The 115343-nt window shown below is 44.9% G+C and carries 119 protein-coding genes, 4 tRNA genes and 1 pseudogene; 42 read left to right on the forward strand and 82 right to left on the reverse strand.

Annotated elements, in window-relative coordinates; all coding sequences use genetic code 11:
• Window positions 1-24: 24 nt before the first annotated feature.
• From Aso01_RS02360 to Aso01_RS02370, 3 genes are read right to left on the reverse strand one after another with little or no spacing between them, the layout of a single operon-like run.
• A complete protein-coding gene (locus Aso01_RS02360; protein WP_004934673.1) occupies window positions 25-1098 on the reverse strand; it encodes a DUF6670 family protein in 1074 nt (357 codons plus the stop codon).
• A gap of 19 nt (window positions 1099-1117) precedes the next feature.
• On the reverse strand, window positions 1118-1951 hold the full coding sequence (gene pssA, locus Aso01_RS02365) for a CDP-diacylglycerol--serine O-phosphatidyltransferase (protein ID WP_004934670.1): 834 nt from the start codon (window positions 1949-1951) through the stop codon (window positions 1118-1120).
• Between the two features lie 42 nt (window positions 1952-1993).
• Window positions 1994-2851, reverse strand: coding sequence for a 23S rRNA (adenine(2030)-N(6))-methyltransferase RlmJ (locus Aso01_RS02370; RefSeq protein ID WP_004934667.1), 858 nt, complete (start codon window positions 2849-2851; stop codon window positions 1994-1996).
• A 112-nt stretch (window positions 2852-2963) separates the two neighbouring features.
• Between Aso01_RS02370 and Aso01_RS02375 the strand changes: the two genes are divergently transcribed.
• Together Aso01_RS02375 and Aso01_RS02380 are read left to right on the forward strand one after the other, a co-directional pair.
• On the forward strand, window positions 2964-3572 hold the full coding sequence (locus tag Aso01_RS02375; protein WP_004934659.1) for a 2OG-Fe(II) oxygenase: 609 nt from the start codon (window positions 2964-2966) through the stop codon (window positions 3570-3572).
• A gap of 87 nt (window positions 3573-3659) precedes the next feature.
• A complete protein-coding gene (locus tag Aso01_RS02380) occupies window positions 3660-4187 on the forward strand; it encodes a hypothetical protein (protein ID WP_004934656.1) in 528 nt (175 codons plus the stop codon).
• Window positions 4188-4218: 31 nt separating this feature from the next.
• On the opposite strand, the gene Aso01_RS02385 is transcribed toward Aso01_RS02380, so the two are convergent.
• From Aso01_RS02385 to Aso01_RS02400, 4 genes are all read right to left on the reverse strand, one after another.
• A complete protein-coding gene (locus Aso01_RS02385) occupies window positions 4219-4464 on the reverse strand; it encodes a DUF2789 family protein (protein WP_004934654.1) in 246 nt (81 codons plus the stop codon).
• A gap of 151 nt (window positions 4465-4615) precedes the next feature.
• Window positions 4616-5602, reverse strand: coding sequence for a malate dehydrogenase (locus Aso01_RS02390; protein WP_004934651.1), 987 nt, complete (start codon window positions 5600-5602; stop codon window positions 4616-4618).
• Between the two features lie 178 nt (window positions 5603-5780).
• Window positions 5781-6446, reverse strand: a complete 666-nt coding sequence (locus Aso01_RS02395) for a ribonuclease T2 (RefSeq protein ID WP_004934648.1) — start codon at window positions 6444-6446, stop codon at window positions 5781-5783.
• Between the two features lie 37 nt (window positions 6447-6483).
• Window positions 6484-8400: a lytic transglycosylase domain-containing protein gene (locus Aso01_RS02400; protein ID WP_228127968.1), complete on the reverse strand. Its 1917-nt coding sequence runs from the start codon at window positions 8398-8400 to the stop codon at window positions 6484-6486.
• Window positions 8401-8718: 318 nt separating this feature from the next.
• On the opposite strand from Aso01_RS02400, the gene miaB reads away from it, so the two are divergent.
• The 7 genes from miaB (at window position 8719) to Aso01_RS02435 (ending at window position 15163) form a co-directional block, all read left to right on the forward strand.
• Window positions 8719-10170 (forward strand): tRNA (N6-isopentenyl adenosine(37)-C2)-methylthiotransferase MiaB, encoded by a 1452-nt coding sequence (gene miaB, locus Aso01_RS02405; RefSeq protein ID WP_004934643.1) that lies wholly within the window; start codon window positions 8719-8721, stop codon window positions 10168-10170.
• 41 nt (window positions 10171-10211) lie between these two features.
• Window positions 10212-11294 carry a PhoH family protein gene (locus Aso01_RS02410; RefSeq protein ID WP_004934640.1) on the forward strand — a complete coding sequence of 361 codons (1083 nt, stop codon included), beginning with the start codon at window positions 10212-10214 and terminating at the stop codon, window positions 11292-11294.
• A gap of 83 nt (window positions 11295-11377) precedes the next feature.
• Window positions 11378-11860, forward strand: a complete 483-nt coding sequence (ybeY, locus tag Aso01_RS02415; protein WP_004934638.1) for an rRNA maturation RNase YbeY — start codon at window positions 11378-11380, stop codon at window positions 11858-11860.
• Between the two features lie 469 nt (window positions 11861-12329).
• The gene (locus Aso01_RS02420; RefSeq protein WP_004934635.1) at window positions 12330-13013 is read left to right on the forward strand and encodes a hypothetical protein; all 684 of its coding nucleotides are present in this window, start codon (window positions 12330-12332) and stop codon (window positions 13011-13013) included.
• A gap of 156 nt (window positions 13014-13169) precedes the next feature.
• Window positions 13170-13886 (forward strand): DUF3108 domain-containing protein, encoded by a 717-nt coding sequence (locus Aso01_RS02425; protein ID WP_004934628.1) that lies wholly within the window; start codon window positions 13170-13172, stop codon window positions 13884-13886.
• Between the two features lie 145 nt (window positions 13887-14031).
• Complete coding sequence (locus Aso01_RS02430; protein WP_004934626.1) at window positions 14032-14607, forward strand: xanthine phosphoribosyltransferase; 576 nt, start codon at window positions 14032-14034, stop codon at window positions 14605-14607.
• Window positions 14608-14776: 169 nt separating this feature from the next.
• Entirely contained in the window at window positions 14777-15163 is a 387-nt protein-coding gene (locus Aso01_RS02435) for a hypothetical protein (protein ID WP_004934624.1), read from the forward strand.
• Here the strand turns inward: Aso01_RS02435 and Aso01_RS02440 are convergent.
• Window positions 15158-15802: a LysE family translocator gene (locus Aso01_RS02440; protein ID WP_004934622.1), complete on the reverse strand. Its 645-nt coding sequence runs from the start codon at window positions 15800-15802 to the stop codon at window positions 15158-15160. The two genes, Aso01_RS02435 and Aso01_RS02440, sit on opposite strands and share 6 nt — an antisense overlap.
• Before the next feature lie 73 nt (window positions 15803-15875).
• The gene (gene wrbA, locus Aso01_RS02445) at window positions 15876-16472 is read right to left on the reverse strand and encodes an NAD(P)H:quinone oxidoreductase (protein ID WP_004934614.1); all 597 of its coding nucleotides are present in this window, start codon (window positions 16470-16472) and stop codon (window positions 15876-15878) included.
• Window positions 16473-16588: 116 nt separating this feature from the next.
• Between wrbA and Aso01_RS02450 the strand changes: the two genes are divergently transcribed.
• Window positions 16589-17833: a YihY family inner membrane protein gene (locus Aso01_RS02450; protein WP_004934611.1), complete on the forward strand. Its 1245-nt coding sequence runs from the start codon at window positions 16589-16591 to the stop codon at window positions 17831-17833.
• 8 nt (window positions 17834-17841) lie between these two features.
• On the opposite strand, the gene Aso01_RS02455 is transcribed toward Aso01_RS02450, so the two are convergent.
• Window positions 17842-18756, reverse strand: a complete 915-nt coding sequence (locus Aso01_RS02455) for a LysR family transcriptional regulator (RefSeq protein WP_004934610.1) — start codon at window positions 18754-18756, stop codon at window positions 17842-17844.
• Window positions 18757-18894: 138 nt separating this feature from the next.
• Here Aso01_RS02455 and Aso01_RS02460 point away from each other — a divergent pair, with 138 nt between their 5' ends.
• Window positions 18895-20178, forward strand: a complete 1284-nt coding sequence (locus Aso01_RS02460; RefSeq protein ID WP_004934607.1) for an MFS transporter — start codon at window positions 18895-18897, stop codon at window positions 20176-20178.
• 46 nt (window positions 20179-20224) lie between these two features.
• Here the strand turns inward: Aso01_RS02460 and Aso01_RS02465 are convergent, their stop codons facing one another.
• From Aso01_RS02465 to Aso01_RS02475, 3 genes are all read right to left on the reverse strand, one after another.
• On the reverse strand, window positions 20225-20872 hold the full coding sequence (locus Aso01_RS02465) for a fumarylacetoacetate hydrolase family protein (protein WP_004934605.1): 648 nt from the start codon (window positions 20870-20872) through the stop codon (window positions 20225-20227).
• A gap of 37 nt (window positions 20873-20909) precedes the next feature.
• The gene (locus tag Aso01_RS02470) at window positions 20910-21407 is read right to left on the reverse strand and encodes a YcxB family protein (protein ID WP_004934603.1); all 498 of its coding nucleotides are present in this window, start codon (window positions 21405-21407) and stop codon (window positions 20910-20912) included.
• Window positions 21408-21653: 246 nt separating this feature from the next.
• Window positions 21654-21730, reverse strand: a tRNA-Arg gene (locus Aso01_RS02475).
• A gap of 664 nt (window positions 21731-22394) precedes the next feature.
• On the opposite strand from Aso01_RS02475, the gene Aso01_RS02480 reads away from it, so the two are divergent.
• Window positions 22395-24098 (forward strand): hypothetical protein, encoded by a 1704-nt coding sequence (locus Aso01_RS02480; RefSeq protein ID WP_004934601.1) that lies wholly within the window; start codon window positions 22395-22397, stop codon window positions 24096-24098.
• Between the two features lie 131 nt (window positions 24099-24229).
• Here the strand turns inward: Aso01_RS02480 and Aso01_RS02485 are convergent.
• The 3 genes from Aso01_RS02485 to Aso01_RS02495 all read right to left on the reverse strand — a co-directional run bounded on the left by Aso01_RS02485 (window position 24230) and on the right by Aso01_RS02495 (window position 24531).
• Window positions 24230-24306, reverse strand: a tRNA-Arg gene (locus Aso01_RS02485).
• Window positions 24307-24353: 47 nt separating this feature from the next.
• Window positions 24354-24430 (reverse strand) — tRNA-Arg (locus Aso01_RS02490).
• An 11-nt stretch (window positions 24431-24441) separates the two neighbouring features.
• Window positions 24442-24531, reverse strand: a tRNA-Ser gene (locus tag Aso01_RS02495).
• A gap of 263 nt (window positions 24532-24794) precedes the next feature.
• Here Aso01_RS02495 and rnr point away from each other — a divergent pair.
• The 3 genes from rnr (at window position 24795) to Aso01_RS02510 (ending at window position 29673) form a co-directional block, all read left to right on the forward strand.
• A complete protein-coding gene (gene rnr, locus Aso01_RS02500) occupies window positions 24795-27209 on the forward strand; it encodes a ribonuclease R (RefSeq protein WP_212749825.1) in 2415 nt (804 codons plus the stop codon).
• A gap of 179 nt (window positions 27210-27388) precedes the next feature.
• Window positions 27389-29428, forward strand: coding sequence for a M3 family metallopeptidase (locus Aso01_RS02505; RefSeq protein ID WP_004934595.1), 2040 nt, complete (start codon window positions 27389-27391; stop codon window positions 29426-29428).
• 35 nt (window positions 29429-29463) lie between these two features.
• A complete protein-coding gene (locus tag Aso01_RS02510; protein ID WP_004934591.1) occupies window positions 29464-29673 on the forward strand; it encodes a YheV family putative zinc ribbon protein in 210 nt (69 codons plus the stop codon).
• A 39-nt stretch (window positions 29674-29712) separates the two neighbouring features.
• Here the strand turns inward: Aso01_RS02510 and Aso01_RS02515 are convergent, their stop codons facing one another.
• The 5 genes from Aso01_RS02515 to Aso01_RS02535 all read right to left on the reverse strand — a co-directional run bounded on the left by Aso01_RS02515 (window position 29713) and on the right by Aso01_RS02535 (window position 34994).
• Complete coding sequence (locus Aso01_RS02515; protein ID WP_004934588.1) at window positions 29713-31911, reverse strand: TRAP transporter large permease subunit; 2199 nt, start codon at window positions 31909-31911, stop codon at window positions 29713-29715.
• A gap of 162 nt (window positions 31912-32073) precedes the next feature.
• On the reverse strand, window positions 32074-32655 hold the full coding sequence (rrtA, locus tag Aso01_RS02520) for a rhombosortase (RefSeq protein WP_004934586.1): 582 nt from the start codon (window positions 32653-32655) through the stop codon (window positions 32074-32076).
• Window positions 32656-32736: 81 nt separating this feature from the next.
• Window positions 32737-33831: a hypothetical protein gene (locus tag Aso01_RS02525; protein WP_004934582.1), complete on the reverse strand. Its 1095-nt coding sequence runs from the start codon at window positions 33829-33831 to the stop codon at window positions 32737-32739.
• Window positions 33832-34357: 526 nt separating this feature from the next.
• The gene (locus Aso01_RS02530) at window positions 34358-34744 is read right to left on the reverse strand and encodes a hypothetical protein (protein WP_004934574.1); all 387 of its coding nucleotides are present in this window, start codon (window positions 34742-34744) and stop codon (window positions 34358-34360) included.
• Window positions 34737-34994, reverse strand: coding sequence for an FAD assembly factor SdhE (locus Aso01_RS02535; protein ID WP_004934571.1), 258 nt, complete (start codon window positions 34992-34994; stop codon window positions 34737-34739). The genes Aso01_RS02530 and Aso01_RS02535 overlap by 8 nt, the downstream gene beginning before the upstream one ends.
• 185 nt (window positions 34995-35179) lie before the next feature.
• Between Aso01_RS02535 and Aso01_RS02540 the strand changes: the two genes are divergently transcribed.
• Window positions 35180-36352, forward strand: coding sequence for an acyl-CoA dehydrogenase family protein (locus Aso01_RS02540; protein WP_004934569.1), 1173 nt, complete (start codon window positions 35180-35182; stop codon window positions 36350-36352).
• Between the two features lie 71 nt (window positions 36353-36423).
• Here the strand turns inward: Aso01_RS02540 and Aso01_RS02545 are convergent, their stop codons facing one another.
• From Aso01_RS02545 to Aso01_RS02690, 30 genes and pseudogenes are all read right to left on the reverse strand, one after another.
• On the reverse strand, window positions 36424-37914 hold the full coding sequence (locus tag Aso01_RS02545; protein ID WP_004934566.1) for a flavin-containing monooxygenase: 1491 nt from the start codon (window positions 37912-37914) through the stop codon (window positions 36424-36426).
• A gap of 165 nt (window positions 37915-38079) precedes the next feature.
• Window positions 38080-38457: a 50S ribosomal protein L17 gene (gene rplQ, locus Aso01_RS02550; RefSeq protein WP_004934563.1), complete on the reverse strand. Its 378-nt coding sequence runs from the start codon at window positions 38455-38457 to the stop codon at window positions 38080-38082.
• Window positions 38458-38475: 18 nt separating this feature from the next.
• Window positions 38476-39483: a DNA-directed RNA polymerase subunit alpha gene (locus tag Aso01_RS02555; RefSeq protein WP_004924164.1), complete on the reverse strand. Its 1008-nt coding sequence runs from the start codon at window positions 39481-39483 to the stop codon at window positions 38476-38478.
• 18 nt (window positions 39484-39501) lie between these two features.
• The gene (gene rpsD, locus Aso01_RS02560; RefSeq protein WP_004934559.1) at window positions 39502-40125 is read right to left on the reverse strand and encodes a 30S ribosomal protein S4; all 624 of its coding nucleotides are present in this window, start codon (window positions 40123-40125) and stop codon (window positions 39502-39504) included.
• Window positions 40126-40137: 12 nt separating this feature from the next.
• Window positions 40138-40524: a 30S ribosomal protein S11 gene (rpsK, locus tag Aso01_RS02565; protein WP_001040166.1), complete on the reverse strand. Its 387-nt coding sequence runs from the start codon at window positions 40522-40524 to the stop codon at window positions 40138-40140.
• A gap of 19 nt (window positions 40525-40543) precedes the next feature.
• Entirely contained in the window at window positions 40544-40900 is a 357-nt protein-coding gene (gene rpsM / locus Aso01_RS02570) for a 30S ribosomal protein S13 (RefSeq protein WP_004934556.1), read from the reverse strand.
• Between the two features lie 106 nt (window positions 40901-41006).
• A complete protein-coding gene (gene rpmJ, locus Aso01_RS02575) occupies window positions 41007-41123 on the reverse strand; it encodes a 50S ribosomal protein L36 (RefSeq protein WP_000867907.1) in 117 nt (38 codons plus the stop codon).
• A 20-nt stretch (window positions 41124-41143) separates the two neighbouring features.
• Window positions 41144-42463 carry a preprotein translocase subunit SecY gene (gene secY / locus Aso01_RS02580; RefSeq protein WP_171063726.1) on the reverse strand — a complete coding sequence of 440 codons (1320 nt, stop codon included), beginning with the start codon at window positions 42461-42463 and terminating at the stop codon, window positions 41144-41146.
• 45 nt (window positions 42464-42508) lie between these two features.
• Window positions 42509-42949 carry a 50S ribosomal protein L15 gene (rplO, locus tag Aso01_RS02585; RefSeq protein WP_004934550.1) on the reverse strand — a complete coding sequence of 147 codons (441 nt, stop codon included), beginning with the start codon at window positions 42947-42949 and terminating at the stop codon, window positions 42509-42511.
• A gap of 3 nt (window positions 42950-42952) precedes the next feature.
• Entirely contained in the window at window positions 42953-43129 is a 177-nt protein-coding gene (gene rpmD, locus Aso01_RS02590) for a 50S ribosomal protein L30 (protein WP_004924142.1), read from the reverse strand.
• Between the two features lie 6 nt (window positions 43130-43135).
• On the reverse strand, window positions 43136-43633 hold the full coding sequence (rpsE, locus tag Aso01_RS02595; RefSeq protein WP_004657688.1) for a 30S ribosomal protein S5: 498 nt from the start codon (window positions 43631-43633) through the stop codon (window positions 43136-43138).
• A 2-nt stretch (window positions 43634-43635) separates the two neighbouring features.
• A complete protein-coding gene (gene rplR / locus Aso01_RS02600; RefSeq protein WP_004924139.1) occupies window positions 43636-43986 on the reverse strand; it encodes a 50S ribosomal protein L18 in 351 nt (116 codons plus the stop codon).
• Between the two features lie 14 nt (window positions 43987-44000).
• A complete protein-coding gene (gene rplF / locus Aso01_RS02605; protein ID WP_004934548.1) occupies window positions 44001-44534 on the reverse strand; it encodes a 50S ribosomal protein L6 in 534 nt (177 codons plus the stop codon).
• A 13-nt stretch (window positions 44535-44547) separates the two neighbouring features.
• Window positions 44548-44943 carry a 30S ribosomal protein S8 gene (gene rpsH, locus Aso01_RS02610; protein ID WP_004934546.1) on the reverse strand — a complete coding sequence of 132 codons (396 nt, stop codon included), beginning with the start codon at window positions 44941-44943 and terminating at the stop codon, window positions 44548-44550.
• A 13-nt stretch (window positions 44944-44956) separates the two neighbouring features.
• A complete protein-coding gene (rpsN, locus tag Aso01_RS02615; protein ID WP_004934544.1) occupies window positions 44957-45262 on the reverse strand; it encodes a 30S ribosomal protein S14 in 306 nt (101 codons plus the stop codon).
• Between the two features lie 9 nt (window positions 45263-45271).
• Complete coding sequence (gene rplE, locus Aso01_RS02620; RefSeq protein WP_004934541.1) at window positions 45272-45808, reverse strand: 50S ribosomal protein L5; 537 nt, start codon at window positions 45806-45808, stop codon at window positions 45272-45274.
• A gap of 17 nt (window positions 45809-45825) precedes the next feature.
• Window positions 45826-46146: a 50S ribosomal protein L24 gene (gene rplX / locus Aso01_RS02625; RefSeq protein WP_004924123.1), complete on the reverse strand. Its 321-nt coding sequence runs from the start codon at window positions 46144-46146 to the stop codon at window positions 45826-45828.
• A 9-nt stretch (window positions 46147-46155) separates the two neighbouring features.
• The gene (gene rplN / locus Aso01_RS02630) at window positions 46156-46524 is read right to left on the reverse strand and encodes a 50S ribosomal protein L14 (RefSeq protein ID WP_004924120.1); all 369 of its coding nucleotides are present in this window, start codon (window positions 46522-46524) and stop codon (window positions 46156-46158) included.
• Between the two features lie 90 nt (window positions 46525-46614).
• The gene (gene rpsQ, locus Aso01_RS02635) at window positions 46615-46872 is read right to left on the reverse strand and encodes a 30S ribosomal protein S17 (protein WP_004657679.1); all 258 of its coding nucleotides are present in this window, start codon (window positions 46870-46872) and stop codon (window positions 46615-46617) included.
• The gene (gene rpmC, locus Aso01_RS02640; RefSeq protein ID WP_004934539.1) at window positions 46869-47066 is read right to left on the reverse strand and encodes a 50S ribosomal protein L29; all 198 of its coding nucleotides are present in this window, start codon (window positions 47064-47066) and stop codon (window positions 46869-46871) included. Before rpmC ends, rpsQ begins: the two co-directional genes overlap by 4 nt.
• Window positions 47066-47479: a 50S ribosomal protein L16 gene (gene rplP / locus Aso01_RS02645; RefSeq protein ID WP_004934537.1), complete on the reverse strand. Its 414-nt coding sequence runs from the start codon at window positions 47477-47479 to the stop codon at window positions 47066-47068. The genes rpmC and rplP overlap by 1 nt, the downstream gene beginning before the upstream one ends.
• Window positions 47422-48235: pseudogene (gene rpsC, locus Aso01_RS02650) on the reverse strand (30S ribosomal protein S3); the annotation flags it as partial. The pseudogene rpsC and the gene rplP, both read right to left, overlap by 58 nt.
• A gap of 1 nt (window position 48236) precedes the next feature.
• Window positions 48237-48566, reverse strand: coding sequence for a 50S ribosomal protein L22 (gene rplV / locus Aso01_RS02655; RefSeq protein ID WP_001982638.1), 330 nt, complete (start codon window positions 48564-48566; stop codon window positions 48237-48239).
• 11 nt (window positions 48567-48577) lie between these two features.
• Window positions 48578-48853 (reverse strand): 30S ribosomal protein S19, encoded by a 276-nt coding sequence (gene rpsS / locus Aso01_RS02660; RefSeq protein WP_004281508.1) that lies wholly within the window; start codon window positions 48851-48853, stop codon window positions 48578-48580.
• 13 nt (window positions 48854-48866) lie between these two features.
• Window positions 48867-49691, reverse strand: a complete 825-nt coding sequence (rplB, locus tag Aso01_RS02665) for a 50S ribosomal protein L2 (protein WP_004924105.1) — start codon at window positions 49689-49691, stop codon at window positions 48867-48869.
• Window positions 49692-49702: 11 nt separating this feature from the next.
• Window positions 49703-50023: a 50S ribosomal protein L23 gene (gene rplW / locus Aso01_RS02670; protein ID WP_004924102.1), complete on the reverse strand. Its 321-nt coding sequence runs from the start codon at window positions 50021-50023 to the stop codon at window positions 49703-49705.
• Window positions 50020-50622, reverse strand: coding sequence for a 50S ribosomal protein L4 (rplD, locus tag Aso01_RS02675; protein WP_004924100.1), 603 nt, complete (start codon window positions 50620-50622; stop codon window positions 50020-50022). Before rplD ends, rplW begins: the two co-directional genes overlap by 4 nt.
• A gap of 11 nt (window positions 50623-50633) precedes the next feature.
• On the reverse strand, window positions 50634-51272 hold the full coding sequence (gene rplC / locus Aso01_RS02680) for a 50S ribosomal protein L3 (RefSeq protein ID WP_004934532.1): 639 nt from the start codon (window positions 51270-51272) through the stop codon (window positions 50634-50636).
• A gap of 59 nt (window positions 51273-51331) precedes the next feature.
• Window positions 51332-51643, reverse strand: coding sequence for a 30S ribosomal protein S10 (gene rpsJ, locus Aso01_RS02685; protein ID WP_004725677.1), 312 nt, complete (start codon window positions 51641-51643; stop codon window positions 51332-51334).
• A 263-nt stretch (window positions 51644-51906) separates the two neighbouring features.
• Window positions 51907-52638, reverse strand: coding sequence for a type 1 glutamine amidotransferase (locus Aso01_RS02690; protein ID WP_004934531.1), 732 nt, complete (start codon window positions 52636-52638; stop codon window positions 51907-51909).
• A 169-nt stretch (window positions 52639-52807) separates the two neighbouring features.
• Between Aso01_RS02690 and Aso01_RS02695 the strand changes: the two genes are divergently transcribed.
• The 6 genes from Aso01_RS02695 (at window position 52808) to Aso01_RS02720 (ending at window position 58927) form a co-directional block, all read left to right on the forward strand.
• Window positions 52808-54001: a PLP-dependent transferase gene (locus Aso01_RS02695; RefSeq protein WP_004934529.1), complete on the forward strand. Its 1194-nt coding sequence runs from the start codon at window positions 52808-52810 to the stop codon at window positions 53999-54001.
• Between the two features lie 20 nt (window positions 54002-54021).
• Complete coding sequence (locus tag Aso01_RS02700) at window positions 54022-55572, forward strand: helicase HerA-like domain-containing protein (protein WP_004934527.1); 1551 nt, start codon at window positions 54022-54024, stop codon at window positions 55570-55572.
• Window positions 55573-55666: 94 nt separating this feature from the next.
• Window positions 55667-56428, forward strand: a complete 762-nt coding sequence (locus tag Aso01_RS02705) for a globin domain-containing protein (protein ID WP_004934524.1) — start codon at window positions 55667-55669, stop codon at window positions 56426-56428.
• Window positions 56429-56533: 105 nt separating this feature from the next.
• Window positions 56534-56962, forward strand: a complete 429-nt coding sequence (locus tag Aso01_RS02710) for an RrF2 family transcriptional regulator (RefSeq protein ID WP_025095666.1) — start codon at window positions 56534-56536, stop codon at window positions 56960-56962.
• A gap of 86 nt (window positions 56963-57048) precedes the next feature.
• Complete coding sequence (gene yihA, locus Aso01_RS02715; protein WP_004934518.1) at window positions 57049-57870, forward strand: ribosome biogenesis GTP-binding protein YihA/YsxC; 822 nt, start codon at window positions 57049-57051, stop codon at window positions 57868-57870.
• Between the two features lie 109 nt (window positions 57871-57979).
• On the forward strand, window positions 57980-58927 hold the full coding sequence (locus Aso01_RS02720) for a metal-dependent hydrolase (protein WP_171063725.1): 948 nt from the start codon (window positions 57980-57982) through the stop codon (window positions 58925-58927).
• 45 nt (window positions 58928-58972) lie between these two features.
• Here the strand turns inward: Aso01_RS02720 and Aso01_RS02725 are convergent, their stop codons facing one another.
• Window positions 58973-60223, reverse strand: coding sequence for a dicarboxylate/amino acid:cation symporter (locus Aso01_RS02725; protein WP_004934512.1), 1251 nt, complete (start codon window positions 60221-60223; stop codon window positions 58973-58975).
• Between the two features lie 78 nt (window positions 60224-60301).
• Window positions 60302-61174 (reverse strand): acyl-CoA thioesterase, encoded by an 873-nt coding sequence (locus Aso01_RS02730; protein WP_004934510.1) that lies wholly within the window; start codon window positions 61172-61174, stop codon window positions 60302-60304.
• A 281-nt stretch (window positions 61175-61455) separates the two neighbouring features.
• Between Aso01_RS02730 and plsB the strand changes: the two genes are divergently transcribed.
• Window positions 61456-64023 carry a glycerol-3-phosphate 1-O-acyltransferase PlsB gene (gene plsB, locus Aso01_RS02735; protein ID WP_004934508.1) on the forward strand — a complete coding sequence of 856 codons (2568 nt, stop codon included), beginning with the start codon at window positions 61456-61458 and terminating at the stop codon, window positions 64021-64023.
• 39 nt (window positions 64024-64062) lie between these two features.
• Here plsB and Aso01_RS02740 read toward each other — a convergent pair whose 3' ends face one another.
• The gene (locus Aso01_RS02740; RefSeq protein ID WP_228127967.1) at window positions 64063-65052 is read right to left on the reverse strand and encodes a putative solute-binding protein; all 990 of its coding nucleotides are present in this window, start codon (window positions 65050-65052) and stop codon (window positions 64063-64065) included.
• A 117-nt stretch (window positions 65053-65169) separates the two neighbouring features.
• A complete protein-coding gene (locus tag Aso01_RS02745; protein ID WP_004934505.1) occupies window positions 65170-65997 on the reverse strand; it encodes an NAD(P)H-binding protein in 828 nt (275 codons plus the stop codon).
• A 23-nt stretch (window positions 65998-66020) separates the two neighbouring features.
• On the opposite strand from Aso01_RS02745, the gene recG reads away from it, so the two are divergent.
• Both recG and Aso01_RS02755 read left to right on the forward strand, forming a co-directional pair.
• Window positions 66021-68066 (forward strand): ATP-dependent DNA helicase RecG, encoded by a 2046-nt coding sequence (recG, locus tag Aso01_RS02750; RefSeq protein ID WP_004934502.1) that lies wholly within the window; start codon window positions 66021-66023, stop codon window positions 68064-68066.
• Window positions 68053-68709 (forward strand): ComF family protein, encoded by a 657-nt coding sequence (locus Aso01_RS02755; RefSeq protein ID WP_004934500.1) that lies wholly within the window; start codon window positions 68053-68055, stop codon window positions 68707-68709. Before recG ends, Aso01_RS02755 begins: the two co-directional genes overlap by 14 nt.
• On the opposite strand, the gene Aso01_RS02760 is transcribed toward Aso01_RS02755, so the two are convergent.
• Window positions 68661-69089 carry an NUDIX hydrolase gene (locus tag Aso01_RS02760; RefSeq protein WP_039909813.1) on the reverse strand — a complete coding sequence of 143 codons (429 nt, stop codon included), beginning with the start codon at window positions 69087-69089 and terminating at the stop codon, window positions 68661-68663. The genes Aso01_RS02755 and Aso01_RS02760 overlap by 49 nt on opposite strands.
• 14 nt (window positions 69090-69103) lie before the next feature.
• Entirely contained in the window at window positions 69104-69688 is a 585-nt protein-coding gene (locus Aso01_RS02765) for an LOG family protein (RefSeq protein WP_025095676.1), read from the reverse strand.
• Window positions 69689-69845: 157 nt separating this feature from the next.
• Between Aso01_RS02765 and Aso01_RS02770 the strand changes: the two genes are divergently transcribed.
• The gene (locus tag Aso01_RS02770) at window positions 69846-70859 is read left to right on the forward strand and encodes a CorA family divalent cation transporter (RefSeq protein ID WP_004934494.1); all 1014 of its coding nucleotides are present in this window, start codon (window positions 69846-69848) and stop codon (window positions 70857-70859) included.
• A gap of 45 nt (window positions 70860-70904) precedes the next feature.
• Here the strand turns inward: Aso01_RS02770 and Aso01_RS02775 are convergent, their stop codons facing one another.
• The 8 genes from Aso01_RS02775 to dxs form a co-directional block, all read right to left on the reverse strand.
• A complete protein-coding gene (locus Aso01_RS02775) occupies window positions 70905-71192 on the reverse strand; it encodes an STAS domain-containing protein (protein WP_004934491.1) in 288 nt (95 codons plus the stop codon).
• A gap of 12 nt (window positions 71193-71204) precedes the next feature.
• Window positions 71205-71837 carry an MlaC/ttg2D family ABC transporter substrate-binding protein gene (locus tag Aso01_RS02780; protein WP_004934488.1) on the reverse strand — a complete coding sequence of 211 codons (633 nt, stop codon included), beginning with the start codon at window positions 71835-71837 and terminating at the stop codon, window positions 71205-71207.
• A gap of 18 nt (window positions 71838-71855) precedes the next feature.
• Window positions 71856-72524, reverse strand: coding sequence for an outer membrane lipid asymmetry maintenance protein MlaD (gene mlaD / locus Aso01_RS02785; RefSeq protein ID WP_004934486.1), 669 nt, complete (start codon window positions 72522-72524; stop codon window positions 71856-71858).
• Window positions 72524-73300 (reverse strand): lipid asymmetry maintenance ABC transporter permease subunit MlaE, encoded by a 777-nt coding sequence (mlaE, locus tag Aso01_RS02790; protein ID WP_004934483.1) that lies wholly within the window; start codon window positions 73298-73300, stop codon window positions 72524-72526. The genes mlaD and mlaE overlap by 1 nt, the downstream gene beginning before the upstream one ends.
• Entirely contained in the window at window positions 73297-74115 is an 819-nt protein-coding gene (locus Aso01_RS02795; RefSeq protein WP_004934480.1) for an ABC transporter ATP-binding protein, read from the reverse strand. Before Aso01_RS02795 ends, mlaE begins: the two co-directional genes overlap by 4 nt.
• A 376-nt stretch (window positions 74116-74491) precedes the next feature.
• Window positions 74492-76402, reverse strand: a complete 1911-nt coding sequence (locus tag Aso01_RS02800) for a DEAD/DEAH box helicase (protein WP_042065140.1) — start codon at window positions 76400-76402, stop codon at window positions 74492-74494.
• A 419-nt stretch (window positions 76403-76821) separates the two neighbouring features.
• Window positions 76822-77652 carry an inositol monophosphatase family protein gene (locus tag Aso01_RS02805; RefSeq protein WP_004934467.1) on the reverse strand — a complete coding sequence of 277 codons (831 nt, stop codon included), beginning with the start codon at window positions 77650-77652 and terminating at the stop codon, window positions 76822-76824.
• Between the two features lie 118 nt (window positions 77653-77770).
• On the reverse strand, window positions 77771-79684 hold the full coding sequence (gene dxs, locus Aso01_RS02810; protein ID WP_004934464.1) for a 1-deoxy-D-xylulose-5-phosphate synthase: 1914 nt from the start codon (window positions 79682-79684) through the stop codon (window positions 77771-77773).
• A gap of 300 nt (window positions 79685-79984) precedes the next feature.
• Between dxs and ribA the strand changes: the two genes are divergently transcribed.
• From ribA to Aso01_RS02825, 3 genes are all read left to right on the forward strand, one after another.
• Window positions 79985-80587 (forward strand): GTP cyclohydrolase II, encoded by a 603-nt coding sequence (gene ribA / locus Aso01_RS02815; RefSeq protein ID WP_004934462.1) that lies wholly within the window; start codon window positions 79985-79987, stop codon window positions 80585-80587.
• Between the two features lie 115 nt (window positions 80588-80702).
• A complete protein-coding gene (gene hemF / locus Aso01_RS02820) occupies window positions 80703-81641 on the forward strand; it encodes an oxygen-dependent coproporphyrinogen oxidase (protein ID WP_004934458.1) in 939 nt (312 codons plus the stop codon).
• Between the two features lie 210 nt (window positions 81642-81851).
• Window positions 81852-82058, forward strand: a complete 207-nt coding sequence (locus Aso01_RS02825) for a hypothetical protein (protein ID WP_004934454.1) — start codon at window positions 81852-81854, stop codon at window positions 82056-82058.
• Between the two features lie 24 nt (window positions 82059-82082).
• Here the strand turns inward: Aso01_RS02825 and Aso01_RS02830 are convergent, their stop codons facing one another.
• The 5 genes from Aso01_RS02830 to Aso01_RS02850 all read right to left on the reverse strand — a co-directional run bounded on the left by Aso01_RS02830 (window position 82083) and on the right by Aso01_RS02850 (window position 86487).
• Window positions 82083-82727 carry an MBL fold metallo-hydrolase gene (locus tag Aso01_RS02830; RefSeq protein WP_004934450.1) on the reverse strand — a complete coding sequence of 215 codons (645 nt, stop codon included), beginning with the start codon at window positions 82725-82727 and terminating at the stop codon, window positions 82083-82085.
• A gap of 14 nt (window positions 82728-82741) precedes the next feature.
• Entirely contained in the window at window positions 82742-83764 is a 1023-nt protein-coding gene (gene hemH / locus Aso01_RS02835) for a ferrochelatase (protein WP_004934448.1), read from the reverse strand.
• Window positions 83765-83822: 58 nt separating this feature from the next.
• Window positions 83823-84860: a DUF4062 domain-containing protein gene (locus Aso01_RS02840; RefSeq protein ID WP_004934447.1), complete on the reverse strand. Its 1038-nt coding sequence runs from the start codon at window positions 84858-84860 to the stop codon at window positions 83823-83825.
• A gap of 78 nt (window positions 84861-84938) precedes the next feature.
• Entirely contained in the window at window positions 84939-85829 is an 891-nt protein-coding gene (gene murI / locus Aso01_RS02845) for a glutamate racemase (protein WP_004934445.1), read from the reverse strand.
• Window positions 85830-85875: 46 nt separating this feature from the next.
• Window positions 85876-86487 carry a DUF1285 domain-containing protein gene (locus tag Aso01_RS02850; protein ID WP_004934440.1) on the reverse strand — a complete coding sequence of 204 codons (612 nt, stop codon included), beginning with the start codon at window positions 86485-86487 and terminating at the stop codon, window positions 85876-85878.
• Window positions 86488-86672: 185 nt separating this feature from the next.
• Here Aso01_RS02850 and Aso01_RS02855 point away from each other — a divergent pair, with 185 nt between their 5' ends.
• Window positions 86673-88385, forward strand: a complete 1713-nt coding sequence (locus Aso01_RS02855) for an electron transfer flavoprotein-ubiquinone oxidoreductase (RefSeq protein ID WP_004934437.1) — start codon at window positions 86673-86675, stop codon at window positions 88383-88385.
• Window positions 88386-88532: 147 nt separating this feature from the next.
• Here Aso01_RS02855 and Aso01_RS02860 read toward each other — a convergent pair whose 3' ends face one another.
• Window positions 88533-90806, reverse strand: a complete 2274-nt coding sequence (locus tag Aso01_RS02860) for a hypothetical protein (protein ID WP_004934434.1) — start codon at window positions 90804-90806, stop codon at window positions 88533-88535.
• A 235-nt stretch (window positions 90807-91041) separates the two neighbouring features.
• Between Aso01_RS02860 and Aso01_RS02865 the strand changes: the two genes are divergently transcribed.
• Window positions 91042-92865: an acyl-CoA dehydrogenase C-terminal domain-containing protein gene (locus tag Aso01_RS02865; RefSeq protein WP_004934431.1), complete on the forward strand. Its 1824-nt coding sequence runs from the start codon at window positions 91042-91044 to the stop codon at window positions 92863-92865.
• A gap of 39 nt (window positions 92866-92904) precedes the next feature.
• Here Aso01_RS02865 and Aso01_RS02870 read toward each other — a convergent pair whose 3' ends face one another.
• Window positions 92905-93552: a hypothetical protein gene (locus Aso01_RS02870; RefSeq protein WP_004934427.1), complete on the reverse strand. Its 648-nt coding sequence runs from the start codon at window positions 93550-93552 to the stop codon at window positions 92905-92907.
• A gap of 313 nt (window positions 93553-93865) precedes the next feature.
• Between Aso01_RS02870 and Aso01_RS02875 the strand changes: the two genes are divergently transcribed.
• Complete coding sequence (locus tag Aso01_RS02875; protein WP_004934426.1) at window positions 93866-94138, forward strand: PspC domain-containing protein; 273 nt, start codon at window positions 93866-93868, stop codon at window positions 94136-94138.
• A 66-nt stretch (window positions 94139-94204) separates the two neighbouring features.
• Here the strand turns inward: Aso01_RS02875 and Aso01_RS02880 are convergent, their stop codons facing one another.
• On the reverse strand, window positions 94205-95311 hold the full coding sequence (locus Aso01_RS02880; protein ID WP_004934421.1) for an HPP family protein: 1107 nt from the start codon (window positions 95309-95311) through the stop codon (window positions 94205-94207).
• 103 nt (window positions 95312-95414) lie between these two features.
• Window positions 95415-96368, reverse strand: coding sequence for a CE1 family esterase (locus tag Aso01_RS02885; protein WP_004934419.1), 954 nt, complete (start codon window positions 96366-96368; stop codon window positions 95415-95417).
• A gap of 169 nt (window positions 96369-96537) precedes the next feature.
• Here Aso01_RS02885 and glyQ point away from each other — a divergent pair, with 169 nt between their 5' ends.
• Both glyQ and glyS read left to right on the forward strand, forming a co-directional pair.
• Window positions 96538-97515: a glycine--tRNA ligase subunit alpha gene (gene glyQ / locus Aso01_RS02890; protein WP_004934417.1), complete on the forward strand. Its 978-nt coding sequence runs from the start codon at window positions 96538-96540 to the stop codon at window positions 97513-97515.
• A complete protein-coding gene (gene glyS / locus Aso01_RS02895) occupies window positions 97515-99584 on the forward strand; it encodes a glycine--tRNA ligase subunit beta (RefSeq protein ID WP_004934413.1) in 2070 nt (689 codons plus the stop codon). The genes glyQ and glyS overlap by 1 nt, the downstream gene beginning before the upstream one ends.
• A 53-nt stretch (window positions 99585-99637) precedes the next feature.
• Here glyS and Aso01_RS02900 read toward each other — a convergent pair whose 3' ends face one another.
• From Aso01_RS02900 to Aso01_RS02910, 3 genes are all read right to left on the reverse strand, one after another.
• The gene (locus Aso01_RS02900; protein WP_004934412.1) at window positions 99638-101446 is read right to left on the reverse strand and encodes an aminopeptidase P family protein; all 1809 of its coding nucleotides are present in this window, start codon (window positions 101444-101446) and stop codon (window positions 99638-99640) included.
• A 4-nt stretch (window positions 101447-101450) separates the two neighbouring features.
• Window positions 101451-102983, reverse strand: a complete 1533-nt coding sequence (locus tag Aso01_RS02905; protein WP_004934409.1) for a peptide MFS transporter — start codon at window positions 102981-102983, stop codon at window positions 101451-101453.
• A gap of 141 nt (window positions 102984-103124) precedes the next feature.
• A complete protein-coding gene (locus Aso01_RS02910) occupies window positions 103125-104021 on the reverse strand; it encodes a DMT family transporter (RefSeq protein WP_004934407.1) in 897 nt (298 codons plus the stop codon).
• 111 nt (window positions 104022-104132) lie between these two features.
• Between Aso01_RS02910 and Aso01_RS02915 the strand changes: the two genes are divergently transcribed.
• The 3 genes from Aso01_RS02915 (at window position 104133) to Aso01_RS02925 (ending at window position 106136) form a co-directional block, all read left to right on the forward strand.
• A complete protein-coding gene (locus Aso01_RS02915) occupies window positions 104133-105008 on the forward strand; it encodes a LysR family transcriptional regulator (protein ID WP_004934405.1) in 876 nt (291 codons plus the stop codon).
• Between the two features lie 78 nt (window positions 105009-105086).
• A complete protein-coding gene (locus Aso01_RS02920; protein ID WP_004934404.1) occupies window positions 105087-105476 on the forward strand; it encodes a hypothetical protein in 390 nt (129 codons plus the stop codon).
• Between the two features lie 174 nt (window positions 105477-105650).
• A complete protein-coding gene (locus Aso01_RS02925) occupies window positions 105651-106136 on the forward strand; it encodes a hypothetical protein (protein WP_004934400.1) in 486 nt (161 codons plus the stop codon).
• Here the strand turns inward: Aso01_RS02925 and Aso01_RS02930 are convergent, their stop codons facing one another.
• Window positions 106137-107099: a 2-hydroxyacid dehydrogenase gene (locus Aso01_RS02930; protein WP_004934398.1), complete on the reverse strand. Its 963-nt coding sequence runs from the start codon at window positions 107097-107099 to the stop codon at window positions 106137-106139.
• A 315-nt stretch (window positions 107100-107414) separates the two neighbouring features.
• Between Aso01_RS02930 and Aso01_RS02935 the strand changes: the two genes are divergently transcribed.
• The gene (locus Aso01_RS02935; RefSeq protein WP_004934395.1) at window positions 107415-107975 is read left to right on the forward strand and encodes a hypothetical protein; all 561 of its coding nucleotides are present in this window, start codon (window positions 107415-107417) and stop codon (window positions 107973-107975) included.
• Window positions 107976-108044: 69 nt separating this feature from the next.
• On the opposite strand, the gene Aso01_RS02940 is transcribed toward Aso01_RS02935, so the two are convergent.
• Together Aso01_RS02940 and Aso01_RS02945 are read right to left on the reverse strand one after the other, a co-directional pair.
• Window positions 108045-109310: a hypothetical protein gene (locus Aso01_RS02940; protein WP_004934392.1), complete on the reverse strand. Its 1266-nt coding sequence runs from the start codon at window positions 109308-109310 to the stop codon at window positions 108045-108047.
• Between the two features lie 202 nt (window positions 109311-109512).
• Window positions 109513-110355, reverse strand: a complete 843-nt coding sequence (locus tag Aso01_RS02945) for an aldo/keto reductase (protein ID WP_004934388.1) — start codon at window positions 110353-110355, stop codon at window positions 109513-109515.
• Window positions 110356-110561: 206 nt separating this feature from the next.
• Between Aso01_RS02945 and Aso01_RS02950 the strand changes: the two genes are divergently transcribed.
• Window positions 110562-111332: a class I SAM-dependent methyltransferase gene (locus Aso01_RS02950; protein ID WP_004934386.1), complete on the forward strand. Its 771-nt coding sequence runs from the start codon at window positions 110562-110564 to the stop codon at window positions 111330-111332.
• A gap of 16 nt (window positions 111333-111348) precedes the next feature.
• Complete coding sequence (locus Aso01_RS02955; RefSeq protein WP_228127966.1) at window positions 111349-111903, forward strand: hypothetical protein; 555 nt, start codon at window positions 111349-111351, stop codon at window positions 111901-111903.
• An 84-nt stretch (window positions 111904-111987) separates the two neighbouring features.
• On the opposite strand, the gene Aso01_RS02960 is transcribed toward Aso01_RS02955, so the two are convergent.
• Both Aso01_RS02960 and Aso01_RS02965 read right to left on the reverse strand, forming a co-directional pair.
• Entirely contained in the window at window positions 111988-112548 is a 561-nt protein-coding gene (locus Aso01_RS02960; protein ID WP_004934380.1) for a hypothetical protein, read from the reverse strand.
• Between the two features lie 117 nt (window positions 112549-112665).
• Window positions 112666-113136: a Holliday junction resolvase-like protein gene (locus Aso01_RS02965; RefSeq protein ID WP_004934378.1), complete on the reverse strand. Its 471-nt coding sequence runs from the start codon at window positions 113134-113136 to the stop codon at window positions 112666-112668.
• 122 nt (window positions 113137-113258) lie between these two features.
• Here Aso01_RS02965 and Aso01_RS02970 point away from each other — a divergent pair, with 122 nt between their 5' ends.
• Window positions 113259-113903 carry an AAA family ATPase gene (locus tag Aso01_RS02970; protein WP_004934375.1) on the forward strand — a complete coding sequence of 215 codons (645 nt, stop codon included), beginning with the start codon at window positions 113259-113261 and terminating at the stop codon, window positions 113901-113903.
• 128 nt (window positions 113904-114031) lie between these two features.
• Complete coding sequence (locus Aso01_RS02975; protein WP_004934373.1) at window positions 114032-115141, forward strand: AI-2E family transporter; 1110 nt, start codon at window positions 114032-114034, stop codon at window positions 115139-115141.
• Window positions 115142-115343 lie beyond the last annotated feature (202 nt).

The following is a 115343-nucleotide window of genomic DNA, read 5'->3' on the forward strand; positions in this document are numbered from 1 at the left end:
GAAATTATGATTTTCGGTTTATTTTTAATCTTTTTTTAGTATACAAGGCTGAATTTCAGTGTTTTTAAGCTCTAATAATGCACTTTGATCTTTTTCTTGCCAGTGTAACGGCCGCATATCGATGTATTCGATATACCCAGCTTCGCCCTGATAATGCTGATTGTTATAAATCGCATTGAATTGAAAGCTTCCGGCATAACCTGCTGCCAAACCGAATTTAAAATCGCCTCGACTTTTTCCTTTGACCTCTAATAACAAACAATCTTTCACATATACCTGCCATAAGAACTCACGCGGCAAATACATTTCTTTAAAATTGGGGGTCGTCACTTTTGGATAGACGCGCTGTATCTGAAAAAATACATTGTCTTTGTAGCTTTCTACACGGCCATCCAAATTTCGTAAATCGGCGCGTGAATAAATAATCTGGTTCCATTGATTGCGTACTTGAGTCAAAAGTACCTGTAACTGATCAGTCAAATTTAAAACATGATGAGTAAAGAAACAAACGGGCATATAAGGCAAATGCGCAGAGCGTGCATATTCAAAACTCCCCATGCCCTGCACTTCATAGCAGTGATTTTCAAACATCACGCGCCCTTGACACCAGCACAAAAGCGACCAGTGTTCAAACACGCCCCACTTTAAAGGAGTGTAGTGTGACAGTACATTAACAGTATGTACTTTCAAATCTACACTTAAAGCAGAGTCGGTTCGTTTAAAGTGAAAATCTGGAAAATAGCCTTGAATAACGTCTTGCTGATCAAAATTAAATGCGTCAGATCTGAAATGACATTGTTCTGAAATGGAATAGGATTTGAGTTGGCCTGCCAGATGCGGACTCGAACTGACAAAAACCGATGCGGTATCTAACGCTTTGTGTTTGAGAATATTTTTATTGTATAAAATCGGAATTTTCGCCTGACCGATCAGGCTCATGAAATTGATGTAGTGTAGCGGTGCGGGTAAGCCCGGCAAAATCAGACCCTGATAAATCAACTTAAAACGCCCTTTGGGCGGATGATATGCCAAGGTCCGTTGTCGGGAGTGAGGACTCAGTTGCATAGATGGATTAAATGGTGTCATCAACATCTGCATACTCAACCTCACTTCGAATTTATGTCTTGGTGACTGAAGCCTGTTTTCGAGCAAATAAAGTGGTCACAAAACCAGATAATGCATAAACCAGTGATACCACTAAAATACCCATAGGAATATTATACGTGATTGCTGCAAAAATTAGCACCACTGGCAACATCACAGCAAATGGAACGCGTTTACGATCCATTTCTTTAAACGAATAATATTTAATATTCGAGATCATGAGCAAGGCCACAACAACCATATAAACCGCATATCCGATTTGAACGGCGATATCTCGCACATCAAAGATAAACGGATAATCACGACTGACCCAAACCAATGAAATCACAAGAATAGCCGCTAGAGGACTGGCAATACCAATAAAATAACGTTTATCGACTACACCAATTTGAACGTTGAAGCGTGCCAGACGAAATGCGGCACATGCTGTATAAATAAAACAACAGGCCAGCCCGATTCGACCCAAATCATGCAGACTCCAACTGTACATCAGCATTGCTGGTGCAACACCAAAAGCCAGTAAGTCGGATAAAGAATCGTATTGTTCACCAAAAGCACTTTGCGCACCAATCGCACGCGCCACTCGTCCGTCTAGACCATCGAGCAATGCTGCCAGGAAAATGGCATACACTGCGTGAACGAAATCGCCATTAAAACTTGCAATGATCGAATAAAACCCCGACAGCAATGCTGCCGTGGTAATCAAATTGGGCCAGAGATAAATGCCACGGCGTTTAACTTTCTGACCTTCATTGGTGTGCTCTTCTTCGACCACTTCAAAAGTGATGCCGTCAAATCCATGCTCGTCTGACTTGGAGTCATTTTCAAGTTTTGGTGTATTTGTCATTGTTATGTATTCCCAAGAATCCTCTCGCTTAGATGTCGCGTATTATTCGCCAACCAACCAGCGCACTGCCGCGTGTCCACCGGTCTCTTGCATACGCAAATGTGGAAATAACCACTGTAATGCTTGATCCGCTTGCTCTGAGAACTGCCAAGGTGGGTTGATCACCAATAATCCGCATCCATTTAAACCGACTGGTGTATCATCAGGCCATACGCAAATTTCGCAAATCAATTGACGACGAATGCCGGTTTTCATCATTTTCTTTTCAAAACGATCAATCATGGCGCGGTCTTTGATTGGATACCATACCGCAAAAACGCCTGTCGGCCATTTTTTGTAGGCTTCACACAACAGCTCGACCAATTGCGGAAAGTCTTTACGCTCTAGCTCGTAAGGTGGATCGATCATCACCAAGCCACGTTTTTCTTTGGGTGGAATCACGGCAAGTAAGCCTTCGTAAGCGTCGCGCTCATGTAAGCCAGCACGCTTGTCACGAATGTTGTCGCGTAACTGCTGAAAAACATCACGCTGCATTTCAAATACAGTGGCTTTATCAGTCTCGCGCATACCTTGAAGTGCAAACCAAGGCGAACCCGGATATGTTCCCCGCCCTTCTTCAGCGCGAAGTGCTTCAACGAGTTTTAGATACTGCTGAACGCCTTCAGGTGCTTGACGCTTTTCCATATCGCCCAATTGAACCAGACGATGAATACCGGTTAGAAACTCACCCGACTTCTGCGCAGGTGCAAGTGACAAGTCGTATTTTCCCGCCCCACCATGCGTATCGATATATCGATATGGCTTATCTTTGGCATTTAATTTTGTCAAAAGTTGTAGCAGGAGCACATGCTTCATTACATCCGCAAAGTTGCCCGCATGAAAATGGTGACGATAATTCATCTTTCAAATAATTCCTCAAATCAGCGGCTATATTAGCATGAAAAAACTTACTTACGTGTCGATCGGATGTTTTAGAATACTTCAGAGTATTGATTTTTAGTTTTGAGAATGTATGCAACCCGAGTATTCAAATTGTGAATTTGACCTGGATCGTGTGCTCGATGATCTTAATTTTAAAGGCTTTAGCCTGATCGATCAGTTGCATCCATCGAGCTTGATGCAAAAACTAACCAACGAATGCACCCAGCATTTGAATGCGTTTCGTGAAGCACAGATTCAAAATGGCGTGGTGAGCCAGATTCGTAGTGATCATATTTTATGGATTGATGACCAACTTCCAAATGCACAAAAACACATCGATGTATTACACGCTTTAGGACAAGAGATTAATCGCGCTTTTTATACTGGGATACAAAATATTGAAGCGCACTACGCACGCTACAATGCTGGTGAATTTTATGCCCTGCACCGAGATAACCCGCAGCAAAAAAATCATCGCGTGATTTCAAGCGTCTATTATTTACATCAAACATGGCAAGACAGTTGGGGTGGACAACTTCGTCTTGAAGATAAAAATGGCGAGTGGCATATCATTCAGCCACGACCTAATCGCTTAGTAATCTTTCAAAGTGACTTGTTGCATGAGGTGTTAATGTCTCATCAGCAGCGACTATCCATTACCGCTTGGCTGCGAAGTGCAAGTAGCGCTTGGTCAAGCTGAGATCATATCGATCACCAATATTACCTTGGGTCTTTTAAACGATAAATCTACCCTCATTAATGTTATAAGAATCTCGAGGATCAATATATGTCTGATACAAGCAAAATGATTGTAGAACGAATTGGAGAAACGGATCAGCGTTATCTTGACGGCAACTCTCCTGAGCTTGCATTGGAGCGAGGTGATCTGCGACTACAACTGGTCACTTTAAGTCATAATCGCCAAGAGCGACTGCATTTTTTACACGAAGCGATTGCCATTTTAGAGCAGTCACGCGTGGAGTTTGAGGAAATGCCGATGTCGATGTATATCGACCTGTCGTTGCAACTGGCAAAAGCCTATATGGTTTATTTTGAATTAAGCCAAGACAACAAATTTGCGCTCATTACCCAGCAAATTTTAAAGCCGCTCGCACATTTAAATCATGGTGACGTGTATTTCTTTTTGGCTTATGCATCTATAGTCAAAAACGAGCTGGCCTTCACACGCCACTGGCTCGACAAATACATAAAGAGTGAACAGCTGGATCTTGAATTGCTGCAACAGCATAGTGCATTTAATTCAGTACGTTCGCTTGATTGGTTCAAAGCTTTGATACATTCAAAAACTCACTAATCAATTTCCAGCTTCGAGCTAAGACTATAACTTAAGATGAATGCGCCTCAACATGCAATTGTTGATTGAGCTCATCGACCACAATGGCCCATTCATCATCTTTTTCCCAGTGACTCTCTAGAAACTGGCGTTGTCCAGCCGACCAGAATTCGGCCTCATGAAGTTTAGTTTCAGCAGCAATCTGGTGAGTTTGGATAAATTGCTCGATAGCCTCCGGGGTTGCTTCCAAGCCCAATTGTTCAAACAGTAGTTCTAATGTAGGTTGTGACTCAAACATGCTGACATCCTCTTTTAAATCATATTGTTATATATTCAATATAAACAATACGATTTGAGTTTTCCGTTTGAGCGATGTGTGTTCTTGTGAGTGTTTGTATGAGCATAAAAAAAGCACTTCATAAGAAGTGCTTTTTTTATGCGAGGGTGAATTATTTCACCATGTCTGCAATTGCAGCACGCTCTTCTTCAAGTTCATTCAACGTGAAGTTGATGCGTTCACGGCTGAACTCGTCGATTTCAAGACCTTGAACAATTTTGTATTCGCCATTTTCACACGTCACAGGGAAACCAAACATTACGCCTTCTGGAATACCGTATGAACCGTCAGATGGAATACCCATCGTCACCCATTTGCCGTTTGTACCCAACGCCCAATCACGCATGTGATCGATCGCTGCGTTTGCAGCAGATGCAGCAGATGATAAACCACGTGCTTCGATGATCGCAGCGCCACGTTTACCTACTGTTGGAAGGAACACATCTTTGTTCCAAGCCGCATCGTTGATCTTGTCTTTTAGGCTTTCACCATTTGCAGTTGCAAAACGATAGTCTGCATACATGGTTGGTGAGTGGTTGCCCCATACTGTCATGTTTTCGATGTCAGATACAGCAACGCCCGCTTTTTGCGCAAGCTGAGTCAAGGCACGGTTGTGGTCAAGACGTAGCATGGCAGTAAAGTTTTTCGCTGGAAGATCTGGAGCAGATTTCATTGCGATGTACGCATTGGTATTCGCAGGGTTACCTACAACCAATACTTTTACGTCACGGCTAGCAACTTCATTCAGCGCTTGACCTTGACCGATGAAAATCTCGCCATTCACTTTAAGAAGGTCAGCACGCTCCATACCTGGACCACGTGGACGTGAACCCACTAACAATGCATAGTCTGCATCTTTAAATGCAACTTTTGGATCATCTGTACCGATCATACCCGCCAATAATGGGAATGCACAGTCGTCAAGTTCCATCATTACGCCTTTTAGCGCTTGTTGAGCTTTCTCAACTGGAATTTCAAGCAATTGCAAAATAACTGGTTGGTCTTTCCCTAACATTTCGCCGCTTGCGATGCGGAATAATAAGCTGTAACCAATTTGACCTGCAGCGCCAGTAACGGCAACGCGAACGGGTTGCTTCATGTAATTATCTCCAATTGAGGATCGTTAAGATGATTAAACAGTTCGTCCATTTAATCTAATAATCATAAACGGCAAAGATTGTACTCCAAACCCACAACAGTTGCATGTAAAAGAGAATGGATTTCAACAAAAGTATGATAGGAAATATGAATAAAATAACAAGGCTTTGGACCAAGGTCTAATAACTACCTTTAATGGTAAATTCTTCTGGGCAACTCGACACCACATGACTGGCACATTGCGTGTAAGCACCGCTGACCTGATAACACACCTGAACCTCGGTCAGAATGGGTTTAGAGCGCGAGCTTTGGCAGGTAAATTTGATGCCACTGGCGGGAAGCGATGGATTAAGTCTTAAAAACTGCTGTCGAATGGTATTTTTCTGCACATCTTTAGTGGTGGGGCCAGTCAGCTCAGATGGAATTTTCAAACGATCTGCAAAGTTAACAATCGTTCGGAAATATTGGCTGGCATTCATAGGCACACATCCGCCAACTCCTCGCCAGAGTTGCGTACGAGCACTCTCGTCTGGCATCAGACGGGCCACTACACTGGTTTGTATCGGAGAGAGCATGGCCGATGAATTGGTTTTACATTCGGTAATATTGCCTGTTTCTGGAATCAGGCCCATCACTGTAAGAGAATAACCTTCGAGACACTTGCGCTGTTTACGTTTGGATGCATCTATTGAGCAGACTGCGGGTGTCATTTCAATTTGCATGACATAGCCTTGTAATCGACCAGAATCGGCGTGGACCTGTGGTGTGACGATAAGTACATAGACCCATAAACATGCGCCTATCAACCCTGCCAAATATTTGGATACAAAACTTGTTTTTTTCATCGAATCAAAACTTAACGTTATTTCAAGGAAAACCCGATTAAGGTGTACTTCGTACTGGAATAGCACGCATTCGCTGTTGCAAAGATTGCGCACCTTGCCCCAACAGAACACCATAGTGCGATGCATTGGTCATCACATGTTTTACATAGTCACGTGTTTCGGTTAACGGAATACTTTCTGTGTATTGATCTGCTGCAATCGTTTGGGTATCCGGTTGCCAACGTCGTGCCCGATTCGGGCCTGCATTATAGCCTGCCGTCGCTAAAACGGCATTGCCACTCAGCTGATTCTGAATCATGGACAAGTAAAAGGTACCATATCGAATATTGGTATTCATATCGGTTAAGGCCGCCGGATTGTAGGTTTCTCCCATCTGACGCGCAACCAGTTTGGCGGTATCAGGCATGATCTGCATCAAGCCTCCTGCACCAACATGAGAACGCGCAGAAGTCACAAAGCGGCTTTCCTGACGCATTAAACCGTATGCCCACGCCGGATCAATACCTGCATTTTGGCTATGGTTCACCACCGTCACCTGATGCGGCATAATATAACGATAACCATAATTGTGCTTGCTTACTGTACGGTCTGCGGCATAAATCGCACGATCATACCAGCCCATTTCTTGGGCACGCTGTGCAGCTGCAAGCAATAAACCATCGTCGTTACGCAAATACGCCTGACGAACAGCCCAGTTCCACTCACGATTGACATAATTGTCTGGTGCATTGATACGGCGCAGTGTAAATGCACGATTAAAATGAATATCTCGGCGTAAACGATCGAGGTCGCTGGTGGTGGCTTGCGCATACGGCGGAATATTACTGTAGCGCTCACCCAAACGGTCTTTGGCAAGCAAATTGTGATAGTCATCGCCAGATTGCGCCAGCTTACGATAGATTTGCTGGGCTGTTGCCTTGGCATTTGCATCATTGCGCTGCTCAGAGGCGCGTGCAAGCCAGTATTGCCAGCGATCTTCTTGCTTTTGCGCCACCGACATACTATCAATCGCGCGAATCACACTTTCCCAAGCCCCAAAACGAATTGCCTGTCGTGCGTAAATTTCGGCTTCTTCTGGGCTAAACGGGTAACCGTAACTCATGTCAAACAAGGTCAACACATCGCGGTTAAAGTTATTTTTCATCACCGTGGTACCGCCAATATAGGCGACAGTGCGATAAAGATATTTCTGAACGTCTGCTGGCGTGCCTTCGGCATTACGTCGAACCGAAGCCAGCGCACCGTTTAGATCAGTATCTGCCAAACGGCCTGTTGCATAAATGAGATAAGCATAATCGGCATCGTTGTTTTTAGGTGCCGACCATAAATAGTTCTGTGGTGCCGCCTGAATCTGATTGAGCTGCGCTAAAGATAAATTCACGCCAATGGTCTGTGCAGTACTGAGCGCCAACCCGGACTGACCCGCACGCAACTGCCCCCACAAACGCTGTTTTTTATCCTGAGTGGTCATCAGTGGACTTGAAAGCATCATACGCCCCAAACCGTTACATAAATCTGGCTGGGTATTTGTCGTGAGCCAGACATCTTTGTATTCGGCAAAAACCAGATCATCGCCCGCTTTGGCACGTACTTGTGCCAGCGCACAGCTTTCCGCGCGATCGGGATTGGTCACATACGGCACCACACTTTGCGGACTAACATAGTCGCCAAGTTTGACTTTTTCTTCGACATAATCTGCAGAAAGCTTTTCTGCCATGGCAGACTGTGGATAGCGCTGGGCAAAAGCAACAATATTCGCAGGTGGTTGTAACACCAGATTGGTATTGAGTTTCCAGTACTCGGGGTAATAACCCAGAACATCATTTTGCATGGACAGCTGATACTGCTCTAACAGTACGGTGTCGCCAGCACTGGCAGCACGGAGCGCATCGTTAAACTGTTCTTCGGCAGCAAAAACGGTAGAGCCTGACAACGTAGCCAAACTTCCGAGCATACTCAAGCGAATCAGCCGGCGATTTAGAAGCGTTGCAAGTAATGATTTGCTGTTTTTATTCCATGCCATAGATGCTTTTTTTCAAACCCCAACATTCGGTATGCAGTGCTAGTGTAATTATTCTTCATGCATCCTACTGTTGTGTTATGTAACCTTCTGATTCACCAAAATTAATCATGATTATATTTTAACTGGAAAATCAATACGCATTGTGCCCGATTTAATTTGCTATCTTTTGTGCAATTACTGCTACAATTGCGGCCTTTCAAAGTGCGTAGTTAAAATACGTGCGTTATCCCGTTTGTTTTAGGAGCCTACATGACGGTTCAAACCTTCATTCCAAATGGTGCCAAAGCTGCCTCAGAAAACACTGTTACCCAGCCAACGCACACCCCTGATGTTTCAATTAAAAAACTGTATATTGAAACTCAAGGGTGTCAGATGAATGAGTATGACAGTCACCGTATGGCAGATCTTCTCGGCGACTCTCACGGTTATGTGTTGACGCAAGATCCCAAAGAAGCCGACATTTTGCTAATGAACACCTGTTCGATTCGTGAAAAAGCGCAGGAAAAAGTATTTAGTGAATTGGGGCGCTGGCGCAAGCTAAAAGATAAAAATCCAGAGCTGATTATTGGCGTGGGTGGCTGCGTAGCCTCTCAAGAAGGCGACAATATTCAAAAACGCGCGCCATATGTCGATATGGTCTTTGGTCCACAAACCTTGCATCGTTTGCCACAGATGTTAGATCAGTATCAAGATCAGATTGAAAAACCTAAAAAAGACAAAATCAAGCTGGTGGATATTTCCTTTCCAGATATCGAGAAATTCGACTTTTTGCCTGAACCGCGAGTTGAGGGCTTTAAAGCATTTGTTTCGATTATGGAAGGCTGCTCAAAATACTGTTCGTTTTGTGTAGTGCCGTATACGCGTGGCGAAGAAGTGTCGCGCCCACTCGACGACGTTCTGGCTGAAATTGCGGGTCTGGCCGAAAAAGGCGTGCGTGAAATCTCGCTCCTTGGTCAAAATGTAAACGGTTATCGCGGCGAAACATTCGACGGCGGGATCTGCACCTTCCCTGAATTGTTACGACTCGTTTCAGAAATTCCGGGCATAGGTCGCTTGCGCTATACCACATCGCATCCACTTGAGTTTTCAGAAGATCTTATCCAGTGCTACCGTGATTTACCGCAAATGGTCTCGCACCTGCATTTACCTGTTCAAAGTGGTTCAAATGCAGTGTTACAAGCCATGAAACGCAACCACACCATTGATGTGTATATCGAGAAAATTGCCAAGCTACGTGCTGTTCGCCCCGATATGCATCTCTCTAGTGATTTTATCATTGGCTTTCCGGGTGAAACCGATGAGCATTTCGAAGAAACTTATCAGTTTATCAAAGACTTGGATTTTGATCATTCATATAGTTTTGTTTACTCAAAACGCCCGGGAACACCGGCTGCCGAGCTTGAAGATACGACCTCTGAAGATGTGAAAAAAGAGCGATTGGCCAAGGTGCAACACTGGATCAAACAATCGAGTATCCGTAAGACCGATGCCATGAAAGGCACGATACAGCGGGTTTTAATTGAGAAAGTATCTGATAAAGATCCGAATCTTTTACTCGGCACAGCGGACAATACCCGTATGGTCACTTTTATTGGTGATGCAGCATGGGTGGGGCGTTTTGCAGAAATTGAGATTACCGAAATTAAAACTTTAAATTTAGTTTACGGTGAGCTCTTGAATCTTGAGCCTGACGTGGCGTAATGTAAGGGTACTAGAACAAAGGCTACAAAAAGGATAATTCTTTGACTGCAGCGATTCGACGTACCGTTAATTTTCCCGGCGTTTCAATGACCCGTTTAAAAAGCATGCTTGGTGCATACAACGGTCATTTGAAGCAGATTGAACAGCGTTTAGATGTACAAATTACTCATCGTGGTGACGCGTTCTACATCGATGGTGACATTGATGCAGTCGAGCGAGCTGAGTCCCTGCTCCAGCGTCTTTACGACGAATCTGAAATTTCCGATCAGATCAGTGCCGATATTTTGCACCTTATGATTCAAGGCAGCCAGACAGATCGAGAACTGATGGATGATGCAAATCAGGAACATACAGGTCTTGATAATGTCTGGTTACAGACCCCAAAAGGTCGTATCAATCCACGCGGAACCAATCAAAAACGTTATGTGCAGCGCATTTTACAAAGCGATATTTCGTTTGGGATCGGGCCTGCGGGAACAGGTAAAACCTATCTTGCGGTAGCCGCAGCCGTCGATATGCTAGAACGCAATGAAATTCAGCGCATTCTACTGGTTCGACCTGCAGTTGAAGCAGGTGAAAAACTGGGTTTCTTGCCGGGCGATCTGGCACAGAAAATCGATCCGTACTTACGTCCCTTGTATGATGCGCTTTACGAAATGCTCGGTTTTGAAAAAGTGGCCAAGCTGATCGAACGTCAAGTCATTGAGGTGGCACCACTGGCGTATATGCGCGGTCGTACACTGAATCATTCCTTTGTTATTCTGGACGAAGCCCAGAATACCACACCAGAACAGATGAAAATGTTCCTGACCCGCTTAGGGTTTGGTTCACGCGCGGTCATCACTGGCGACATCACTCAGGTGGATTTGCCTCGCGGTCAGCAGTCGGGTCTGGCACATGCTTTACGCGTGCTGGAGCCGGTTAAAGAAATTCACATTACGCGTTTTCACTCGCGTGACGTGGTCCGTCACCAATTGGTTCAGAAGATTGTTGAAGCCTATGAAGGCTGGGATTCTGAACAAAATCGCTTAAGTTCTGAGGCACGTGCTGAACGTAAAGCGCGACAGGAAGCCTTAATGAGTGAACATGATGCCGCTGCGGATGCTCAGCATCAGGAAGCTTAAGTTATAGCTCTTGTACCCATTTTAACAACACACTTAAATCAGGGGATTGCCATGCTTTCCCCTATTTTTATGAAGGTAATATTTTGAAACTCAATCTTAGTTTACAAGACGATGTGCAATCGCCCGATTTAATTTTGAAACGAGCTCCGCTTAAAAAAGCCATCGAAATGACATTGCGTCATGTCGATGTGCAGTCGGATTGTGAAATTGGGATTGCCTGTGTCGATCATGAGGAAAGTCATCGCCTCAACCTCGAGTATCGCGGTAAAGATAAATCCACGAATGTGCTGTCTTTTCCAAGTGACTTTCCAGAGGACATTTTACCGTTACTCGATGCGCGTCCGCTGGGTGATCTGGTGATCTGTATTCCAGTGGTCTTGCAAGAAGCCATTGATCAAAAAAAAGCGGCCTATGATCATTTTATGCATATGCTGGTACATGGCACCTTGCATTTACTCGGCTATGATCATGAAATAAGTGAAGAAGATGCCGAGGAAATGGAGGCACTTGAAATTGAAATTTTGGCTAAACTCGGCTTGGCCAATCCGTATCTCGAACAAGATTAACTGTTCGCTGATCTGTTCCCCATTTTAATGACCGCAAATGCGGTCTTTTTGATGCTGTCTTGGCTAATTGCGTATCCGCTTATATTAATTTTTATTCCATTGGCCAAAAAAATATTGATGATGATTGTGCATGTTCCCAAAGATCCACTCGATGGCTAGATCAAGAAACAACATCTTTTTTTATGTGCAAAATTCTATTGAAACATTGAATGATCAAATGATCTCATATAAAGCAAATATATCTGTATTGTTAACTCGATCACAAAATATTGCATCGTAAGACGAAAAAAGTCGTTATCATAACACTTGTAATTTGTGCACAAATGTAATCAACTTTAAAGGGAATTGCGCACCCGCTCAATTTAAAAAAACTAGACTTCTCCTGAAACTGAAATGTGTGATTTGCAAATTTTCTGATTTGTAATTTCTGATCATTTCAATGTGTTCAACTTTATTTTGGAACGCTTTTATGCCAACAATTCTGTCATCGATTGCTAAACAGCTTCAGCGAGTCTATCGTAAAGCTGAAGACTTCATTGAAGAAGAACGTGAATTTCCACTCTCTCAGGTTTTTCTCAATGCAACGTTTAAACGCTATGTGACAGACAATGTTGAAATTCTTGAAGATCTGCATGCCGATTTATATAACGACTGGTTACGCCTGTATGCCACATTAAATGTGAAGGGCTTACATACTACACTTTCAGTCGACTTAAAACTCATTCAGATGGAGCTGAACAAAGAGCTGCAATTGATTGTTTTTGAGCAAATTAGTGACACGCAAATCGTCACAGCCACCTACAAGAATATCTTTCAGAAATTTGCAGTGAAATCAGCGCTCTTTTTCTATCAAAAAGTTCTTAAAAAAGACCCACTGGGTGTAATTTTAGAAAAATTTGATGTGGTTAAAGTACGTGATGATTTGCTGTATCTGGATTTAAACCGCTGGTTAGGTAAAAATCGTAAAATTATTGAAACATTAGCCAAAGTACACGTGAATCATGCGGTATTACGCGATGCAGAACTGGTCATCATGGGCAATGTGAATTTGATGGCTCTCTTTAGCAAATCTGAAGATGAATATGACGAAATTGATGAAGAACTCGATATCGCCGAGACTGAAATCACGCCCATCAAACAAAAAGAAGATTAAATCGCCAACTTAGCACACCGTTTCATCCGCTTCTTTTACAGAATGTGATCGAATATTGGCATTTTCTTCATGATCTCGTGGCATCATCATGATTGGTTTTAATTGATTGTTCTCAGGTACAATCTTGTTTATTTTAAAAACGATAAGGATCTCTGTATGGCAAATCATGTAACGAAAACCTTAACTTTTGCAGCAGGACTTTCTAGTGCCCTGTTGTTTGCGGGGTTCTCTACACATACCCTCGCCATGAGTCCATTTCAGGCCAACTATCAATTTACCTACAACGGTAAAAACCTCGGTTCTGCTACACGAAGCTTGACTCAGCAAAGTGGTAACAACTGGACCTACAATTTCTCTGCAAAAGCAGGCGCCATTGCATCTGCAAGCGAAACCAGTAAATTTAACTGGTCAAACGGTAAAATTACCTCGCAGCAATTTAATCGTACCAGTAAAATTCTGGTGCATAGCAACACCATGAACATTAACTTTAATCCATCAAGTAAAATGATCAACACGCAAAAAGACGATAAAAAGCGTTCATTTGCATGGCAACAAGGTGTACTCGATGAACTCAATGCCGAATTGCAAATTCGTGAAGACTTGCAAGGCTCAGGCTTAAAATCGACCTATCCGATTGCAGATGCTAAAGGCATTGATACGCGTCGTTTTGTCAAACAGGGTACCGAATCGATCAAAACACCTTATGGTACTTATAACACCATTAAAGTGGTCATTCAGCATGATAAAGCGGAAAAAAGTACCATTTTCTGGTTGGCACCGAAGCTCGATTACTTACCTGTAAAAGTGAGCCATATCGATGGTAAAACTTCTTATGGGCTATTATTGACTAGCTATACCGGTAAAACTAACTAGTCGTTCAGTTGAATATTCTCTTTATAAAGACAAGCCATTTTTGACTAAGTGATCAACTTTTTTGTCGATTTTGGCTTGCATTTTTTCAGATGCTTTTTAAAATACGCTTTTGCTTGAAAAAGCATCCGTCCTAGAGGATTCTCCTGTGTACGCACTAGAACAGAAAATCTTAACTGAAGGCATCGTTCTATCTGATCAGGTGTTGAAAGTTGATGCGTTCTTAAATCACCAAATCGATCCTGTCCTTATGCAACAGATTGGTAAAGAGTTTGCTGCGCGATTTAAAGATACAGGGATCACCAAGATTGTTACGATTGAAGCATCAGGGATTGCCCCAGCCGTGATGGCGGGTCTTGAACTGTCAGTGCCTGTCATTTTTGCGCGTAAATATCAATCGTTGACACTCAAAGATGATCTTTATCGCTCGAAGGTATTTTCGTTTACCAAACAAGTTGAAAGCACCATTGCCATTTCAAACAAGCACATCAGTTCAACTGATAAAGTTCTGGTGATTGATGACTTTTTGGCCAATGGTCAAGCTGCTTTGGGTCTTATCGATTTGATCCATCAAGCCAGTGCTGAAATTATTGGTGTGGGTATTGTGATTGAAAAATCGTTCCAGCCAGGTCGTGATCTTTTGCTTGAGAAAGGGTATCGCGTTGAGTCTTTGGCACGTGTTGCCTCGCTCGAAAACGGCACTGTGACATTTGTGAAAGAATAAGACATTTACAACTCAGTTTTAATGTCAAAAAAAGCGCTTCGGCGCTTTTTTAATGTCTGAAACATTCGATTTGACCATTTACAAGCCTACTAAACTTTTATTATTTTATTTCGCTAGAATGCAATTACCGCCCTAGCTTTTACGCACGGCCAACAGGATCTAAAAATAGATGACCGAGACTTCTTCAAACGAACAAGATAGCCCAGTGGTCTGCCCCAAATGTGGCTCGACCGAAATTGAGCAACGCAATCATGAGCAGCAAATGATACAAAAAGCCAGCGGCGTATTATTAACTTCGGCTGGTGCAGCCGCAGGTACAGTCGGCGGTGCAGCCTCTGGTGCTTCAGTGGGCGCCGCAATCGGTACTGTGGCAGGACCACTCGGTGTCATTGTAGGCGGTACGATTGGTACGTTTGTTGGTGCTATTAGTGTCGGAATTACCGGCGGCTTTTTGGGCAATCGTTTTGGTAAAAAAGCCGGCGTTGTAATTGATAAAAATATTTTTCAAGATTACCGCTGCGAAAAGTGCGGCACGCGCTTTAACCGCATTTTATAATGCATATCCGTTCCCTGCTTGGTATGAAGTCAGCCAAGTTAGGGAATTATATAGACCATACGCTGCAATCAATAATAGAACCATCCCGCAAATCGCCAGTATCTTGGTACTCCATATCGAATCTGATAGACGCTTAAAGCCCACATACACCAGCGATAATGTCAGAAAATCCAGCGCAATCCAGACCACCACCAATACACTCAGGCTAATATTCAGATCAGGGTGTAAACCAATAAACTGCGGAAAAAATGAGGAAAAGAAAATAATATCCTTAGGATTGGATATCCCCGTTAAAAAACCGCGCTGGAATCCACCCTGAACGTTCGAGGTGGTGAGGTTTCGTACTGGTTCAAGCCGGTAAGACTTCAAAATCTCAATACCCAAGTAGGCAATATAAAGACATCCTAATAATTTAATAACTTCAAACAAAATTGCGTTGACGGTAAATAGACCCTTAAGCATCAAAATAGAAAGACCGATTAAAATGAGTGAGGCCAGATTGGTGCCTAATATTGTTTTTAACGCTGCCAGATATCCTTGCTTCAGGCCTGTACTGGCTACCAGTAACATGACGGGGCCAGGTGTGGCAATCATGACCAGAATACTAAAGATATACAGTGCCAAAATAAAATAATTCATTGAAATACACCATGCTGCAATGCCCTAAACACAGGGCCTGCAGCTTTTTTAGAATATCAAGTTGTAAAGGCTGTTAATGCTGTGTGAGTTTTTTGACCGCCATTGCCAAACGTTTGCCCATCGCTTCACACAATGTTTTTTCATCTTGGCTGAGCGCTTGATCGTGACGTGGCCCACTGACATGGCTGGCACCATATGGCGTTCCGCCAGTTTTGGTGTTAGACAGCGCCGGAAGTGAATTGGGAAGCCCTAAAATCATCATGCCATGGTGGAACAGTGGATTGAGCATACTCAGCAAGGTACTTTCCTGACCGCCATGCATCGAACCAGATGCAGTAAATACACATGCAGGTTTATCGTGCAAGGCACCATTGAGCCACAAACTGGTGGTCTGGTCCCAAAAATATTTCATTTCACTGGCCATATTCCCAAAGCGTGTAGGTGAACCCACTGCCAGTCCTGAACAGCCGGCCAAATCATCGAGTGTGCAATAGACATCTCCTGTATCTGGCACCGCAGGTTCAAGCTCACTCACAGTCGTGGTCAGATTCGGGACGGTTCTAATTTTAGTGGCAATGCCCTGTGCTTCAATACCATTGGCAATCAAATGCGCCATTTGTTGTGTCGAGCCATATTTGCTGTAATACAAGACAAGTACATACGGTTGCATAATTTTTAAAAACTTTGTTAAAAAGAAAACTATACGATATTTGTGCGCTTTTTTGGCTAAGCTTTAACACTGAAACTGAAGAAACATCATGATTATAAAATTGGGGCATCATTTTTATGCTAGATCTATTTAAGAAACTACCTTTTTATGAGAAAAAATGGTTCCAATTCATTTTATTTGTGTTGAAACGTTTTGAAGCCGACCGTTGTCGCGAACAAGCGGGCTCTCTCACCTATACCACCTTATTTGCGGTGGTTCCGATGCTGACCGTTTTTTTGGTGATCATCTCTTCCATCAAGGCACTCGAACCTGCCCGTCAGCAACTGCAACAGCTGATTTACAGTAATTTTTTGCCGAAAAGTACCATTGCATTTGACCGATTACTCAATTCATTCACTGAAAAATCCAGTAATTTGACTGTCATTGGGGTGTTATTCCTGTTTATTACCACAGTGATGATGCTCAGTACCATTGAAACGGCGTTTAACCGGATCTGGCGTGTTCAGGAAACCCGCACGGGCCTGATTGGCTTTATGCGCTATTGGACCATTATTTCACTTGGACCTATTATATTGGGTAGCGCCTTCGTGATTTCATCGACCGTTGCATCGATGAATATTCTGAGCAGCAATTTTGCTGGCTATGAACTCAACGGTGCCTTTATCTTGTGGCTCATTTCCTTCGGCTTGACCATCTTGGGCTTTTTTATTCTGTATTGGACGATTCCAAATCGAACGGTACCGATGTATTCAGCCATTATTGCCGCATGTTTTAGTGCCACTATTTTTGAGTTACTCAAACATATCTTCAGCTTTCTGATGTCCAATTTTACCAGCTACGAGTTGGTCTATGGTGCTTTTGCTGCCATTCCTATTTTTCTGCTCTGGATTTTCTTGTCTTGGAATATTGTGTTGCTCGGAGTAGAAGTTAGCTATGCGCTGACCGCATTTCATTCTGAAAAAATTCAAACACGCCATCCTGTGTTAATGCTGCTCGATGTACTTGAGCTGTTTTATAAGAAACAGAAAAAGGGCGAAAGTGTGACTGATCTTGAAGCATTGGATATTTTAGGGCGCGGCGAAATTGGTCGCTGGCCAAGTTATGTGCATTTGCTTGAACAGCAAAATCTGATTAAACGCACCGATAAGGATGAATACGTATTGGTGCGTAATTTGTCGCAAGTCGACTTCTGGACCTTCTTTACCGCACTGCCTTTTGCTTTGCCCTTGCGTCAGGATGTCGGCAACATTCATCCCGATGATGAATGGATGCAAAAAATTGGCCCTGCGCTGATTGATGCCGATGATTATCTGGCGGCAAAACTTTCGATGCCCTTGTCGACTCTATTTGAAAGCAAGTGATTCGGTCTTTAGAGGTCGTGATGATTATGATTGTGCTGCATTTTTAAAGACTGAATTAAACTGGCAAAGTTGATGGCAGGCTGCGAATGTGTATTTTTACGATACGCCAATGCCAGACTAACCATTGGCTTTGGCGGTTGTATATCGAGATACTTAACGCCGGTAATACCCAATTGTTTGGTCGAATCGGGCACCAACGATACGCCTAGATTGGCCGCAACCAATGACACAATCGAGACAATCTGCGGTGCATTCTGACCAATTTTGGGTTCAAAACCATGGCTACGACAGGCATTGGTGATGGCATCGAAAAGGCCCGCACTGATCGACGGCGGTGATAATATAAAATTATCTTGCTTGAGTGCATTGAGTTCAATCGAGGTTTGATGAGCGAGCGGATGTCCGCTAGGTAATACAGCCAGCATCGGTTCATGCATCAGCAATTGTAAACTAAGCCCAGCGGGAACATGTTCTGGAGGGCGCACCAAGGCAATATCTAATTGGTCTTCGAGCAGACGATCCATCAGTACCAGTGAATTGGCTTCTTCCAGTTTAAGCCTGATTTTGGGGTAATGTTGTTGAAACAAGCGAATACTTTTGGGCAAAAGCAGATTGAGCATAGACGTGCCTGTAAAACCCAGCCGCAATTGTCCTGACTCACCATTGGCCACCTGCTGTGCCAACTGCATCGCATCATTCACTCGCTGCTGAATCGGCTGAACGCTCAGCAAAAATGCCTCGCCCGCAGGAGTGAGTTCTACGCCTTGAGCAGAGCGATAAAATAACTCGGTTCCAATTTCATCTTCTAGATTTTTAATTTGCATACTGAGCGGAGGTTGACTAATTCCGAGTCGAAGCGCTGCTTTGGTAAAACTTTTTTCTTCTGCGACCACGATGAAGTAGCGAATATGTCGGAGTTCCATATATAAAAGCTATGACGTTCCCTATTTTTATATATTAGACAAATATACAGTAGATTGCTAATCTTTGTTGTGTTGGCAGCTAGGCAAGCACTGCCAACAAACCCCCTCTCTTTTAAAAAATCAATTTCAGGTTATGTTATGTCGATTCGTTCCACTGTTAACGAGTCCGGGACGGCTATTGCCTCAAATCAGACCTCTACAGATCAATCTCATCAAGAATCTGCTTTAAATTTTATCAGGCGTGGTACGACTGCTTATCGTAAAGCGGGTTTTGCATTGTTTTTGTTAGGCTTTGCCAGTTTTTCAATGATTTATTGCGTTCAGCCCCTATTGCCTGAATTTACGCATACCTTTCACATCAGCCCCGGTACCAGTGCACTGGCTTTATCTCTGACCACCGGGTTTTTGGCCTTTTCCATTGTGCTTTCCAGCGCATTTTCTCAAGCCTTGGGTCGTAAAGGTTTGATGTTTATCTCGATGGCTCTGGCCGCAGTACTGAATGTGATTGCGGGCTGGGTTCCCGACTGGCACTTGCTGTTAGTCGCCAGAGCCGTGCAGGGTTTTGTGATCGGCGGTGTGCCTGCGGTGGCGATGGCATGGATTGCAGAAGAAATCCATCCGGTCGCTTTGGGTAAAACCATGGGATTGTACATTGCGGGTACTGCCTTTGGCGGCATGATGGGTCGTGTTGGAATGGGTTTGCTGACCGAAATATTTTCATGGCGCTCTGCTCTGGGCGTACTTGGGGTGATCTGTTTATGTTGCGCAATCGGTTTTTTATGGTTATTGCCCACTTCACAAAACTTTATTGCACGTAAAGGCATGCAATTGCGTTTTCATCTTTCAGCATGGAAAAATCATCTTCAAAATCCACGCTTACTTCGCATTTACTGGATTGGTTTTCTCATCACCAGTATTTTTGTGACCTTGTTTAACTATGTGTCTTTTCGTCTTGCGGCGGCCCCGTACCTTTTAAGTCAGACTCAAATTAGCTTGATCTTTTTATCGTATAGTCTGGGCATGGTATCGTCGTCGTGGGCGGGCGCCATGGTCGATCGACTTGGTCGTAAAATTGCACTTTTGGTCGGTTTTTCTGCTATTGTAATCGGTACGCTGATGACGCTTGCCCATGGATTATTTGTGATTATTTTGGGGATTGCCGCAATCACAACAGGCTATTTTATTGCGCACTCCATTGCGAGCAGTAATGTAGGATTAGAAGCAAAGACAGCCAAAGGCCATGCGACCGCATTGTATTTGCTTTTTTACTACTTAGGATCGAGTATTGTGGGTTCTGCTGGCGGCTGGTTTTGGCAATATGGCGGCTGGCATGCGGTGGTGTATCTAACGCTAGCGCTGGCTTTTATCGCAATTGTGATTGTACTCACAGCATCACAACCGATTACATCTAAACGTACTTAAAGCAATGCCTTGCTGTATGGCGAACACAACAAGGCAGCACATGATTTTAAAAGTTAGCGTGTACAAAGGTTTCCCAAACAAAAGCTTGGGTTTTGCCGTTTAAGGTCATTTTTAAACGGTCGCCTGGTGTTAATGCACCTACACCTGCGGGGGTTCCTGTCATGACCACATCACCCGCCTCAAGCGTGAATGCCTGGCTCATATCACATAGATATTCCCCAATACTACGTAGCAACAGCGCAGTATCACCCGATTGACGAAGCTGATCGTTGATATGGAAACTGTACGTGACATGTGCCCAATCTTGAACCTCGCTAACATCTACCCAATCCGCAAGTACACAAGCACCATCAAAAGCTTTTGCGCGCTCCCACGGCTGTCCCTTATTTTTTAGCTCGGTTTGCAACTCACGTAGGGTCAGGTCGAGCCCGATGGTTACCGCACCAATTGCCTCAAGTGCTTTGGCTGGGTCTGTTTCCTGACGTAAAGTACGGTTCAACCTTAAAGTGAGCTCACATTCATAATGACATTCGCCCTCTGCCGTATTCCATTGAATACCTTGCGACAGACCAATCAAACTGTTCGGTGGCTTAATAAACAAAACTGGACGATCTGGAATCGCATTTCCCAATTCTTTTGCATGTTCGGCGTAGCTTCGTCCGACACAAATAATTTTAGATGGCCGTGCTGTCATTTTTGTCTTCCTTCTGGACAGGTAAAATCTTTAGGTTTTATCGTTTAAATGCATGTTCAAACGTGTTTTTTTCTGCGGTATTTGCTAGAACGCGTTTTGGCACAATCACCACAGTTCGATTTTTCAGCTCAATCATGTAGGTCAGTTTTCCAGTTGCAAAATGGGCCACATCACTATAGGCAAACTGCTGCTTACGCCCTGTGGCATACAGCTCGATCCGGTCTTGATATAAATCAATTCCCTGTTCGCTTTTACCAAATTGATATTTTACAAATTGACGTTTAAACATCATCGGCAAAAACCAGTAGCGCATAATGATTTGCAAAATCAGGAAAAATACACCCAAGCCAACGTAGTAGCGCCCTACGCCATCCAAGCCTAAATAAATCCCCCATGCAATAATTGCGATACTAATCACTGGGGTAATAAAACGTGTAAAAAGCTTTTTACCGAAAGTTGCAAGGGTAAAACCATCTTGCGACTCTTCTAAATTCAAGTGATAACGTAAAGAAACGGTAGGTTTAAGTTCTGACATAGTGGGTTCAACATACGCGATGAATTACGTTCAAAATACTACACCAGTTCACGCATTTTCTTTAGCATTACCTGTATTTGATTAAAGATTTACATTCGATTATTGGTTAGCTGTCATGTAAATTTATATTTGTATCGAGCTGATAGACGATAGAACTGGATGTACCAGAAAAGGAAATTCAACGAATAGATCTGCCCATAAATTTCAGGCACAAAAAAACCGCAATTAAGCGGTTAATTCTTCAAGTGGTGCGCTCAGAGAGATTCGAACTCCCGACCCCTTAGTTCGTAGCCAAGTGCTCTATCCAGCTGAGCTATGAGCGCGTACTTGATGGAGCGCATTATACGTGTTTTTTAGTTTTTGATAAGTAGTTTTTTCATAAAACAGAGTCAACCGTTCAGTTCTTAAACGAATAAGCCCATATTGATGCGTATGGATACTTTTTTATAGCCGCTTTAGCATTTTCAGCCTATGTACCGTTATCGCTCAAACGCTAATACCCTTAACTTAATCTCTGCTGTACAAATTTTGTCATAAATTCTTACAAAAGCAGAATTTATTCATTTTCAATGCATTAACAAAATAAAGTGAGAACTTGAATAAGCTTAGTACTAAAAAATTAATCAAGTAAAAGTATTCAAAATAATAAAATTGACCTTACTGCCAAAAATAAAATAAATATTTCACCGCCTTAAAAGAAAAATTGCATTATAGACATGGGATTAAATCACTTAAACTTATCAATTTTTATTCAAAAGAGCTTTAATTCATCGGTTAAATTTTTCTCAGATTCTTTTTTTAAAATTGGCTCAGGTGCCGCTTTTTCTTAATTTTAAGATTTTGTTGACTGTTTTTTATACATAGCCAATACTGAGTCATGGTTAACAAATAGACCGATACATCATTCGCAATAAAGACACAAAACAAGATTAAATTTACAGTTAACCAAAAAATGTATAAGAATTGCACAAATAGGAATGCACACTCATGTTTCTTAAAGCTCTCGTTTCATCTATTTCAAAAATTACTCTCGACCTGGGTAATGCTGTTACCAGTCAATCAAGTGCGTCATCGGAAGGTTCGCTGAATCTTTCTTTGTCTTTATCGACCACAGTAACTGCGGTTGCGAGTAGTATTTCCACACTACCAACCACCATTAGCTCCGTGGTAACAAGTTTACCTACAGCACCAACCAGCGTGGTCAGCGATTTATTGGGTACAGTTACTGGTGGCACATCAGGAAACCCACTCGAAACTGTCACCAATTTATTAGGCGGCCTTGCAGGTGGAGGTTCAGGGAATCCACTCGGTACTCTTACAGGCGCATTGAGTAGCGTGACCGCACCATTGCAAACCGGAATCGATGTACTTCAAGGCGTGGAGTCATTGAAAACCGATATTATTACCTCCACGATTGACACTCTGGCCAGCTCTGGCATCAATATTTTGCCTCAGGCTGCCGAGCAGATCTCAGCATTGGCTGGCTTGGGTACACTGACTTTTGAAACCTCTGAAAGCACAGTCAATGGTGTTTTGGATGCCGTTTCGGGTGTGCTCGACCTCAATCCAACTGCAGTCAGTGATGCGTTAACAGGGGTTGCGGCGACATTGGTCGACAGTGGCACAAGTGCCACGGAGATTTTATCCGGCCTCGCAGGTGGACTTGACAGCAATCCACTTGAGTCTGTGACCGATTTATTAGGCGGACTCACTGGCGGTACATCAGGTAATCCACTAGAAGCTGTCACGGATTTATTAGGTGGACTAACTGGCGGTGCATCAGGTAATCCACTAGAAGCTGTCACGGATTTATTGGGCGGTATTACGGGTGGAACATCCAGCGATCCATTAAGTACCTTAACAGGTGCATTAAGTAGTGTAACCGCACCATTGCAAACTGGAATCGATGCACTTCAAGGGCTAGAATCACTCAAAACCGATATCATTACCTCCACGATCGATACTTTAGAAAGTTCTGGTATTCATATTTTGCCTCAAGCTGCTGACCAAATTTCAGCATTGGCGGATTTAGGTACTTTAACTTTTGAAACTTCTGAAGCGACCGTCAATGGTGTTTTGGATGCTGTTTCTGGTGCACTCGACCTGAATCCAACAGCAGTCAGTGATGCATTAACAGGGGTTGCGGCGACACTAGTCGATAGTGGCACGAGTGCAACAGGGATTTTATCTGGCCTCGCAGGTGGAATCGACAGCAATCCGCTTGAATCTGTGACCGACTTATTAGGTGGACTTGCTGGCGGCACATCAGGCAACCCACTTGAAGCCGTCACGGATTTATTGGGCGGTCTTGCGGGTGCAGGCAGTGTTGGCTCATTTGATACATTAACCGATGTGCTGGGCAGTGTAAGTGATGCTGTCCATGGATTAATTGATGTGGGTGAAACATTGGTGGTCAGTACTGCCGAAGTAACAGCGGATACTGCACATGCACTTGTTGATATTGTCGATGTCGCCGCAGACAGTACTCTCGATGTGGTCGAGACACTCTTAAACAGTCTCGAAAGCATTTCAACTTCTGCGACAGGTTCAAGTGCTTCCCTTGGTGGCCTAACAGATCTATTAGGCGGTGTGACCTCATCGCTTGGTTCAGTCACCAGTACAAGTCAAGGCTTGAGCAGCGTAACCAATTTGCTCGATCAGCTCTTTGATCAAAACTTAAGCGTGGTTTAAACCCATTTAAACCTTGAACAACCCAGCCGCCTGCTTGATGTAGGCGGTTTTTTTATGGCGTATAAGTAACACGTCATATAGCCAAATTTCAGGCACAAAAAAACCGCAATTAAGCGGTTAATTCTTCAAGTTGGTGCGCTCAGAGAGATTCGAACTCCCGACCCCTTAGTTCGTAGCCAAGTGCTCTATCCAGCTGAGCTATGAGCGCATTACTTGTGTGCCTTTCGGCGTTCGTTACTTTTGCAATATTTTACTTGGTGCGCTCAGAGAGATTCGAACTCCCGACCCCTTAGTTCGTAGCCAAGTGCTCTATCCAGCTGAGCTATGAGCGCATTAAGTAAAGTGGCGGTGAGAGAGGGATTCGAACCCTCGGTACAGTTACCCGTACGCATCCTTAGCAGGGATGTGGTTTAAGCCACTCACCCATCTCACCGTAACGAGCCGCCATAATACAAACTAAAGCCCATGACTGCAAGTCATCACTTCTAATTTTTCTTAGTTTTTTATCCAATCATCTATTTTTTAAACAAAAACCACATTAATTTGAGTATTTTCATGCACTGGGCTTGCTACTATAGCGATAAGCACGAATGTATTCGGCCCAAACAGGCATCACACAATCTTGCAATCCATTACGTGCAGTATGTAATGCGATGACGTATGCTAAACTTATCTTCTGTTATGAAGTCAAACGAAATTATGAAAAACTGGATCGATCCTGAAGCAAAAGCGGAAGCTGAACGTTACGATAATCCTATTCCTAGCCGAACCCTTATTCTTAGCACATTAGAACAATTGAATACGCCGCAGTCTCATGCCGAGCTGGTCGAGCATTTTGATATTTTTGATCAAAAAAGTATTGATGCCTTGAGCCATCGTCTGATTGCCATGGTGCGTGATGGTCAGCTGGCAAAAGATGGTTTCAGATTCCAGCTCATTGGTGAGCAACCTACGTTTGATGCCACCGTATATATCAATGCCAAAGGTTTAGGTTCGGCGCATATCGACGGACAAACCGATTTACTCTTGCCTGAACGTGAACTCCGTTTGGTTTTCAATGGTGATCGCGTGACTGTGCGTCAAAGCTCTGTCGATCGTAAAGGCAAAGCATGGGGCTTTATCACAGAAGTATTGCAGCGCCGTGTGAAACAGGTGATTGGTAAATTAAATGTCCATGATGGCGAGTATTTTTTACAGCCAAGTGCTCCAAATGCCCATCAGCCTATTCCGCTTGAAAAAGAACTGGTCGAGCACGCCAAGGTCAATGTTGGCGATCATCTGCGTATTGCAATTGATGATTATCCAACACGTGAAGAGTTTGCAACTGGGCACATTGTGCAGTCGATGTCGGATAAAGCCGATACTGAAATTATCATTCCGCAAACGATTTTAGAATTTGGTCTGCCGTATGAGTTTCCAGATGAAGTGATTCAGGAAGCTGAGAGTTTTAAAGAACCCTCGAAAAAAGATATTGAAGGTCGAATCGATTTACGCGATCTACCGCTGGTTACCATTGACGGCGAAGACGCACGCGACTTTGATGATGCCGTTTATGCCGAAAAACGCGCAGGCGGCGGCTACCGTGTCGTAGTTGCAATTGCCGATGTAAGCCATTATGTGCGTGTTGGAAAACCGCTTGATGATGAGGCACAAGAACGCGGTACATCGGTCTATTTTCCGCATTTTGTATTGCCGATGCTGCCAGAGGCACTCTCGAACGGTTTATGTTCGCTCAATCCGCATGTCGATCGTCTGTGTATGGTGTGTGATCTCAAGCTATCGCGTGCAGGACGCGTCATGAGCTATGAGTTTTATCCATCCGTCATGCATTCAAAAGCGCGTCTCACCTATACCCAAGTGGCGCGGTATTTTGAGGGACAAACCGATGCGATTCCAAATGACAAAAGTGTGCAAAAATCACTAAATACACTGTTTCAGCTCTATCAAACTTTAAAAGACTTGCGTGCCAAACGTCATGCGATGGAGTTTGAAACGGTTGAAACCTACATGACCTTTGATGCTCTAGGTGGTATTAACGAAATTTTGCCACGTACCCGTAACGATGCACATAAACTGATTGAAGAATGCATGTTGCTTGCCAACGTCGCAGCCGCTGAATACGCCTTGGCCAATGATATTCCGATGCTTTATCGTGTACATGAGCCACCTGAGTTCTCTCGCATTCAAAAAGTTAAAGATTTTGTTAAGTTGCTCGGCCTTCCGTTTCCAGACCAGCCAACACAGGCCGATTACCAGCGCGTGATTGAAGCCACTAAAGACCGAATTGATGCGCCAAGTATTCATTCTGTGTTGCTACGCTCTATGATGCAGGCGTACTACGGTGCAAAAAATGCGGGACACTTTGGTTTGGCTTATGAGGCCTATACGCATTTCACCTCACCGATTCGTCGTTATCCGGATTTATTGTTACATCGTGCACTCAAAGCACATTTACAGCATAAACCATCTCCACTTTCGGGTGCCGCGCTCGATGAAGCTGGTGAGCATTTCTCACGTACCGAGCGTCGTGCAGATGAGGCATCACGTAGTGTAACCACATGGCTTAAATGTCATTATATGCAGCAACATTTGGGTGAAGAGTTTATTGGTAATATTAGCGCGGTTACCGAGTTTGGGCTGTTTGTTACCTTAAAAGATTTATATGTCGATGGCATGATTCATGTGAGCCAATTAGGCGATGACTTCTTTATCTATGATCAAGCCAGTCAGAGCCTTGTGGGGCAAAATCGTGGGCAAATCTTTGGTTTGGGCGACGAAGTCAAAATCAAGGTCGCAGGCGTGAATCTTGATGAACGTAAAATCGATTTCGAACTGACGCAGCAAATCACGCATGCCGGCCGTATCATTCGTAGCCGTGCCCCGCGCACTACAAAAGCTCAAGCCACTGAACAGGTGTTTCATGGTGCGTCGGATACACAGTCACGTGAACAGCAACGCTCCGAGAAAAAAGACAAAAGCAAGCCAAGCTCTTATACCAAAAAGACGGGCAAGAAAAAAACCTCGTCCAAAACCGCAGTGAAAGCGGAAAAGGACAAGAAAAAGTCTAAAGTCAAAAAGAAAAAGTCCAATGCCAAACCTAAAAGTGATTAATCTAATTGCAGATTAATTTTAGGTCTATGGCAACGATGGCCTAGCATTCATTGACATGCTAGGCCGTCAAAATAAGGTAAAGATTATTTTAACCCAGCAAAAAAGAAATAAAGCATCCTTGATTTCCAGCGCTCGAAGCCTTACATCTATAAGTAAGTTCACTCGATACGGCGAAGACAATGCAATTAGAAAAAGCACATTTACCTGTTCCTCAATTTGACCAGATTCAACTGGACACCCTCAAACAAGATATCGAAAAAAATATTCAGGCAGGTCAACGCTTTCTCGATCAATTAGATACGCCACCTTCAGACTTTGCCGCACAACATGCGCTGGTACAACAGCTTGATCAGCTCGAAAATGCCATGAGCGAATCTTGGGGCGTGTTATCACACTTAAATGCCGTGATGAACAATGCTCAGACGCGTGAAGTCTATCAGGCGCTTTTACCGAGCTTGAGTGAATATTATACGCAGTTGGGTCAACACACAGCGCTGTATCAAAGCTATCAACAGCTTCACGACAGCAGTCAATTTTCAAGTTTAAGTGCTGCCGAACAAAGCGCGATTCGGTTGGCCTTACGAGACTTTAAACTTTCAGGTGTCGCATTAGAAGGCGCCAACAAAGCACGTTATGCAGAAATTTCGGCGCGCCTGTCGCAATTGTCTTCAGACTTTTCCAATCATGTTTTGGATGCCACACAAGCGTATTTCAAACCGCTGTCTGAAGAGGAACTTATAGGTTTACCGCAAAGTAGTATCGAATTGCTCAAACAATACGGTCAACAGCGTGAACTAAATCAGCCCGTGGCGACGCTAGATTTTCCTGCCTATCTGGCCATTATGACCTATGCCGAAAATCGTGAGTTACGTGAAACGCTCTATAAAGCTTACACGACACGCGCCTCGGATCAGGCCGATCATCCAGAGTACGATAATACTGCGGTAATGGAAGAGATCTTGACACTGCGCCAAGAAATGGCTCAGCTCTTGGGCTTTGAAAATTTTGCCGCTTACTCACTGGCCAGTAAAATGGCACCTGATGTAGACACTGTACATGATTTTCTGGTTGATCTAGCGGCGCATGCACGCACACCTGCGCTAAAAGAAGTTGAGGAACTGACTGCAATTGCACGTCAAGACGGACTCGATCAGCTACAACCGTGGGACAGCGGCTATTACTCGGAAAAACTGAAACAGCAGCAGTTTAATTTGTCGCAAGAAGCACTCAAACCTTACTTCCCTGCACCTAAAATCATTCAAGGTCTGTTTCAGATTGTGCAGCGTTTATATGGTGTCGATATTGTAGAACGTGAAGCGCCGGTCTGGCATCCGGATGTGCGTTATTACGAACTTGAAGACCAAGGTCAAGTGCTGGCAGGTTTTTATTTCGACCTCTACGCGCGCAGCGGCAAACGTGGTGGCGCATGGATGAGTGGTTTCCGCTCACGTATGCAAAGCGCACAAGGCTTACAAAAGCCAATCTGCTATATGGTGTGTAATTTTACGCCGCCAGTTGGCAAACAGCCTGCCCTGCTCACACATGATGAAGTCAATACGCTGTTTCATGAGTTTGGTCACGGCCTACACCACATGCTGACCGAAGTCGACAATATTTCAGTTGCAGGCACGCATGGGGTGGCATGGGATGCCGTCGAGCTGCCAAGCCAGTTTATGGAGTTTTGGACATGGGATCAGCAAAGTCTTAATCTGCTCAGTGAACATATCGAAACCAAAGCCCAATTACCAGAAGCGTTACTCAATGCCTTGCTCAGCGCACGCTTTTTCCAGTCTGGCATGCAAACCTTACGTCAAATCGAATTTGCGCTCTTTGACTTAACGATTCACCGCAAGACACCTGCATTAACCAGCAGTCAGATTCAAGCCGAGCTGGATCAGATTCGCCGTGAATTTGCCGTTCTGCCAACTGCTGCTTACAATCGTTTCCAGCACAGTTTTAGCCATATTTTTGCTGGCGGTTATGCAGCGGGTTATTATTCCTATAAATGGGCAGAAGTGCTGGCCAGCGACGCATTTGACCGCTTTGAGCAAGAAGGAATTTTCAATACACAAACTGGTGCAGAGTTCCGTAAGGCCATATTGGCCGTTGGTGGCAAGGACACTGCACTGGATGCATTCGTAAATTTCCGTGGTCGTGAACCCAAAATTGATGCGCTATTGCGTCATCAAGGTTGGACGAACGACCCTCAAACGGCTTAAACTTATCCATCCAGATCAAGCAAGGTGAGTAAATCATGAAACGTCGATTCATTGCAGGTGCAAAATGCCCCAAATGTGGCGCAATGGACCGCGTGGTCATGTTAACCACAGATGAGCATGAATGGATCGAGTGTATCGAATGCGATTACACCGAAAATCGTCCTACTCATGTGGAGGAGCCAGAACAACCGGCTGCGCCAGATGAAGTGGGCGTGATTCAGTTCAAGCCACGAACTAAGTCTTAAATCAATAAAAAAGCACCCGAAGGTGCTTTTTTATTGGGCTTATGAATACCAGCCAAACATTTTAAATAGATAAGGCGCAAAGGTTACAATCATTAAGGCGGGGAACAACACCATAATCGGAAGCAACCAGCGTTCATAACGATAATAAAAACTGGTGTATTTTTCTTTGGCTTCCTTATCGGCTGCCGAGACTTCTTCATCTCCCACCGACAGCCGCGTCAGTAAGTGATTCAGTGCCACTGGAGGCGTCACATAGCCCAGCTCGAAAGCCACCAAAACAATCATCCAGAAATGAATAGGATGAATCCCATTTTCGTAGGCCACAGGCGCAATGGTCGCTGCCACCAAAATCACTGCACCAAATGGATCGGTACACATACCAATTAGCGCAAGCAACATGGCAATAAAGAACAATGAAATGGTAATACTGCCCAAGTGAGTCGGTAAATACTCGACAATCTCGGTACGTTCAATTAATCCACCAACACTTGCAGACAGTGCCATCAAAATAATTAAGGCGCCAATGTGTCCTACTGTTTCAGCGGTTGCGAAATGCATTGATCTGGCAAATCCACGGCGATACTGACTGCTTTGCGCACCATGTTCACGCAGAAAAGGCGAGTTCTTTTCATGCTCCTTAATTAAAGATTCATGCTCAGCCAATACAGGCACAGATTTTGGCTCTTTACGGGTTTTATCAAACAAAATAATCGCAATCAGAATCAAAGGTAGAATCACTGGTGCGGTAAATTCGTTCATGCCGGTATCGAGTGCATATTTATAAAATGCCAGTACCACAATCGTAATCACAATATATGGAATAACCGGAATACAAGCACGCAGCATATTCGGTAATGCTACACGTGGCGAATTCACGCGGAATTTTGTATCGGCCAGTAATAATGATACGCCTAAAAAGATAAATGCAGTCAACCAGAAAACATAAAAGCCATGATCGAATAATTCATCTGAGGTGACATGACGGCTATCCAGCATGGCAATTAAAACCACCAGCAAACATGGTCGAACCACCACCCCGAGTGAGCCAGACATTGCCGATACAGCTAGCGCATATTGACGGCGTGCACCCGAATTCCAGACTTCTTTGTAAATAATTGCCCCTGCTGCAATTACGAAAATACCAGAAGCTCCAGTATAGGCGGTTGGAATCGCAGCAGCCAGCAAAATTAGCCATGTTAGGGTTTCAGGTGCCAGATTCCACGGGCGTAAAATATCCAGAAACAGATCCATTACTCGGGTTTGGGTCAGTAGCATCCCCGCCCAGATAAACAGCGCCAGATTTAGGAAAATCCCGGAAAACTCGACCAGAATTCCCAAGTAAATCCCTTGCCCCATCGGGTAATCCATAAAGAAGGTAAAGGCTAGACCCGTCAAAATCGACATATAGGCATACAGCGGTACACTGAGCAAGGCAAGGCCGATATTTCCTCCGGGTTGTGCCTGCTTAGGAATACGAAACAATTGAAATACACTGATCAATGTCAAAATACCAAATAAGCCAATCCATAGCCAAGACACCACCAATGCTTCATGGGTAATGGCCACACCGGACTGGATTAAAGAATGATACTGACTGATGGTCGATAGCGTCAGCAAAGCATTCCCGATGACCATTGCAATCGAGTACACCACAAAATCAATTTTTGATTTTGGGCTACGCAAACCAATATGATGAATTTTTAAACTGGCTGTAATCGCGGCAAAAAACACCATGATCAAAAGGAAAATCGTACGATTATCCACGCCAAATTTAAATATCCCAAAAAATCCTGTTTCAAGTGCGCGATAAGTCCGTAAGCTTGGGTGATTGTCCAAATGCGCGATTGCCTTGTCATAAAACTGATATTTTTCTTCACACAACTGCTGCGCCGCCAGAAGTGATGCGCGAACGTCCTGTTCGGATGCTGCACCAAAGAAGTCGGCAAACTCATCGTTTTTATTGGCTTTCATCTGCGCCTGAACTTGCGCATCAATATTGGGATGTCGATCGCAACTCGGCTTTTGTGGTTCAGCACGTAAAAATGAATATTGCATTCCAGTGGCCGGATCGCCATAGAGCCGTTCACCCATACGCAATAGCTGCCCATGAATCATTTCTCCTGTCCCGACAATCAAGGTCAGTAACAGCAAAATAAGGATGGCAAATGTCGAAATCCATTCATTCCAGATATAACCCAGCAGACCTAGGCCAGACCTTTGTTGTTGATTTTCTTGCATATCTATTCCACTTTATTTTGATTGTCAGGTTTATCTACCGATAAACATGCGTTCCTTGGCAGTAGGTATCCGCCCATCCGCCGTACGTTATATTTGTTTAAATTTGCAACACTCCGTTCAAGATAAGAATGACTCAAATGATTTTTTTAAAGGCGTTTTGTGTCAACTCTTTGCTAATTTAAATTGAGTATAGAGTAAATAAAGTCCGCCTGCGGCAGCGCCAGCAATTGCTCCAAGCAAATGTGATTCAATCAAAACAGGACTGCCAATCAATTGGGCCGTACCCGTTTGTCCAAATGTATTTTCCCAGATTACCTTGAGCACAATCAGCGCCAACACCAATGCGGCAAATTTTCGCTCCTTGCGATAACGTAACGACACCAATGCCACGGCCACATAGAGCCCATGCAGTACACCCGAAAAACCGGCATAGGCCTCGATATAGGACATAAGATAATAAAATCCGAGGCTAATACAGGGTGAAATCGTCACAATCAAGATGAGCAACTGTCGATTGTTAACATGCGGAAAAATAAAGGGTAAACACACAAATGCCAGCAGATTTAAAATGAAATGAATCCAACCGACATGTACCCAATGCGCAGTCCAGAATCGCCAGAAGTCGTTGGGTAAACTATCACGCCAGTAAATAAAGACATCGGAAAAAACCTGCAAGCTTGCAGACAAAGAGGCACACACCGCAACAAAAATGAATCTGGACATCCAAAATTGATGTTTGTTCATGTGACCTCCTTTGCCGCCCTCATGAATACTTGTGGGATCTACCGTCAGTCAAATCGCCGACAGATCATTAGAGGCATTGGCTTATTTCGACGACACTGCTTTCGGCGTTGCCGCAGGTTGACTGGCAGCAGCTGCACCATCGGCATTAAAAAGATCTTCCAAGTCAGATGATCCTTTACTTTGCTCATCCCAGAACGTACTCATACCACCGTCATCGGTACGAATACCTGTATGTTCGGTCCAGTAACGATCCGAAATATTTTGAACCATAACACCTGCCATGGCATCGATCAGTTTGAAATCTGGATTCACCGGTTTATCTTCGGCACGTGAGGCATCATAAGTTTTTAAAGCATCTCGAATCTTGCTGTCATCACCGCTGGCCTGTGCTGCAACCGCATACAGGGCATGCGATAAACGCACTCCTTTTTGCTCACCGATCTGTGCAGATTGTTTGAGTGTGGTATAAGGATCTGGTTTGCCATCTCCCGCCCCTGGCAATAATGTCCAGATTACGGCTCGGGTTGCATTTGGTGCGCCCCAAAACTTGGTATTGTCCAGACAGGTCATGCTGCGCTCTACAATACCTGCGATATCTTTGGGTACATTTACCGATCCACCCGAGTTGATGTCATTGGTAATGGCTTGCAAGCCACTCACCAAACCTAATAAGTAGATGGTCTGATCTAGATCGTTACGCATGGTTGGGCATGATTCGCCAAGATGATAGTGGTACTTGCTCTCCCAGCGCTTTGCAAACAGTTGATATCCTGAATATTGTCTTTCTGCTGCCACGGCAGCCCAGCGTTTTTGTTCGATCCGGGCATCTTGAGCCTCAGAGACCTGACCTGCTTTGGATGCACGTAAATAGCGAAGTTCTTGCTCTAATGCCTGACGCTCTGCACACATGCCTGAAGCGGCATAAAGGAGCACTGCCATGCGAGTTGGATCTGCCCCCATGTCTTTGGTCGACATCACTACGGGCGTTAAGCTATTGCCAGCATTACAGACCATATCGACATCATCCATCTTTAGTATGGGCGGTACGATATGTTTTTCACCGAACTTCAAGGCGACGTTCGCACCCGATTTGATAAAATATGAACATCCAGAGAGTACAGATGTTGCAACAACCACTGCGGTCAGTCCTCGACCCAGTTTAAGCAGATTCGACATATCTCATTCCTCGAGGTAATTTTATTGTTTTGCTTTTGCCGTACATTAGCAGATGGATGATCCGTTTCAAAGCGTCAAAGGCGATGCTGCATTTCTATACTTTGACATATCTAAAGTAGAATGAATTGGCATTTTGACAAAAAATATATAAATTTTGGGCAAAAAAAAGTAGCATTGCGACGGTTCAGCACATGCTACTTATAAACTGGACAAATCCAGAATGAGACTATCGGTGTTGTAAATAATCCTTGATTACGGTTCCCACGCGTCCTACGATCACCGCCAGAACAAAGGCAATGACTGGAAACAACCATGCTGGAATATCGATCATTTCGACCTCCTTCACATTGAGCGTTGGTAAGGCTACTTTAGCGAATCGGTTTAAGAAGATTGAAGAATATTGTCTAACAATTCACACTTTTTAAGTTTTTTATGCAAGATGACCGAACAATTTTATTTTAAATTATCTTATTTATATGATTTATATCAAAAAAATTATAAGTCGCTACCTAAGATTGTTAAACAATCAACCTAACTTTGCCAGACGTTTCAGACGCTTCCAGTCTTGCTGTATCACCTGATCTCGCCAGATCACCATGGAGGCGCGAGAGGGAACTGTGCGTAAGATCATATACAACTCATGATCAATCACGCGCTCTAGCACAATTGAATAAGGCTGTGCTGAATCAGAAGCGTGGCAAGACCATAACTGCTGATCAAGTTGCCCTACCGCCATTACTCTGGGTCGACGTAAAAACATCGCAAAGCTGATTAGCATAAGGACATTAAGTATCAACCATAGCCACAATGGACAGATCTGCCAGAGCAATCCACTGATTGAACCGAAAATCATGAGCTGAAACAAAAGGGCAAGCTTACTTCGTTTCAGCGCAAAATATGGCTGCTTAGCCATGCACGTAATGTTTCAATTTTACAATTAAATGCTTGAGTTCAACTTGAGGTGGTTCACTCACTTCCATAAACCAGTCGAGTAAATCTGGATCTTCTTGCGCGACCAGCTCGGCAAATAATGCTTTTTCTGTCGGATCAGCTGTCAGATAGTGATGTTTGACATACGGATCAAAGTACACATCAATTTCTTTTAAGCCACGTCGTGCACGGTAAATAACTTTACGTTCTTCAAGTGTTAGATCTTCAGACATATATTTCCCCTTTCTGATTAAGCCCTCATAGTTTACCCGAAGCATCTATCAATAGAGGAATGATTTTTATGGATTGACCAATTTCATCATTTCCAGATCATGATTGAGCATTCTTCACATTGTCTCTAGCTAGCGATTTGGCATTTACTGCACAAAGAATCAACACAGTTTAAAAAGGATTTCTCATGCAATCTGGTGCCATTCGTCCAATTCCCTCCATGCTACCACGTGCATTGTTTAATGAAGAACACAATGCATTTCGCGAAACCGTGCGCAAGTTTTATGAAAAAGAAGTGGTTCCCAATATCGAAAAATATGAAGCACAGCAACACGTTGATCGGGATTTATGGAATAAAGCGGGTGCTCTAGGCCTGTTATGTACCACTATGCCTGAAGAGTATGGTGGATCTGGAGTGGATCGACTCTACAGTATGATCTTGATTGAAGAACAAGCCTACGCCATGGATTCAAGTACCGGCTTTTCTTTACACTCCGACATTGTGGCCAATTACATCAATAATTTTGGTAATGAAGCACAAAAGCAACAGTGGTTGCCACGTATGGCGAGCGGTGAAGTTGTGACGGCCATTGCCATGACTGAGCCGGGTACGGGCTCGGACTTACAAGCCGTGCGCACCAGTGCAGTACTTGATGGCGATGAATATGTAATCAATGGCTCTAAAATTTTTATTACCAACGGCTATCTTTGTGACATGGCCATTGTGGTGTGTAAAACCGGTCATAACGAAAAAGGCTCTGCGAATTTATCGCTGATCATGGTGGAAGCCAACCGTGCAGGATTTAGTAAAGGCAAACCGTTAAACAAGATTGGCATGAAAGGTCAGGATACCTGTGAGCTATTTTTTGATAACGTCCGCGTTCCCAAAGAAAACCTGCTGGGTATGGAAGGTATGGGCTTTATCATGCTAATGAAAGAACTGGCATGGGAGCGCATGCTGGTGGCGATTATCTGCCAAGCCGGTGCAGAGGCTGCATTTGCCCACACGGTTCAATATACCAAAGACCGTAAAGCCTTTGGTAAAGCCATTGCAAGCTTTCAAAATACACGCTTCAAACTGGCCGAATTGCGCACAGAAATTGATTTTGGACGTGCCTATCTCGATCGTTGCATGCAATTACAGCTTGACGATCAACTTGGCATTGATGCAGCTGCGGCAGCCAAATACAAAATTTCAGATCTGTTCTCCAAAGTGGTCGATGATTGCTTACAATTGCATGGCGGCTACGGCTACATGATGGAGTATCCAATTGCACGCGCTTACATCGATAACCGGGCCAATCGTATTTATGCGGGAACAAATGAAATTATGAAAGAATTAATTGCCCGAACGCTTTAAGTTTATTGATTTAAGTTAATAAAAAAAGGGAGCAAACACGTGCTCCCCTTTTTTAATTTGATCATCTTCTATTACGAGACCAGTTTTGGCTTACGCTCTTCCACAGGTGTAGTCGTATGAAATTGCAAGACACCATCATCAAAACGCGCCTGTTTTAAAGCTTTACGATCGGCTAAATAATTATTGGTGACTTTCCAAGGCGCATGTTTACCTTGCTTTGGCATCACATTGGCCGCACGGGCAATATACCCCGAAGTTAGGCTTCCCATCACAGTATCATCAAGCAGCTCTGCCTGATCACCCTTTGGTATAACTTCATCGTAATGATGCTGATCCATATAATTGAGCAAGCGACAAATATAATCGGCAGCAATGTCGACTTTTAAAGTCCAAGATGCATTGATGTAACCAATAATCATGGCCATATTTGGCACATCACTCACCATCACGCCTTGATACAACATGCATTTAGAGGTATTCAATGGCTGACCATCGATTGAGCCTTTAATACCACCCAAAATCTGAATCTCAAGCCCAGTGGCAGACACAATAATATCGGCGTCTAGATGTTGCCCAGATTTTAACAAAATACCAGTTTCAGTCAGCTCTTGAATTTGATCGGTTTCAACACTGGCTTGACCAGAGCGCAAAATCTTAAATAAATCGCCATCAGGAACGACGCACAAACGTTGATCCCAAGGATTATATGAAGGTGTAAAGTGTTTCATGTCAACTTTGCCCTTCAACTGCATTTCGATCGACTTCAGTAATAGTCGACGCACCAGCTTAGGCTGCTTTTGCGACAAGGCATAAATGCCGCGCTGGACACCAATATTACGTGCACGGGTCAGTTTATAGGCGACATCTTCGGGCAAAATCTTGCGCATGCGATCATAAATCATATCGATGGCTGGAACTGAAGCGATATAAGTCGGTGAACGTTGCAACATCGTGACATGTCCAGCTCCACCCTTCACCATGGCTGGCACTAGTGTAATCGCAGTGGCACCACTTCCAATAATCACCACTTTCTTTCCAGCATAATCTAGATTTTCTGGCCAGTGTTGTGGATGAAGTAACTGACCTTTGAAGGATTCCTTATTTGGGAAATCAGGTGCAAAACCTTGATCGTAGTTGTAATAGCCCGTGCAACCCACAATAAAATTCGCAATCCACGTCTGTTTTTTTTGTGTCGCATCTTCTATTTCAACAAACCATTTTTTTTGTAAAGAATCGTAATTTGCAGACAATACGCGGTGTTTGAAATGAATTTTTTCAGCCAGTTTATATTCATCGACCACTTCTGCCAGATAGTTTTTAATGGCAGGACCAGAGGCCAGCACATTGGCACTTTGCCATGGCTTGAAGTTAAAACCAAAAGTTGACATGTCAGAATCTGATCGAATACCCGGATAACGGAATAAATCCCATGTTCCGCCAATACTCTCACGACGCTCAATGATCTCAAACTGACGTTGAGGAGAACTTTTTGAAAGGTGTGCGGCAACTCCAATGCCAGAAATACCTGCACCCACAATCAAGATATCAATGTGCTTTTCCATGTTGTTTTTATAACCTTGAAAACAGTTCAACTTTATTAAAGCACAAATTTGACAATACACAATGTCAAGTTTGAACCATTTATCGGGTTTTCATGTCAATACAGGACAAAATATACAGGCATAAAAAAAGACCGGTAAAAACCGATCTTTTTTTGAATAAGAAACTTATTCTGCTGAAGTGTTTACTTCGCGATCTACTAGCTCTACGTAAGCCATCGGCGCTGCATCACCAGCACGGAAGCCCGCTTTAAGAACACGTAGATAACCGCCGTTACGTTCTTTGTAACGAGGGCCGAGTACGGTAAATAATTTACCTACAGTTGCAGCATTACGAGTACGAGCAAACGCTAAGCGACGGTTTGCTACAGTATCGTTTTTCGCTAGAGTGATTAAAGGCTCAGCAACACGACGCAATTCTTTCGCTTTAGGCACAGTTGTTTTGATTAACTCGTGCTCAAACAATGAATTTGCCATGTTTTGAAACATCGCTTTACGATGGCTGCTTGTACGGCCTAATTTCACACCACTATTACGATGACGCATGGTGATAGTCCTACTTAATTAACGGCTGCGATAGGCAAAGCGATCGTCCATGCGTAAACTAGCAGGTGGCCAGTTTTCTAAACGCATGCCGAGTTGCAAGCCTTTCGAAGCTAAAACATCTTTAATCTCAGTCAACGATTTTTTACCTAGGTTAGGAGTTTTTAACAACTCAACTTCAGTACGTTGAACAAGATCACCAATGTAGTAAATATTTTCTGCTTTCAAACAGTTAGCAGAACGAACAGTAAGCTCTAGATCATCTACTGGACGAAGCAAGATTGGGTCAACTTCTTCACGAGGTTCTTGAGCAACAGGTGCTTGATCTTTCTGAAGATCAACAAAAATTGCAATTTGTTGTTGCAAGATTGTTGCCGCTTTGCGGATTGCTTCTTCAGGATCTACAGTTCCGTTGGTTTCAAGATCGATAACCAGTTTATCTAGATCGGTACGTTGTTCTACACGCGCATTTTCAACGGTGTAAGAAACACGTTTGATCGGGCTGTACGACGCATCTAACTGTAGGCGACCTACCGGGCGAGTTTCGCCTTCCGGGAAACGCGAGTCAGAAGTTTCATAACCACGACCTTGAGATACTTTCAAGCGCATTTTGATTGAACCTGAAGCACTCAAAGTACCAATAAGATGTTCTGGATTGACCACTTCAACATTATGAGGTAAACGTAGATCAGCGGCAGTAATGTCGCCTGGTCCTTGTTTCTCTAATGTCAAATATGCTTCATTTTGATCGAACAGCTTAATAGACAATCCTTTAAGGTTCAGCAAGAGCTCGACGATGTCCTGCTGCAAGCCTTCTAAAGTACTGTACTCGTGCTCGACGCCTTCTATCTCAACTTCAACCACAGCAGCGCCAGGCAAAGAAGACAATAGAATGCGACGTAAAGCATTACCTAGAGTGTGACCAAAGCCACGCTCTAAAGGTTCCAGAATCACTTTTGCCGAGGTCCCGCTCACCGCTTCGACCTTGATCGCTTGCGGAGTTAGAAACTCGTTTGCAGTACGCGTCATTTATTGCTACCTCAAGGATTATTTAGAATACAATTCTACAATCAAGCTTTCGTTGATTTCAGCAGGCAAATCAGAACGATCTGGCGCAGCTTTGAACGTACCTTCAAGCTTAGAATGATCAACTTCCATCCAAGCAGGAATACCACGTTGAGCAGCTAATTCAATTGCGTTTTTGATACGTAATTGTTGTTTAGCACCTTCATGCACTGCAATCACGTCACCCGCTTTCACTTGAATAGACGCGATGTTTACACGACGGCCATTTAAAGTGATTGAACGGTGACTTACCAACTGACGAGCTTCTGCACGTGTAGAACCAAAACCCATGCGATAAACAACGTTATCGAGGCGGCTTTCAAGCAATTTCAACAAGTTTTCACCTGTTGCGCCTTTAACACGAGCTGCTTCTTTATAGTAATTACTAAATTGACGCTCTAACACACCGTACATACGACGTACTTTTTGTTTTTCACGTAATTGTAGTGAATACTCTGATTGCTTACCGCGAGCTTGGCCATGTTGACCAGGCGCTTTCGCATGTTTTTTAGTTTTGACGTCAAATGGTTTAACGCCAGATTTAAGCTGCAGGTCTGTCCCTTCGCGACGAGAGAGTTTGCATTTTGGACCAATATAACGAGCCATGAATGTTTCTCCTTACACGCGACGTTTTTTAGGTGGACGGCAACCGTTGTGAGGGATTGGAGTCACATCGGTAATGCTGTTGATCTTATAACCCACTGCGCCTAATGCACGAACCGCAGACTCACGACCTGGACCAGGACCTTTTACAAGGACGTCTAGGTTTTTCAAACCGTAATCCAAAGCTGCTTTACCAGCAACTTCAGCAGCTACCTGAGCAGCGAACGGAGTTGATTTACGTGAACCACGGAAGCCTTGTCCACCTGAGGTGGCCCAAGCCAATGCATTACCTTGACGATCGGTAATCGTAACAATGGTGTTATTAAAAGACGCGTGAATGTGTGCAACACCTTCAGAGACGGTACGGGTGACCTTCTTGCGTGTGCGAGTATCTTTAGCCATCTTTTAGCTTCCAGAAATCTTACTTTTTAATCGGTTTGCGCGGACCTTTACGGGTACGTGCGTTAGTTTTGGTGCGTTGTCCGCGGACAGGCAAGCTGCGACGATGACGAAGGCCACGGTAGCAACCTAAATCCATTAAACGTTTAATGTTCATGGAAATTTCGCGACGTAAGTCACCTTCGGTTGGAACCTTAGCAACTTCTGCACGAATCGCATCAAGCTGAGCATCATCCAACTCACGGATTTTAGTGGTTTGACCAATACCAGCAGCAGCTAAGATGTTCTTAGCAGTGTGGCGACCAATACCAAAAATATACGTGAGGGAGATAACAGCATGCTTGTTATCCGGAATGTTTACACCGGCAATACGAGCCATTCACTTTCTCCAAAAAGGCAGTAGATAATCAACCGCCCCACAAAAAATCTTTGAGGGGCGGATATTAACCTAATTAGCCTACTGAAATCAACAGGTCTTGATCAGATTAACCTTGACGCTGCTTATGACGAGGTTCTGCGCTACAAATTACGCGAATTACCCCATTACGACGGATAACTTTACAGCTACCACAAATTTTCTTTACAGAAGCTTGTACTTTCATGATGAAACCTCTAAGTGCGCTTATCCCTTAGGATGAGCAGTCGTTTTTCTCATTAACGTTTGATTGTCATATTGATGAGACGTGAGATGTGCTTGCAATTGAGCCATAAAGTCCATCACCACAACCACTACGATCAGCAACGATGTACCGCCCAAATGGAACGGAATACCGAATGAATTCTGTAGGATCATTGGCATCAAACACACCACAGTAATATAAATCGCACCAATAAACGTCAAACGATTAAGAATATGATCTAAATAACGAGCCGTTTGCTCACCTGGGCGTATACCAGGTACATATGCGCCGCTACGTTTTAAGTTTTCTGACACTTCTTTCGGACTGAAAACCAGTGCCGTGTAGAAATAACAGAAGAAAATAATTAACGTACCGAACAGCATTAAATACAACGGCTGTCCAGGCGATAACACGAGTGCCAAATCTTGCAAGCTACGCTTTACAATACCCGCATTCGGATCTGCACTACCTAACCATTGACCCAAGCTCGCTGGAAATAATAACAATGAGCTTGCAAAAATAGCTGGAATTACACCAGCCATATTAATTTTCAATGGCAAATGCGTTTGCTGTGCAGTGAATATCCGGCGACCTTGTTGCTTTTGTGCATAGTTAACAGGAATGCGTCGTTGTGCTTTTTCGATAAACACAATTGCTGCAAGGACAGCAAGAGATAACAAGGCAAATACGGCAATTCCAATTAAACTGCCCTGCCCATTTTGGACAGAAGTAAAGGCCTGAATTACCTGATTGGGTAACCCTGCAACAATTCCTGCAAAAATGATCATCGAGATACCATTACCAATACCACGTTCGGTAATTTGTTCTCCCAACCACATTAGGAACATCGTTCCAGCAACCAAAGAGGTTACCGCAGGAACATAAAATGCTAGTCCGGAAGTCAGCGTAATTCCCTGACTAATCAGACCAGCACACATCCCTACACCTTGCACGAGTGCAAGAAATAAGGTGCCATAACGCGTGTATTGATTAATTTTGCGCTTGCCTTGCTCGCCTTCTTTCTTTAAAGCTTCTAGCGAAGGAACGACCGTAGACATTAACTGCACGATAATCGATGCTGAAATATACGGCATGATCCCTAGTGCGAGAATTGACATACGTTCTAATGCACCGCCAGAGAACATATTAAATAAACCCAAGAAGGTTCCTTCATTGGCTTTAAAAAAACGTGCTAGCGCTACATTATCAATACCCGGCAACGGAATATGCGCTCCTAGTCGAAAGACCAGCAATGCACCAATCAAGAACATTAATCGGCGAATAATTTCACGGTATTTCACGTGAAACGGCTGTCCTTTCATCATGTTGACATGACCTGAAGAACTAGGAGACATAGACACTCGGCATTACTCCTCGACTTTACCGCCAGCAGCTTCAATTGCAGCTTTAGCGCCTTTAGTCAAAGCAACACCTTGCACAGTAAACGCGCGAGTTACTTCACCAGAAAGAACAACACGTGCACGAACTTGGTCACGACGAACAACGTTCGCAGCTTTCAAAGTTTCAAGGCTAACAACTTCGCCTTCCACTTTGTTGAGTTCAGATAAACGCACTTCAGCAGTTTTCAAAGCGATTTGGCTAGTGAAACCGAATTTAGGCAAACGACGATAAATCGCTGTTTGACCGCCTTCAAAGCCTGGGCGTACACCACCGCTCTTACGTGATTTTTGACCTTTGACACCACGGCCACCAGTCTTACCAACGCCAGAGCCGATACCACGACCTAAACGACGGTTGTCACGTTTTGCACCTTCTGCAGGTGCAAGTTCATTTAAACGCAGAGTCATGGTTTACTCCTCTACACTAACCATATAGTAGACTTTGTTGATCATACCGCGGTTTGAAGGAGTATCTTGTACTTCTACCGTATGACCAATACGACGCAGACCTAAACCTTGTAGGCAAAGTTTGTGATTTTTCAAACGATGCGAAGCAGATTTGATCTGGGTAACTTTAATCGTTTTCATGATTGATTACCCTTGAATTTGTTCTACTGAAAGACCACGTTTTGCAGCAACTTTCTCAGGAGAAGTCATATCACGCAAACCTTTAAAAGTCGCGTTTACTACATTCGCAGCATTCGTAGAACCATAACATTTAGCAAGTACGTTATGTACACCAGCAGCTTCTAAAACGGCACGCATAGCACCACCAGCAATTACGCCAGTACCTTCAGAAGCAGGTTGCATGTACACACGGCTTGCGCCATGACGAGCATTCACAGGGTGTTGTAGAGTAGTACCCGCAAGGTCAACTGTAATCATGTTACGACGAGCAGCTTCAAGTGCTTTAGAAATAGCAGCTGGAACTTCACGTGCTTTACCACGACCAAAACCTACACGGCCATTTCCGTCGCCCACAACAGTCAATGCTGTGAAAGAGAAAATACGACCACCTTTAACAACCTTGGCTACACGATCAACGGCAACCAGCTTCTCAACGAGACCTTCGTTTTGTTCAACTTTCGCCATGATTAGAACTCCAAGCCGCCTTCACGAGCAGCATCAGCCAAGGCTTTGATACGACCATGATATTTAAAACCAGAACGGTCAAACGCAACTTTAGTAACACCAGCTGCTTTAGCACGTTCAGCAATTAAAGCACCTACTTTAGTAGCCGCTTCAACGTTACCAGTAGTACCACTACGCAATGATGTATCCAAAGTAGAAGCTTGCGCTAAAACTTTGCCACCATCTGCTGAAATAACTTGTGCGTAGATGTGACGCGGCGTGCGGTTTACACACAAACGAGTCGCACCCAACGCACGGATGTGCAAGCGTGTGCTTTTCGCACGACGCAAACGGGATTGTTTCTTTTCGTTCATAAGAACCTCGCGCCTTATTTCTTCTTAGCTTCTTTACGAAGAACAACTTCATCCGAATAACGAACACCTTTACCTTTATACGGCTCTGGTGGACGGTAACCACGGATTTCTGAAGCAACTTGACCTAGTAACTGCTTGTCTGCAGACTTCAAAATAATTTCAGTCGCAGTTGGAGTTTCAGCAGTTACACCTTCAGGAAGGCTATACTCGATTGGGTGAGAAAAACCGAGGTTAAGGTTAATACTTGCACCTTTAACCGCAGCTTTGTAACCAACACCAATCAGTTGTAACTTACGTTCGAAGCCTTCGTTAACACCTTTTACAAGGTTGTTTAACACAGCGCGAGCAGTACCAGCTTGCATCCAAGCGTCTTTAGACTCTTTAACTGGAGCAAGTTGAAGTTTACCTTCTTCCTGTTTTAGCTCGACCAGCGCATGCAGGTTGAAAGACAATGTACCTTTAGTGCCTTTCACTTCGACCTGCCGGCCGTTCTGAGTAACTGTAACACCGTTAGGTACAGTTACTGGGGCTTTAGCCACACGAGACATGAGGAATCACCTATTAAGAAACAAAAGCAATAACTTCACCACCGATACCTGCAGCACGTGCAGCGCGATCAGTCATGATGCCTTTGCTTGTAGAAACAATTGCAATACCCAAACCTTGCTTAACGCTCGGTAGTTTATCTTTACCGCGATATTGGCGAAGACCTGGACGGCTTACGCGCTTCACAGTTTCGATAACTGGTTTGCCTTCAAAATATTTTAAAGTCAAAGTTAAAGTCGCTTTAGCTTCTTCTTGCGCAACTTCAACGTTAGAAATATAACCTTCTTGTTGAAGTACGTTTGCAATTGCAACTTTTAACTTAGAACTTGGCATAGAAACAGATTGTTTCTTCGCCATTTGTGCGTTACGAACACGTGTTAGCATGTCGGCAACGGTATCTTGCATACTCATCTATAGTCGCCCCTTACCAGCTTGCCTTAACAACGCCTGGTACATCACCCTGCATTACTGTGTCACGTAGTTTGTTACGGCTTAAACCGAACTTACGGAAGTAACCATGAGGACGACCAGTTAAACCACAACGGTTACGAAGACGAACAGGAGATGCATTACGTGGCAATGCCTGTAACTTTAACATCGCTTCAAAACGCTCTTCGTCGCTTGCATTTACGTTTGCAATCGTTGCTTTTAATTCAGCACGTTTTGCAGCGTATTTAGCAACAGTTTGTTCGCGTTTTAATTCGCGATTAATCATACCTTTCTTAGCCATATCGACCTCTTATTTGAACGGGAAGCCGAATGCACGCATAAGCGCACGGCCTTCGTCATCGGTGCGAGCAGTGGTAGTAATAGTAATATCCATACCACGAATACGATCAATCTTGTCAAAATCGATTTCAGGGAAAACGATTTGCTCTTTCAAACCCATCGAGTAGTTACCACGACCGTCGAATGATTTCGCTGAGAAACCACGGAAGTCACGGATACGAGGGATTGCGATCGAGATCAAACGGTCCAAGAATTCGTACATTTGTTCGCCACGTAAAGTAACTTTACAACCGATTGGCCAACCATCACGGATTTTGAAACCAGCGATTGATTTACGTGCAAGTGTAACTACTGGTTTTTGACCAGCAATAGACTGCATATCTGCTACAGCGCCGTCTAATAATTTCTTATCAGTTGCAGCTGCACCAACACCCATGTTTAGAGTGATTTTTGTAATGCGAGGAATTTCCATCACATTCTTAACGCCAAGTTCTTCTAATAACTTAGCTTTAAGTTCTTCGTTGTAACGTGTTTTAAGTCTGGCCATTGCCGTTTTTCAACCTATTACTTCGCTACCGCCACTGATTCACCATTTGATTTATAAACGCGAGTTTTCGCGCCATTTTCATCAACTTGGTAACCAACACGGTCAGCCTTTTGGGTTGTAGCATTAAAAACTGCCACGTTTGAGATATGAAGCGAAGCTTCCTGAGTAACGATGCCGCCTTCAGCGCCAGTTACACGGTTCGGCTTTTGATGCTTCTTCACTAAGTTAAGGCCTTCAACCTTAACGCGGTCTTCAGAAACAGACAAAACAGTACCCTGTTTGCCTTTTTCTTTACCTGCGATCACGATAACCTGATCGCCTTTTTTAATCTTAGCCATGATTGCCTCTTATAGAACTTCAGGAGCCAATGAAATAATTTTCATGAACTGTTCAGTACGAAGTTCACGAGTCACTGGTCCGAAAATACGGGTGGCAATCGGAGCTTTGTTGTTGTTTAACAATACAGCTGCATTGTCATCAAAACGGATTACAGAACCGTCTGGACGACGAATACCGAACTTTGTACGTACTACAACAGCATTCATCACGTCACCTTTTTTAACACGGCCACGTGGAATTGCTTCTTTTACAGTAACTTTAATAATGTCGCCAACAGAAGCATAACGACGATGTGAACCACCTAGTACTTTAATACATTGTACGCGGCGTGCACCACTATTGTCTGCTACGTCGAGCATACTTTCGGTTTGAATCATTGCCCTACTCCAAAACCGAGCAACACCGGTCACAATTTCGAAAGGCTCAAAGAGTACTCGAAATTGACCGATGATGCAACAAGAACCTAATTACTCAGCAGCTGCTTCAACAACTTCAACCAAAGTCCAAGCTTTAGTTTTAGAAATTGGGCGGCTTTCTTTGATGGTCACTAGGTCGCCAAGTTTAGCAACGTTGTTCTCATCATGAGCGTGTAATTTTGTTGAACGGCGGATTGATTTGCCATACAACGGGTGTTGAACGCGGCGTTCGATAAGGACAACAATTGACTTGTCCATTTTGTCGCTTACTACTTTGCCGGTTAACGTGCGGACTGTTTTTTCACTCATTGTCCGTTCCCCTGTTTTTCGGTAAGGAGTGTCTTGATACGAGCAACGGTTTTACGAGCAACTTGCACTTCGTGCGATTTACCCAATTGACCAGTCGCTTTTGCCATACGAAGACGGAATTGGTTAAGCTGTTGCTCATCAAGCAAAGCTTTCAACTCTTCTACCGACTTTTCACGTAGATCTTTAGTTTTCATTACATTACCGTCCGAGTCACGATAGTGGTTTTAAACGGAAGTTTAGCAGCAGCAAGCTTGAATGCTTCAGTTGCCAACTCGTCGTTCACACCTTCAATTTCGTACAGGATCTTACCTGGTTTGATCTCACAAACCCAGTACTCCACATTACCTTTACCGTTACCCATACGAACTTCTAATGGCTTTTCGGTGATTGGCTTGTCTGGGAATACGCGGATGAAGATTTTACCACCACGTTTAATACGACGGCTAATAGTACGACGCGCAGCTTCGATCTGACGCGCAGTCATACGACCACGTTCAGTCGCTTTAATCGCAATCGAACCAAATGATACTGTACTACCACGATGTGCAAGACCAGTGTTACGGCCTTTTTGCACTTTACGGAATTTGGTACGTTTAGGTTGCAACATGGATTATTCTCCCTTGTCAGCAGCACGGTCTGAACGACGACCACGACGCTCTTGACCTTCACCACGACCACGACCGCGTTTAGCTGGACGCTCTTCTTGTGGTGCAGGGTTCATGACTTGTTTCATGCCACCCAAGATTTCACCACGGAAAATCCAGACTTTAACACCAATCGTACCGTAAGTTGTTTCAGCACGCATAGTTGCATAGTCGATGTCCGCACGAAGCGTATGTAGAGGTACACGACCTTCACGATACCATTCTGTACGAGCGATCTCTGCACCACCTAGACGGCCAGAAACTTCAACTTTGATACCTTTCGCACCAGCACGCATGCTGTTTTGTACCGCACGCTTCATTGCGCGACGGAACATTACACGCTTTTCTAGTTGAGAAGCGATTGCTTCAGCAACAAGACGTGCGTCTAAATCTGGACGATCGATTTCATTGATGCTTACTTGCGCAGGAACACCCATGATAGTGGTAAGTTCGCGCTGTAATTTCTCGATGTCTTCGCCTTTTTTACCGATGACGATACCAGGACGAGCAGTGCTAATCGTTACTTTAGCAGCGCCTGTTGGACGTTCGATAAGAATATTGCTGATCATCGCGCTCTTAAGTTTTTTAGTCAAAAACTCACGAACTTGAAGATCTTTAAGCAAGTATTCAGCGTATTGTTTCGGATTCGCATACCAGTTAGCGTTATGACGTTTCACAACACCTAGGCGGATACCGATTGGATGAACCTTCTGACCCATATCAAACCCCTACCTTAACGGTGATGTGACAAGTACGCTTAGTGATACGATCTGCACGGCCTTTAGCACGTGGCATAATACGTTTAAGGCTCATGCCTTCATCAACGTAAATCGTAGACACCTTAAGGTCATCAACATCTAAACTGTTATTGTGTTCAGCATTTGCAATTGCAGATTCCAAAGCTTTTTTCACTAGAACGGCAGCTTTTTTGTTGCTGAAGTTCAAAATGTTAAGCGCGTGAGCAACAGATTTGCCACGGATTAGGTCTGCAACCAAACGTGCCTTTTGTGCCGAGATAGCGGCACCGCGTAATTTAGCAGTTACTTCCATCATGACACCTATTAACGTTTAGATTTCTTGTCAACGCCGTGACCACGATAGGTACGAGTTGGCGCGAATTCACCGAGTTTATGACCAACCATATGTTCAGATACGATTACTGGAACATGGTTACGGCCATTGTGAACAGAAATTGTTAGACCAACAAAGTCTGGAAGGATCATCGAACGACGAGACCACGTTTTGATCGGCTTACGGTTGTTTGCAGCAATAGCAGCTTCAACTTTAGCGAACAAATGCGCGTCGACGAACGGACCTTTTTTTAATGAACGAGGCATTAGTCAGATTCCTTTACTTGACGCGACGATCGCGGATAATCATCTTAGTCGTACGCTTATTGGTACGTGTCTTGTACCCTTTCGCTTTTTGACCCCACGGGCTTACAGGTTGAATACCTTTGTTACGCCCTTCACCACCACCGTGCGGGTGATCTACTGGGTTCATCGCCATACCACGAACGGTAGGACGAACACCACGCCAGCGCGACGCACCAGCTTTACCCAATGAACGAAGGTTGTTTTCTTGGTTAGAAACTTCACCAATTACAGCGCGGCATTCAACATGGATTTTACGCATTTCGCCTGAACGTAGACGAACGATTGCGTAAGAACCATCACGACCCAACAACTGAACTGAAGTACCAGCAGAACGTGCTAATTGAGCACCTTTACCGATTTTAAGTTCAACGTTGTGAAGTGTAGAACCGATTGGCATGTTACGAAGTGGCAAGCAGTTACCTGGACGAATTGGAGCATCGTTACCAGATTGTACTTTATCACCAGCGCGCAAGCCTTTAGGTGCGATGATATAACGACGTTCACCGTCAGCATACTTCAACAATGCGATGTGTGCGGTACGGTTAGGATCGTATTCAATACGCTCTACAACTGCAGGAATACCATCTTTGTTACGTTTGAAGTCTACAAGACGGTAATGCTGCTTGTGACCACCACCAACGTGACGAGTGGTAATGTGACCGTTGTTATTACGACCACCAGTACGTTTTTTAGCTTCAACCAACGCTGCAAAAGGCTTACCTTTGTGAAGGTGGCTATGAACCACTTTTTCAACAAAGCGACGCCCTGGAGACGTTGGTTTGCATTTTTGAATCGGCATAATTTTCGTCCTTATTCCGCTGCGCTTTCAGCGGTATCGCCCAAGTCAGCCATTTCTACATCTTGGCCAGCTTTCAGGGTGACGTATGCTTTTTTAACATCAGAACGACGTCCTAATGTTTTACCAAAGCGCTTCGATTTACCTTTAGTGATCGTCGTGTTTACTTTAAGCACGTCTACACCAAAAAGTTTTTCAACTGCTTTTTTGATTTCAAGTTTAGTTGCATTGATATCAACTTTGAACACTTGAACACCAGCAGTTTCGCCTAAAACTTGTGCCTTTTCTGAGAAGACTGGTCCTTTTAGGACTTGATAGATACGTTCGTTGTTCATCCGAGTTCTACCTCAATTTTCTTAGCAGCAGCTACAGACATCACAACTTTATCGAACGCGATCAAGCTAACAGGATCGATTGCAGTTGCATCAACCACATCTACATGTGGAAGGTTACGTGCTGCAAGATATAGATTCTCATCTACAGCATCAGTAACGATTAATGCACGAGCAGCATTCAAGTCGTTCAGTTTAGCAAGCAATTCTTTAGTTTTAGGAGCTGCAACAGCAAACTCTTCAACCAATACAAGACGATCTTGGCGAACAAGTTCAGCTAAGATACATTGCATTGCACCGCGGTACATTTTACGGTTTACTTTTTGAGACCAGTCTTGTGGACGAGCAGCAAATGTTTTACCGCCGCCAACCCAGATTGGGCTACGAATAGAACCAGCACGTGCGCGGCCTGTACCTTTTTGACGGAATGGCTTCTTACCACCACCAGATACTTCTGCACGAGATTTTTGAGCACGAGTACCTTGACGACCACCAGCTAAGTAAGCTGTAACAACTTGGTGTACAAGAGCTTCGTTAAATTCACGTCCAAAAGCAACTTCAGACAACTCAACAGCAGAGCCGGAAACAGTTTTTAAATTCACGTTATTTCCCCTCAGGCCTTGATCGTAGGACGAACGATAACGTCGCCACCAGTAGCACCAGGAATCGCACCTTTAACAACGAGAACTGAACGCTCTGCATCGATAGATACAATTTCAAGACCTTGTACTGTTACGCGTTCATCACCTAGGTGACCGGCCATTTTTTTGCCTTTGAACACGCGTCCAGGAGTTTGGTTTTGACCTGTAGAACCTAAAACACGGTGAGAAACTGAGTTACCGTGAGTCGCGTCTTGGGTACGGAAGTTCCAACGCTTAACACCACCTTGGAAACCTTTACCTTTTGATTGACCAGTTACGTCAACAACTTGACCAACTGCGAACAAATCAACACCAATTGTACCGCCAACTTCACGGCCTTCAAGCTCAGCTTCAGTTACGCGAAACTCTTTAACCAAACGACCAGCAGCAACACCCGCTTTCGCGAAGTGACCTTTCTGAGCATTGGTTACGCGAGATTCACGACGTTCGCCAGTAGTAACTTGAACCGCTTGATAACCATCAGTTTCAAGCGTTTTAATTTGAGTGATACGGTTAGGATCAACCTCAATCACTGTAACAGGCACAGAGACGCCGGCATCTGTAAAGATACGGGTCATACCGCACTTGCGGCCGACTAAACCAATAGCCATGTGTGTAACCTCTAAAAAAGCAGCTTAATTAATGCCAGGCACTAATTAACCCGAAAGCCTTAACCCAATGCGATCTGAACATCAACACCAGCTGCAAGATCCAATTTCATCAATGCATCAACAGTTTTGTCTGTTGGTTGAACGATATCGATCAAACGTTTGTAGGTGCGGATTTCGTACTGATCACGCGCGTCTTTGTTTACGTGCGGTGAAGTAAGAACGTTGAAGCGTTCGATGCGAGTAGGCATCGGGATTGGACCACACACTTGTGCGCCAGTACGCTTAGCGGTTTCTACGATCTCTTGAGAAGATTGATCAATTAAACGATGATCAAAAGACTTAAGACGGATACGGATTCTCTGGTTAGACATACCAGTAAACTCCAAGCCAAAAATATATAAAGAATCACCCTTGACGCACCTCACCTAATGGTAAGTGTCAAAGGCAGTGAAAATCACTAAGGTCACGATCGATGCCGCGACTGTCATGCATTTACTACGTTTTCCGCAGCAAATGCCCCATAATTTGGGGTGGCTCATTATAACGATTGTTTAAGTCTTATGCAATTCTATTTCTGGTTTTTTTCATAAAATTTGGGCTTTTTTTGTTTTTATTGATGCCCCTACCGATGCAATCAAGATGCCTCTAATACATATTCAATCGCTTGGTTGAGTAATTGATTACCTTCTTGAAAATACCCGCGCCGAGAATTCTTAAGCTCTGCCAGATTGCTGATAATATCGCCGGTTAAGTGACCAACATGCTCATCATCTTCTAGAAACAACTCAAGTGTCTGTGGGGTAATTTCGGGGTGAAACTGAAAGCCCAAAACATTTTTGCCAATCTGGTACATTTGGTTACGACAAATTTGATTTTCTGCCAAATGCACTGCACCTTTGGGAATTTCAAAGCATTCGTTGTGCCACTGCAATACATTGACGCGCTCGGGTAATTGAAAACATGTTGCTGGAATATTATGCACGCGCTGCACTGTGGTCCAGCCAACTTCATGATAGGCGCTATGACTTACCGCAGCGCCTAAGGCACTGGCAATCAGTTGCCCACCCAAACACAAGCCAATAGCCGGTTTTCCTGCCGCAAGATAGCGACGGATCCAACGTTTTTCAAGCTTGAGCCATGGATAATTGGCTTCGTCATTCACACTAATATTCCCCCCCATAATAATGAGCAGGTCGACATCTTCTATTTGTGGCAACGCTTCAATTTCAAGCGCCGAATCGGCTGGCAAGGCAAAAAATTCGGTTGCAGTAATTTTGGCGTGGTTCGACTTAAGAAATTCATAGCAACTTCCGAACCCTTCACCAGCAATATGCTGAAAATAATGCACTTTTAAAAACGGCTTCATGCGCAATTCAAACCTATATTGTTGTTAGTATCAAAGAGGGTTGTGCAAAATTGAAGCCAACTTAAATGAAAATTGACACTTTCAAATAAAAACCAACAAAACACGCAAAAACTGGCGTAATTGCTTAATTTTTTTTACTCTAGTTCAAATTCCATTACGATTTTGCACCATGTCTGACAATAAAAAAACTCAAACTGCACTGATTCATGCGCCACGCAATGCACCGCAGTATATTCATAGCATCCAACCTCCCCTGTTTCGTGCATCAACCATTATTTTTCCAAGTACAGCGCACCTTTTTGATCGCCATTGGAGCGATCCCTATGACTATAGTTATGGAACTCATGGCACACCCACTACATTTACGCTCGGTGATCAACTGGCACAGCTTGAAGGTGGACAGTTTTGCTTACTGGCACCGAGTGGTCTCTCGGCGATTAATTTAGTCAATTCGACATTTTTAAGCCAAGGTGACGAGGTCTGGGTGCCAGATAACGTTTATGGACCAAACATAGAGCACCTAAAAAATTTGCAGCAGCGTTACGGTATTCATGTACGAATCTATAATCCGATTGACGCAGACAGCTTCGTACCCAGCGCAGCAACCAAGCTCCTTTGGCTTGAAGCAGCAGGCTCGATTACGCTTGAGTTTCCAGATTTAAAAGCATTATTAAAAAAGGCCCAAGCTGCTCAGGTTATCACTGCTTTGGACAATACATGGGGAGCCGGTTTGGCGTTTAACGCTTTTGATATTGGCGATGAACATCTCTCGGTCGATGTAACGGTACATGCCCTGACCAAATATCCCAGTGGTGGAGGCGACATCTTAATGGGTAGCGTAATCACCCGCAGTAAAGCCTTGCATGATCGACTTTTTAAAATTCATGCCAATCAGGGCATTTGTGTGTCGGGTGATGATACAGCACAGATTATACGCAGTTTGCCGCATATGGCGCTGCGTTATCAACAGCAGGCCGATCACGCACGCACTTTAATAACGTGGCTGCAACAGCAAACGCAATTTACACAAGTGCTCCATCCTAGCCTTGCCAGCAGTCCGGGACACATCTACTGGAAAGAGGTATGTACTACAGGGCAAAGTGCGGGTCTGGTCAGTGTAATTTTTGACTCCAGATATGATTTGGCTGCGATTCGACGTTTTTGTGATGTATTAACACTCTTCAAGCTGGGATTTAGCTGGGGAGGCCCGATGAGTCTAGTCATGCTTTATGATCTGAAACAGATGCGTCAGTTAGATACTACACATTTACAACAGGGTTTACTGGTTCGTTTTTGCATAGGACTGGAACATCCGCAAGATTTAATTCAAGATATCCAAAACGCACTACAACAACTTGAATAACAATCACCAGAGGACAACCTATGGGAACACCAATTATCATTGCAAAAAACAGCCGTGATCCTTCACAAGAGATTGTTTTACATTCCGAGTTTGCCAATCGGCATGGTTTGATTGCCGGCGCAACCGGAACAGGAAAAACAGTTACTTTAAAAGTATTGGCAGAAAATTTTTCACGGATTGGTGTCCCGGTTTTTTTGGCCGATGCCAAAGGTGATGTATCAAGTATCGCCAAAGCTGGTCGCAGTAACCCCAAATTTGAACAGCGCTTACAACTCTTAGGCCTTGATCAAATTCCATTTGCTGCCTCTCCCACTGTATTTTGGGATGTATTCGGTCAGCACGGGCACCCTATTCGAACCACCATTTCCGAAATTGGGCCGCTGCTTTTAGCACAAATGCTCAATCTGAACGACACTCAAGAGGGCGTGTTATCGGCAGTGTTTCGTATTGCCGATGATCAAGGATTGCTGCTAATCGATTTTAAAGATTTAAAAGCCATGCTCAGTTATGTCAGTGACAATGCTGCCGATTTAAAAGCCGAATACGGTAATTTATCGCCTGCCAGTATTGGGGCAATTCAGCGCAATTTATTGGCCTTGGGCGATCAGGGTGCCGAGCAATTTTTTGGTGAACCCAGCTTAAATATTTTGGATTTTATTCAAACCGATGCTCAAGGCCATGGCTACATCAATCTGCTTGCCGCGGATCAGCTCATGAACTCACCAAAACTTTATGCCACCTTCCTACTGTGGATGTTGTCCGAACTGTTTGAACAACTGCCTGAAGTCGGCGATGCGGACAAGCCTAAACTGGTGTTCTTTTTTGATGAAGCCCACTTGCTGTTTGACAACGCCAGCCCTGCCCTACAACAGAAAATTGAGCAGGTGGTCCGTCTGATTCGCTCTAAAGGGGTTGGGATATACTTTATTACCCAAAATCCACTGGATTTACCAGAAAGCGTACTTGGCCAGCTGGGAAATCGTGTCCAGCACGCCTTACGCGCCTTTACTCCTAAAGATCAAAAAGCGGTAAAAACAGCCGCCGATACCTTTCGGGCCAATCCAGATTTTAAAGTCGATCAGGCCATTACAGAACTGGCTGTTGGAGAGGCCCTGATCAGTTGTCTCGACGAACAAGGCACACCTCAAATTGTACAACGTGGCTGGGTTATGCCGCCCTACTCATCGTTTAGCCCACTCAGTGATGAAGAACGTCAGGCGCTGATGGCGCAGAGTTTGGTGGCGGGTGTGTATGAAAAGATGGTCGATCGCGATAGTGCATATGAAATGCTGCAACAAAAAGTCAGTGATCGGCTTGAGCAAGAGCAGGCGCAAGCTGAAGCTGCACAGCAAGCCAAACAGCAGGAAGCTTTAGCAAAACAGCAGGCCAAAGAACAAGAGCGCTTAGCGCGTGAACAGCAAAAAGCCGATGAAAAAGCTCAGCGTGACCGCGACAAACTGACTCAAGATGTGCTGGGTACATTTGCTAAAAGTGCAGCACGCACTCTGGGCGGACCAACCGGCCAGAAACTGGTTCGTGGCTTGCTCGGCTCACTGTTTGGAAAGCGATAGATCTTTATTTTTATCTATTTTTAAAAGGTATATTGAAAATGCACTTTATAAGATGTATTTTAAATACATCTTATAAACTACAAATGGTCGCATCATGACGCCTGAGCACATTCAACTCATTCAATCCACAGTCCCGGTCTTACGTGAGCACGGTGTTGCATTAACCCGTTATTTCTACGCACGCATGTTAAAACAACATCCGGAACTTAAGCATATTTTTAATCAAGATCATCAGCAAACTGGACGTCAGCCCCGTGCTTTGGCCGCTGCGGTACTGGCCTATGCCGAACACATTGAGCATCCGGAAAAATTAGCCAAAGCTGTCGAGCGCATTACCAGCACCCATGTTCGTCTAGACATTCAACCTGAGCATTATGCAGTTGTAGGTGAGCATCTTTTACATTCGATTTCTGAGGTATTGAACGTTCCCTTTGAATCTGAACTGATCTTGGCGTGGCAACAGGCTTATCAACAATTAGCAGATCTTTTGATTCGCGTTGAGCAAGAAAAATATCATCAGCTAGCCGCACAACCGGGTGGCTGGGCCGGATGGCGTGAGTTCAAAATCGTGGATATTCACACCGACGATGAAGGCAAGATTTTTAGTGTCGCGGCAGTCGACACCCATCCACTTCCTGACATTCAGATCCCTTCATCGGTTACTGTTCGGGTAAACGTTCCGGAGTTAGGTTTAAAACAACCCGAACAATTTCCATTGCATCGCATTCAAGCAGCAAGCCATGTATGGGCATTTAAAGTCAAAACACCAGAAGACGCTGCAAATCATCACGTCGCAGATCGTCTTTTAAATGCCTATCAGGTTGGAGATGAACTGCATCTGAGTGCTCCTATTTAAGGGTTTAAAATTCACAGATGAAATCCGTACTGTCTTCGTCTCCACGTTTCTTTCTGAGGACTTTCAGGCTAAGATGGGCTTTTTCATCTGTTGTCTTTGCGGATCATGCAACTCAATAAATTTACCGATTATGCACTGAGGATTCTGATGTATGTTTCACGCCCCAGTGAATTCCCGTACACCATTGCCGATATTGCAAAGGATTTGCATGTCTCACAAAATCATCTGGTTAAAGTGGTTCACTTTATGGGAAAACAAGAGTGGATCATTACAACACGGGGCAAAGGTGGAGGATTACGTTTAAATCCTAAAGCGCTAGAGATTCGACTAGGGCATATTGTGCGGATTCTTCAAGGTGATCACCAGATTGTGGAATGCCATGAACCACCTTGCGTCATGCGTGCGCATTGCGGTCTAAAAGGTATTCTAGATCAAGCGCTTGAGCAGTTTTACGTGTCACTCGATCAGCACACGCTGCGTGACGTTTTAAACGCACCACCAACCTACTCGCCAATTGCCTTTGTCGCACTATAGCGCAAAACACAGCGTATTCGATTCGCTAGATGTCGAGACTTCCTTTATAATGGCTCGTGTATTTATCATTGAAAAAGTTAAGCTCTATGCATCGCTATGCGAAATCCAAAGATACCAAGGCCAAACTCGCACCTAAAGAAAAAATTAGTTATGAGCGTAAAGCCGATCCTGCGATTACAGAGTATTCAGTTAAATCCCTGAATTGGTTGCGTAAAGCTGAATTTCTGATGAGTGCACCGAAACTTTCGCTGTGTGTAGAAGATACTGGTTACGAAATTGCATTTGCAGGCCGATCAAATGCAGGTAAATCGAGCGCGATTAACACACTCACTAATCAGAAACAGCTCGCACGTGCCTCTAAAAGACCTGGACGCACGCAGATGATCAACTTTTTCAGCTTGGGTAATCCAGATCAACGTCTCGTCGACTTACCTGGTTACGGCTACGCAGCAGTTCCAGAAGACATGAAACGTGTCTGGCAAAAAGAGCTGGAAAACTATTTGATCCATCGTAAAAGTTTACAAGGCTTGGTGTTGTTGATGGATATTCGCCATCCCCTGCAACACTTTGACACCATGATGCTGGAATGGGCGCATGCACGTAAATTATTTGTACATATTTTACTGACCAAAGCCGATAAATTAAATCGCGGCCCCGCCAATACCGCGCTCTTGGACGTAAAGCAATCTTTGAAAAAAATGAAGCTTAACTTCTCGATTCAGCTGTTTTCATCACTGAACAAGCAAGGACTTGAAGAGCTCGCCAGCGTCATGGCTGGTCGTTTAAACTTCACCTTGAGCGAAGAACAACATTTTGATTTAAGCGCAATTCCTGAAGTCTCCGATGCAGATTTGGATATCGAGACAGATTCGGAAGATGATGCTGAACAATCGCAAAAAAATGATTAACATCATCACCAAATGACAATGGAATGTCCCGTATTGCAAAGCAATGTATCGGGGCATTTTTTTATACTCAAATGCATGCATTGTTCTGTTTAGAACAGATTAGGACATGATTATGAGTATGTTGTCATTTTTAAAAAAGAAACTTCCCGGATCGTCTATTGATTATCGTATTCAACCGCGAAAAGTAAAATTTGTTTGGCAAAACACACCCGTTGACTGGATTCCAAACCAGCCGTTTGCAAGCTACTTCATTAATGAAATCAATAATATTTTGCCCGCTGGTGAATTCTGGTTTTGTCGTCTTTATAACAAAGTTTTACCGCAAATTACCGACGAAAAGCTCAAACTCGACGTACAGGCGTTTATACGCCAAGAAGCCATGCATGCCAATGCACACCAGTCGGCCAATAAAGAATATCTCTCTGCACGCCACATTGATATTCAGCGCAATCTGGATATCATGAATGTTGTATTCACCAAAGCACTGGCAGACAAGCCTTTTGACTTGACCGTTCCGGCTGCACTTGAAAAGCACTGGGACTTGTTTCGCTTAGGTGTAATCGCAACCGTCGAACACATGACCTGCGTATTGGGCAAATATGCGCTTTATAACCAGAAATGGCAGCAGTTGGGCGCCGATCCTGAAATGCTCGATTTAGTGAAATGGCATGGTGCAGAAGAAATCGAGCACCGTACCGTGGCTTTTGATTTGTATCGACACTTAGGCGGTGGCTATATTGCACGCTATTATTTAAGTGTTGCCGTGATTATTGGTGTGCTTGGACTTTGGGTAGATGGTGCTGCGCACATTATGAAGCAAGACCCACGCTTTGCCGAGTATAAGCCGAGCCTGTTCCGTCCATGGATCTGGTTAGAATGGTATAAACAAGCGCGTCATGACCATCAGTTATTGCCTAGTCCAATTTGGTTGATTGCACAGCAGATCGACTACTTAATGCCATGGTATGACCCTGTGAAGGAAGGCAGTACAGACGATGCGGTCGCGTATTTGAACCGCTCTCCGGCTGCCAAACGCGCCTTACAAGCTGCCGCATAAAAACCAGATGCTTAAAAAAGCAGATCTTAAGATCTGCTTTTTTCATTAGGAAAGTTCAGTGGATTGGGGTTCGGCTTGTTTGGCATAGCGATCGACCACAACACTGATCATCATATCGCCTTGTACATTCACTACTGTCCGCACGGTATCCAGAATCCGATCAATCGGTAGCAGTATCGCAATCGCTTCAGCAGGTAATCCGACCGATTGCAATACCATGATCATGGTGACCATTCCTGCACTTGGAATGCCTGGGGCACCCAACGAGGCAATCATGGCCGTTAGACACACAATCAATTGCTGGGTTAGGCTCAAATCCATCCCGATTAGATTGGCAATAAATAACGCCGCCGCCGCTTCATAAAGTGCTGTGCCATCCATATTTAACTGGGTTCCCAGTGGAATCACAAATCCGGCTGTTTGTGGTCGAACTTTCAGATTTTCCTGCGCACATTTCATACTTAAGGGCATGGTAGCCGAGCTCGAACTGGTTGCAAATGCAGTAATCAGAGCCAGTCGCGTGCCTTTGAAAAAGGTGATTGGATTCATTTTGCCAAAGATCCACAATAACAGTGGCAAGACCACTGCACCATGAAAAATCGTGGTTCCTGTCACCACTAAAGCAAATTCAGCCAGACTCCCCAGCACTTTTAAATCTTCAGTGGCGATGAGTTTGGCCAGCAATGCCAAGATTCCAAGGGGTGCCAGTTTCATCACCCAGCCGACCAGCATCATCATGATATCGAAGAGTTGTACACTGAGCACACGGACCGACTGAAAGCGATCACCACCTTTGATCAGTGCGGCACCCAATAGTAAAGCAAAGACCACCACTGCCAGCACATTCCCTTCAGCAAAGGCTTTAAAAGGATTGATCAGAGTATTTTGAATAAAGTTGGTGAGAAAACTCGAAGGCGTCAGGGTATCTGGCGTTTGATGATTTTGCATGGCGTCTGCAAATATACCAATATCCATGCCCTGCCCAACAGAGAACAAATGTGCACAGCCAATTCCCAAAATCAGCGCAAAAGTGGTGGTGGTAAAACAGCATAACGCGGTAATTTTCCACACTCGATTGAACTGCCCACTGGCTTGCAGGTTAGACACCCCTACCACAATTGAGGTAAAAATCAGCGGAATCAGCAGCATTTTAAGTAGGCCAATAAAGATACTACTGATCAGACTTAAAATATATAAACTGCTGGAAAAGAATGCGGTTTCAGGATTTAGGCTCAGTACGAGTCCGAATACAACCCCAATCACCGCAGCAATAAAAATCTGCGTGTTTAAGCTCATAATGCATCATTTTTTTAATTCGTTAGCCGCAATATGACACGCTCGGCTCGAAGAATCGAGTGCTTTTAACATCTGAAATTATTGGGTTTCAATTTCACGCAAGCGGATTAAACCTTCTTGAACCGTACTACACACCAACATGCCGTTTTGCCACATGCGTCCAAAGTTCAACCCTCTTGAGCTGCTGCTGACAGTGGCATCCATGTCGTACAGCATCCATTCGTCTGCACGGACTGGACGATGGAAATAAATCGTATGATCGATACTGGCACACTGTAGGCTTGGCGAAATATAGCTAAGTCCATGCGGCTTGAGTGCAGTGGTCATGAGGGTAAAATCTGAATAAAATGCCACGATTGCCTGATGTAGGGCCACTTGATCCATCTCACCACGAATTTGATCATGCGTGCGAATGTAATGCGCATTAGTGGGCGCTTGGGGCTGTGGCTGAAATGGATTTACGGGATCGATTGGACGAATCTCGACATGACGCTCGCGCATGAAGCTGGCACGAACATTTTCGGGAATAAAATCAATCATGCCTTGTTTGAGTTCGGCTTCCGATTTTACGTCTTCAGGTGCAGGATAAACTGGCGCATCATTTTGATAGTTGAGGCCTTCTTCGGGTGCAACAAAAGACACCATGGCAGAAAAAATGGTACGACCATGCTGAATGGCACGCACTTCACGGCTAACAAAACTTTTACCATCGCGTAGCGGATTCACTTCGTATACGATCGGCGCGTGGATATCGCCACCATATAAGAAATAGGCATGCAAGGAATGAGCCGGACGATCCGTGGTATACGATGCAGCACGAAGTGCCTGCCCGAGTACCTGACCGCCAAACACGCGTTTGCCAACCAAGTTGCGGCTCATGCCGCGATACAGATTTTCTTCGAGCTTTTCCAGTGATAAAAGTTCAACCAGTTCTTGGGTCAATGTATTCATGGAATGCCTTTTCTATGTCAAAATTAAAAATAGCGCGAGAGTGAATGCGTAATGATCTTTGAACTATTTTGCCACAAATCCAGCGTTTCAGCTTTGGCATTAAATGCGTCACAGGTCACACTTCACATTACCAATTGTCAGTATAAATACGATTTTTAACGATAAACGCTAGCACTCTGCATACAAATTAGCAGAAAATAGCGCATTGTTTTTGCAAATCAATTCATCACATTGTACCCGGTCTGCGTGGCTGGGGTTTGGTTGTTTGAGTAGGAGATTTTATGTCCAAGCATGGCTTCGGTCAGATGTATCGACGGCTTTCCAGTAAGTTGCTAGACCTTGTGGTCACTCCACATGTTCTTGGGGAGGTCCCTGCTGAACCAACTCCATCCGCAGCATCAGAAGTATCTCATTCGCCTAAGATTGTGTGCTATGTACTGCAAAACTACTCACGTAGTAATGCCTTGGTGGTCGACAGTGAAACGCGACGCCTGCACTTAAAACCTGCGCTCGATCCTTTACATGTGGCCGAACATCAGGAAAAGGCTTCGGTACTGTTTTTACAGCATCATGATGAGCGTAATCTGCTAAATCCACCGCCACATGCATTTCCGCCACGATTATTGCGTTTGATTGAGGTATTGGAAAAATATCCAGATGCCGATATCCAACTGGTGCCTGTTACAGTCTTGTGGGGACGTGCACCGGATAAAGAAGATTCATGGGTGAAGCTGTTGTTTACCGACACGTGGGCAACCCCAAGCAAAATCAAGCAACTGGTGAATATTGGTTTACACGGACGCCAGTCTTATCTTGAGTTTCATGAATCTCAATCGCTTCGTCAGTTGGTGGAATATGCCAAGACACATTACCCGAATCTGTCTCCGGCCACCTATATCATCAGCACCTTAAATGATTTTCTAGATCGTCAGCGTGAAGTGGTGCTTGGCCCGGATTTATCTGATCGACGCAATGTGATGGAATCGCTGATTAAGGCACGCGATGTGCAAGATGCAATTCGCCGTGAAAGTATTCGCTCTAAAATCAGCATGCTAGAAGCCGAGAGTCGTGCCATTGGTTATCTTAATGAAATCGTATCGGATTATTCGCATTCTGCCGTGCGTTTTGCCGATATGGCTCTGACACGCCTCTGGACACAGCTTTACGATGGCGTTGAGGTACATAACTTCAGCACCGTGCGCGAACTTGCCAAAGACTACGAGATTATTTATACCCCTTGTCATCGTAGTCATATCGACTATCTGCTGCTGTCGTATGTGATTTATAAACGTGGTCTGATGGTGCCGTACATTGCCGCAGGCGATAACCTGAACTTACCTTTTGTCGGGCAGTTACTGCGTGGTGGCGGTGCATTCTTTATTCGTCGCTCTTTCCGTGGCAATGGCCTGTATACATCGGTATTTAAAGAATATCTGTACAGCATTTTGTCTCGCAACACGCCACTGGAATACTTCATTGAAGGGGGTCGTTCACGTACAGGTCGTTTATTGCCTCCTAAAACCGGCATGCTGGCCATGACCATTCACGGCCATTTACGTGGCCGTGCCAAGCCGATTGTGTTTTTACCGACCTACATTGGTTATGAGCGCCTGATGGAAGGCTCAACCTATGTAGGCGAAATGCAAGGAAATCCAAAAGAAGCGGAATCGGTACTGGGCATTTTAAAAACCCTGCGTAAAATCGAGCGAATTTTTGGTAAGGTTCATGTCAACTTTGGTGAGCCAGTTTTTCTCGATGACATGCTCAAAGCGCACAATGCCGAACAGATCAAAATTGAGAAAAATGATGATCCGTTGCCAAATGAAGTCTCGCAGGCCATTAACAGTTCAGCACACGCCATTTTAGAAAATATTAACCGTGCAGTTGTGATTAATCCGGTGTCGCTGTTGTCACTGATTTTACTGGCTACACCAAAGCACACGCTCGATGAAGAATTGTGTATTAAGCAGCTCGATGCCTATCGCAACTTGATGGCTCAGCAGCCCTACGATGAACGTAGTCAAGTAACTTCGTTGTCGGGCAAAGAAATCATTGCCTACGGTTTGAAGTTAAAGTTGATCAAGCGTGTTCAGCATGCATTGGGCGATATTATTGCGATTGAAGACAATCAGGCGGTATTACTGACCTACTTCCGTAATAATATTCTGCATGCGTTTGTGTTGCCGTCACTGGTGGCTTCACTGGTTGAACACAATGGTAAAGTCAGCCGTAAAGATTTGCACAATGTCATTCGCACCTTGTATCCGTTCTTACAAGCCGAGCTATTTTTGAAATGGTCCCGCGATGCACTGATCACAGAAATTGATCGTTATGTCGATGCGCTTACCGCATCGGGTGTGATTGAAATCGATCAAGACGGTGATCTGGTCAGCTTGGCACCAAACTCGGAAGAACATAATCAGCTGGTGATTCTGGCTGCACCCGTGAAGCAAAGTCTAGAGCGCTATTACATGACTTTGGCTTTAATTGCTCAGCGTGGCTCTGGCAATATTTCGGCCAAGCAAGTGGAAGACTTAAGTCATTTGCTCGGACAGCGTTTATCGGTGCTGTATGAGTTCAACTCGCCAGAATTTTTTGATAAGGCACTGTTTCAAAGCTTCCTGAAAGTACTGACCCAGCAAGGTTATATCAAAACCAATTCTGAAGGTGCGATTGAGTTTGACCGCAACTTTAGCAATATGGCTGAAGGCGCCAAACTGGTCCTCGATGAAGCCACCCTGCAGATGCTGCAGCACATTACGACGTTTAGCGATGAGGAGCTAAAGAGTGCGCTCGAAGCGATGGCATCTCAACAAGCCAAGCGTCGTTTAAAACGTAAAAAGAAATAATCGTTTTGATGGTACAGTCTAGTTCGCTAGGCTGTACCTTTAACGAAATTGACATTCGAAATAACGTGGATCATCCATACAGCGCAAGCGTAAAATTAAAGCCACAAAGGCCGGATCGTAATATTTCGAGCGAATAAACTGTTGACGCACTCTGGCTAGAATCAATTCATACGCCTGCTTCTCTCTATAAGATACATCCATCCAATAATACGACGATATACCATTTTCCCAGCGAATCGTCTGTGCAATCAAACTGGCGCTATGCAAGGCAAACCAACTTCGCATACTTTGACCAAAGCCTTTTGGGTACTGTGCGTGCCGGATCACCACATTTATCGCCACATAAGACAACGGAAAGTTCACCACACGAATGGACGGACCGAATTCTCGTTCAAGATTGTAAGGTCGTAGCGCAAAAATAGGCGCTGGCAAGATATCAACCTGATTGTGTTTAAAAGCATCCACCGCAGATTCGAGCTGCACGGGTACTGGCTGGGCACGAACTGACTGTACCAGCGCAATTTGTGGTAAATCTGCTGCTAACACTGCAATTTTCTTATTTTTTAAATCACTGACACTGTTAATGTCGGTACGCTTAAGCACCATGTAGGCCATACCCAGCGGAATCATACCCAGCGCTTCAAACTCTCCTTGCACCATGTGCGGCTTAAGGCTCGGATTGCTCAGCATCTGCATAAAACTTTTGGCAACCTGATGACTGGAAACAAAGCCAACACCTGCCGTACCGCCCATAAACTGGTTGTACTGACGGGTATGAAAATTCGTTGCCATCACGCCTGAGCAATAGCCCTGATCAAATTGCTTTAGTGCGTCTTGCTCATTTTTATAACTTTTCAGCGTAATTTTCACTTGCTGAGACTGCGCGTATTGCGCAATATCTTGAGCACGGCGGCTAATCTCGCCTTGCGGACCGACCGGATCATAGACACACCATGCAGTCTCAAGCGCCCAGCTTTGCACAGCAAGTAAGTAAAGCCCAATTCCCAATAAAACTTTTAATTGCATCATGTCATCGTCTTTTTTTATTTTAATCATTGATATGTTTCAGCATTCACCTTACGGTGTTTGCGCACTGAGCACCATGCCCCAAGTGACATGATGAAAAGTCAGCACAGTCAAGCCAGATTAATCTTGAGCAGTCGGTGCTGTAGAATCGAGCTGAGCACGATACACGCTAAAGCAGTCGGGTGACTGCAACTCATAGCCCGATGCAATAAAATCACGTGCCATAATTCGTTTTCCAGTCAGGCACGTACGCTCAAGCCGGAGCTGTGGTAAGTGAAGCTGTAACTGAAACCACTGGATAATTTCGTGCAATGGATAAGGCTGCCCATCACTGACCAGATACACGGGTTTAAACGAATCCAGCGTTGTCAGATAAGCCAAAAAGCCAGCCAGATCATCAATATGAATCCGATTACTATAATGAACCGCGGGATAAGTCTGGGTACTTTGTGCCAGTTTGCACATCCGTGCAACTGAATTGCCGTAAATTCCACTTGGTCGAACTACAATACTACGCTGCGGATAGGCTTGATGCCATGCCTGCTCCATGGCAAGTAAATACTTGGCCTGTTCATCGGCAGGCTCGGGAATGGTGTGATCGTCGACCCATTCGCCCGATTGCTGGGCACCATAAACCCGCGTTGAGGAAACCACGACCACACGCTGAACTGGATGATGTTTGAGTGCATCTGCAATTGGCTGGACACTCTCCAGATAAGTACGACGGTAATTTGCTGGATCGCTGTTTTCAGGAGAAAGTAAAACATATACCCAATCTATAGGATGACAGTCCGATAAATCGAGTGTATGAATATCTTGGGTCATATGATCTGCAAAATCCGCTGGTTTGGGGTGGCGACTCACGGCGCTAATTTGATGACCGCGCATAAATAATTGTTTAGCAACGCGCTGAGATGTTTTACCATAGCCAATAAATAAAATATGCATCGGACATCCTGAGTTGGAGGGACATGACTTCAGTCCATCATTTGCAAGGCGTTGGAGCGGCAGCCGCCAGTTTACTTGAGAAACTACATCTGTTTAATACAGACGATTTGTTGTTTCATTTGCCTCGTGATTACGAAGATCGTAGCACGGTTATTGCGATGAACCAACTCGTGGTCGGTCGTACCTACCTGCTAGAGGGATGGGTAAAATCAGTTGACTTTCCACCAGGAAAACGAAAATCCGTGGCTGCACTGGTCCAAGATGATTTTGGTAAAGTGACTTTACGATTTTATTATCTATACAAAGGTTTGACCGATAAACTCACCCCGGGAAATCGCTTACGAATATTTGGTGAAGTACGCGTTGGTGCACGTGGGTTAGAACTGTATCATCCTGAAATACAAGTTATTCGAGAGCATACCCCGCTCCCGAAAACTCAACTGACTGCCATTTATCCGAGCACCGAAGGGCTAACTCAGGCCAAGTTAAGAGACTATATTAAACAGGCCTTGGCGCAGTTTAGCGACCAGCTGCCTGAGCTTTTGCCAGAGAAATTTACCAATGGCTATGCTTTAAAAGAAGCATTGCACTACATTCATGAACCACCACTCAATGCCAATATGCAACAGCTGGCGCAAGGATCTCATCCTGCACAGCAGCGTTTGATCTTTGAAGAGCTGGTGGCACATCAAATTAGTTTGCTGACCCGCCGTGCCTATATTCGCCAGATTGCAGCCCCTCCCTTTGCCTACAGTCAGGTTTTGGCTAAAGCTTTACTGGCACAGCTACCCTTTCATATGACGCAAGCTCAAAAGCGGGTATCTCATGAAATTGCCAAAGATTTGCAGCGCCCCGAGCCGATGCTGCGGCTGGTACAAGGTGATGTCGGTGCAGGTAAAACCTTGGTGGCTGCGGTGGCTGCTTGCCATGCACTGGAAGCAGAATGGCAAGTTGCGCTGATGGCACCCACTGAAATTCTGGCCGAACAGCATTACCTGAATTTTAAACGCTGGTTTGAACCCTTAAATATTCAAGTGGCATGGCTATCTGGCAAACAAAAGGGCAAAGCCCGAGCACATGCAGAACAATTGATTCAAACTGGTCAAGCGCAGTTGGTGGTCGGAACACATGCTCTATTTCAAGACAATGTCGAATTTGCCAAACTTGGCTTGGTGATTATCGATGAACAACATCGTTTTGGAGTCGATCAGCGTTTGGCGCTGCGCAATAAAGGTGTCGATCATCTGACCCCGCATCAGTTAGTGATGACCGCCACACCGATTCCACGTACTCTCGCCATGAGCGCTTATGGAGATCTGGATACCTCGGTGATTGATGAACTTCCCCCGGGACGAACACCGATTCAGACCGTGACCATTCCACTCGATCGACGCGAAGAAGTACTCAATCGAATTGCCAATAACTGTAAAGACGGCAAACAGGCCTATTGGGTGTGCACACTGGTAGAGCAATCTGAAACACTAGATGCGCAGGCAGCACAAGCCACCTATGAGGAAATTTTATCGCGCTTTCCCGAGCTCAAAGTGGGATTGGTACATGGCAAAATGAAAGCAGATGAAAAGCAGGCGGTCATGGCTGCATTTAAAGCCAACGAATTGCAATTACTGATCGCCACCACTGTAATTGAAGTGGGCGTCGATGTACCGAATGCCTCGATTATGGTGATTGAAAATGCAGAGCGGCTAGGCTTATCGCAGCTGCATCAGTTACGTGGCCGAGTAGGACGCGGCGCTCAAGCGAGTTTTTGTGTGTTGCTTTATAAGCATCCACTGTCCCAAAATGGTCAAGAGCGTTTATCTATATTGCGTGAAAGCAATGATGGCTTTGTGATTGCCGAAAAAGACCTTGAACTGCGTGGTCCGGGAGAACTTCTCGGCACCAAACAAACCGGTGACATGAATTTTCGTGTGGCCAAACTGGAGCGAGATGATCATCTTCTTACGCAGGCGCATTATGTCGCGGGGCAAATGCTCAGTGATTATCCGGAACAGGCCGATGCGCTACTAAGACGCTGGTTGCCAGAAGCGCCGCGATATGCCTATGTTTAAGGCCGTGTATCATTCATTACACACGCTCTGGCAGCACACGCGACATTGTCCGCTGTGCGGTCATTCTGCCGCACACAGTCCATACGTCATTTGCACAGATTGCTGGCAAGATCTGCCGTGGCTCAATGATTCGGTGCTGCGCCATGAATTGATCATTCAGGCGGCATGTGAATATGCCGACCCGATCAATCACATTGTGCAGCAATTTAAATACCATGAAAAACTGCATCATCAGCGCTTACTCACGCAACTGATTTTGCAACTTCCCTTACCGCGGGTTCAGGCCATTGTGCCAATGCCGATTTCGACAGCGCGGCTTTGTGAACGTGGTTATAATCAAGCGATGCTGATTGCTGAAGGTGTCGCCAAACAGCTTAACCTTCCCATATGGCAACCCATGCTGCGTCGGGCTGAACACACACAAAAGGGCTTAAGCCGATTAGAGCGCATCGCGGGTATTGAGCAGCAATTCGTACCCGATTTGCGTGTGCGCACTCGCTTTCGGCGGGTCATGATTATCGATGATGTAGTCACGACAGGCAGCTCAATTTACGCCTTGTCTCAAGCACTCACCACATTAGGATGCCAACGCATTTATCCGATCTGTGTCGCTGCGGCCTCTGTTTCACGTGAAGCCAGATAATTCACACACCACGGTAAAACTATTTCACGGGTTAGCGGTGCAAGAGGCGTGTGCTGGTCATCTACACTTATCCACTTCATCTGAGCAATTTCGGCTTGAATCTGTGGCTGTCCTTCTAGCTGCAATAAGTATACATCTGCAATCAAGCTGTGATCTGGCTCATTGGCTGCCTGAGTTTCAAAACGACCCAAGCTCTGCACAATGTGGCTATGACATCCAGTTTCTTCAAAGGTTTCACGTATAATCGCCGCTTCACTGGATTCGTTGGCCTCAAGCTTGCCGCCCACTTGCATAAAAAACCTGGTATTGCGTTTTCGTACCAGTAAAAGCTGCTGATCATCATTGAAAATAATCGCAGCAGCCACCCGAATGGTTTTCATAGTCAGATTATCGCTCACGGATGAACCTTGGCATGTTCGCCCCATTTTGGCATGGCGGGTTGATAGTGTTCAAACTGTTCTAAAATACTCTGAATATCATCTGATGCAATCAGCTTCTCGACAAAACGTGATTGAGTGAATCCGTTGTCGACGGTGCCCTGAATCATGTTTAAAAGTGCATCGTAAAAGCCACGTACATTTAAAAAGGCACATGGTTTTTGATGAATACCCAGCTGTGCCCATGTCCATTGCTCAAAAATTTCTTCGAGTGTACCTGCGCCACCCGGTAAAGCGATAAAACCATCCGAAAGCTCGGCCATTTTGGTTTTACGCTCATGCATATTTTTTACCACATGTAGTTCGGTTAAATGCGGATGTGCCAACTCACGATCGACCAATGCAGTTGGAATCACGCCAATTACGCGCCCGCCAGCCTGCAATGCCGAGTCTGCAACAACACCCATAAGTCCCGAACGACCACCACCATACACCAGCGTTTTGCCTTGCTGGGCAATTAGTTGCCCAGTCGCTTGCGCCGCTTGAATAAACACAGGATCAGTACCAACAGCAGAACCACAAAAAATACAAACTGAATTCATAGATTTTTTACCATGTTGTGAAGTTGTCATGCTTACAAAGTAAGCTTTAGAAAGATTTTTTTCAAAATTAACGCAACAACGAGTGTTTTTGACCTAATCCTTGTCTAAAATACACGCATTCATTTACCCCCGTACTGCGCAAGGGAGAAAAGACATTATGCTTGAAGCCTTTTATGCCACAGAGCGCGGTAGTCTGGAAGATGCCACCATCAATGGTGGATTCGATCTGCATCCAGAATTGGTCTGGATTGACCTCATTGCACCCTCTCAAGAAGAACAACAATGGGTACTCGATGCATATGATCGCAATTTACCTACACTGAAATCTCTCGAAGACATTTCTTCATCTGCTCGATTCTACCGCGATGACGATGGAATTTTGCATATCAGTACTTATTTTTTAACGAAAAATAAAAACTATCAAGTTGACGGTGATACAGAAGACAGCAGCAATATTTTGGCGATGGTACAAACTGTCGCATTTATTTTGCATAAAGACCGTCTGTTTACTTTGCGTGGTGAAAAACTGGTGGCGTTTCGGGCCTTTCGTGCCCGTGCGCGGCGTAATGACTATGATATGGATTATAAAGATCCGACATGGATCTTACTGGGTTTGCTCGAAGCCAAACTAGACGAGCTTGCGGATATCTTGGAAGATATCCACAAGGACCTCGAAAAATACTCCACAGAAGTTCTGAATAATCATCATCGCGAACAGATGCTGGATCTCGACGACATGATTACCCGTCTGGCTCAACAAGAAGACGTGTTGGGAAAAGCCCAGCTGTGTCTGATTGATTTACGCCGTGTATTAACCTTTTTAGCACGTCCGCGCGCGCTGGGCAGTCATATTTATGATGCCGATATTCGCGAGCTCAGCGAAGATGTTCGCTCGCTGGTCGAACACGATGCCTTCTTGTTTCAAAAGGTGCGTTTCTTACTCGACACCACGTCTGGTTTCATTAACACCGAACAGAACGATACGATTCGTCGCTTCTCGATCTTGCCAAGTATGCTAGCGCCACCGATGCTGGTAGCGAGTATCTACGGCATGAATACACAAGAACTGCCCTTTGCACATGGCGCCATGAGCTTTTTAGTGGTTGCCATGATCATTATGGTGTCATTTGTTGGACCAATGATTTATTTCCGCTGGAAAAAATGGATTTAAAAAAAGCACTGCCATGGCAGTGCTTTTTTTATTTTTGAAACTGACTCAGATCAGTATCAAATCATCTTGCAGATGCGAGGCTTGAATGATCTTGAGCATTTTTGCAGGTACATCTTGAAAATGCAGCCCCTGTGCCTGAGGTGTCGAGCGAAGCCACTGAATTAGCACCGCCAAGGCCAAGGTATTGCCATTTTTCAACTGATTCAGATTCACCACCAAAGGAAAAGTCGAGTGCTGGGCAATCAGTTGATGCCCTTGCTCACACATGGCCTGTGCATTGTCAAAGTCGATTTGCCCAGAAACGACCAACTGCTGATCTAGAAACTGAATCACGTTAAACCTGCATTATTTCTTTTTGACTGCGGCATCCGCATCTGGCTGGAAGTTCGCAATGGCTTTATCAAGATCACCACCGTTACGCTTCACGGTTGCAGCAAACTGGTTACGGAACTGCAAGCCTAGATCGATACCAGATACATTGATGTTACGAATTTTCCATTGTGACCCTTTGTCTGCCAACTGGAACGACACTGGAATTTTTTCACCGTTGTTATTGAAGTCTAGCGTCACAACAGGATTTTTACTTCCGGTTTCTTTGTATGGACGCATGGTGTAAGACTGGTTGCTGTACTTCGCAAAAGCCGTACCGTAATTTTCAATCAGTGTTTCACGGAAGTTATTTTCAAACTGCGCACGCTGAGCCGCATTACTGTATTGATTGGTTGCATAAGTGCCCATAACAATACGGGTAAAGGCTTGTGAGTCAATGTACGGATCAAGGTTTTGACGAACGATCGCTTTGACCGCCGCTGGATTGTTTTGCAATTTAGCATGATCGGTTTTCAAACGTGTAATCAGGCCATCTGCAACACGTTTAATAAACGCTGGCGGTGCTTCAGCGGGTGCAGCAAAAGCTGTTCCCATCAACATTGAAGATAAAACACTTGCGGTGAGCGTTTGCTTAAATAATGTATTCATGTGCATGCTTCCTAATAATTACTCGGTAAATGACGGCTGTGCTTCAGAAGAAGCTGGCTCGGCCGTATTGCCCGTAGAGTTTGTTGATGATTTACCGGCACCACCCGTAATAAATTTGCTAATTAGATCTTCAAGATCCATTGTACCTTGGGTATTTGAAATTGCTTCACCACGCTTGAGGTAGTTCAGACCACCACCCGGCACGATCTTGAGATACTTCTCACCCAATAACCCATTTGTCGATACCATAATGTAAGCATCTTCATCGATACTGGTGATGGATTTCATGTTATTAATTAGTTGCTGTTCCATCGTTTTTTGTTGTGCTGGAGCAGCAGCTTGATAGTCTGCGCTGTAACGCAGTTCCTCAAGTGCATTTTTCTCAACCGTTTTAAGTTGCTGTGCATTAAATGTGGTGAGTTTGCCATCTAAATCAAATGAAACAGTAGCTAAGCGGGTCACTGGGTCAAGCGTAATAGACTCAACCCGCCCAATGGTCACGCCGCTCATGGTGACTTTGGCACGCGGCTTTAAACCGTTGACATTGTCAAACTGCGCGGTCATTTTATACGGATCGCTAAGATTGGTCCCAGCAAGGCCACTCACTTTCATGGCTAAAAAGAACAATGCCACACCGAAAATAATCACAAATATTCCGACGGCCAGCTCACTTGTACGTGATTTCATTAAATACCTCCGAACATGACCGCAGTCAAAACAAAATCTGAACCCAGTACACACAATGACGAATACACCACCGTTCGCGTCATTGAGGTAGCAATCCCCTCAGGCGTTGGATCGCATGCATAGCCTTGATACACTGCAATCCAAGTACATACCAGAGCAAATACGATACTTTTAATAATCCCATTGACGACATCGTGACCAAACTGGACATTGCTTTGCATACCACTCCAGAAAGAACCTTCGTCGACGCCCAGAAAATCGACCCCCACCATTTTGCCGCCTAAAATTCCGATGGCAGCAAAAATCACGGTAAGCATCGGCAAGCTCACAATTCCAGCCCAAAGACGTGGCGAGACAATTTGCTTAAGTGGATCGACACCGATCATTTCCATACTGGCCAATTGCTCGCTCTGTTTCATCGAGCCAATTTCCGCGGTCAGTGCAGAACCTGCTCGACCGGCAAAAAGTAATGCAGCTACAACAGGTGCCAGTTCACGCAGCAAGGTCAAAGACACCATAGTGCCCAGCATTGCTTCACTGCCTACATTTACTAAAATTGAGTAGCCTTGTAAGCCGATAACCAAGCCAATAAACAAGCCCGAGACGGTAATGATCAACAATGACATAACCCCAACGCGGTACATCTGGTAAATAAACCGAGAAAAACCGCCTGAAGATGGCATGGAAAATAAAATCTGCAATAGCATCAGGGCCGCAACACCAATCCCTCGAACGCGCTCTATCACAAGCCGGCCCAGCCAAGCGATCGCATTCATGGCGATACCTCTTTATCTAAATAAGCGCGCTGACTAAATTGATATTCGACAGGCCCTTCAGCTGATCCTGTCAGGAACTGTCTCACATAGGCCGAAGCATTCGATTGCAATGCTTCGGGTGTGCCTTCACCCTGAATCTTGCCTTCTGCAACCACGTAAATATAGTCTGCAATCGATAAAGTTTCAGGTACATCATGCGAAACAATAATGGTGGTCAGATCAAGTGCTTCACGCAAAGATCGGATTAAGCGGGTTAACACACCTTTGACAATCGGATCTTGGCCTGCAAAAGGCTCATCATACATAATCAGATCTGGATCGAGCGCAATTGCACGTGCCAGCGCAACGCGTCGATTCATCCCGCCAGAAAGCTCGGTTGGCATCAAGTGCTCTGCTCCACGCAGGCCAACCGACTCCAGCTTTAGCCCCACGAGTTCGGCAATCAGATGCTCAGGCAGTTTGGTGTGCGCTCGAATAGGGAACGCAACATTTTCATAGACGGACATATCGGTAAATAAAGCACCGCTTTGGAATAACATTCCCATTCGGGCGCGCGCCGCAAAGAGTTCGTGACGTGTCATGCTGGCAATATTTTTACCGTCTAGTAAAACTTGTCCTTGATCTGGACTCAGCTGCCCACCAATCAGACGCAACAAAGTCGTCTTACCTGTTCCTGACGGCCCCATAATCGCTGTAATCTGACCACGACGAATAGACAAACTAATGTTGTCATAAATGATACGATCGCCGCGATTGAAACTTAGATTTTGGACGTCAATTAAAGCGTCAGAAAAGGATGACGTTAAATTATTCATAGCAGAGTAGATTCCTGCATTTTTTTAAGCTTGCATAATATAGCACTGAAACTGCTGAGGATTGTTATTATTTTGACAATGCAGCGTTTCATTCATCCGGGTGATGTTGCTGAAAAAGCACCGACAAAACGCGTATTAATCTTGGTAAAAATAATAAGAGAAATAGAAAATATTACATAACATCAAGACAAAACTTAAGCACGGCAACCACCAAGCGCGTGTCATAAGCGCCTTAATGAAGCCTGAGCTATGGTGATGTTTTTGATTACGCATTTATATAAAATTTCTTGATATGATTCTCAATATTGATCATTTTACACAGTTTTATCACAATAAAAAAGCTGGCCGAAGCCAGCTTTTTATTTACTTTTGTGAATTAACGGTCGTTTTTGCGACGACGATCACCTGATTCACGATTGAAAAATTCTTCTTTCGTACCACGATTTGGACGGTCTTCGCCACCAAAGCTACGTTTTGGACGATCTTCACCACCGAAGCTACGCTTTGGGCGGTCATCACCAAAAGAGCGCTGTGGACGATCACCAAAACCACCTTCACGACGTGCAGGACGGTCGCCAAAGTCACGCTTAGGACGATCACCAAAACCGCCTTCACGACGTGGCTTGTAATCTACGCGATTGCCACGGTTGTCATCGTTTGAATCGAAACGCGGTTTATCGTTGAAGCCACCTTCACGGCGTGGACGATCTGAGTTAAATTCGCGACGCGGACGATCTTCACCACCAAAGCTACGCTTTGGACGGTCATCAAAACCACCTTCACGGCGTGGACGATCTGAGTTAAATTCGCGACGTGGACGATCTTCACCACCGAAGCTACGCTTTGGACGGTCGTCAAAACCGCCTTCACGGCGTGGACGATCTGAGTTAAATTCGCGACGCGGACGGTCTTCACCACCAAACGGACGCTCACCACGTGGGCTATCATCGAAGCTACGACGTGGGCGATCATCACGACCACTTTCGCGACGTTTGAAGTTACCTTCACCCTCAAAACGACGACCGCCGCCACCAAAGCTACGACCACCGCCATCACGACCGCCACGGCCATTACCGCCGCGACCACGACCACCACCATCACGGCCTGAACGTGCAGGCGGTGGAGATGGCTCAAGACCTTCAATTTCAGAAACGCTTAAACGCGCATCTAGGTAGTCTTCAAGCGCACGAATCTTGCCACGCTCGCGGTAAGTTGCAAGTGTAATAGCTTGACCAGTACGACCTGCACGGCCAGTACGGCCAATACGGTGAACGTAATCTTCATGCTTCATTGGTAAGCCGAAGTTGATCACGTGTGAAATAGTTGGTACATCTAGACCACGTGCTGCTACGTCAGTTGCAACCAAGATTTTTGCTTTACCTTCACGGATGCTGCGCAAACGACGGTTACGTACGGTTTGTGGCATTGCACCGTGCAAAGCAACAACTGAATGACCCGCTTCAGCAAGTTCTTCAGCTAACATGTCAGTGTCTTCTTGCGTGCTTGCAAACACAACAGCCTGATCCATTTTTTCATCACTTAACCAATGGGTAAGCAATTTTTTCTTGTGCTCAAAACCATCTGTCCAGTGAAGTGTTTGGGTAATATCAGTGTTGGTTGAATGACCCGTTTCAATGGCAATACGCTGTGGATCTTGCATCATGCATTCAGCAAGACGAATAATACGATCTGCAAATGTTGCAGAGAACATTAAAGTCTGCTTACGGTTAGCAGCCAATTCGCTAATCGCTTCTAGGTCTTCAGAGAAACCAAGATCAAGCATACGGTCAGCTTCATCAACAATTAACGCATCAACTTTATCAAGTTTAAGTTGACGACGGTTAACCAAGTCAAGCAAACGACCTGGCGTTGCAACAACTACTTGAGCGCCTTTAAGTTGCTGAATTTGCTTAGCAAAAGGCATACCGCCCATGATTGCAGCAATACGTACGCCTTTCATGTGACGAACAAATGCAATCGCATCTTGACTGACTTGCTGTGCAAGTTCACGCGTTGGTGAAATGACAAGAATATTCGGTTGAGTTACGGCGCGCATACGTTCTTTAAATGGAAGGAACGTATCTTGACCCGCAAGTGCATGAAGTGTTGGCAACAAAAATGCTGCAGTTTTACCAGAACCAGTTTGGCTAGAAACTAAAAGATCTTTACCTTCTAAAGCAGCAGGAATTGCTTGTTCTTGAACAGGAGTCGGGCTAGTAAAACCAAGATCCTGTAGTGCATTTTGTAGAGATTCGTGTAGAGAGAAATCGGCAAAAGTTTTGCTCATAGAGAGTTTCACCCTAATGGGTGCTCCATTTTAATAAATACAAATATGGACATCGACAAAAGGCGGCACGGCATCTTAGGCTGAATAATATGAAATTCAGCAGCAATCCGAATAACGACGATGTAGACTATACGCACGCATGATTACGGCCGGAACCTGAAGAATCGCTGAGCGATTTGGGCGCAATGAATGGTCCTCTCTATGGACAGCGTGCGCATACAATGAATAGAACAGAATGTTCAGGTAATGAACGGAAATTTAAGTGCGTTGCGAGATTATAGCAGAAACTTTTTAAAAGTCACCTTATTTCTCAGTTTTTTCATAATATGTTCTTTTTTGAGGCCTTTAAATGGTCCATCTGGTAAAAAAACACTCTCTTGATGAGGGTGTTTTTTTAAGTAAACTCAACCACATGGCGATTATTTCGCCATTTCACCCCATGCAGGCACCACGGTTTGCATCAGTGGTTTAAGCATTTTCATTGAGGTCGCAAGCACTTGACCATTTTCAAACGAATCATGTCCACCGCGTGCATCCACCATAACGCCGCCAGCTTCTTTTACAATCAGCTCACCTGCAGCGATATCCCACGGTTTTAGGCCTACTTCAAAGAAACCATCAAAACGGCCCGCAGCCACATAGGCCAAATCGAGTGCAGCAGAACCTGCACGGCGGATGTGAGCACCTGCTTTAGTGACTGCAAGCAATGATGCAAAATGTTGCTCGGCATAAGAAACGATTTCACCATTACGTTTAGCACGGTATGGGTGGCCTACAGCCAAGAACGTATTTTCTAAATTTTCACGAACATTTACGCGGATACGGCGCTGGTTCATGACCGCACCACGACCACGACTTGCAGAGAACATTTCGTCGCGTACAGGATCGTAGATCACACCGTGCTGGGTCACACCTTTGTGCTGAACTGCAATTGAAATACAAAAATGAGGGAAACCATTGATAAAGTTTTGTGTGCCATCCAGCGGGTCGATCACCCAGCACCAGTCTGCATCGTGGCCTTTGCCTTCTTGCAGACCAAACTCTTCGCCCAAGAAGCTATGGTTTTTGTAACTTTTACGAAGGGTATCGATCGTGAGTTGCTCGAGATAACGGTCAACGCGCGTTACCGGACCTTCAATGCCTTTCTCTTCAACTTGTAGGTCGAGCTTGTGACGATTCTGATGTGCTTTTAAAAGCTCTTGACCAACTAATTGAGCCGCTCGCGCAGCCATAACCACCATAGGTTCCATTGAACACCCACTACAAATTTGAAGATTTTGACAAAGAATAATGCATAAAAGCGCGGCAATTCTATCAAATTGCCGCGCCTTTTGGTAAATAAATTCGAGTTTTTTTAGCGGAATGTGTTTAAACCGCTTGTACAATCCTTAACCAAGCCTTTTCAATTGCGTTTTGGACCCCCTCAGCATCCAATCCACAATTTTTTAGCATCTGGGCATGTGTAGCCTGATGAATGAAAGTATCTGGTAATCCCAAATTCAAAACAGGCTTCAAGATTTGCGCCTGAGCCAAGTACTCATTGACTGCACTGCCTGCACCAGCCATGACCGCATGCTCTTCAACCGTTACAAATAAATGCGTGCGTTCAGCCAGATCGCGAATGGTTTGCTCATCAAGCGGTTTGACAAAACGCATATTGACCACAGATACGCCTACATCATATTTTTGCGTCAATTGTTGTGCTGCCTCGACTGCAACAGCAACGCGGCTTCCAAATGCTAAAATCGTGATTTGCTCATCGTGAGTCGTACTCGACTCAAAGACCACCTCAGCCTTACCGATTTCCAGTTTGCTCAAATTTGACTGAATCTCAACGCCTAAGCCTGCACCACGCGGATAGCGTACCGCAGCCGGGCCTGGATACTCATAAGCGGTATGCAGCATTTGGCGGCACTCGTTTTCATCTTTAGGCGCCATGATGATCAGATTTGGCACTGTACGCATGTAAGCATAATCGTATGCACCTGCATGTGTCGGACCATCTTCACCGACAAGTCCCGCACGATCAATACCAAACGTCACATCCAGATTTTGTAACGCCACATCATGAACCAGCTGATCATAACCACGCTGTAAGAAAGTCGAATAAATTGCCACAACAGGTTTAAGCCCTTCACAGGCCATGCCAGCAGCCAACGTGACCGCATGCTGCTCGGCAATCGCCACATCAAAAAAACGCTCTGGATACTGCTGAGCAAATTTGACCATACCCGAACCTTCACACATCGCTGGCGTAATTGCCATTAAGCGTGAGTCTTGCGCCGCTTCATCACATAACCACTGTCCGAATACATCAGAATATTTAGGCGGTGATTTCTTGGCTGGCGCAGTGGTCACAGGCGCGACTTTACTAATCGCATGATAAGTAATCGGATCGGCTTCGGCCGGGATAAAACCTTTGCCTTTTTTGGTATATACGTGAATTAAACGTGGCCCTTTGCGTTTTTTGAGGGCATTGAACACATCAACAAGCTGATTGACATCATGGCCATCAAAGGGACCAAAATAATCAAAGCCAATCGCTTTAAATAAGTTATCAGCTGCATCGGTAGCCGACTGATGCAGGCGTGAATTATAGGTCCACTGCGGATGCGGCTGGACATAAGCCTGCCCCTCTGCATCGATATTGACCAAATGACCTTTTTCCCAAATGGCAGCCAAGTGTTTGGCAAAACCACCGGTACTACATGAAATCGACATGTCGTTATCGTTGAGGACGACAATCAGATCTGCGTTGTGAGCGACGGCATCATTCATGGCTTCAAATGCCATACCTGCAGTCATGGCACCGTCGCCTACAATACTGACCACCTCACACGGATTTTTTTGGTAGCGGCGTGCCAGTGACATGCCCAAACCTGCGGAAATTGCAGTAGACGAATGCCCGACACCAAAGGTATCAAATACCGATTCTTCGCGTGCAGGAAAAGCCGCAAGACCATTTTGAGCACGAATAGTCGTCAGTTGTTCACGACGACCTGTAAGTGCTTTGTGCGGATAGGCCTGATGTCCTACATCCCAAATGAGACGGTCATTTGGTGTATTAAAACAATAGTGTAGAGCAACCGTTAATTCGATCACGCCCAAATTGGCACCAAAGTGGCCGCCACTTTGACCTGCCGCATACAAGATAAACTGACGCAACTCATCAGCCACCTGTATCAGTTGGCTAGGTTCGAGCTGACGTAATTGTTGCGGATGATTAATTTCATCTAACAATGGCGTAACAGGACGGTGAGTTGGAATTTCGGTATACAACATATGTGGCAAAGCCTTTTTAAGCCTGGCAAATCCTAAGCTGGGTAAATGGGAATTCGATACGCATATCGAATTAAATCACCTTCAATCAGCCACATTTCTAACGATGCAGTATTGAGCACAACTAACATGTGCTTAGGGTGGCGTAGATTATCCTGAATAATCTCACAATTTATCAACCATTATTGTCCGCTTTCTAAAAAAAAGAAAAGGTTCTGAATAATTTCGACATGACAATTCTACCAATCTCTAAGCATTACGCTATACTTTAGCCGATTTCATTGACCTAAAGATGAGTAATTTGTGGCTATTGAGTTTGTCGCGACCTCTAAACTACCGACCCAATTTGGTGACTTCAATATTTCAGTCTTTCAAGATCCTGTAACGGGCGAAGAGCACGTTGCATTGTCTAAAGGCTTAGAGTCACCACCGACGGCGCCAGTGCTGGTGCGTATTCACTCAGAATGCCTCACTGGCGATGCATTTGCATCGCTCAAATGTGATTGTGGTCCACAGCTGCAAGCTACACAGAAACTGATCAATCAAGCAGGTCAGGGTGTGATTTTGTATTTACGTCAGGAAGGCCGTGGCATTGGATTGACCAATAAAATCCGTGCCTATGCACTGCAAGATCAGGGACACGATACCGTAGATGCCAATTTACTGTTGAATCTACCTGCCGATGCACGCCGCTACGACATGTGTACCATCATGCTGGATCATTTACAGATCAAGCAGGTCAAGCTGATTACCAACAACCCACTCAAACTGAATGCGCTAACCGATCTTGGCATTGATGTTACCGAACGTGTTGCTCTCACAGTGGGCAAAAATCCGTTTAACGAGCAATACCTTAAAACCAAAAAAGAGCGCATGTCTCACCTCTATCAAAAAGATGACTTCTAAGCGATAGATCATTGAAATTGACGCTTGAGTCATTTTTGGCTCAAAATCCCTTACTTTTTTTAAGGTTTTATGTTTTGATGATCAGACGCGTTTAAGTTTTTATTTGAGGCACAGCATGCAACATCCAACTTCAGACGATATTCAACGGGTCCGTGAGTTTCTTCTCGATCTTCAAGCACGTATTTGTAGCCGCCTTGAACAGCAAGAACAGCTTGGGGGAGGAAGTGCGACGTTTGTCATTGATGATTGGGAACGTCCAGAAGGTGGCGGTGGCCGATCTCGGGTGTTGCAAAATGGTGACGTGATTGAAAAAGGTGGTGTGATGTTTTCACACATCAACATCTCTCAACTCCCCGCCTCTGCTACGGCACGCCATCCTCAAATTGCCGGTGCCAAAGCGCAGGCGCTTGGCGTATCACTGGTCATCCATCCTAAAAATCCGAATATTCCGACTTCACATGCCAATGTACGCTTGTTTGTGGCTCAGCCTGAAGGACATGATCCGATCTGGTGGTTTGGTGGCGGATTCGATTTAACCCCGTTTTATCCAAATGATCAGGATGTCCAACACTGGCATCAAACAGCATTTGATTTGTGCCAACCTTTTGGTGATGGTGTATATGCCGAGCATAAGCAATGGTGTGATGACTATTTTTATTTAAAGCATCGTGATGAACAGCGTGGTGTAGGTGGTTTATTTTTTGATGATTTGAATGCTTGGGATTTCGATACCTGTTTTACTTATATGCAGGCCGTAGGTAACGGTTATCTGGATGCGATCTTGCCAATTTTTGAGCGCAATCGTGATAAGCCCTACACACCAGCGCAACGTGATTTTCAGCTTTATCGTCGCGGACGCTATGTCGAATACAATTTAGTCTATGACCGCGGCACCTTATTCGGCTTACAAACGGGGGGCCGAATTGAATCGATTTTGGTGAGTTTACCCAACCTCGCTGCATGGACCTATCGTCCTGAATGGGATCAAGATTCTGCCGAGAAAAAGCTCACCGATTACTACCTCAAACCACAAGATTGGTTAGGTCTGCTGTAATATCTCCTTGCAAATGAGACTGTTTCTTATCGAGACAGTCTCTTGTCTATTTTGAATTATCGTTTATGCTCTAACATGGAAATCCCTGATGCAGGCACTTAGGGGTTGCAAACCAAGAAAGATGCTTACAGTGTAAATCGATCCTGCATGTCATGCTTATTTCATCAAGGTTTGTTTTACTTATTCAATTCTTATGAAAAGGCTATCTCCATGTCCCATCTCTTTGAACATAATCGCGCATTGTTATTTTGGATGACCGTTGCAATCTTGATTGTTTCGTCTGTTATTACGCTCGGATTTGATAACGTCTATTCGGATGGTATCTCGATTCCAATTAACGTCTTTGCCAGTGTCGGACTATTTTTGATGATGATGACCCATGTGATCGAAGAGCTTGAGTCGATTTGTAATCCCTAAGCTCTTCAATCAACGCATTGTGACTTAACCCGCTTTGCCCGCGACAAACGGATTAAACTGTTTTTCATGACCAATGGTGCTGATCGGGCCGTGGCCTGAAATAAACTGGGTTTGATCCGGCAAGCTAAAACATTCACGCTGGATAGACGCGAGTAACTGGGCATGATCACCGCGCGGGAAATCTGTGCGCCCAATTGAGCCTTTAAACAACACATCACCTGTCCAGAGCAAATTATAGTCTGCACTATAAAACATGACATGACCTGGCGTATGCCCAGGTGCATAGCGCACTTCAAACTCGGTTTCACCGAGGGTCAGTACTTCTCCGCCCTCAAGCCATTGATCCACCCGAACTGGCTGTGGAATGGGAAAGCCATAACGCGCCGAGACTTCTTGAATCATATCGAGCCAAAAGGCATCTTCTTTGTGCGGGCCAATCACAGGCACTTGCCACAGCTGGGCAAGCTCTCCAACCGCACCTGCATGATCCAGATGCCCATGCGTGAGCCATAAGGCTTTTACTGTTAAACCCAATTCTTCAACGGTCTGTTTTAACTTTTGAGCCTCACCGCCCGCATCAATCAGCACAGCCTCTTTACTTTCACTGTCCCACAAAATTGAGCAGTTCTGCGCAAAGGCCGTAACCGGCACGATTTTCACTTGTAACATAGTGTTCTCTTCACTCAATGCTCACGATATGCAAGCGTGTAATCTAGGGCATCCAGATTCACTTTAAGCAGTTGTGTTAGCAACTCAAGATGTTCAGCATTGGTGTTTAATGCTGGAATATACTCGTAACGCTGACCACCAGATTCCAAAAATAGTTCAGCATTTTCTACTTCAAGTTCCTCTAAAGTTTCCAAACAGTCCGCAGAAAACGCCGGGCTTAAAATTTGAACACTTTCTACGCCACTTTTGCCCCACTCTTCAAGCAAGGCGTCGGTATACGGTTTGACCCATTCCTGCTTTCCAAAACGAGACTGGAAGCTGATGGCCCATTCATCGTCGTGTAATCCCAAATGTGCAGCGACCAGTCGAGCCGTTTCACGGCAACGCTCTGGATACGGATCACCTTTGTCGGCATAAGGCTGTGGAATACCATGAAACGACATCAAGAGTTTTTGTGCCTTGCCATGAGTTGCCTGAAAACGTGAAATACTGTTGGCCAGTGCTTCGATATATAAAGGATGACGATAGTAATCTTTCAGAATTGTCAGGCCTGGCAAATGGCGCTGTTTCGGAATCCAGCGCGCAAAGGCATCATATAGCGGCGCAGTTGAAGTGGCCGAATATTGCGGAAATAATGGCAATACAATCACATGCTCTTGTGGCATTTGCGACAAGTTTTTGAGCACCGCTTGAATGCCCGGATTGCCATATGACATGGCCGGAATAATATTCAGGTCAAAATGAGGATACTGCGTATCGAGCTGCTGCTTAATACTCGCAACCTGTGCATACAGAATTTCCCGCATGGGTGAATCCTGATTCCAGATACTGGCATACGCCTCTGCAACGCGCTTGGGACGAAACGGCAATACAAAACAATTCAGAATAATCTGCCAAATCACTTTTGGAATTTCGATTACCCGCTGATCCGATAGGAACTGTCGCAAAAATTCACGCACAGCCGGTGCTGTCGCAGCATCGGGTGTGCCCAGATTGGCCAAAATCACTGTAACTTTTGGTTTAGGTATGCTTGGCATACTTTGTCCTGTATCAATACCCTATGACTGAGCTTAATGTATCAGGTTTTCAGGTTATTTATAAATTGGAATATGAATCAGTTTTTGATTGAAAATTTCGATTTTGATGTTGAAAGTAGCGATCAACCATATGCTGCCCTACTGCGGTCAGTCGCCACTGCATTCGTTGCTGTTCATCACGTTGAACCGGAACAATCCATTCGTTTTGTCGCATTTGCAGTTTGATGTGATACAAGCCATGCACCAGAATTTGTGCCCGTCCGACCGCATAGACCTGAGGCAGCGTTTTTTGTATGTCGCTTAAGGCGGTATCATTGAGGTAATCATTGAGGCACTTGGCAAAATATTCTTCGGGGATTGGGCTTTGAAACACCTTGGAGAGCTCATACAGCAGGCGCCCCCATGGCTCGGTGCGTTGCAAGGTTAGCTCGTGAATATGGCCATCTTCATAGGCCTGAATACGGTATTCAAACCGATACACGTCGTCGATGGACACATCACAAATGGCCACCATATCCTCTTCGCACTGACGCAGTGTACGTTGTAATTGCAGAAGCTTGCTGCGCAGATGATCAATTTCATCTTGCAGAGTTTGCATATTTTGCGGACGAATCCAGCCCAGTACCGGAAAGCACTCCAGCATATGCAGCATGTTACTGCGCAAGGTATGCTCCAATTCACGTAAGTTTTGATAATAAAATACCTGATCGACTTCTTGCTGTAGCTGCTTACGAAATTCGATAAATTTTGCACGAGCAGGTGCCGATGCATCATGTAATTCTTCTGCACGCGCATCGGGATCGGCATGCATAAACACCACCATAGGCTTTTGCTTGGTGATGGCGTAGATATACTCCAGATGCATATAACTAATGCCCGAAACCGAGCAGTCGCCGTATTGGCTACCCAAAAGCAAAATCACATAATCACAATCATCAATTTGCCGACGGGCAATTGCGGTGCTTACGGGTGAGCGCTGTTCGACACACCACGATGAAAAACCCATTCCAATCAAGGTTTGTGCAATCACACGGCGCTCAGGCGACATTTCTGCACCTGAGGTTGCGACAAACACTTGATAGCGCCGATCGAGCATGCGGCAGTCCTCTTTCAGCTACTGATGGATTGCAAGGAAATAAAGATCAATCTTATATTTATCATGAATCGAATCTTTTTATTTGGTCTTTTGCGCAGTATAAACCTGAATCGAGTTTAGCTGCCACGTAAGATGCGATGGAATTAAGTGCTCAACCACCTGACGGGTCTGTTCAAGTTGCTGACCTGTGACAAAGCACGCGATCCGCAATCCCGAGGCATGTTCATGTTCAGCAATCAGTTGATGTTTAATCAGAATTTGGGCCGTTTGTCGTGCCACCGCAACACCTGAATCAATCAGAATGAGCTGGCTGCCAAATAACTGCTCAATCGCATCTTTTAAAAATGGATAATGGGTACATCCCAACACCAGATGATCTGCCCCCTGATCAATCACGGGTTGCAATATCTGACGCAATAACGTCAAACAGGCGTGGCTCATTTCCTGCCCCGCTTCAATCAGTGGCACCAGCTCCAGACATGTCAATGGTATCACGCGCACCCCCGCAGGCTGTGCAAAGTGATCGATTACATCCTTGATGAGCTGTCCACGAAAGGTGGCCGGCGTTGCCAAGACCGCAACCACCTTCGATTTACTTTGGAGCACCGCAGGTTTTAACGCAGGTACCAGCCCCACAATCGGAAACGATTCGCCATAATGAGCGCGCAAACTGTCTAGGCTAAAAGCGGATGCAGTATTGCAGGCCACCACAGCCATTTTACAGCCCTGACGGTATAACCATTCAATACCACGGGCCGTCAACTGACGAATATCGTGATCGGGCCGTGGTCCGTAAGGCACATGCGCTGTATCGGCCAAATATACGATCTGCTCATTGGGCAAATGACGGGCAATTTCCTGCGCAATCGACAAGCCACCTACACCCGAATCAAACACCCCGATGGGTGCATCGGCAGACGCCGCAGGCATCGGGTCAAGTTCAAGAGAAACAGGAAAGATGGCAGTCATTTCAGCACTTCAAAGACAAGATGGAACTGAGCATCAAGCTTAAACCTCAACTGTCTAAATGCAAGAGCAAATCACCACTTTTTAGTGTTAAAACCACTTTTCCATCTGGTGTTTCATCGAGCTGGCCCAGTTCTACCAGATGATAAAATACCTGTCGTTGAATTAAGGCATTGAGTCCAAAACGTACATGTACATAGGGGCGCCGTTCGCCAGCGTATTCCTGCATAAAAATCGGATGTGCATCATCGACCAGCACCACATCCTGATTGGTCGTGGTCAATTGCAAATACGCCTGCCCGTCAATCTGAACCTGCTCGACCCGATTGACCAATAAAGGCGCATCTTCAACCTCGATTTCGATTTGCTCGACCGGGGTTTTCAGATAAAATTTGCCCGCCTCTTGCCACAGTACACTTGAGAACAGATCCAGCATGCTTTGTCGTTTCATCAATTGACCTTCGTGCCACCATTCTCCATTGGCTTTAATGATCAAATCCATTTTACCGCAATGCTTTGGGTGCCACTGGTCGAGAGGTGGTATTGACCTTTTGTGACTTTGCTGTACATCTTTTACGTATTGTGCAATGTTGATTAAGTTTTTATCATCATCTGAGGGTGATTTTTCACTCTCCTGAGATGAATTATTTTGATTTACCATAGTTTATGCCTTGCTGACGAGAAAATATAACGACTCAGCCAATTGGCTAGATGACGGTTTAAATCTATACTAGCCCAGACTATTAAAGACACGATCCGTGGCTTGTGTCTAGAGATTCAGAACACTCATGGCAGCACCGAATATCAAATTACGGTTGCCACCCTTAGCAATATGAGGAGTCCTACATGGAACACATCGAACGAGAAGCGATGGAGTTTGACGTAGTGATCGTTGGTGCAGGACCTGCAGGTCTGTCTGCTGCGATTAAAATTCGCCAACTCGCGATTGAAAATAATTTATCCGATCTATCCGTCTGCGTCGTCGAGAAAGGTTCCGAAGTAGGCGCTCACATCCTGTCTGGGGCGGTACTTGAGCCACGCGCGATGAATGAGCTTTTTCCGAACTGGAAAGAAGAAGGTGCGCCGCTAAATGTACCGGTTACCGAAGATAAAACCTATTTCTTGATGTCGGATGAAAAGTCTCAGGAAGCACCACACTGGATGGTGCCTAAAACCATGCATAACGATGGCAATTATGTCATTTCACTTGGCAATGTGGTGCGCTGGTTGGGTCAAAAGGCAGAAGAACTGGAAGTGTCTATTTTCCCAGGTTTTGCTGCAGCAGAAGTGCTTTATCATGCTGATGGGACCGTTAAAGGTATTCAGACCGGCGACATGGGCATTGGTAAAGATGGTGAACCAACGCATAACTTTGCGCCAGGTTATGAACTGCATGCCAAATATACCTTGTTTGCCGAAGGATGCCGTGGTCATTTAGGTAAACGCCTGATCAACAAGTTTAATCTCGACAAAGATGCCGATCCACAGCATTACGGTATCGGAATTAAAGAGCTTTGGGAAATCGATCCGGCGAAACACAAACCGGGCTTGGTGATGCACGGTTCTGGCTGGCCATTGAGTGAAACAGGCTCATCGGGCGGCTGGTGGCTTTATCATGCTGAAAATAACCAAGTGACCTTGGGCATGATCGTGGATTTATCTTATGAGAATCCGCACATGTTTCCGTTTATGGAAATGCAGCGCTGGAAAACCCATCCCCTCATCAAGCAATATCTTGAAGGTGGCAAACGTATTTCGTATGGCGCGCGCGCTGTGGTGAAAGGTGGTTTGAACTCATTGCCGAAACTGACCTTCCCTGGCGGTTGCTTAATTGGTGATGACGCAGGTTTCTTAAACTTTGCCAAGATCAAAGGCTCTCACACTGCCATGAAATCTGGCATGCTGTGCGGCGAAGCGGTATTTGAAGCGATTGCACGTGGTGTCGAAAAAGGCGGTGACTTGGCTGTTGCCCGTGTCGTGGAAGGTGATGATCTGTTCGACAAAGAACTAACTGCCTACACGCACAAATTTGACAACAGCTGGCTCAAAGAAGAATTACACCGCACCCGTAACTTTGGTCCAGCGATGCACAAGTTTGGCCTCTGGATGGGTGGTGCATTTAACTTTGTTGACCAAAATATCTTTCAAGTGCCATTTACCTTGCATGATCTGCAACCGGATTATAGTGCTTTAAAAACTCAAGACAAAGTCAGTGTTAAGCCGACGTATCCAAAACCTGATGGCAAGATTACTTTTGATCGTTTGTCTTCTGTGTTTGTTTCAAATACCTTGCATGAAGAAAATCAGCCATCGCATTTGAAATTGACCGATGCCAGCATTCCTGTTGCAGTGAATCTGCCTAAATGGGATGAACCGGCACAGCGTTACTGCCCTGCGGGTGTATATGAAATTGTGGCTGAAGATGGTGCTGCGCCGCGCTTCCAGATCAACGCTGCAAACTGTGTACACTGTAAAACCTGCGATATTAAAGATCCTTCGCAAAATATCACTTGGGTGACACCAGAAGGTGGTGGTGGTCCAAACTATCCAAATATGTAAATATTTGGATCGTTCTTGCGAAGCGATAATCGCTTCTCATCTCCAAATATATCGTCATATGCTTAAGCTAGAGCGGGTGGTTAAACAAACCACCCGCATAAAAAAACTGGATCAAGAATCCAGTTTTTTTATTTTCAGTATGAATAATTAATGTGTCATTAACTGCACATAGACCTGTTTAAATAAATCGTAGTCGATATATTCAAGATGTGCTTCCTGTACGCCTTGTACAGTTGCTGGGCTAAGTTTATTTTGACGGGTATCGACATAAACACGTCCTAAGATATTGGCCACCTCGAGCAACTGTTTACGCTGAGTCGCATCCAGCTCATTTTCTTTTTCAAAGCTCAGCATATACTGCTGGGCAAACAAGCGTTGTGGCTGATGTTTAAATTGTTGCTGCAACGTCTTCCACTGCTGACGCTCGGTTTTGGTTTGCATGGCTTGTGTCACGATACGGTCAACGTCATAGCCGAGTTCAGCATCAAATTGATCGTCCTGCACCAACTTATGCTTTTGTTGCAACTGTTTTATCACGGCCAAACGCTTTGCATTAATCGGATTGGTTTTTTCATCTGAATACCAATAAGCATAAACCTGCGCAATTTCGTTTAAATCTTGACGTGAATAATGTCGAACAAACTCAGGTGAATCTGCCGTGAGCTTGGCAATGAACACGGCATTAAAGGTCTTTTCATAAGATCGGGTTTGATCGTAAGTGCGTTCAGCCAGTTGATTTAACTGATCGTCCCAAGACAATTCAGCACCTGAAGAGGTCTTTGATGTGCTGTCCTGCCCTAAGGTTTTACTTAGATTTCCCACAAGCCCTTCAATCATGGAGCCCTTACTGGCCTCCTTAAATGATTTGGCTTGTTTTAACTGCTTGGTATCGATAGGTGTCGCATGGCCATAGTTTTGTATTAGGGTATCGGCACGAAGATTAAGCTTTTTGTCACTGCCCGGCAAAGTAAAGCCGAGATTATAGTCGATGGTAGCCGCTCGACCTTGAGCATCAAGACCGACATCGATGACAAACGGATTGGAGCTTTGTACCTTCGCCTTTACACGCTGAACCTCAGCTTGATGTTTATTCCATAAAGCTTTAAACGCATCTTGATCGATAAACTGGTTTTGATCGTAAGCCGCAAAAGTTTTGGCCAGTTCAGCACGCGCTTCAGTGAGACCCAACATTTTTGGTGTCTGCACCGATTGCAGTACATCGATGTCGTACTGTTGCATACAATAGGTCGCATCGCCTGCCGCAATCGGCTGATTTGACTGGTTCAAGGCTTGGCATGCTTCGGCATCTAAACCGTCTACAACCGCGACAGACGTCTCCTGATCCGATGCCTCAGGGTCAGATTCGGACTCAAGCTCAGTTGCCTCGAGTTCTTCGCTGGCCGTTAAATTAAATTTTTGATTGAGTAACTGATACAGCGACAGTGCAGCAGCATCGGCTTGTTGCTCAGGTGTCTCTTTGCCAGTCACGATTTTTTCGGCTTGCTGAGCTGTGGCCTCACCTTCCGCCCACTGTTCAAGCGATTGATCTTTAAGCCCTAAAACAGACTGATTAAAGTATTTTTGATTGACCTGTTCAAACATGCCCGATTGTAGTGATACATCCTCAAGGGTGGTCTTGAGACGGATTTTTTCAACCACACCTTTGGCTTGATCATCACGATTTATCGATAGACGCTGTAATTGTCCGGGTTCGGCCAGATCATACATCACAGCAGTCGAGGCCTTCAGATACTCGACCAGCTTTTGCATATTGACCTGTTTCAATTGCTCTGAATATTTAGAAAAATCGAGATAGGCCAATGAGTCTTGGCTCTCCTGATTCACCAGATACGGCATAATGGCAAAATAATTGGTATAAAAGCGATAGGCCTTTAAGTCCAGAATCATCGGAACTTTGGCCTGCACCAACAAGGTGGGCTTTTCATAATGTGCCGTTAAATTAAAGCTGCCGATCCGTTCGCGATAGTGAATGGAGCCGTCAAATTTAAATTGAACGTCATTTAAAATATTGAGTAAGGTCTCGGCTATTTTTTCAAAACGCGATGGATCAAGCGCACCCGATTTTTTTTGCTGCGCAATGGCCGCGTAAAAGGCCTGTTTCTCCGCAGAACTCAGCTTAATCTGTTGATCTGCTAAAAATTGATCGATTTTCAGCTGCAAAGCTGGATCGAGCAAAGCAGACGCTGGATGATTTTTGCGACTTTGAGCTGTCGATGTATCCACGTTTACTGAAAAATGACCGCTATAGTCATAACTTGGATATTGATACATGGCATTTAAACCACGAACAGCTTGCTGATCAAGCGCTTGCTTTTCATTATTGGTTTTTATGACATGTTGGGTACAACCACTCAGACTCAAACCCAATAAACAAAAAGTTAAGTATTTTAGACGTATCATTACCGATTACACCGTTAATATAGTTATAGTTTCAAAGCTTCAACTTGTTTTTTTGAAAAAAACACAGGTTTTTGACTGTATCAGAAAATCAGAATCAAAACGAACCAGATCGATCTTCAATTCGCTTTTCTGACATTTTTTTCAAGTCACGTTATCAATGTTTTTTTAGCCAGCTGTGTCAATAATAAATCATCAATAGAGCCACTCTATTCCAATCCATTTAGGAGTTAAGACGATGCCAGCGTATAAAGCCCCACTCCGTGATGTACGTTTCTTGATGAATGAAGTGTTTGATTATCCTGCGCACTTTAAAACTCTGTCAAACGGAGAAAATGCAGATCCAGATACTATCGACATGATTTTAGAAGGTGCGGCCGATTACTGTGAAAATGTGTTGTCACCTTTGTATCAAAGCGGTGATGATGAAGGCTGTCATTTTGAAAACGGTGAGGTGCGCACTCCAAAAGGTTATAAGGAAGCCTACGACCAGTTCGTGCAAGGCGGCTGGCAGGGTCTTTCGTATCCGGAAGAATTTGGTGGTCAGGGCTTACCTATGTCACTTAATCTCATCAAATCTGAAATGATGGGTACTGCAAACTGGGCTTTCACCATGTATCCGGGCCTAAGTATGGGCTGTATGAATACCATCTTGCAGTTTGGTAGTGAAGAACAAAAAAATACTTACATGCCGCACTTGGTGGCAGGAACATGGTCGGGCACCATGTGTTTGACCGAGCCACAATGTGGTACAGATTTGGGACAAGTCAAAACCAAAGCCGAACCTCAAGCAGATGGTACCTACAAGCTCACTGGAACCAAAATTTTTATTTCGGCGGGTGAACATGATCTGACAGAAAATATCGTGCATATTGTGTTGGCACGTTTACCAGATGCCCCTCCGGGAACACGCGGTATTTCACTATTTATTGTGCCAAAATTTTTGCCAACCGCAGACGGCGGTGTAGGTGAGCGTAACACGGTGAACTGTGGTTCGATTGAGCATAAAATGGGGATCAAAGCTTCAGCTACTGCAGTGCTTAACTTTGATGGTGCAACCGCTTATCTGATTGGTGAAATCAACAAAGGTTTGCATGCCATGTTTACCTTTATGAATACCGCACGTATCGGGACAGCGGTACAAGGGATTGCACATGCCGAGCTGTCTTATCAGGGATCATTGCCATATGCCAAAGAGCGTATGTCCATGCGTGCACTCTCTGGGAAAAAAGATCCGGATAAAGTAGCAGATGCGATTATCCATCATGCCGATGTACGTCGTATGCTGTTGACTCAAAAGGCGATTGCCGAAGGTGGTCGTGCCATGATTTATCATGCTGCACAATTGGCCGATAAAATGACCGATGCACTTCTGGTGGGCGATCAGGCAAAGTATGAAGAATACGACGATAAATTAGGCTTTTATACGCCAATTTTGAAAGGCTTTTTGACCGAGCTGGGCCTTGAGGCTGCCAATCATGGCGTGCAGGTGTTTGGTGGGCATGGGTACATCAAAGAATGGGGTATGGAACAAATCGTACGTGATGCACGCATTGCCACTTTGTATGAAGGAACAACAGGCGTACAGGCGCTCGATTTGATTGGTCGTAAAGTATTATTGTCTTCAAAAGGTAAAGTAGTTCGTGACTATACTGCCGAAATTTTGAAATTCTGTGGCCGTCATGCACGTAACAAATATCTGCGCCGTTTTGCTTGGGATTTAACCAAACTATGCGCACAGTGGAATACACTGACTGTACGTATTATGCTTGCCGCACGTAAAGACCGTGACATTGTATCGTCTGCCTCAATGGATTATTTGATGTTCTCAGGCTACGTGATGATGGCTTATTTCTGGGCACAGCAGGCAGTGATTGCTTCTGAGAAATTAGAAGCAGGTGATGGCAAAGAAACTGCGGAATTTTACAAAGCTAAAATTAAAGTTGCAGACTTCTATTTTGAACGCTTGTTGCCACGTACTCAAGGGCATGCAGAATCGATGGTGAATCCATCTCGCTCCTTGATGGCACTGCCTTCAGAACATTTCAGTTTTGATTATTAATTCAAATTCAAAAAAGGGCATCCGATGATGCCCTTTTTTTTAATCGTCTCTTTTTTCTAGAATATATTCTTGCTTAGGTGCGATGAGTCCAAATTCTAGTTCACGGCGTGGATTTAATTTTTCGTGATCGATCGTACGCGCCAGATTAAGCTTTAAATCTTGATCGGGTTCAATTTTGTAGTAAATGTCGACGCCTTCGTTTAGCTCTATCACGATCTGATTATGGGTTTTATCTAAGGTCCAGTTATCTTGACGATAAGCACTTTTTTCCTTGATGTTGCCTTCTGCGCCCAGTCGTCCCGGATTCACCAAGGTCTGATGTGCTGTACCATCTTCTAATAACGTCAAAATATATTCGGCACTGCCCTGCGGACAATTAAATGCCGTATCTACACAGGCAATACGCGTGTGATAACGCCCGACATAACGCAAAGCATCTTCAGAAATTTCGGCATTTTTAAATGCATGCTGTGAAACTGGCAACGTCGCTTGCCCAGCAACATCGGATAATTTTTTGCCCGAATCGATCTGTACATTCATTTCTGAAGGGCGTACATGTTGACTCGACACATGCTCGTGCGAAGGATTGCTCGCATCACAAGCGGTCAGACTCATACCGATTACCCCCATACACATCAGGTGAGGTAGCTTGATCTGCTGTGACGATGAAAAAGGCATCATATTCATATCACAAAATACCGTAAACAAGACAAAACAAATAAGTGCGTGATAAGACTTAATTGTTGAAGAGCGTGAAAAAAAAAGAGCGTGGTCGTAGCAAGACTGCAGCCTGATACTCACCAGCTAAAGTTTAAACATCCGCTGTTTAAAATGAATGCAATTGTAAAATGGATCACGCCTTGAGGTGGGATTGCTTTACATAATTTAACCTTTTAGTTGCGTTTGTCACTTTAAAACAGGGCGACCTGCCCCACAAATAAAAATACAAGCATCGAGTTTCAAGATGTTTGCCGATATTATTTTTTAAGGAGAAACGTCAATGGCCACTACGGGTTTATACCGTTCCAACCGACAACATATGATCGCCGGTGTAATGGGCGGTATTGCTGAACGTTTTGGTTGGAACGCGAACTTACTTCGTTTGATTTTTATTGTGATTTCACTGATGAGTGCCGCCTTTCCGGGTATCTTGGTGTACCTGATTTTATGGCTGGTGATGCCAAAGCAACCGAAACGTTTGGCCTATAGTACAGTCAATGAGGGGTATAGCCATCCGGTTCGCACCGTACATGAAGATCGACACTCACGTTAACCCACCCTTTGACCATGTTGGTCGCTACGGTTGTTTCCCCTAACATCAACCGTAGCTTTTTTTTGTTTAACTTTGCGTATGCAAAATAAGTTGTTGCTGGAGTGCTGCAATCATGTCGGCGCGGCTGATGATCCCCACCAACTGAGTCTGATCGACCACAGGAATATAATTAAACGATTTTTCGACAAAGTAAGGAATTAAATCGCCAATCGGCTGTAGCGGCTGTGCCGTGATCACCGTCCGATTCATAATTTGATTCACTGTAAATTCCCACGATGCCCGTGGATCTGCTGCGCGTTTAAACCATTCCACCACATCATAAAGCGCTAGCGTGCCGACCACCTGCTTATGCTGGTCAATCACGGGCAAGCTCATCAAGTTAATCTGTTTAAATTTTTCTAGTGCATCTTGAATTTCTTCGTGCTGATCGAGCGTCATGACGTCTTTGCTCATAATATCGGCACAGACAAAATGACTGATCTGGCGCTGCTGCGCCTGCGCTTGTGCATCTAAAATGATTTTTTCTAAATCGTACTGACTGATATCGAGCAGCTCAGTCTGTGCCTGCATAGCACGCTGGATATCTTGTGGCTGAATGGTGACTTTTTGTGTGGGTGTCGGATCACTCGAACGCGTATTGACATGCCGAGGATACGGAAACTGACGACCAATCAAACGGTTAAATCCGATTGCAAAAGCCATTAATAAAACAGAATTGAGCAGAACGGGATATATCACAAAGGCATAGCCCAGTTCATGTACCGTCGAACCACCCAATACTGCGGTAATGGCCACAGCACCGCTCGGCGGATGTAAGGCATCGGTCGACATCATCAGAAAAATTGCAATACCGACCGCAATGCTCAATGCCAGTGTTTGATCTGGAATCCAGAGCGCACAGCTCACGCCTACTAGAGCGGCCAAAGTATTGCCCACCACAATATTCCACGGCTGAGCCAAAGGACTAGATGGCAAAGCAAACAGCAATACAGATGAAGCCCCCATCGGCGCAATGTACCAAGCATTCATGCCATGGAGTACCCACCAGCTTACCCAAGACGAAATGGCCAATCCAAGCAAGGCACCCACTGCACAGTACATCCGCTCTTTGAGCGCCAGCACGCGAAAATCGGGTTTTAGATCATTTAGCCAAGTTTGCTTTGTTGGATTCACCTGTCGTACGCCTCGGTATTGAACTGCCTGAGGGACAAAAGTATAAACAGACCAACCTTAAAAATGCATTTAAATTATATCTTATGCACAGCAGTAAAATTGATTAACGATGATGCCGCTCAAAAAAACTCCAGATCAGGGTCGATGCATCGACACGATCATGCGGATTGGTGCTAGCAGGCCAAACATGGTGGCCTTTGGCGAGCTGATAAAACATCAGATCAGCCGCACAGCCCTCTCCTTTTAGACGTGTGACCTGTTTACTCATTACTTCCTCGCTTAATGTCTGGCACTGATTGGCGGCTTTCCAGTATTGAAGTGGAAATTGAACAGGCTCGAAGGCTTTGGTCTGCGCCTTGGCAACAAAACCGATTGAGCTGACTCCACCTGCCACCGGAACCACATGATCACGCGTACCATGAATCATCAAGATTGGCACAGGTGCCTTGGCAACCAGCGGCTGTTCAAACATCGCACCAGACACCACCGCCACTGCGGCCAACTGAGTGCCCATTTGCTCAGCCAACTGATACGTCAACATGCCGCCATTAGAAAATCCGGCAATATAAATACGAGTGCTATCTATTGCATAATGCTGCTTTAGGTACGCAATTAATTGTTGAATAAAGCGCACGTCATCCACTTGCTGTTGCACGGCATCGCCACAACAGCCACCGCTGTTCCAGACGCCTTTTTTTTCTGAAGGCCCAATCCCTTGAGGTGCCACCAATAAAAATCCGTGCGCTTTTGCCTGTGCTTGAAAACGCTTGATCATTTGTGAGGAATTACCGCCACCACCATGTAAGGCAATCACCAGCGGCTGTGACTGGGCATTTGGATTGGGATTGAACAGTTCGAAACTACGCACCCGCTGATCGACATTGAGCCGCTTGTGCACAATCGGCAACTGATGATAGCGGATACTCTGCTGAATATGCGTCACAATTTTATCCGTCACCCAGCCTGCTTGCGTTGCTGTACTCAAGCCGAGTGTGGCCAAGATTGCCAGCAGAATACGACGCTGCGAAGATCGAGTTTTAACTTTATTTTCAAACATATCGGGTGCTCGGCGACAGATTTTGATTCCACAATATCGCGCTCATTCCCGACAATCAATGTGGCTTTTGGTTGTTTTTTCTTGCTGCGAGCTACACAGAACCTTTGCCACTCCCCTGCAAAATCCTTATACTTATGAACAATTTTTTCGCATAAATTAGTGGATGCACATGAGTCGCGCCATCTCTCATATTGATACCTTTCAGGGCTTGATTCTTGCCCTACAAAATTACTGGGCCGAACAAGGCTGTGTGGTTCTTCAGCCTTACGATATGGAAATGGGCGCAGGCACATTTCATACTGCAACTTTCTTACGTGCGCTCGGACCTGAGACATGGAATGCGGCGTATGTTCAACCTTCTCGTCGTCCAAAAGACGGCCGTTATGGCGAAAACCCAAACCGTTTGCAGCACTACTATCAGTTTCAGGTGGTGCTTAAGCCAAATCCAGACAATATTCAACAGCTTTATCTCGACTCGCTCAAAGCGATTGGTATTGATACGCTGACCCACGATATCCGTTTTGTCGAAGACAACTGGGAATCGCCAACGCTTGGCGCTTGGGGCTTAGGCTGGGAAGTGTGGCTTAACGGTATGGAAGTGACACAGTTCACCTACTTCCAGCAAGTCGGTGGTATTGAATGTTACCCTGTTACGGGTGAAATCACCTATGGCCTAGAGCGTCTTGCCATGTATCTGCAAGGTGTCGATTCAGTCTATGATCTGGTCTGGACCAAAGGCCAATTCGGTACAGTGACTTATGGCGATGTGTTCCATCAAAATGAAGTTGAGCAATCAACTTATAACTTCGAATATGCGCCTGTAGACAAACTATTTGAATTGTTCGATTTTTACGAGTCTGAAGCGAATCGTTTAATTGACGCAAAACTCTCCTTGCCTGCTTATGAACAAGTCGTTAAAGCGTCGCATACCTTTAACCTGCTCGATGCACGCGGCGCGATTTCAGTCACTGAACGTCAGCGTTATATTTTACGTGTACGTACACTGGCTCGTGCGATTGCACAAAGCTATGTACAAGCGCGCGCAGAACTTGGCTTCCCAATGGCTGAACCACATTTACGTGATGAAGTATTGGCACAGTTAAAAGCACAAGCGGAAAGTGAAGCAGCAAAGGCGGAGAAAAACTAATGAGCAAACATACTGTTTTATTCGAACTTGGCTGTGAAGAGCTTCCACCAAAAAGCTTAAAAACTTTACGTGATGCCTTAAAAGCAGAAACAGAAAAAGGCTTAAAAGATGCTGGTCTAAACTTCGCTGCCATTGAAGCGTATGCAGCACCACGTCGTTTAGCGCTGAAAATTATTGATGTCGATGCCGCACAAGCAGACACACAAAAACGTTTTGATGGCCCAGCTGTTCAGGCGGCTTACGATGCAGAAGGCAAACCAACGAAAGCACTTGAAGGCTTTATGCGTGGTCAGGGCATTACTGCCGATCAAGTCAGTACTTTTCAAGCAGGTAAAGTCGAGAAGGTCTGCTACCTAAAAGACGTCAAAGGTCAAAGCCTAGACGCGTTACTGCCACAGATTTTACAAACTGCCTTAGATAATTTACCGATTGCCAAGCGTATGCGCTCTGCAGCAAGCCGTACCGAGTTTGTACGTCCAGTGAAATGGGTGGTATTGCTTAAAGATGATCAAGTCGTTGACGCCGCTATTCAGGATCACCAAGCGGGTAATGTGACTTATGGTCATCGTTTCCATGCACCTGAGGCTGTGACTTTGGCACATGCGAATGACTATTTAGCTGCTTTAGAAAAAGCGTATGTTGTTGCGAACTTTGAAAAGCGTCAGGCAACCATTCAAGAGCAAGTGAAAAAGTTAGCTGATGAAGTGAATGCGACTGCAATTGTTCCAGCCGACTTACTTGATGAAGTAACAAGCCTCGTTGAATGGCCTGTCGCTTTACGTGCAACCTTTGAAGAACGCTACTTAGCTGTTCCTCAAGAAGCTCTTATTACAACAATGCAAGACAACCAGAAGTATTTCTGTTTGATCAATGCGGAAGGTAAATTACAGCCTTACTTTATTACTGTTTCAAATATTGAGTCTAAAGATCCGACTCAAATTATTGAAGGTAACGAAAAAGTTGTTCGTCCTCGTTTGTCTGATGCTGAGTTCTTCTTCTTACAAGATCAAAAGCAACCGCTTGCATCTCGTAAAGAAAAATTAGCAAACATGGTATTCCAAGCTCAGCTTGGTACGCTTTGGGACAAATCAACACGTATTGCCAAACTTGCTGTTGCATTATCTTCAATTACGGGTGCAAACCCAGCCGATGCTGAAAAAGCAGCATTACTTGCAAAATGCGACTTAACATCTGAACTTGTGGGCGAGTTCCCAGAACTTCAAGGGATTGCGGGTACTTACTATGCGCGTATTGAAGGTGAAAACACTGAGGTTTCAGAAGCGTTAGGTGAGCAATATTTACCAAAATTTGCCGGTGATGTTTTACCTAAAACTAAAACCGGTACCACGGTTGCCCTTGCAGACCGTTTGGATACGCTGGTGGGTATTTTTGGTATTGGGCAAGCGCCTACAGGCTCGAAAGACCCGTTTGCACTTCGTCGCTCTGCTATTGGGATCTTGCGTTTAATCATTGAAAATGAATTGAACGTGACCATTGAAGAATTGGTCAATCTTGCACTTCAAGGCTATGGCGATATCGTCAAAGATCACGATAAAACCCGTACTGATGCAGTGGCTTTCTTGGAAGGTCGTTATCGTGCCAAGTACGAAGACCAAGGCGTTGCCGTTGACGTACTGCAAGCCGTTCAAGCACTGGCACCAAAATCACCACTCGATTTTGATAAGCGCGTGAATGCGGTCAACCACTTCCGTGCCTTGCCAGAAGCGGCAGCACTGGCTGCTGCAAATAAACGCGTGGCGAATATTCTTGCCAAAGAAGCGGCGCCAGAAGGTGCAGTCGTTGAAGCGAACTTGGTTGAAGATGCAGAAAAAGCATTATTTGCTGAGCTTCAAGCCGTCACGCCTGTGGTTGAGCCATTACTTGCAGCAAAAGACTACACTGCTGCACTGTCTAAACTTGCCGCACTTCGCGCACCGATTGATGCCTTCTTTGATGGCGTGATGGTGATGGCTGATGATGCAGAGTTAAAAGCCAACCGTTTACGTTTGTTGGCACAGTTGCGTCACTTATTTACTGCGGTTGCGGATGTGAGTGTATTGCAGGGTTAATTCCTACTTTATAATTAAAGCCATGTTTTTATCTGATAAAAACATGGCTTTTTTTATTGCTGTTGCGTCATCCGCTGTAACCAGTCTTTCACTGAGCCAGTCAGATGAGGTGAAAGTTTTTCCCATACCAAAGCATGATAATCATTGAGCCAGCGGCGCTCGGATTCATTAAGCAATGCCATATCAATACAACGATAGTCAAACGGACATAGCGTCAGTGTCTCAAAATAAAGAAAGTCGCCATAGTCCGACTGGGCATCGGCCATCGGCTGATTCACCACTAAGTTTTCAAGTCGAATGCCCCATTGCCCCTCGCGGTAAAGTCCCGGCTCATTGGAGGTGATCATGCCTGCTTTCATACCCGAATAGGGCGTGATTGGTGCATAGTAAGACAGTACTTGCGGGCCTTCATGCACATTTAACGCAAAGCCAACGCCGTGACCCGTCCCATGACGATAATCCAGTTGCGCCTGCCATAATTCTTTTCGACAAATACTGTCGAGTAAAGGGGCTGCAATCCCTTCAGGAAATACGGTCTGCGCAAGTGCAATATGTGCCTTTAACACCAAAGTATAGTCGCGGCATTGCGCGGGTGTGGGTGACCCAATCGGCACCACACGGGTAATATCCGTGGTACCTGTCTGGTATTGGCCACCTGAATCGATCAACAATAAGCCCTGACCTTGAATCTGGGCAAATGAACTGTTTGTGGCACGATAGTGTGGCAAGGCACCATTTTGATTGAATCCTGCAATGGTGGCAAAACTCAGCCCTAAAAATCCAGATTGCTGCTGACGAAACTGGGTAAGACGTTCATCAATCGTGAGCTCTGTAATTGGCTGCTGCTCGGCCAACGCCTGCTCTAGCCAAGCAAAAAAATGTGCCAATGCAACACCATCTTTGACCATGGTCTGGCGCATCTGCTCAATTTCGATAGGTGTTTTCTGGGCTTTAAACAGACTACTCGGATTCAGGTCGATCTTGCGCTTGATCTGTGCCGGACAGGCCTGCGCGTGGGCAACCGACATTTTCGCTGCATCGATCAGCAATATGCCTGCCTTGAGCTGGCTCAATACCTCTTTGGTGGCGGTATAAGGCATAATTTGCAGGCCATCGCGGATCAAGCTGGCTTTGATCTGGCTCGACAGCTTGGCTTCATCGATAAACAAAATGACGGTTTGATCATCATCGAGATATAAGTGTGCCAAAAAAACCGGGTTAAACTCGACGTCGGCACCACGTAAATTCAAGATCCAAGCAATATCATCCAATGCAGATATGAAATGATACTGACACTGTTTTTGTGTCATCTGCTCACGAATTGCAGCGATTTTTTCCTGTCGTGACTGTGTAATGACCTGCTCAGGCAATGCATATAGCGCAGCGCAGGGCAACACAGGCCGATCCATCCAGATACGATCAATTAAATCCAGATCGGTACTCAGACGGTAGTTTGCTCCGAGCGTTGTATGGAGTTGCTCGAATAATTGGAGTGAGGTGACTTCACCATCCATCGCAATATGTGCACCCTCAGGCAAGTGTTGGCTCAGCCAAGTCACATAGGAAGTACGCGGATCTGGCGTTTGTTTTTGCAATACAATGCCACTGCCTGCAAGCTGCTGCGCGGCTTGTACCCAGTAACGGCCGTCCACCCACAAACCCGCTTCAGTGGCTGTTACCACCAGCGTTCCCACCGAACCGCTAAAACCAGAAAGCCAGCTGCGGCTTTGCCAGTGTTCTGGTAAATATTCCGACATATGCGGATCGGCACTGGGAATCAGGTAGGCATCTATAGCATGCTGTTGCATCTGCTCCCGTAATTGTGCCAAACGGTACTGTGCACTGAGTTGTTGAATCTGCATGACCTTACCCTTGCTGATATTCGTGTTGATGCTGCATCAAACGTTGAATCGGTTTTCGTAACAGCGCAATCACGGCTGCGCCAATCAATAAAATTACCACACATTTTGAAAATAACGGCGGTAAGTGGTGTAGTTGTTGACCAGAAACATGACCACCAATCCAGCCCGCCACCAGATTGCCCATCGCTGTAGCAGTAAACCAAATGCCCATCATTTGCCCAGACAAACCTTTCGGCGCCAGACGGGTCATGGCCGACAAGCCGACAGGGCTTAAACATAGCTCGCCCCATGTCATGAACAGCAAACATCCTATAAGCCAGAACGGTGATACTAAACCGCCATGATGCAGTACTTGCTGGGCAGCCAGAATCATCACCAGAAAGCCAAATGCTGCAAAAACTAAGGCCAGACTAAACTTGGCTAAATAGCCTGGCTCTTGTTGGCGTCGTGCCAGCGTGATCCATAACCATGCCGCCAGTGGTGCGAAAATAATAATAAAGATGGCATTAATTGATTGAAACCAAACCACCGGAATTTCAAAGCCAGCGATATGACGCTCGGTATAGTCCAATGCAAAAAGATTTAATGAAGTGGGCTGTTGCTCAAAGACAGCCCAAAATAATGTGGCGGCCAAAAACAAAATAAAACAGATTAGTAGCTTGGTTTTTTCAATACGATTTAAACGATGAAACAAAAATAAATAGGCAAAATAGACCGTCACAATCGCCAATATACTTAAGGCGAAATACTCCACGATCACCACAGGCTGAATCACGATCCAACCTCGATAGAGGGAAAAAAATCCAGCTATAAGTAACACAGCGACTAGGCTAAGACCCTGCTTAATCTTACGAATTTTGGCAGGATCACGCAGTACCGAGCTTTGCACAGGCATATTCTGGTTCAATTGGCGTACCTGTGGCATAGCCAAACAGCGAAAAATCAGCAGAGAAATCAACATACCGATACCGCCAATACCAAAGCCGACATGCCAACCGTACCGTTGTAAGAGCAATCCAGTGACGAGAGGTGCCAGAAATGCGCCGAGATTAATTCCCATATAGAAAATGGAAAATCCCGCATCACGACGCTGATCTTGTGCCTGATAAAGTGTGCCCACAATCACCGAAATACAGGTTTTAAATAAACCCGAACCAATCACCAGCAGCACCAGCCCTAAATAAAAAAACACGGTTGAAAACCATGCGGTGAGTGCAATTGATAAATGCCCCAGTGCAATGATCACTGAGCCGTACCATACCGCACGCTCTTGACCCAACCAATGGTCGGACAGCCAGCCACCGACCAAGGTAAACAGATAGATACATCCAGCAAATAAGCCGACAATCGCCGCTGCATCGGTACGTTCAAGCCCAAGTCCACCTTGAGTCACCATAGCCGACATATACAAAATCAGCAGTGGTCGGATCCCATAGTAGGAAAAGCGTTCCCAAAGCTCGGTCAAAAACAACCCTTGCAGCGGTTTGGGATGTCCTAAAAATCCGCGGTCTAATCGTTTTGTTTCATCCTTCGTCATATGAATCCTTCATATTATTTTTTTATTTTGAAGAGATCAGCCTAACAAAACGGAAGCCAGGCACAATGACGCCGTGTTGTTATTTTTTAGACAAAATGTCAATTTACGATAATTCGATTAATTTTATTCATTTTTTAAGCGCTATTTTTTAATATAGTTCATTATGATGAGACTCATAATAATAACTGTACCACCTATGAGTACCCCTAATGACGGCCTCTCACCTGTCATGATTAGGCCCAGTGCAATCGCCACGAGTGGCGTACAATATAAAAAGCTTGATGCTTGGGTTAACGGAAGTGTTTTCAGTACACTGCCCCACAACACATGCGCCAATGCACTCGGAAAAATACCCAACAGAACAATGGACAGATTGGCTTGCCACGAAGCGGCCATCACCGCTTGCGGCAGATGTGGACTAAACAGCAATAAAGGCAGTGTCCCCAACCAGATGACATAACACATCATGCTGATTACGTCGTAATTGAGGGTGAACTTTTTATATAGATTAAAATAAATTGCCCATGCCACCGCTGCCAATACAATGAATAGGCTGTATAAGCTAGGAGGCTCCACACCACGATCCGCTGTGATGACCAGTAAAGCGCCCACAAGCCCGAGTAAAATACAGCCCCATTGCTTCAGTTGAATGCGCTGTTTAAGCACAAATGCTGAAATCAGTAAGGTAAACAACGGAATCGATTGGCTTAAAATACTTGAAGCCACTGCACTCACATATTGCTGTCCGGCATTAATCAGTAAATGATGCAAGGTGACTGAAAAAATACCCAGAATACCCAGCGCAGGAAGATCTTTAATCTTTAGCGGTTGAATTCCTTTTTTGGCCACCAGCACCAGTAAAAATAGCGACGCCAATATAAATCGTAATAGTGCAATCTGCTCGGGACGATAGGCCATCAGTGCACTGTGTACACCTATCGGTGAGTAGCCCCAGCACAATACGGTCAAGGCAATACAAGCATAGAGCTTCACTGGATATTTCTGTACCCCTAGTGGTGAGTAAAGTGATATGGCCATGGTGGACTCGGCTGTGATCTCAAGTGGCGATGGCTTTAGCGTAACGGACTGTTGTATTAAGAAAAATTAACTTATATTGATTGCATCATTCATTTTTAATGAAGTATGGTCATGGAAATTAGTCAACTTCGTATGTTTCATACAATTGTCGAGGCAGGAAGTATGGCGCAAGCCGCTCTTCGGCTACATTGTGTGCCCTCCAATATCACCACACGCATCAAACAGCTTGAAGAAGAATTAAATACGGCGCTGTTTCATCGTGATGGAAAGCGCTTACAGCTCACCCCGTCGGGAGAAATTTTTCTGGACTATTGCCAGAAAATTTTGGCACTGTGCGATGAAGCCAAACGTAGTGTTCATCCCGACGCTGCGCCTTCAGGGCCATTACGCATCGGTGCAATCGAATCTTCGGCCACCACGCGCCTGCCGCAGTTACTCGCCAAATTTCATCAGCGCTATCCCGAGGTTAACATTCAAATCACCACAGGGACATGGAAACAACTTCTGCTCGATGTGAGCCAGCATAAAATCGACGGCGCGATTGTGGCAGGTTCGATTGAATTTCCATTGCTCAAAAAATTTGAGATTTATCAAGAAAACATGGTGTTGATTGCGGCCGAATCGCTTGGCGAAATTTCGACGCAAGAAGATTTGATTGGCAAAGAAATTTTTATGTGGACCGAAGGCTGTCCTTATCGTGCAGCACTTGAAGACTGGCTCAAACTTAAAAATATTTCACTCCCGATGACCAGTATTACCAGCTATGCCACCATTATTGGCTGCGTGAGTGCAGGCTCAGGCGTGTCGTTGATTCCCAAAAGCATGTATGAGCAATACAAAAATCTGCCTCAGCTTTGCGCTTATCAGTTTGATCATCTGACCGCGATTCAAAATCAGTTTTTCTGGCATCAAAATGTCTTAAATCATAAAGCTCGCGATGCTTTTTTAGCTTTGCTACAGCAGGAATTTTCTACAAAAAATTGCTAAAAACCGGGCTTTTGATTTTATCTTCTGGTTTAAAGTTCGCTATACTCAAGAAAATGAACAACAACATAGACTGAAAATATGAACTTAAAAACGCTTTCACTTGTGGGATTTACTTGTTTGGCTATCACTGCATGTTCAAGTAATCCACCTCTTCCTGAAACCACAGTTGGGGTGATTGAAGAAGTTAAAGATATCAAGGCCTTTCCGGACACCAAACACAATAAGGCCAAACTGATCAAACTAGGAAATCAATGCACCATCGAATTTACCGGAATGATGGAAGCCGGTAAGGCACGCGAGAACTGGACCTTTAGTGGCAATACCCTCATTTCGGCAACCTCTATCGTGATTGCCAAAGATGGTACAAGTGCCGCTAAGACTTTCGATTTATACGATAAAAACGTACAAGCCAACTTCCTATCACTGCGTGACAACTTTAAGAAAGAAAACGTGGCCCTGTGCCAATAAACCAATTCTTCTGCCTTTAACGTGTTTAAGGGCAGAGTCCTGCTGTTATTTATTCCTCACACCTGTATGCCTCGTGTAGCAAGCTGTATGGTTTTTTTCTAAAAAGCTGTTTATTGGCGCCGATCTGGTTAATATAAAGCTGACTTGATAGATGAACTTCACAGGATCGTGTTTATGTTAAAGCCTTTACTGCTGAGTCTTGCATTGAGCGTACCAGCGCTGACCATCACCAGCGTGACCTTTGCAGCAAACAGCACAGCATCCAATCCCTCAGATGCCAAAACGCCACCGTATGGCGATAATCCCAATATTTTTCGAGTGTTAACTTACAAGGCAGGAGAAAACCTGAACCGTCTTGGCAATTCGATCCAACGCGGTGCTGATAAATCCTCTGCCAAAATCAATGAAAAATGGGAAGACACCAAAAACTTTGGACAAGAGCAGTCTCAGGTTGCACAGCAAAAAGCCAGCAATGCCAAAAGCTACACCGAACAAAAATGGCAACAAACCAAAGCCGCAGTTGCAGGTGACCCAAGTGCTACCGTTCCCATTGAACAGCGTAGTCTGAGCCAGCCGTCAACGACAGCATCTCCAGCACCGTCATCTGCTGCGCCATCGGGTGCTGTGACCACGCCTCTTGGTGAAAGTGCTACACCTTAATCAGAAATTGACTTGACGCTTGATCTGACCCTGTAAGAATCCCAATGTATTTTCGGTCAGTTGGTCGACAATCCGCTGTCTGGCTTGCACACTGCCCCACGCTGAATGTGGCGTGATAATCAAATTATCGGGCGTGTGATCGAGCAGCGGATTCCCGGATGTAGGCGGTTCGACGCTCAGTACGTCTGTTGCAGCACCAGCAAGAATGCCCTGATTTAAAGCCGCTAACAAATCGGCTTCATGTACAATTCCGCCGCGGGCACAGTTGATCAAGAAAGACGTAGGCTTCATACGCGCCAATGCCTGTGCATCAATTAAATGTCGGGTGTGTTCACTTAACGGACAGTGCAAACTTAAAAAATCAACTTGAGCTAAGAGTTCTTCAAGCGCAAGTCGATCTGCATGTGCCGGCCGTCCGGGAATATTGGCCACCAGCACCTGCATACCAAAGGCTTGTGCCAAACGTGCAACTTCCTGACCTAACTCCCCATAGCCAACAATTCCCAAAGTTTTGCCAGAGAGTTCTATAATTGGATAATCTAAAAAGCAAAATTGTGATGCCTGCTGCCAGCGACCTGCCGCAACGGCGCGATCATAACGAATGAGAGATGTTGCCAGCGCCAGCATGAGCGTTAAAGTGTGCTGGGCAACCGAAGCTGTGCCGTAGCCCTGACAGTTACACACCACAATACCGCGTGCTTTGGCTGCCGCTAGATCGACATTATTGGTTCCAGTTGCCGAGATTAAAATCAGTTTCAAGTGTGGTAATTGTTCAATTGTTTGTGCATCGAGAACCACTTTATTGGTGATCGCTACATCGATATTGCGTAAGCGTGAAAGTACCTGATCTGGTGTCGTGGCTGTATAAAGTTCAAAACGTTGAAAACAGTCGCGTAATGCCTGAAAATCCAGATCATTCATATCGAGTGAACCGTAATCTAAAAATGCCGCGTTGAGACTCATATGCTGCTCTTTTGTAAATATTATAAAAAAAGGGATTGCTGAACAGATGCTCAGCACCCGAATTCGCTCTTTCTTTATACGGGTTCAGTCTGAACAATATCAAGGCTTGCCGATTATAAATACTGTCTAGTTACCCTTGATCAAACGATAAAATCGATCTGTTTGCTGCTCTTCACGATTTCTCCGCATCTACGTTTCTGCTGTTCTTGGCGTGTAATTTTTTTGATGGAACGCACACAAATCACGATTTGTTGAATATGATACACATGTCAACCGCTCGACTTTGCGCCGAGTGTGATTTTAAAGGACAGAAAAATGAAAATGATCAAATCTGCTGTTTTGGCTGTGAGCGTACTTGCTTCTGCTGGTGTTTTCGCGGGGAGTGCTGCGCTCAATGTAGGTGCAAATGCACAAGTTGAATCGAATGGTGGTTTACTGGGCCGTGTAGGTAGTGGCGTAGGCAACATCGTGGGTACTACTTTGCATACCACGCGTGATATTGCCACCACGGCCACTGGTGCTTCACTCGGTGTTGCGGGTCAAGCTGTTCATGCATCGCGCGATATCGCAGTGAATGCGACTGATCGTGCGTTTGGTGTTGCAGACCGTGTGACCGACCGTGGTGAACGTGGCGTTGAACAAGCACGTTATGAAGAGCAGCGTCAACGTGAACAAGCGCGCCAGTACCGTGCAGAACAAAAAGCACGTGCAGATTCACGCTGGTCGAATCAGAAAAAAGAGCGCTCAAACGCTGGCGTAAAAGCCAATACACAAGTGGGTGTTCGTGTCGGATCGATCAATGCCAATGCAGGTGTCGATGCCAATGTATCTCCACGTAATCTTGGCGTACAAACACAAGTAGGTGTGGGACGCTAAGCGTTTAGCCATATTGAATATGAATTGAAAAAGGGACGATATCTCGTCCCTTTTTTATATAGTATGCACTTACTGCACGGCACTGAATTTCTCTAGCTCACCCACTGAGCCTTCAGCAAAATGACATAGTCCATGCTCATCGCTGCTTAAGTTTAAGTTTTTATAACTAAGCACATAATAATCAGGATATTTTTTAATCACAATCGGATTCATATCTGGAGTGAGCGTTTCATGCTCTTTAAATAATTTGGTCACCCGCCGATCATTCATGACCACCAGATAATGCTCGCCATTAATTTCTATTTTGAGCAAGCCGCTCATTTTGGCTTCGACCGCAATCAAGTATTTATTATTACGAGTTACTGCTTCTTCAGGATAACACTCAATCTTGTGGCTAATCAGATTAAACACCACCAGATTGCCAAAATGATCTTGTAACTGGTTGCTGGTGGCCTGCGACAAGTTCACTTTGATACCGAGCTTTTGTAAATCTTGCTCGGTCACCTGACGACGGTTGAGCATAACTCGCGTGATCAGTTGCTTCAAATTCGCATCGAGATATTGATCGTCCAGATGCAAATCATTACTGCGTAAAATCCGGCCCAGTGCCGCGCTGTGCCGCGACATCAGGTTATGGATGACGGTACGGTAGTAAAATTTACTGTTTTTCTTAACGCTACGCATCTGCTGATAAAAATAACGCTGATCGAGCGGATGGCGAATAAAATCGTTGAGCAAGCTCGAACTGGCCAGCACAGATAAAGCTTCATGCCCGGTAAATGGCAAATGCAGTGTCAAAAGCTGCGGTACCACCTGCTTGATTTTGAGGTAATGTTCACGGTCTTCACGATAGTAGGGATCGTACACCACGATATATTCGGCATCGCTGCGGACATCTTCGTGACGAATTTCCATATCGCGATGCACATTAACATCAAAAAATTCGGCATATCGGCGGTCTTCGACCACTTGTGGATCGATCGAATACTGTGGCACGAAGGCAATTACGCGCTGCATCCGCAGTAAAGCAGAGAACTTGATGGCCGCATATCCCCCCATTGAACCGCCATATCCGACCACCGTTTCAAAGGTATCTAAAATCGGATTGACCTGCTCCATCATCTGTTGCATCGATGCTTCGGGAAACCATGATTTCACTTTCGGCATGATACCGAGCACGTTATAGTCGTATTTGACTAAGGATTTTTCGGCATTAATTGACAAACCTTTGGCCCGTGTAATCAGATCACCAAAAGAGATGACCAGTTCACTTGAGGTTCCTTTGAGAAAAATGACACGGATATGTTCATCTTCAAAAATTATTTGTTTGTCCATGGATACACCGAAAATTATGACCAATGTTCATTTTTGCGTTAAGGCAAGCCACTGCACTACAGCGTGAATTGCTTATTTTATAAGGGCATGCCAGATAAAACAGGGCAAAAGATGACACAATGCAGATTTCTTGGCAAGCCATCTGCTCTGAGCCTACCCTGTTACGTTGCCATTTCAGAAATGAAGCGGGAGATACAACCCATTAAAATTCTTCATAACTCGCCGGGTCTTGGTCGCGTAATCGACCATCTGCACGGGTCAAGGCATCAATTTGCTGCATCTGTTCGGAACTTAATTCAAAATCAAAAATGGCTAAATTGGCACACTGGTTTGTATCACTCGTGGCTTTAGGAATCGGAATCACGCCGTGTTGAAGATGCCAGCGCAACACCACCTGTACCACTGAGCGATTGAGCTGCTGTGCAATCTGCTTTAATTGGACATGCTCAAGAATTGTATTTGCTCGTCCGAGCGGACTCCACGCCATGGTCACAATATTGTGCGACTGATCGTAGGCACGCTGTTCGGCCTGATTAAAATAAGGATGCATCTCGACCTGATTAATCACTGGCACCACACCGGTTTCTCGACGCAAAATTTCCAGATGCTTGGGAAGAAAATTACTCACGCCGATCGAGCGCACATATCCGCGTTGCTGCGCCTCAATCAGGGCTTGCCATGCTTCGATATATAAACCCTGCGCTGGATTAGGCCAATGAATCATATACAGATCCAGATAATCCAGTTGCATGCGATACAATGACTCCTGAATAGTTTCTAATGCTTTAGGATAAGCATGATGACGCCCTGGTAGTTTAGAGCTGATTTGCACCTCATGACGTGGCAGACCCGACTGCCGTAGGGCTTGACCTACAGCGCCCTCATTTTCATAGTTAAATGCCGAATCTAGAAAACGATAACCGTGCGTCAAGGCGTGCAGCATGGTATCGACGCCTGCGCTCCCCTTTAGGGTATAGGTACCAAATCCGAGTACGGGCAAGGCATTGCCGTCGTGCAGCTGAATCAAAGGAATATTCTGGGTCATGTTCTACTCATTAGGTTCAAGGTGTTCGATCCATCAGGATCATGTCACGCTTTATGTTTATGGATACCACAGAGCCATGCTAAAACGAAAACCGGTTCAGAACGGATTAAATTGTATTAAAAATGCTATTTCAATCACCACTTCAGCAGATCTTTCTATAATGAATGAAGGCAGTTAGCCCTCTCACTTCGTACGAGTACGCCACCATGAATCAGATTCACCAGACGGCACAACAAGGATTCAGTCACGCTGCACAACTGTATCAGCATGCGCGCCCGAACTATCCAGAAGCAGTGGTGAACTGGCTCAAGCAAGACTTGGCGCTTGATGCGCAGTCCAGTGTGATTGATTTGGGTGCGGGTACAGGAAAATTTCTTCCCTACCTCAAACAAGTCACCTCAGCAATTTATGCTGTAGAGCCAATACGCGAGATGTTACAACAGCTTCAGGCTGCACATCCTGATGTTATCGCGATTCAGGCACACAGCACAGCCATTCCACTTGCATCTGAAAGTATTGATGCGATTGTGTGCGCACAATCTTTTCATTGGTTTGCCAATATCGAAAGCCTCAATGAAATGCATCAGCTGCTTCGTCCTGAAGGACATTTGGGCTTGATATGGAATCAGCGCGATGAGCATGTGCCTTGGGTAAAAGCCATTGCAGATATTCTGGCACCCTTAGAAGGCGATACACCGCGCTATCACAGTGGCGAATGGAAAAAAGTATTTGAGTATCAGCAATTATTTCAGCTTGAACGCGCACATGTGTTTCCACATTCGCACTGTGGAAGCGTCGAGCAGGTGGTGAGCCAGCGCTTACTCTCAACCAGTTTTATTGCGGCCATGCCCGAGGCTGAGCAACTGGCGTTGAAAGCTGAATTTGAAGCCGTGATATTTAGCTTCACAGGAAAACGACCTTCCGACCAAATTACCTTTCCTTATGTAACCTATGTTTATGACTTTAAAAAAATTTAAAAAAGTGGTGATGAAAATGAAAACCCGTACGTATGTGTATGCACTGATTGTTGCCGCAAGTGGCTCGCTATTACTCACTGCCTGCAATAAAACGCCCGACAGCACCGAGAAACCCGCAGCCAGCGCACAGCAGCAGGATGTGATGAAGCAGCTTCAAACACCACCACCTAAAAGCTTTGACAATACCCCGCAAGATGCGCAGGATATTGCCGCGCTAGATGATTTTGAACAACGCTTTAATGCAATGAACAGCGACATGGAAGCAGAGCTGATCAAGTTGCAAAAAAGCGGAGATTTAACGCCTGAGTTTGAACGCAACCGAAAAGCCGATACCGTAAATTCTGCGCTGCAAATGCTCAAAGCACTGGATTTAAAGACCGAACAAGGCCGCTATATTCAGGGACTGTTTTACCAGTATTGGGATATTCAAGCCAAAGCCTATAGTACTGCCGAGACCTCCGCTGCCAGCAGTACCGCCCATAGCGCCCCCATGACCCAAGGTTTAGGGCATTATTTGCAGGCACAAGAGCAACTTCGACACTGGAAAGAGATGCTCAAAACAAAATCTTAATCCTTAAAAAAACGGCCTTATAGGCCGTTTTTTTATCAGAATAAAGTATCTCGATATGTTCAATTTAAATGCTTTAATCTCAAGCTAAATATTTTGACGTTCGATCCATTGGATTGAACTCACGCGAAAGACTTCACAGGCACCATCACCCACCCCGCCTGGCGCTAACGATGATGTCCAGACCAGATTGTTGTCTTTTACCTCAACCAAGTCGCCTTTGAGTCGAACTAAATCACCTCGTTTAACCTGCGTAATTTGTTTGGCAATTGTTGGATTGGCAGGAATGATGTGCATGTTCGACACCATTTTTAAGGCCTGCTCGGGCGGCACGGGTACGGTGCGCATACTCCAGTTTAAATAGCGGTCATACTGATTGATCTTGATTTGCGATGCAATATTCGGATGTGCAAACAAGCCCCAGCTCACAGCATAGTCTATGGGTGAAAACTTGGCCTGTTCATCATGAAAATACTGCTTTGAACCTAAAATCCGAAAATCACCGTAAAACGGTTTTAGTACAGAAATGGCCTGTCCTTTTGCTTCGGGCTGAAGGCCACGGGCAATATTGTATTCGATAGAATTTGATGCGCTGGCCTGCCCAAGCCACAACGCAGCACACAAGCTGATCAGTAAGCGTTTGCGCATAGAGAACCTCGACGGGAATGCAATGAAATCATGTGGATATATTGATTATACTATGCTCAAACCCATGAAAAAATTAGCATCATTTAGTAACCGTCTATGTAAAATACGTAGTCGTATTTAAACCTCATCAAAATCAATCCGTATCGTTTCAAAACGCACCCGTCCTTGACGAATCGCTTCTGCAATCGCCTGCTGTCCTTTGGTCAGGCGTGCGCCTCCGCTTTTGATATCGACTAAAATCACCTCGATATCATCGGCATGTCCTTCGCCATCTCTAAAATCGGTATAGCCATCAAAAATAAGATAATCGACAGGATCGCCAATAAATTTCGCATCGCTCGGTAAATAACGGAATTCTGGCAAAATCGGCGCAAACTGCTCGGCCATTTTGCCTTTCAGGACCGCTCGGCTGGTATTCACACTGCGCTTTTGTGCTGCAATCAGCGCTTGCTGATGCTCAAGTTCAAGCTCGGCAATATACTGCTCGTACTCGGCTTTAATCCGTCCGTTACGACTGTTTGAAAGAATCAAGGTGGTCACTACCACCCCGATACACACCCCGATCAGCATTGCCATCCAGATGGACATAAGAATTCCTGTTTTGAAATGTGAGCCACACTTTAAATAAGCGCAACACTTTTGTCATGTCTGCGCATATTCCCGAAAAAAGATGCTAATCTAAATCAGAAATTTAAGCATTTATATCTGGCATGAAAACGATACTTATAGCAAATCAAAAAGGCGGCTGTGGCAAAACCATAACAGCAATCACACTTGCCTCTGCACTGGCACAAAAAGGTTATCGCGTTGCACTGGCCGATGCCGACAATCAGAAATCGGCACGGCAATGGTTAAAACAACGGCCAAGTCATGTTGCAGGCATTCAAAGTCTGGACTGGCGTCATGAAAAATCGATTGGTGAAGTGCCCAAAGGAATCGAGTATTTAATTATTGATGCACCGGGCGCGCTTTCAGATGATCAGGCACAGCATCTGATCAGTGAATCACATGCCATCGTCACTCCGCTACAACCCTCTTTTTTTGATATTGATAGCACCAAGCGCTTTTTAAAAGATATCCACGATATCAAGCGGATTCGTAAGGGCAAGGTCGAAATTTTATTGCTGGCCAATCGCATGAAAGCCAACAGCTCAAGCAGTAAAGATATTCAACAGTTTTTTGACAAGATTGAGCAAGCGCCGATTGCATCGATCAATGAACGCAGTGCCTACGGCCAGCTCGCCATGCAGGGTCTAAGTATTTTTGATAAAACTCAGAAGAATTTTATTGAGTTGCAAAAACAGTGGCAACCGCTTCTAGATGCACTGATTGAAGATAAGAGCAAATGGTTCTAAAAACAATATTCTTAACAGATAAAAGCAGCGTTATTTTTGGCTACGTAATAAAACCAACTGTTTATTTGCCAGTCAATTATTTTCAGTTAATATGATTTGGCCTCGCCCATCATGATTTAGAGAGTTCTGTGCAACAATACGCGCCAACCCTGCAACGTGCTTTATTATTCGGTTTGTTGATTATCCTGCTGCTTTTGGGTTTTCACATTCTGAAGTATTTTATTGTTCCTGTGGTATGGGCAGCGATTATTGCGTATATGACGTGGCCGCTATACAAGCGGATTCAGCGTTTTTTTGGTGAACACCGCCCGAATCTGACCGCCACCATCATGATCAGCATTATCATTTTAGTGATTGGAGTTCCGCTTACCTTTGCGGTGTTTATTTTACAGCATGAAGGGCGCAATCTGTTTATTGAGTTACAGCAGCAAATTTTTTCTGGGCATCTGGACGCACCAAATTTTGTCCGTGACCTACCGATTGTAGGTAAGGAAATTGTACGTATTCTCAATGAAATCAACACCAATCCGAGCAATATTACCCAAAACGTGACCCTTTGGCTACAAAGCCATATGGGTTATGGGCGCTTTGTATTAAGTGAAATCAGTAAAAATCTGGTCAAATTGTGCTTTGCTTTGCTGTCGTTGTACTTCTTCTACCGTGATGGGCAAACGATTTTATCGCAAGTGAGTAAAGCCCTCGAAATGGTGATTGGCCCTCGAATTCATCATTATTTAGATACAATTTCTGAAACCACACGTGCGGTGGTATATGGGGTGGGTTTGACTGCTGTGGCACAAGCCATTCTGGCCGGGCTGAGCTACTTTGTCGCAGGCGTCCCTAACCCGATGGTACTGACCCTAGTCACTTTCTTGCTGGCGTTAATTCCATTTGGTACACCGCTGGCTTATAGCGCGGTGGCGTTATGGCTATTTTCTCAAGGTCAGATGGTCGGTGCGATTGGGGTCATGCTCTGGGGAGTTTGTATTGTCAGCACCTCCGACAATGTAATTCGCCCACTGGTCATTTCTGGCGCGACGCAAATTCCATTTTTGCTGATTATGTTTGGTGTATTGGGTGGAATTGCCAGCTTTGGACTGGTCGGCCTCTTTATTGGCCCGGTCATTTTGGCAGTTCTTTTGGCGATCTGGCGCGAATGGCTGCATGAAAATATCGAACCGGAACCAATGCCTAAAACCACAATGATTTACGACAATCTGGACGACCCAAAACTCTAACGCCTCCTTATGATCGTGTGGATAACAATCAAGTTATCCACATGATGGAGTGCAAAAACCATTTACATTGCTCATTAAACTCCCGCATATCTGTGAAAAAACTGCTACACAAGCGTCTATTTGGTCATCAAAGCACTACCTTGATTTACATCTGACGGACATAAACTGAACGCGATTTACAAAACGAACTGTCATAGTTTTG

This window comes from Acinetobacter soli (assembly GCF_000760595.1).
GTDB lineage: Bacteria > Pseudomonadota > Gammaproteobacteria > Pseudomonadales > Moraxellaceae > Acinetobacter > Acinetobacter soli.

What these genes read in the sequence shown, in the direction of transcription:
- Aso01_RS02360 (WP_004934673.1), bottom strand. Translation starts at nt 1,098, where the DNA reads ATGCAGATGTTGATGACACCATTTAATCCATCTATGCAACTGAGTCCT.
- pssA (WP_004934670.1), bottom strand. Translation starts at nt 1,951, where the DNA reads ATGACAAATACACCAAAACTTGAAAATGACTCCAAGTCAGACGAGCAT.
- Aso01_RS02370 (WP_004934667.1), bottom strand. Translation starts at nt 2,851, where the DNA reads ATGAATTATCGTCACCATTTTCATGCGGGCAACTTTGCGGATGTAATG.
- Aso01_RS02375 (WP_004934659.1), top strand. Translation starts at nt 2,964, where the DNA reads ATGCAACCCGAGTATTCAAATTGTGAATTTGACCTGGATCGTGTGCTC.
- Aso01_RS02380 (WP_004934656.1), top strand. Translation starts at nt 3,660, where the DNA reads ATGTCTGATACAAGCAAAATGATTGTAGAACGAATTGGAGAAACGGAT.
- Aso01_RS02385 (WP_004934654.1), bottom strand. Translation starts at nt 4,464, where the DNA reads ATGTTTGAGTCACAACCTACATTAGAACTACTGTTTGAACAATTGGGC.
- Aso01_RS02390 (WP_004934651.1), bottom strand. Translation starts at nt 5,602, where the DNA reads ATGAAGCAACCCGTTCGCGTTGCCGTTACTGGCGCTGCAGGTCAAATT.
- Aso01_RS02395 (WP_004934648.1), bottom strand. Translation starts at nt 6,446, where the DNA reads ATGAAAAAAACAAGTTTTGTATCCAAATATTTGGCAGGGTTGATAGGC.
- Aso01_RS02400 (WP_228127968.1), bottom strand. Translation starts at nt 8,400, where the DNA reads ATGCTCGGAAGTTTGGCTACGTTGTCAGGCTCTACCGTTTTTGCTGCC.
- miaB (WP_004934643.1), top strand. Translation starts at nt 8,719, where the DNA reads ATGACGGTTCAAACCTTCATTCCAAATGGTGCCAAAGCTGCCTCAGAA.
- Aso01_RS02420 (WP_004934635.1), top strand. Translation starts at nt 12,330, where the DNA reads ATGCCAACAATTCTGTCATCGATTGCTAAACAGCTTCAGCGAGTCTAT.
- Aso01_RS02425 (WP_004934628.1), top strand. Translation starts at nt 13,170, where the DNA reads ATGGCAAATCATGTAACGAAAACCTTAACTTTTGCAGCAGGACTTTCT.
- Aso01_RS02435 (WP_004934624.1), top strand. Translation starts at nt 14,777, where the DNA reads ATGACCGAGACTTCTTCAAACGAACAAGATAGCCCAGTGGTCTGCCCC.
- Aso01_RS02440 (WP_004934622.1), bottom strand. Translation starts at nt 15,802, where the DNA reads ATGAATTATTTTATTTTGGCACTGTATATCTTTAGTATTCTGGTCATG.
- wrbA (WP_004934614.1), bottom strand. Translation starts at nt 16,472, where the DNA reads ATGCAACCGTATGTACTTGTCTTGTATTACAGCAAATATGGCTCGACA.
- Aso01_RS02450 (WP_004934611.1), top strand. Translation starts at nt 16,589, where the DNA reads ATGCTAGATCTATTTAAGAAACTACCTTTTTATGAGAAAAAATGGTTC.
- Aso01_RS02455 (WP_004934610.1), bottom strand. Translation starts at nt 18,756, where the DNA reads ATGGAACTCCGACATATTCGCTACTTCATCGTGGTCGCAGAAGAAAAA.
- Aso01_RS02460 (WP_004934607.1), top strand. Translation starts at nt 18,895, where the DNA reads ATGTCGATTCGTTCCACTGTTAACGAGTCCGGGACGGCTATTGCCTCA.
- Aso01_RS02465 (WP_004934605.1), bottom strand. Translation starts at nt 20,872, where the DNA reads ATGACAGCACGGCCATCTAAAATTATTTGTGTCGGACGAAGCTACGCC.
- Aso01_RS02470 (WP_004934603.1), bottom strand. Translation starts at nt 21,407, where the DNA reads ATGTCAGAACTTAAACCTACCGTTTCTTTACGTTATCACTTGAATTTA.
- Aso01_RS02480 (WP_004934601.1), top strand. Translation starts at nt 22,395, where the DNA reads ATGTTTCTTAAAGCTCTCGTTTCATCTATTTCAAAAATTACTCTCGAC.
- Aso01_RS02505 (WP_004934595.1), top strand. Translation starts at nt 27,389, where the DNA reads ATGCAATTAGAAAAAGCACATTTACCTGTTCCTCAATTTGACCAGATT.
- Aso01_RS02510 (WP_004934591.1), top strand. Translation starts at nt 29,464, where the DNA reads ATGAAACGTCGATTCATTGCAGGTGCAAAATGCCCCAAATGTGGCGCA.
- Aso01_RS02515 (WP_004934588.1), bottom strand. Translation starts at nt 31,911, where the DNA reads ATGCAAGAAAATCAACAACAAAGGTCTGGCCTAGGTCTGCTGGGTTAT.
- rrtA (WP_004934586.1), bottom strand. Translation starts at nt 32,655, where the DNA reads ATGAACAAACATCAATTTTGGATGTCCAGATTCATTTTTGTTGCGGTG.
- Aso01_RS02525 (WP_004934582.1), bottom strand. Translation starts at nt 33,831, where the DNA reads ATGTCGAATCTGCTTAAACTGGGTCGAGGACTGACCGCAGTGGTTGTT.
- Aso01_RS02530 (WP_004934574.1), bottom strand. Translation starts at nt 34,744, where the DNA reads ATGGCTAAGCAGCCATATTTTGCGCTGAAACGAAGTAAGCTTGCCCTT.
- Aso01_RS02535 (WP_004934571.1), bottom strand. Translation starts at nt 34,994, where the DNA reads ATGTCTGAAGATCTAACACTTGAAGAACGTAAAGTTATTTACCGTGCA.
- Aso01_RS02540 (WP_004934569.1), top strand. Translation starts at nt 35,180, where the DNA reads ATGCAATCTGGTGCCATTCGTCCAATTCCCTCCATGCTACCACGTGCA.
- Aso01_RS02545 (WP_004934566.1), bottom strand. Translation starts at nt 37,914, where the DNA reads ATGGAAAAGCACATTGATATCTTGATTGTGGGTGCAGGTATTTCTGGC.
- rplQ (WP_004934563.1), bottom strand. Translation starts at nt 38,457, where the DNA reads ATGCGTCATCGTAATAGTGGTGTGAAATTAGGCCGTACAAGCAGCCAT.
- Aso01_RS02555 (WP_004924164.1), bottom strand. Translation starts at nt 39,483, where the DNA reads ATGACGCGTACTGCAAACGAGTTTCTAACTCCGCAAGCGATCAAGGTC.
- rpsD (WP_004934559.1), bottom strand. Translation starts at nt 40,125, where the DNA reads ATGGCTCGTTATATTGGTCCAAAATGCAAACTCTCTCGTCGCGAAGGG.
- rpsK (WP_001040166.1), bottom strand. Translation starts at nt 40,524, where the DNA reads ATGGCTAAAGATACTCGCACACGCAAGAAGGTCACCCGTACCGTCTCT.
- rpsM (WP_004934556.1), bottom strand. Translation starts at nt 40,900, where the DNA reads ATGGCTCGTATTGCCGGTGTAAACATTCCGGATAACAAGCATGCTGTT.
- rpmJ (WP_000867907.1), bottom strand. Translation starts at nt 41,123, where the DNA reads ATGAAAGTACAAGCTTCTGTAAAGAAAATTTGTGGTAGCTGTAAAGTT.
- secY (WP_171063726.1), bottom strand. Translation starts at nt 42,463, where the DNA reads ATGAAAGGACAGCCGTTTCACGTGAAATACCGTGAAATTATTCGCCGA.
- rplO (WP_004934550.1), bottom strand. Translation starts at nt 42,949, where the DNA reads ATGACTCTGCGTTTAAATGAACTTGCACCTGCAGAAGGTGCAAAACGT.
- rpmD (WP_004924142.1), bottom strand. Translation starts at nt 43,129, where the DNA reads ATGAAAACGATTAAAGTTACCCAGATCAAATCTGCTTCGCATCGTTTG.
- rpsE (WP_004657688.1), bottom strand. Translation starts at nt 43,633, where the DNA reads ATGGCGAAAGTTGAACAAAACGAAGGTCTCGTTGAGAAGCTGGTTGCC.
- rplR (WP_004924139.1), bottom strand. Translation starts at nt 43,986, where the DNA reads ATGAACGAAAAGAAACAATCCCGTTTGCGTCGTGCGAAAAGCACACGC.
- rplF (WP_004934548.1), bottom strand. Translation starts at nt 44,534, where the DNA reads ATGTCTCGTGTGGCTAAAGCCCCAGTAACTGTACCTAACGGTGTTACA.
- rpsH (WP_004934546.1), bottom strand. Translation starts at nt 44,943, where the DNA reads ATGAGTATGCAAGATACCGTTGCCGACATGCTAACACGTGTTCGTAAC.
- rpsN (WP_004934544.1), bottom strand. Translation starts at nt 45,262, where the DNA reads ATGGCTAAGAAAGGTATGATTAATCGCGAATTAAAACGCGAACAAACT.
- rplE (WP_004934541.1), bottom strand. Translation starts at nt 45,808, where the DNA reads ATGGCCAGACTTAAAACACGTTACAACGAAGAACTTAAAGCTAAGTTA.
- rplX (WP_004924123.1), bottom strand. Translation starts at nt 46,146, where the DNA reads ATGGCTAAGATTAAAAAAGGCGATCAGGTTATCGTGATCGCAGGTAAA.
- rplN (WP_004924120.1), bottom strand. Translation starts at nt 46,524, where the DNA reads ATGATTCAAACCGAAAGTATGCTCGACGTAGCAGACAATAGTGGTGCA.
- rpsQ (WP_004657679.1), bottom strand. Translation starts at nt 46,872, where the DNA reads ATGAGTGAAAAAACAGTCCGCACGTTAACCGGCAAAGTAGTAAGCGAC.
- rpmC (WP_004934539.1), bottom strand. Translation starts at nt 47,066, where the DNA reads ATGAAAACTAAAGATCTACGTGAAAAGTCGGTAGAAGAGTTGAAAGCT.
- rplP (WP_004934537.1), bottom strand. Translation starts at nt 47,479, where the DNA reads ATGTTGCAACCTAAACGTACCAAATTCCGTAAAGTGCAAAAAGGCCGT.
- rplV (WP_001982638.1), bottom strand. Translation starts at nt 48,566, where the DNA reads ATGGAAGTAACTGCTAAATTACGCGGTGCCGCTATCTCGGCACAAAAG.
- rpsS (WP_004281508.1), bottom strand. Translation starts at nt 48,853, where the DNA reads ATGCCTCGTTCATTAAAAAAAGGTCCGTTCGTCGACGCGCATTTGTTC.
- rplB (WP_004924105.1), bottom strand. Translation starts at nt 49,691, where the DNA reads ATGCCGATTCAAAAATGCAAACCAACGTCTCCAGGGCGTCGCTTTGTT.
- rplW (WP_004924102.1), bottom strand. Translation starts at nt 50,023, where the DNA reads ATGAACAACGAACGTATCTATCAAGTCCTAAAAGGACCAGTCTTCTCA.
- rplC (WP_004934532.1), bottom strand. Translation starts at nt 51,272, where the DNA reads ATGGCTATTGGTTTAGTCGGCCGCAAGTGCGGTATGACCCGTATCTTT.
- rpsJ (WP_004725677.1), bottom strand. Translation starts at nt 51,643, where the DNA reads ATGTCTAACCAGAGAATCCGTATCCGTCTTAAGTCTTTTGATCATCGT.
- Aso01_RS02690 (WP_004934531.1), bottom strand. Translation starts at nt 52,638, where the DNA reads ATGAAGCCGTTTTTAAAAGTGCATTATTTTCAGCATATTGCTGGTGAA.
- Aso01_RS02695 (WP_004934529.1), top strand. Translation starts at nt 52,808, where the DNA reads ATGTCTGACAATAAAAAAACTCAAACTGCACTGATTCATGCGCCACGC.
- Aso01_RS02700 (WP_004934527.1), top strand. Translation starts at nt 54,022, where the DNA reads ATGGGAACACCAATTATCATTGCAAAAAACAGCCGTGATCCTTCACAA.
- Aso01_RS02705 (WP_004934524.1), top strand. Translation starts at nt 55,667, where the DNA reads ATGACGCCTGAGCACATTCAACTCATTCAATCCACAGTCCCGGTCTTA.
- Aso01_RS02710 (WP_025095666.1), top strand. Translation starts at nt 56,534, where the DNA reads ATGCAACTCAATAAATTTACCGATTATGCACTGAGGATTCTGATGTAT.
- yihA (WP_004934518.1), top strand. Translation starts at nt 57,049, where the DNA reads ATGCATCGCTATGCGAAATCCAAAGATACCAAGGCCAAACTCGCACCT.
- Aso01_RS02725 (WP_004934512.1), bottom strand. Translation starts at nt 60,223, where the DNA reads ATGAGCTTAAACACGCAGATTTTTATTGCTGCGGTGATTGGGGTTGTA.
- Aso01_RS02730 (WP_004934510.1), bottom strand. Translation starts at nt 61,174, where the DNA reads ATGAATACATTGACCCAAGAACTGGTTGAACTTTTATCACTGGAAAAG.
- plsB (WP_004934508.1), top strand. Translation starts at nt 61,456, where the DNA reads ATGTCCAAGCATGGCTTCGGTCAGATGTATCGACGGCTTTCCAGTAAG.
- Aso01_RS02740 (WP_228127967.1), bottom strand. Translation starts at nt 65,052, where the DNA reads ATGATGCAATTAAAAGTTTTATTGGGAATTGGGCTTTACTTACTTGCT.
- Aso01_RS02745 (WP_004934505.1), bottom strand. Translation starts at nt 65,997, where the DNA reads ATGCATATTTTATTTATTGGCTATGGTAAAACATCTCAGCGCGTTGCT.
- recG (WP_004934502.1), top strand. Translation starts at nt 66,021, where the DNA reads ATGACTTCAGTCCATCATTTGCAAGGCGTTGGAGCGGCAGCCGCCAGT.
- Aso01_RS02755 (WP_004934500.1), top strand. Translation starts at nt 68,053, where the DNA reads ATGCCTATGTTTAAGGCCGTGTATCATTCATTACACACGCTCTGGCAG.
- Aso01_RS02760 (WP_039909813.1), bottom strand. Translation starts at nt 69,089, where the DNA reads ATGAAAACCATTCGGGTGGCTGCTGCGATTATTTTCAATGATGATCAG.
- Aso01_RS02765 (WP_025095676.1), bottom strand. Translation starts at nt 69,688, where the DNA reads ATGAATTCAGTTTGTATTTTTTGTGGTTCTGCTGTTGGTACTGATCCT.
- Aso01_RS02770 (WP_004934494.1), top strand. Translation starts at nt 69,846, where the DNA reads ATGCTTGAAGCCTTTTATGCCACAGAGCGCGGTAGTCTGGAAGATGCC.
- Aso01_RS02780 (WP_004934488.1), bottom strand. Translation starts at nt 71,837, where the DNA reads ATGAATACATTATTTAAGCAAACGCTCACCGCAAGTGTTTTATCTTCA.
- mlaD (WP_004934486.1), bottom strand. Translation starts at nt 72,524, where the DNA reads ATGAAATCACGTACAAGTGAGCTGGCCGTCGGAATATTTGTGATTATT.
- mlaE (WP_004934483.1), bottom strand. Translation starts at nt 73,300, where the DNA reads ATGAATGCGATCGCTTGGCTGGGCCGGCTTGTGATAGAGCGCGTTCGA.
- Aso01_RS02795 (WP_004934480.1), bottom strand. Translation starts at nt 74,115, where the DNA reads ATGAATAATTTAACGTCATCCTTTTCTGACGCTTTAATTGACGTCCAA.
- Aso01_RS02800 (WP_042065140.1), bottom strand. Translation starts at nt 76,402, where the DNA reads ATGAGCAAAACTTTTGCCGATTTCTCTCTACACGAATCTCTACAAAAT.
- Aso01_RS02805 (WP_004934467.1), bottom strand. Translation starts at nt 77,652, where the DNA reads ATGGAACCTATGGTGGTTATGGCTGCGCGAGCGGCTCAATTAGTTGGT.
- dxs (WP_004934464.1), bottom strand. Translation starts at nt 79,684, where the DNA reads ATGTTGTATACCGAAATTCCAACTCACCGTCCTGTTACGCCATTGTTA.
- hemF (WP_004934458.1), top strand. Translation starts at nt 80,703, where the DNA reads ATGCAACATCCAACTTCAGACGATATTCAACGGGTCCGTGAGTTTCTT.
- Aso01_RS02825 (WP_004934454.1), top strand. Translation starts at nt 81,852, where the DNA reads ATGTCCCATCTCTTTGAACATAATCGCGCATTGTTATTTTGGATGACC.
- Aso01_RS02830 (WP_004934450.1), bottom strand. Translation starts at nt 82,727, where the DNA reads ATGTTACAAGTGAAAATCGTGCCGGTTACGGCCTTTGCGCAGAACTGC.
- hemH (WP_004934448.1), bottom strand. Translation starts at nt 83,764, where the DNA reads ATGCCAAGCATACCTAAACCAAAAGTTACAGTGATTTTGGCCAATCTG.
- Aso01_RS02840 (WP_004934447.1), bottom strand. Translation starts at nt 84,860, where the DNA reads ATGCTCGATCGGCGCTATCAAGTGTTTGTCGCAACCTCAGGTGCAGAA.
- murI (WP_004934445.1), bottom strand. Translation starts at nt 85,829, where the DNA reads ATGACTGCCATCTTTCCTGTTTCTCTTGAACTTGACCCGATGCCTGCG.
- Aso01_RS02850 (WP_004934440.1), bottom strand. Translation starts at nt 86,487, where the DNA reads ATGGTAAATCAAAATAATTCATCTCAGGAGAGTGAAAAATCACCCTCA.
- Aso01_RS02855 (WP_004934437.1), top strand. Translation starts at nt 86,673, where the DNA reads ATGGAACACATCGAACGAGAAGCGATGGAGTTTGACGTAGTGATCGTT.
- Aso01_RS02860 (WP_004934434.1), bottom strand. Translation starts at nt 90,806, where the DNA reads ATGATACGTCTAAAATACTTAACTTTTTGTTTATTGGGTTTGAGTCTG.
- Aso01_RS02865 (WP_004934431.1), top strand. Translation starts at nt 91,042, where the DNA reads ATGCCAGCGTATAAAGCCCCACTCCGTGATGTACGTTTCTTGATGAAT.
- Aso01_RS02870 (WP_004934427.1), bottom strand. Translation starts at nt 93,552, where the DNA reads ATGAATATGATGCCTTTTTCATCGTCACAGCAGATCAAGCTACCTCAC.
- Aso01_RS02875 (WP_004934426.1), top strand. Translation starts at nt 93,866, where the DNA reads ATGGCCACTACGGGTTTATACCGTTCCAACCGACAACATATGATCGCC.
- Aso01_RS02885 (WP_004934419.1), bottom strand. Translation starts at nt 96,368, where the DNA reads ATGTTTGAAAATAAAGTTAAAACTCGATCTTCGCAGCGTCGTATTCTG.
- glyQ (WP_004934417.1), top strand. Translation starts at nt 96,538, where the DNA reads ATGAGTCGCGCCATCTCTCATATTGATACCTTTCAGGGCTTGATTCTT.
- glyS (WP_004934413.1), top strand. Translation starts at nt 97,515, where the DNA reads ATGAGCAAACATACTGTTTTATTCGAACTTGGCTGTGAAGAGCTTCCA.
- Aso01_RS02900 (WP_004934412.1), bottom strand. Translation starts at nt 101,446, where the DNA reads ATGCAGATTCAACAACTCAGTGCACAGTACCGTTTGGCACAATTACGG.
- Aso01_RS02905 (WP_004934409.1), bottom strand. Translation starts at nt 102,983, where the DNA reads ATGACGAAGGATGAAACAAAACGATTAGACCGCGGATTTTTAGGACAT.
- Aso01_RS02910 (WP_004934407.1), bottom strand. Translation starts at nt 104,021, where the DNA reads ATGGCCATATCACTTTACTCACCACTAGGGGTACAGAAATATCCAGTG.
- Aso01_RS02915 (WP_004934405.1), top strand. Translation starts at nt 104,133, where the DNA reads ATGGAAATTAGTCAACTTCGTATGTTTCATACAATTGTCGAGGCAGGA.
- Aso01_RS02920 (WP_004934404.1), top strand. Translation starts at nt 105,087, where the DNA reads ATGAACTTAAAAACGCTTTCACTTGTGGGATTTACTTGTTTGGCTATC.
- Aso01_RS02925 (WP_004934400.1), top strand. Translation starts at nt 105,651, where the DNA reads ATGTTAAAGCCTTTACTGCTGAGTCTTGCATTGAGCGTACCAGCGCTG.
- Aso01_RS02930 (WP_004934398.1), bottom strand. Translation starts at nt 107,099, where the DNA reads ATGAGTCTCAACGCGGCATTTTTAGATTACGGTTCACTCGATATGAAT.
- Aso01_RS02935 (WP_004934395.1), top strand. Translation starts at nt 107,415, where the DNA reads ATGAAAATGATCAAATCTGCTGTTTTGGCTGTGAGCGTACTTGCTTCT.
- Aso01_RS02940 (WP_004934392.1), bottom strand. Translation starts at nt 109,310, where the DNA reads ATGGACAAACAAATAATTTTTGAAGATGAACATATCCGTGTCATTTTT.
- Aso01_RS02945 (WP_004934388.1), bottom strand. Translation starts at nt 110,355, where the DNA reads ATGACCCAGAATATTCCTTTGATTCAGCTGCACGACGGCAATGCCTTG.
- Aso01_RS02950 (WP_004934386.1), top strand. Translation starts at nt 110,562, where the DNA reads ATGAATCAGATTCACCAGACGGCACAACAAGGATTCAGTCACGCTGCA.
- Aso01_RS02955 (WP_228127966.1), top strand. Translation starts at nt 111,349, where the DNA reads ATGAAAACCCGTACGTATGTGTATGCACTGATTGTTGCCGCAAGTGGC.
- Aso01_RS02960 (WP_004934380.1), bottom strand. Translation starts at nt 112,548, where the DNA reads ATGCGCAAACGCTTACTGATCAGCTTGTGTGCTGCGTTGTGGCTTGGG.
- Aso01_RS02965 (WP_004934378.1), bottom strand. Translation starts at nt 113,136, where the DNA reads ATGTCCATCTGGATGGCAATGCTGATCGGGGTGTGTATCGGGGTGGTA.
- Aso01_RS02970 (WP_004934375.1), top strand. Translation starts at nt 113,259, where the DNA reads ATGAAAACGATACTTATAGCAAATCAAAAAGGCGGCTGTGGCAAAACC.